The organism is Bradyrhizobium sp. CCGUVB23 (genome assembly GCF_024199885.1).
Lineage (GTDB): Bacteria > Pseudomonadota > Alphaproteobacteria > Rhizobiales > Xanthobacteraceae > Bradyrhizobium.
On sequence record NZ_JANADQ010000001.1, the window covers coordinates 2,804,092 to 2,916,193 of the forward strand.

Here is a 112,102-nt window from a genome sequence, read left to right on the forward strand (position 1 = left end):
CCATCGTCTCGGCGCGGCCGATGAGGCGGCCATATTGCCCGATCGGCAAGGGCTTGCCGAGCAGATAGCCCTGCACGCCGTCGCAGCCCTCCTTGGCGAGGAAGGCGAGCTGCTCGATCGTCTCGACGCCTTCGGCGATGATCGACATTTCCAGGCCATGACCGAGATCGATCACGGCACGCACGATCGCTGCCGATTGCGGATTACGGCCGAGATTGATCACGAAGGCGCGGTCGATCTTGATCTTGTCGAACGGGAACGCCTGGAGATAGCTCAGCGAGGAATAGCCGCTGCCGAAATCGTCCATCGAGATGCGCACACCCAGCGCCTTCAGGCGGCGCAGCAACGCGAGGCCGCGATCGAAATCCTCGATCAGCACGCCCTCGGTGATTTCGAGCTCGAGCCGGCCGGGTGAAAGCCCGGTCTCCAGCAAGATCGAGTGAACGAGGCCGACCACGTCGCCATGGGCAAACTGCGCCGGCGAGAGGTTGACCGCGACCTGGAGCGGCTTGGCCCAGGAGGCCGCCTCGCGGCAGGCCTGGCGCAGGATCCATTCGCCCATCTCGACGATCAGACCGCTCTCCTCCGCGATCGGAATGAACTCGGCCGGCGAGACCTGGCCGCGGACCGGGTGCTGCCAGCGCGCCAGCGCCTCGAAGCCGATGATCTCGCTCTCGGCGACGGTGTGGCCGGCGACGCCCTGCGGCTGGAACGCGAGCGAGAGCTCGCCGTTCTTGATCGCCTTCGACAGGTCCTGGTGCAGCACGCGGCGGTCGCGGATCTGCTGGTCCATCTCGGGCTGGTAGAGGCTGATCGTGCCGCGCGACTTCTGCTTGGCGCGGAACAGCGCTGCGCCGGCATTGGCGAGCAGCGAGGCGGCGTCCGCGCCGTTGTGCGGGAAGACCGATATGCCGGTGGTGACCCCGGCGCGCACCGCGCGGCCGTCGATCTGGAATTCCTGGGATAGGGCTTCACCAAGCTGGCGGGCCAGCGCGAGGCCCGTGTCGGGCTGCTTGCCATCGATGATGAGGCCGAATTCGTCGCCGGACAGCCGCGCGACCACACCACCACGGGCGGCGTCCTGGAGCCGCTGGGCGACCTCGACGAGGAGCTTGTCGCCGAGCGCATGGCCGAAGACGTCGTTGACCTCCTTCAGCCCGTCGAGGTCGACGCAGAGCACGGCGAACTCCTCACTGGTGCCCTCGCAGGCCTCGATCATCTGCGTCAGCGCCTGGAGGAAGGCGGCGCGATTGGGCAGGTCGGTCAGGCCGTCGTGATAGGCCATGTGCGCCATGCGCGACTCGGTCTGGCGGCGATCGGTGACGTCCTCGTGGGTCTTGATCAGATATTCCGGCTCGCCAGCATCGTTGAGCACGGTGGCGCGGCGGGTGAGGAACAGCCGCAAGCCATCCTTGGTCGAGATAGGATGCTCTTCGGTGATCATTCCCCGCTTCCTGATCGCGGCCTCGTCGCGCGCGATGATCAGCTTGGCCTCTTTGGCATTGAAGATATCGGCGGCGGTCAGTCCCGTGGCTTCCTCGCGCTTGCGGTTGAGGATGGTTTCGGCGCTGCGATTGGCGAGCAGATAACGGCCATCGTTGACCTGCTCCACGATCAGCGCCACCGGGATATTGTCGACCACGAGTTCGAGGAATTTCTTGGTGCTCTCCAGCTCCCGCGACAACGAGCGTCGATCGGTAACGTCTTCGAACACCAGCAGCAGAAATTCCGGCTGATTCTTCTCGTTTCGAACCACGATCCGGATCGAGGCAACCATGCGCCCCCCCGAGCCGCGCTCGACCTCGAACTGGTTGCGGAACTGCCCGTCGGGCGCATCGAGCGCCGCCCGATCGGCCGCCTCGATGCTGGCAGCCGAGGCAGGTGCAAACAGCTCTCGCGCGTTCTTGCCGACGACATGGTCCCGCGAGAAACCCCAGAACCGCTCATAGGCGCTGTTCGCGAAGATATAGCGGCCGTCCTCGATGGTCTTGGCGGCCACGCAGGCTGGCACGTTGTTCAGCACCGTTTCCAGAAACTGCTTGGTGGACGCAAGCTGCCGCGACAGGGTGCGCTGCTCGCTGACGTCGAGATGCGTCGCAACCGAGCCGCCATTCGGCAGCACGAAATATTTCGCCAGAATGGCGCGCCCGTCGGGCAGCTCGGTGATCAGGCCGTTCGAGCTGGCGGCCTTCTCGTAGTACTCGTCGTCGGTCACGCCGAGCACGCCGCGCTCACGACGCAGCCTGAGGATGTCGGCCCTGGTCATGTCGGTCCAGAGATCCGCCCGCGCCAGCCCATAGATCTCGAGATAGCGGTCGTTGCAGAAGATGATCCGCGCTTGCGCGTCGGTCATTACGACGCCCTGGTTCAGATTGTTCAGCGCGGACGAGACGAAGGCATTGCGCCTGAGCTGCGTGCGCCTTACCCGTCGCAACGCCGAGTGGATCCACAGCACGATGGCCGCCAGGAACGAGCACACCGCGATGCCGCCAAGCAGCGCCTCCCAGACCAGATTGGGATCGAGCCTGCCCAGGTAGCTCTGCGGGGCGAAATTGTCGGACAGCGCAAAGGCGCGCGCGGGCGCAACCGTGCAGGCCAGGCATGCCAGGGCCTGCACAGGCGTCAGAAACGCGCCGCTCGCGTGCCAGTTCTTGTCAGCCATCAGCCACCCGCGATTTCAACTCGGGATTGTCTGGCCTCACGGGTTGGGATCGGGTAAACGCCTGTCAGCACGACAGAAAAATGTGGCGCCAGATACGGCAATTGCCCTGACATGATAAATTCTTCCTTAATGGAGAGCCGCCTTGGGTGCGGTTTCTTAAGCCTCTCGTTGAGCCCCTTGTTGAACTCCTTGGCCCCGCCACTCACGGACCTGCCGTCCCACCATGGATAGAGTTGACTGCGTCGTCATCGGAGCGGGCGTGGTCGGGCTCGCGGTCGCCCGAAAGCTCGCCCAGGCCGGGCGCGAGGTGATCGTGCTCGAAGCGGCGGAGGCCATCGGCACCGTCACCTCCTCGCGCAACAGCGAGGTGATCCATGCCGGGATCTACTACCGGGCCGGGAGCTGGATGGCGCGGCTGTGCGTCAGCGGCAAGCATGCGCTCTACCGCTACTGCGCCGAGCGCAACATTCCGCACAAAAATTGCGGCAAGCTGATCGTCGCGACCAATCCGAAAGAGACCGAGAAGCTGCAATCGATCAAGGCACATGCCGAGCCCAATGGCGTGCTCGATATGCAGATGCTCGCAGGCGACGCCGCGCGCGCGCTGGAGCCGGCGCTCGCCTGCGATGCCGCGTTGCTCTCGCCCTCGACCGGCATCATCGACAGCCACGCCTACATGCTCTCGCTGCGCGGCGAGGCCGAAGCGGCGGGAGCCGCGTTCGCGTTTCACACGCCGCTGATCCGCGCCAAGGCGTCAGGCGGCGTCGTCGAAATCGATGCCGGCGGCGAGGCGCCGATGACGCTGCAATGCAGCCTGCTGGTCAACGCGGCAGGTCTTTCAGCGACGACGGTGGCGCGCAACATCGATGGCATGCCGCTCGACCGGATTCCGCCGATCTATCTCGCCAAGGGCAACTATTTCAGCTGCAGCACCAAGGCGCCGTTCTCACGGCTGATCTATCCCGTGCCCGAGCCCGGCGGACTCGGCGTGCACCTGACGCTGGACATGGCAGGCCAGGCGCGCTTCGGTCCCGACGTGGAGTGGATCGAAACGATCGACTATGCCGTCGACCCCGCACGCGCGGAGCGATTCTATCCGGCAATCCGCAAATACTGGCCGGACCTGCCTGATGGCGCGTTGATGCCGAGCTATTCGGGCATACGGCCGAAGATCGTCCCGCCGGCGGTGGCCATGCAGGATTTCCTGATGCAGGGCCCGCGCGATCACGGCGTGGATGGCGTGATCAATCTCTTCGGGATCGAGTCGCCCGGCCTGACGTCATCGCTCGCGATCGCCGACCACGTCGCCGAGCTCGCAAACATATAGCGCATGATCCAGACCCGGAGGGCCGCGTTAGCGTGAAGCGGTTTTCCCTCGCGACAAACGCGGAACACGTTTGCGCGGAGATCATGCTCAAACAACAACCTGAAGCGCGCTGACGATTCATCGCGCTTTAACCATCGCACGAAACTAATCGCACGAGGCTTCGCACCTCGACGCAGGGATGAGCGCAACAGCTCTCATCCCTGCGTGAAGGGGGCGAGATCAGGCTTACATGTGTACGGGGGTTGCTAGTGGAGCGTGTCGTCGGCGCCGTGCCTCAACCGCTCGATCTGGTCCTTGACCATCAACTTCCGGCGCTTCAACTCAACAATTTGCAGGTCGTCTGTTGAAAGGTGCACGAGAGCTTCGTGCAATTCGTTTTCGAGAAGTTTGTGCTTCCGCTCCAATTCAACAAGATGTGCCTGAATTGTCATTCGAAACCTCCTCGGTAGGGTTGAACCTCAGGATTCGATCCGGACGAAGAAGTGTACATCACCGATTCGTTCTGTCGATAAGTATCCGTAGTCCCACTGTCATTTTTGAAAATTCATATGTAATGAACAGTGAGTAAGGAACCACCGCAGGAATCATCCATGATTTCAATGCGCCTGCGCGCTGGCGGCGCGATCCACCGAAATATCTTTGCGAGAGACCGTTGATAGGGGACCCAGATCGCTTGCGATCACGTCGCGCAAGGACGATACTTTCCACAGGCCTTCCACAGGCTTTCGCAACCTCATCGGGTTTTCCGGCTACCGCACATCATGACCAATGAACACGAGCGCGAACTCGAAGCCGAGCTCGCCCGGTTGCAGCAGGAACACCGAGATCTCGATGCGGCGATCGATGCATTGCATCAATCGCCCGCCCCCGACCTGTTGCGGTTACAGCGTCTGAAGAAACGCAAGCTGTTGTTGCGCGACCGTATCGCCTTCATCGAAGACCAGATCACGCCCGACATCATCGCCTGATCCCAGCCGGTGCGCCCGATGCGTTTTCCGCGCATCGGATTCCACTTGACTCAAAAAGAACAAAAGAAGAACATTCGAGCCTCAACCAGCTTCCGGGGAAATGCCATGTCCGCAGCCGCCTTCGACAACAGCCATTATGAACAAGCCTGCGATCAGGCGATCGCGATGTGTGACGGCAATCTGCGCAGCACCATCAAGGCGCTGATCATGGCCAACGAATATCTAGAAGCGGAGCTCGAGGAATTGCAGGCGGCAATTTCGGCCGGCTGCATTCCCGAGACGTCGCGCAACAAGATGCGGAGCACCTCCAGCGCCGCGTAGCCAACGAGCACTCGGAGCCGACCATGTCCGATGTCACCTACTATGTCGCACTGCCTTTCCTCACCGACGAAGATGGATCGCCGGTCGCGGGCGCCGCGGAGGAATGTCAGACCTCGGCCGCCGCGCTGCGGCGCGCCGAGATCCTGGCGCACGGCGCCGGCCATATCGGCGCGATCGCGTTCAGCCGCAGCGGCGATCCCATGACTGGCGAGTTCGGCGACGCCAAGCTGCTGCGCAAGTTCGGCAACGTGCCGGAAGACCTCAGCGCGCTTTGAAGCGCAATCGCTTTACGTTCGATCGCTGCCACACAAAAGGTGCGCTCCCTCTCCCGCTTGCGGGGGAGGGCTGGGGTGGGGGTGTCTCCGCAATCGATACTCCCAACGTAGAGAGAGCCCCCACCCGGCGCTTCGCGCCGACCTCCCCCGCAAGCGGGAGAGTTGAGCGAGCCTGTGGCCCAATCGATCCAACCCCTAACTACTGATCAATCTGATCCGCGGCTCATGCCGCCGCTGGGCCTTGCGCACATACATGGCCGCGTCGGCTTCCTCCAGCGCGCGGCCTGCCTCGGCGTGAGATCCAAGCAGCGCGACGCCGGCGGAGGCACCCGCATTCACGCGCTGGTCGCGAAAGACAAAGGACAAATCGTCGATCGCCTGCTCGAAAGCTGCGGCCTTGGCCCTGGCATCGGTCTCGCTGAGGTTCCACAACAGCAGCGCAAACTCGTCGCCGCCGAGGCGGCCGACCACGTCGGAGGCGCGGACCTGCCGCGTCAGCGTGCCGGCGATCGCCTTGAGCACCTCGTCGCCGGCAGCGTGACCGAAGGAGTCGTTGATGGGCTTCAGGCGGTCGACGTCGAGCACGATCAGCGCGCCACGGGCGGCGTAGCGCGTCATGTAGGCAATCGCACGGTGCAGCTCACGCTCGAAGCCGCGCCGGTTCGGGATGCCGAGCAGAAAGTCCGTGTCGGCGGCAGCCTCCAGCTCGTCGATGCGCCGCTGGGCCTGGGCGAGCCTGGTGCGCAGGTTGCGGATGATCGCCTTGGCGTTCTTGGCCTCTCCGGTGGTCACAGCGGGCTGGCCCGCCGACCGGGCCGCGCGCCTGGCCGCGGGTTTGGCTCGGCTCCCGCTGCTTTTCCGGGCCTTTTTTGCCTTCGCAGCGATCGCCCTTTTTGGTTTCTTCATGGGCGTCCTGCTCAATGAAGGCTTGCGGGGATTCACCAAGACAGGATAGTGCATTCCCTTCTCCTTGCCACCGCCTTGCGAGCCGCCGGCCGGAACCGATAATCTGGCCTATGTTTCTGTATTCCCGAGCACAATTGACGTCATGACCGCGCCGATCGCCATCATCATGGGAAGCCAGTCGGATTGGGACACGATGCGGCATGCCGCCGATACGCTCACAGCGCTCGGCGTCGCCTGCGAAAGCCGCATCGTCTCGGCCCACCGCACCCCGGACCGGCTGTTCACCTTTGCCAAGGGCGCCAAGGCCGAAGGCTTCAAGGTCATCATCGCCGGCGCCGGCGGTGCTGCGCATCTGCCCGGCATGACGGCGGCGCTGACGGAACTGCCGGTGTTCGGCGTTCCCGTCGAATCCAAGGCGCTGAGGGGCGTCGACTCGCTCCACTCGATCGTGCAGATGCCCGCCGGCATCCCGGTCGGCACGCTCGCCATCGGCAAGGCGGGCGCAATCAACGCTGCGCTGCTGGCCGCCGCCGTGCTGGCCCTATCCGATCCGGCCCTCTCAGACCGCCTTGTGGCCTGGCGCAAAGCGCAGACCGACGCCGTGGGCGAGCGCCCGGAGGACAAGGCGTGACTGGCACCAAACGGGTGAAGCTGAAGCCCGGCGACACCATCGGAATCCTCGGCGGCGGACAATTGGGACGGATGCTTGCGATGGCCGCGGCGCGGCTCGGCTTGCGCTGCCAGGTGTTTTCGCCCGACCCGGACTCACCGGCCTTCGACGTCGTGCTCAACGCGACCTGCGCGGAATATGCCGACGTCGAGGCGCTTGAGCTGTTCGCGAACGACGTCGACGTCATCACCTACGAGTTCGAGAACGTGCCGGCCGCGGCCGCGCTGGTGCTGGACGCGCGCCGCCCCGTGCTACCCAACCGCAAGATCCTCGAGACCACCCAGGACCGGCTGGCCGAGAAGGAATTCATCACCCGGCTCGGGATCGGCACCGCTGCCTATGCCGACGTCACCTCGGTCGCATCGTTGCGCGAGGCAATCGTCAGGATCGGGCTTCCGGCCGTGCTGAAGACGCGCCGCTTCGGCTATGACGGCAAGGGCCAGGCCATCATCCGCGAGGGCGACGAGATCGCGAAAGTGTGGACCGGCCTCGGCACCAAGTCGGCGATCCTCGAAGCCTTCGTGCCGTTCGAGCGCGAGATTTCCGTGATCGCCGCGCGCTCGGCCGAAGGCCAGGTCGAGTGTTTCGACGTCACCGAGAACGAGCACCGCGATCACATCCTCAAGATCTCGCGCGCGCCGGCCGAGATTCCGGATGCTCTTGCCGAGGAGGCGCGCAACGTCGCCGGCAAGATCGCCGACGCGCTCGATTATGTCGGCGTGCTGGCAGTCGAGATGTTCGTGCTCGCCAACGGCACGGGACCGAAGGTGCTGGTGAATGAGATTGCGCCGCGCGTGCATAATTCCGGGCACTGGACGCTCGACGGCGCGTCCGTCTCGCAGTTCGAGCAGCATATCCGCGCCATCGCCGGCTGGCCGCTCGGCAAGCCCGTGCGGCACGGCGAGGTCGTCACCATGACCAACCTGATCGGCGACGAGATCAACCGCTACACAGAGTGGCTCACGGTCCCCGGAGCCACCGTACACCTCTACGGGAAGGGCACACCCAAGCCGGGCCGCAAGATGGGCCACGTCACCGAGGTCGCGCCCGCCCGCGGCAAGTAAGGGGACCGCGGCGCTGCGCGATCCCCCTAAAGCGCGATCATCGTCGCACTTTAGATTTTTATTTGAGCATGATCTCCGCGCAAACGCGTTCCGCGTTTGTCGCGAGGAAAAACCGCTTCACACTTTGCGCTAACGCGGCCCTCCGGGTCCGGATCATGCTCCGACGATCACGCGGTCTTCACACCGGCGACGACGCCGGCCGGCTCTTCGCTGAGCCAGCGATAGATCACGCCGCCGAGTGCGCCGCCGATCAGCGGCGCAAGCCAGAACAGCCACAGTTGCGCCAGCGCCCAGCCGCCGACGAACAAGGCGGGCCCGGTGCTGCGCGCCGGGTTCACCGACGTGTTGGTGACGGGAATGCTGACGAGATGGATCATCACCAGCGCAAGCCCGATCGCGAGTGGCGCGAAGCCCGCAGGCGCCCTTCCATGCGTGGCACCCATGATGATGAACAGGAACATCATGGTCATCACCACTTCTGTGATGAAGCACACCACCATGCCGTACTGGCCCGGCGAATGCGCACCATAGCCGTTCGACGCAAAGCCCTTGGTGACGTCGAAGCCCGGGGCGCCGCTGGCAATCACATAGAGCAGCGTTGCCGCGACAATCGCGCCGATGACCTGCGCGACGATATAGGGCAGGATCTGTCCGGTCGGGAACCGGCCGCCCGCGGCAAGACCGACCGTGACGGCCGGGTTGAGGTGGCAGCCCGAGATATGGCCGATCGCGTAGGCCATGGTGACGACGCTCAGGCCGAACGCCAGGGACACGCCGACCAGGCCGATGCCGACCTGCGGAAAGCCGGCTGCGATCACCGCGCTCCCGCACCCTGCGAATGTGAGCCAAAAGGTACCGATGGCCTCGGCCGCATATTTCTTCATTTCCATGGACGTCTCCCCTGATTTCCGAGTTCTCCGGATCAAAGCTCCGGGAACGGCCCCGTCATTGGCGCCAAATCACCCAAATCAGGGCCACACGGGGGCATTTTTGCCCTATTTAATGGCTTATCTTGGCCCGAAAGGCCGCTTGGACGATGGACATCTCAGGTTTTGTCTGTTACATCCGCGCGCTCAAGGTTAAGGGCTTGTGCTTTCTGCCATCCCCTTTGACTTACCAGAATTCAAATCCGATCCACTGAAGAGGATGCCGCGTGCAGGTTCTCGTTCGCGATAACAATGTCGATCAAGCCCTCAAGGCGCTGAAGAAGAAGATGCAGCGCGAGGGTATTTTCCGCGAGATGAAGCTCCGCGGTCACTACGAAAAGCCCTCCGAGAAGAAGGCCCGCGAAAAGGCCGAAGCCGTGCGCCGCGCGCGCAAGCTGGCCCGCAAGAAGCTGCAGCGTGAAGGGCTGCTGCCGATGAAGCCGAAGCCGGTGTTCGGCGCTGGCCCCGGTGGCGAGCGTGGCGCTGGCGGCCGTGGCGGCCCGGGCGCAGGTCCGCGCGGACCGCGCTGATTTTGCTGTTCTTGCAAGACTGAGTTTTCGATGACGCGGGCCCCGGGCCCGCGTTATTGTTTTGTGAGCGGTGCCTTTTCTGGGACGGGGCACTACCGATGCGGCACCAGCGCGAGCGAATCCGTAGATGGACTCCCCTCTCCCCGAGCACAGCCCGGCACGGTCGTGCCGACCGTGGCGGCGCTCCGTCACACTTTCACTGATCGCGCTCGCACTGTCCGGCTGCTCGTTCGACCTGGGATCGCTGATGCCGGAGAAGGATAAGCCCCAGGACGCGCCCAAATCTGCTACCGCGCCTGCTGCTGCGCCCGCCGAAAGCGCGGTCAGCGCCGGCAATGTCGCTGAGGCCCAGAGCCATACGGCAAAGGGCCAGGCGCTTGCGAAATCGGGAGAGACGGCGGCGGCGCTCGAGGAGTTCAACCGCGCGGTCGCGCTCGATCCCTACAATGCGCACGCGCTCTATGGCCGTGCCCTGATCTATCAGGCGAGCAACGAGCACGAGTTCGCGATCGCGGATTTCAGCGCAGCGAGCGGGCTCAATCCCCAGAAGCCGGAGCCGCTGCTCGGCCGCGCCATCAGCTACCTCGCGGTGGGCAAGGTCAAGGAAGCCGCAGCCGACCTCGACGAGGCCTCCGAGGCCGACCCGCACAATGCGCAAGTCTGGACCACGCGGGGGCTCGCCTATGAGCGCCTCGGCGACAAGGCCAAGGCGGCGGCGTCCTACACCAAGGCGGTCGCGCTACGTCCACGCGACGATGCCGCGCGCAGCGGTCTGGCCCGTGTCGGCGGCTGAAGCGCGATGAGATTAAATGCAGTCGGCTGCCGGGGTCACCTCTCCCCGGCGGGGTGAGGTGATCAGCGCCTTGGGCTCACACCAATTCAACCAAAAGTCATCCCGCACTAGTCGGGGGTGACGCCCTTCGGCAGGACCGCGTGGAACATCGACTTGACGCCTGACAGCATCTCGTCGGCGACGTTGGTCTTTGCCTTCGGCATGGGACCGGCCGCATCGGCCCGCAGATCGAGCGGCGGTGCGATCACCACCGGGACCGGGATATCGGCCGGCGGTGTCAGCCGATTCGCATCATCCGAGCCGACGGACGCGGTGTAAGGTGGGTTCGACGACATCGGGGAACCATAAGCCTCCGGGCCCGGCGTCGACACCGTGATCGGCGGCGGCAGCGGCCGCACGGAAGGCGGGGCCGCCGTCACGAGCCGTGGCGCCTCCTGGACGCGCGGGGCTTCGCCCGCATGGGCCGTCTCCTGCGGGGCAGCCTCGGGCGACTTGCGCAGCCGCTCGATCGCTGCGCGGGCGAGATCGTTGGCGTCAGGGGTCGCGGCAGTCGATGCCGGAGCCTGAGTGGTCTCGGAGGCCGGTGCAGTAACGACCGGGGCCGGCGTTGCCTTGGCCATGGCCTTGCTGTCGCGGGATGGCGTCGACCGGCCGCGCGGCGTGGCGGGAGCGGCGGCGGTCTCGGCGTCAGCGGGCTTGGTCTCGGTCGGCTGGTCAGCGGCCTTGTTGTCAGCCGGCTTCTCGGCCGCCGGCTTGTCCGTCACGGTCTTCTCGGAGATGCCCTTCTCGGAAATGCCCTTCTCGGAAATGCCCTTGGCCTTCACTCCGGGCGCGGGGAGATTCGCGACCTCGGCAGGCTTGGCATCCTTCTTGGTCTGGGCAGGGGCAACCGCGGCAGCGGGAGTGTCGGGGGCCGGCCGGGCGTTGATGTAGTGATTAACGATGTACGCCCCGATGATCGTCGCGAGCACCGAGGGGAAGATATCCATGGAGATTTTAGTCAGGTATTTCAGCATTCCGGCCACTCCCCACACGGTCTGATGCGGGAACTTTGAGGCAATAGTAAGGGATCAACTGCGACGGATCGGTGGCAATTGGCAAGCCACTTTTACGGTTTCAGCTCGACTTCAAGGAACACGATCTCTGTTGCAGTTTCGTTAAGCACGTCGTGCGCGACACCGGCCTTGCGGAAGTAGGACTTGCCCGCCGAAAGCTGCGCCTTGGAGCGCTCGCCAGTGGGTGCCACGATGGTCATCTCACCCGCGGTGACCGGAACAATCACGTAGTCCATCCCGTGAATGTGATGACCGGTGGCGCCGCCGGGCGGGAGCCGCCACTGGGTGACCCGGACCTCGTCGTTGTCGACCTGAACCTCGGATTTGGCGGCCAGCATTCCCGTTCTCCCGACTAAGGCGCGATGATTCGTCATCGCGCTTTAGGTTGTTGTTTGCGCATGATCTTTTCGGAAAACCGCTTCACACTTTGCGCTAACGCGGCCCTCCGGGTCCGGATCATGCTTATGGCACGAACACCATGAATACGTAGACGGCAAATACCACCATATGGACCAGTCCGAACAGGACGTTGGTTCTGCCGGTGCCGAAGGTCAGCATGCTTAGGAAGAAGGTCAGGAGCAGCAGGACGCTGCCCTGGGGGCTGAGGCCGAGCTCGAGCTCCTTGTCGAGTGCATAGGTGGCGATGCCGACCGCCGGGATCGTCAGCCCGATGGTCGCGAGCGAGGAGCCCAGCGCCAGATTGATGCTCTTCTGGAGGTCGTTCTTGCGCGCAGCGGCAATCGCTGAGACGCCCTCGGGCAACAGGATCAGGAGCGCGACGAGCAGGCCCGCGAACGCCGGCGGCGCACCGATCCTGGCTGCGACCGCGTCGACCACCAGCGAGAACTTCTTCGCCAGCAGCACCACGGCCAAGAGCGAGATCAGGAGCAGCACGACGCTGAGCAGGAACAGCCCGCCCGACAGATGGGCCTCACCGCCCTCGCCTTCCGCGGCCTCGTTGACGAAGTAATCCCGGTGCAGGACGGTCTGGGTGTAGAGGAACACGCCGTAGAGCGCGAGCGTGACGACGTCGACGAAGCCGAGCTGGATCGACGAGTAGAACGGTCCCGGCGTGGTGACCGTGTAGTTCGGCATGATCAGCGTGATGGTCGCGAGCGCAAACAGCACGCTGAGATAGACGTTGGCGCCGGAGACTTGAAAGCCCTGTTCGCGATAGCGCAGGCCGCCGATGAACACGCAGACGCCGACCAGCCCGTTGCAGACGATCATGACGACCGCGAACACGGTGTCGCGCGCCAGCTCCGGGGCCGGCTTCTCGCCCAGCATGATCGTGGTGATCAGCGCCACCTCGATGATCGTCACCGCGAGCGTCAGCAGCAGCGTTCCATAGGGCTCGCCGACCCGTTCGGCGATCACTTCGGCATGATGAACGGCCGCGAACACCGTGCCGAACAGGATCACCAACAGGACAATTGCGAAAACGAAGCCGCCGGGCGACAGAGTGAATGTGTAGTCCGCCGCCGTCACGGCAACGAACAACAGCACGGCCAGCGCGGGAAAGATCCAGGCCGACCGGGGCATCGGGCTATGCGCGCTCATCAATGTCTTCCAGTTGCGTCACCCGAGACGTACCAAATCGGCCAGCAGATTCAATGCCAGTGCAGGATCGGCGCAACCGGCAGGATGGTGAGCAGCAGGAACAGCGGGATCAGCACCGCACCCGCGCGCAACAGATAGCCGAAGAAGCTCGGCATCTCGATGCCGCTCTCGTTCGCAATGCTGCTCACCATGAAATTCGGCGCGTTGCCGATATAGGTGAGCGCCCCCATGTAGACCGCCCCCATGGAGATCGAGGCAAGCGTGCCGGAGAGCTCGTTCATCAACACCTGTGGATCGCCGCCGGCGAGCTCGAAGAACAACAGGTAGGTCGGCGCATTGTCGAGGAAAGCCGACATCAATCCGGTGAACCAGAAATAGGCCACCTCGCGCGGGCTCCCGTCCGGCGCCGTCACCGCCGACAACAGCCAGGCGAACGCACCGTGATGGCCGGCATCGAGCATGGCGATGACCGGAATGATGGCGACGAAGATTGCCGCAAAGAGCTTTGCGACCTCGCGGATCGGCTCCCAGGTGAAGCCATTGGCCTGCCGGTGCTCGTCGGGCGTCAGCCACATCGACAGACCCGCAATCGCCAGCAGCACCACATTGCGGACGATGCTCTCCAGCTCCAGCCTGGTTCCGAGAATGTCGAACGCGATGCCCGGCTTCCACATCGCCGACACGAGCAGGCTCGCGACGATGGCGGCGATCAGCGGGAGATTGATGAGGCCGCGGAGCCTCAGCGGCTCTCCGGGTCCTGTGCCGGTGGACAACGGCTCGCCGCGAAACCGCCAGACATCGACGACGGCGAAGATCGCGAGCAGGAATCCCGCAACGATCGCCGTCTGGAGCCAGAGATTCCGCGTGGTCCAGAAGAAGTCGACGCCATGCAGGAAGCCGACGAACAGCGGAGGATCGCCGAGCGGGCTCAGCGCGCCACCGACATTGGCGACCAGGATGATGAAGAAGATGACGACATGGGCGTTGGTGCGCCGCTGTCGATTGGCGCGGATCAGCGGGCGGATCAGGATCATCGCAGCGCCCGTGGTGCCGACGACGCTGGCCATCAGCGTACCCAGCGCGAGGATGCCGGTATTGACTCCCGGCGTGCCCTTGATGTAGCCGCTGATAAGGATGCCGCCGGCCACGACATAGAGCGAGAACAGCAGCACGATGAAGCCGAGATATTCGGCAAGCATGGCGTGAACGAGCGCGCCCAGCGTCGCCATGCCGCCTGCGAGCCAGACCAGCGAGATGAGCGCCAGCACCGACCAGGCGGCGGCGATCTTGCCGTAATGGTGATGCCAGAACTTCGGAAAGAAGAGCGGCCCGAGCGCGATCGACAGCAGGAGGCCGGCAAACGGCAGCGCGTAGGGCCAGCGCATCGCCGCGCCGTCGAGCCCGGCCGCGGCAGAGGCCTGCTGCGGCAACAGCGCGAAGATCAAAGCGATGAGCGGACCCACGCATCTCGGGACGAGGCCTCTAGGATGCAATGAAGTGCCTCGCCGTTTCGATTGCACCGAAGGAATCGAGATTATCGTGTCCGCCGCCCGGAAAGCGTACGAACTGTTTTGGCTCGTGCGCGAGCGCGAACAGACGCTCTCCGAAGACGATGGGAATGACAAGGTCATTGGCGCCATGCATGATCAGCAGCGGCACCGTGACGCGCGCAATCCGCTCGTCGGAGCGAAACCGATCGCGCATCAGGAGGCGGACCGGAACGAACCAGAATGCCGACGCAGCGACGTCGACCGTCGAGGTGTAAGGCGCTTCCAGGATCAATTTGCCTATCGGATGCTCGGATGCAACCGCGACGGCCACGCCGCTCCCGAGCGAGAAGCCCCAGACGACGATCCGTTCCGCCGCATAGTGCGCGGTGGTGAAGGCATAGGCGGCCGCGGCATCGCGCAGCAGGCCCTGTTCGCTCGGCGCACCGCCGGAGCCGGCATAGCCGCGATAGGACAGCGCGACGAGGCCGGTGCCGTCAGCCGTCATCGCCCTGAAGCGGCTGACGAGGCCGGCAAGAAAATCGCCATTGCCGGGGAAGAAGAGGATCACGGGACGGCCAGGCTTTGCCGGCACGTGCCAGATGATGACCTTTTCGCCGTCCGATGTCGTGAGCACGTGCTCTTCCGCCTCGGGAAAGCCTGCGGCATCAGGCAGCGTTCGACCGACCGGCGGGATCGGGAACAGCATGTCGCGCTGCCTCACATACAGCACGACGAGACCGGCGAGATAGCCGGTCGCGATGACGATCGCGATCCACTTCAGGAATGTCATGGCTGCACAGCCGATCCGTAGCTCAAGCCTTGCGACGGCTTCGCAGCAATTTCAGGACGTCGGACCGTATGCTTGCCGGAATCTCGCGGCAACCGCACGCCGCCCTGTGGGCCACGTGCCATTCGATGCGCTGCGCCCGCGTCGCCGCCTTGAGTGTCGCTTTGGGCGGCATGCGATGGGACCGGTGCCATTCCTTGTTGATGGCCACCGTCCGCTCCTAGCGCGTTGTTACATCGCCTTGACGATGTTCTCGGTGACCTTCTTGGCGTCGCCGAGCAGCATCATGGTGTTGTCGCGATAGAACAGCGGATTGTCGATGCCGGCGTAACCCGAGGCCAGCGAGCGCTTGATGAACATCACCGTGCCCGCCTTCCAGACCTGGAGCACCGGCATGCCGTAGATCGGCGAGGTCTTGTCCTCTTCGGCGGCAGGGTTGGTGACGTCGTTGGCGCCGATCACGAAGGCGATGTCGGCCTGCGCGAATTCGGAGTTGATGTCCTCGAGCTCGAACACCTCGTCATAGGGCACGTTGGCTTCGGCCAGGAGCACGTTCATGTGGCCGGGCATGCGGCCCGCGACCGGGTGGATCGCGTACTTCACCTCGACGCCTTCCTTCTTCAGCATGTCCGCCATCTCGCGCAACGCGTGCTGGGCCTGCGCCACCGCCATGCCGTAGCCGGGCACGATGATGACTTTGGAAGCATTCTTCATGATGAAGGCGGCATCGTCGGCCGAACCGAGCTTCGCCGGCTTCTGCTCACCGGTCGCCCCGCCGGCCGCCGCGGTCTCGCCGCCGAAGCCGCCGAGGATGACCGAGATGAAGGACCGGTTCATCGCGTGGCACATGATGTAGGACAGGATCGCGCCCGACGAGCCGACCAGCGCGCCGGTGATGATCAGCGCGGAATTGCCGAGCGTGAAGCCGATGCCGGCCGCGGCCCATCCCGAATAGGAGTTCAGCATCGAGATCACGACCGGCATGTCGGCGCCGCCGATCGGGATGATCATGAGCACGCCGAGCGCCAGCGCCAGGATGACATTGAGCCAGAAGAACACCGGGCTGCCGGTGACGACGAGTCCGACGATGCAGGCGACCAGTGCGACCGCGAGCGCGATGTTGATGAGGTGCCGCGCCGGCAGGATGATCGGCGCGCCGCTCATGCGGGCCGACAGCTTCAGGAACGCGATCACCGAGCCGGTGAAGGTCAGCGCGCCGATGGCGACGCCGAGCGACATTTCGACCAGGCTCTGGGTGTGGATGTTGCCGGGGGTGCCGATGTCGAAGGCTTCCGGCGCATAGAACGCGCCGGCGGCGACCAGCACCGCGGCCATGCCGACCAGCGAGTGGAATGCGGCGACCAGCTCCGGCATCGAGGTCATCGGCACGCGGCGCGCGATGACCGCGCCGATCGCCGCACCGATGGCGATGCCGACGATGACGAGCAGCCAGGCGAGGCCGTCGGCCGGCGGATGGTTGGCAAGCGTGGTGGCGACCGCGATCGCCATGCCGATCATGCCGAACAGGTTGCCCTGGCGCGAAGACGCCGGGCTGGAAAGGCCGCGCAGCGACAGGATGAACAGCACACCCGCCACGAGATACAACAATGCAGAGAGATTAGCGTTCATCTCAGGTCCCCATCTGTCCCATCAGCCCGAGGTGGCCGCTTACTTGGCCTTCTTCTTGTACATCGCCAGCATGCGCTGGGTGACAAGGAAGCCGCCGAAGATATTGATGCAGGCAAAGATCAGCGCGATGAAGCCGAAGCCGCGCGCCCAGCCCGAGCCGCTCGACACGTTCGCAACGCCGCCCGCGAGCAGCGCGCCGACCACGATCACCGAGGAGATCGCGTTGGTGACGCTCATCAGCGGCGTATGCAGCGCCGGGGTCACCGACCACACCACGAAATAGCCGACGAACACCGCCAGCACGAAAATCGACAGCCGGAAGATGAAGGGATCGACGACCTGTGCGACATGCTCCATGGTTTCTCTCCTTGAGCCCAATTAAGCCGACTTGGGCTGGAAGTTCGGGTGGATGACGGCGCCGTCCTTGGTCAGCGCGGTCGCCTTCACGAGCTCGTCGTCCCAGTTCACGGCAAGCTTCTTCTCTTTCTTGTCGATCATGGTCTCGATGAAGGAAAACAGGTTGCGCGCGTAGAGGCCGGAGGCCGAGGCAGCGACGCGGCCGGCGACATTGGTGTAGCCGACGATCTTGATGCCATCGAGATCGACGACCTCGCCCGGCTTGGCGCCCTCGACATTGCCGCCGCGCTCGACGGCGAGGTCGACCAGCACCGAACCCGGCTTCATCGACTTGACCATCTCCGCACTGACGAGCTTCGGCGCGGGCCGGCCCGGGATCAGCGCCGTCGTGATCACGATGTCCTGCTTCTTGATGTGCTCGGCGGTCAGCGCGGCCTGCTTGTCCTGGTACTCCTTGGACATTTCCTTGGCGTAGCCGCCGGCGGTCTGCGCGTTCTTGAACTCCTCGTCCTCGACGGCAAGGAATTTGGCACCGAGCGATTCGACCTGCTCCTTGGTGGCAGGGCGCACGTCGGTTGCGGTGACGATGGCGCCGAGACGGCGCGCGGTCGCGATCGCCTGGAGGCCGGCGACGCCGACGCCCATCACGAACACTTTTGCGGCGGGCACGGTGCCGGCCGCGGTCATCATCATCGGGAAGGCGCGACCGAAGGCTTCGGCGCCCTCGATCACGGCACGGTAGCCGGCAAGGTTCGCCTGCGACGACAGCACGTCCATCACCTGGGCGCGCGTGATGCGCGGCATCAGCTCCATGGCGAAGGCAGCGATACCGGCATCGGCCATCGTCTTCAGCGCGGTGTCATTGCCGTAGGGATCCATGATGGCGACGACCAGCGCGCCGCGCTTGTACTGGCCAAGCTCGGACGCCTCGGGGCGCTTCACCTTGATGATGATGTCGGCATCAGCAAGCGCATCGGCACTGACGGTGGCACCGGCGGCGGTGTAGTCGGAATCGAGCAGGCCCGACTTGACGCCGGCACCGGGCTCGACGGCGATCTCGGCGCCCAGAGCCTTGAACTTCTTCACCGTATCCGGCGAAGCGGCGACCCGCGGCTCGGACGGATCGATTTCCTTGGCAACGGCAATCTTCATGGGCCCTCCGGCGGCGCGGGAAAGCGCGCACGCGAACTTAGCGTTACTCCCGCAACGTTGGATACCGGTTTTAGAACCGGCTTGGATGCAAATTTTCTGAGCAACCGCCGCCTTTGGCGGTGCAGCCGACGATGGATCAGGTCAGGAAGATCGCCATCAGGATGACGATGAGCGCGACCGTGGCCGTGCCATACTTCACCAGCTTGATGAAGCCCTCATAGGTCTGCTCGTGGGCAACGTAGTCGTTGCCGTCGGCGGTGGTGTACGCCACTTCGCTATGGTCAGCCATGGATGTCCCCAGTCGAAAGTCGAATTCCCGGCTGGCATTACCGCAATCCGCCGGGCAGGGCAACGGCACAGCTGCGCAGTTTTCCCGCAAATCGGCTCATTTGGAATCCTGATTGTCGGGACCGGGGAAGACGGCCGCCGCCTAGCCCTGATCAAGCGCGGTGACCATGACGGGCGCAATTTGAGGCTGCTGCACCGGCAAGCCGAGCGCCCCGCGGACGGCGTCGATCGCCGGCTCGCCGACGTCGGTAAATCTGGCTGTGCGGGGATCGACGCCGGACCCGACCGCCACGGGATTGTCGCCGCACAGGAAGCCGTGGGTCATGTGGAACCCGAGCGCGCGGTAAACCTCGAACTGCTCCTCGGAGAAGAACTGATCGCCCGTGGTCTCGTGCGGGAAGGTGGCGTGGCGCCGCGCATAGTCACGAATGTAGTCGTTCTCGTCACCGGTCAGGGACGACTTGATGTAGACGAGAAAACCTTGGTCGCTGCCGCCATAGTCGATCGTGCCGATCGCGACGTGAACGTCATCCTGCGGCCCATCATCACGCCGATGCTGACAAGGGGGCGGCTCGCCGCTGGTATTGCGCGCCATCAACGCACGCGTGCGCTCGCGGATCGGCGTCCACGGCAGATCGATCCTGACGCCGAGATCGATGCGGGCGTAGCGCTGCAGCGTCATCAGCGAAGCAAAATTCATGGGCGTGTCCGCCTCTGCGTCCACGGCGAGGATCACTCTGCAACGCCGGCGCAACAGCTCGTAGACGCCGAGATTTTCGATGTGCCCACCGTCGGTGAGATAAACCCCATCGCTGTTCTCATAGAGGCGACCGGAGATTTCGGACCAGAAATAGAGCGGCGAGAAACGATGGAACGAGCGCGCATTCACGTAACGCGGATTCCGCAGCCAATAGCCGAGCCGTACGTTGAGAAGGGCGAGCGTCGGCGTCAAAGCCTTGATCGAGCTCGATCCCATGTTGGAGGATGCTGCGGCTCCCGAGATCGCCATGGCGGTAGCAAGGTCGAGACTTTGCTCGACTTTCTCGAGGGCCAGGGTCGTCGCGTATCCGGTCGCCTCGCTGCCGACGTTGCGCGGCGAAAACACGAAGAAGTCGGCATTGCGGCCGCGCCTGTTGGCGAAATCCGATCCCTGGATGTTCAGCGCGGTGTTGATCAGGTGGTAGGGCGCGCTCAGCTTCGGCCCGGCATTCGGGTCGTCGGCGTTGGCGACGGCATAGAGGTCGCTCAGCTTCATGCGGTCGAGCGGCTTGAAATCGCGGCCCTGGTCGAGACTGGCTTCCGCGCGCGCGATATCGCCGTCGGCGGACCGGGTCGGATCGAACAGGAACGCCTTGCTCAGCCGGTCACGGTAGAGCCTGTGCAGTGAGTTCGCGTTCGGCGTCAGAAGCAACGAGACGATCAACAGCAAGGCGCCCGTCAAGACATACAGGATGACCATCGGCAGACTGAAGGAATAAGCAAGCTCTGAAGCCTTCCCCTGGAACTGGCTAGGGAATTGTGCGTGGAAGATGTCGCCCACCCGCTTTGCGGCGGACAGCAGCCATCCGGGGGCGTGCCAGGTCGGCGTCAGCCGCTCCGTGTCATCCACAACGCGGGGCGCTGCCTTCGGTTTGATCTCGGCGGACAAGGTCCCGGAATCTGCGTCGAACTGGATCTTGCCGGCGAGGCTTCCCTGCGAGGAAGCGGCCGACCTGGCACTGACGAGGCATTCGCGCTGGGTGGGGGACGGTGGGCATCGTTCGAACAGGTCGTTGGCGATACCCCAGTACGACAAATACAAGTACGCGACCCAGATGATCAGAGGCAACGCCAGGCCTGCGATCCAGAGTGCGGCCTTGGCGACGATTGCAAGCACCAGCGATCCCCACTGCGAGGACACGCCGTTTCCCTTCAGGAGCTCGGCGAACTGCTGCCGGAAAGCCGTGACGAACACGCCGATCGGCGCGGCAATGGCTGCGAGCGACTTGATCCAGGTGATCGTAGCGCCGGCAACCGGCCCGCCGATCACGCTGCTATCGGCCGCATCGAACATTTCGCGCAGCATGAAGGGCTGAAATTCGAAGAAGGCGTTCACTGCCAGCACCACGAGGAAGGTTGCGCCTGCGCTTGGCAGGTGCGAGCGGAATTCCTGACGCTTCTCCGGACTGGCAAATGATCGGACAACTGCCCAAATGAAGAATAGGACGACCCCGAGAATCCCTATCGCCAGCGTCAAAGCGAAGTTCTTCACCTGAAGCAGGCGGGCGAAGTCGCAGGCGACGCCGACGAGGAGCGCGATGCCGGCGAGATAGGCGAATACGATGCTTGGCCCGCTTCCCCTCTCGGACCGAGAACTCAGATAGGTCAGCCCGCTACAGACAAGCAGGATCAGCGCGAGAACGGCGCCGATGGCCGTAAACCCGTAACGGTTCACGATGCTGAAATCGTGCAGCTCACACAATTTGTCATCGCTGATGGCGACGCCGAACAGGGTCGCGACCGTCAGGCAATGACGCGTCGGCGTCGACCAGATCGTGACCGCAGCCAGCATCAGGACGATCGGCAGGGTGAGGCCGATATTGGCGATCAACCCGCGCACCACGATCGCTATCCCGGTCAGGAGATCGCGCACGCCGGCGGGGATCAGATAGTTGGAGTAGTTCCTGATGTGCCCGACCGACGGCGTATCGCTGATCTCGCAGGCGGTCGCCGTGTCGCCCGCCGGCCGTTCTCCGAAAACAAAGCGTCTTGCGACGGTCATCGTCGCACCGAGCGAGGTGCCGATATATCCGCCGCCCGATACGGTTGACAAATAGTCGATCCGGCCGAACAGGTTGTGATGGTTCAGCGCCTGGAGAACGCCGAGACAGAGGGCCGAGGAGCGGATCCCGCCACCGGACAGGGCGAGGCCCGTGACGTCGAGCATCTGGCAGGGTTGCAGATCGTCGATCCGGAGCTGGCGCGTACCCTCGCGACGCGTGTTGATGGCTTCGATCTCGTCGCGAACGATCCGGTCATGCTTTTCGCACCAGGGCCTATCGTCGGCGGATGCGGCTTTCCGGGCTTCTAGCGGGGCAGTCGACTGGACCTGATCAAGCATGCTCTCCCCCAACGGCAGAGCGATAAACAATCACTGGTTGTAGAATGGATTTTGAAAACCTTATACGAATTAGTCTTGCCGCCCGCGCGAACGTTCAATCCCACGTAGCAGGGTCTCCGGACCTGTCTCGAAGGTCGCCTGGAAATGGGCGGGCTGAAAAAGAAAAAAGAGGGCGCGAAGGCTGCAAGATGCGCTGAACTGCAGGGCAATGACGTCGTTCGAGACCGGTTCCACCGAGACGGGAGGCACCTGCGGCACTGCGTCCACGAGCTCATAGCCGAGCTCGCGAAAAAATGTCGCAGCCATGAGACGCGGACCAATCCCGTTGAGAGGGCTGACGCGGCCAGGCCGCTTCAGCCCATCGCCTCCAGCTCGTCGATCATGCCGGCGATGACGCTTAGGCCGCCGTCCCAGAACTTGGGATCCTTGGCATCGAGCCCGAACGGGCGCAGCAACTCGGAATAATGCTTGGTGCCGCCGGCAGCGAGCATGTCGAGATAGCGCTCGGCAAAGCCCTCAGCGGCATTCTCGTAGACCGCATAGAGCGAGTTCACGAGGCAGTCGCCGAAGGCATAGGCGTAGACATAGAACGGCGAATGGATGAAGTGCGGGATGTACATCCAGTAATTCTCGTAGCCCGCCTTGATCTCGATCGCGGGACCCAAGCTTTCGCCCTGCACCGAAAGCCAGATCTCGCCGAGCCGCGTCGCGGTGAGCTCGCCGTTCTTGCGCTCGCTATGTACGGCGCGCTCGAACGAATAGAACGCGATCTGCCGCACCACGGTGTTGATCATGTCCTCGACCTTGCCGGCGAGCAGCGCCTGGCGCTGTTTTGCATTCTTGGTCTGTGCAAGGAGCCGCTTGAACGTGAGCATCTCCCCGAAGACGCTGGCGGTCTCGGCCAACGTCAGCGGCGTCGGCGCCATCAGCGCGCCGTTCCTGGCCGCCAGCACCTGGTGCACGCCGTGGCCGAGCTCGTGCGCAAGCGTCATCACGTCGCGCGGCTTGCCCTGATAGTTCATCAGCACGTAAGGGTGCGCCGACGGCGTAGTCGGATGCGAGAAGGCGCCCGGCGCCTTGCCGGGACGGACCGGCGCATCGATCCAGCGATCGCTGAAGAAGCGCTCGGCGATGTCGGCCATCTTGGGCGAGAAGCCGCGATAGGCCGTCAGCACCATGTTCCTCGCCTCGGGCCAGGCAATGGTGTCGGTCGCGGCAAAGGGCAGCGGCGCGTTGCGATCCCAATAGGCGAGCCGCTTCTTCTTGAACCAGCGCGCCTTCAGTCCGTAGTAGCGATGCGACAGTCTCGGATAGGCCGCGCGCACCGAGGCGACCAGTGCATCCACCACCTCGCGCTCGACGCGGTTGTTCAGATGGCGGGAATCCGCGACGTCCTTGAAGCCGCGCCAGCGGTCGGAGATGTCCTTGTCCTTGGCAAGCGTGTTGGTGATCAGCGCGAAGGTACGCTCATTGGCCTTGAAGGTTTTTGCCAAGGCTTCCGCCGCGGTCTTGCGCTTGGCGCCGTCGCGGTCCTGCAGGAGATTCAGCGTCGGCTCGATCGCAAGCTCTTTGGCGCCGACCTTGAAGCGCAGGCCGGAGATGGTCTGGTCGAACAGCCTGTTCCAGGCCGAATAGCCGGTCTGCGCCTTTTCCAGGAAGAGCTGCTCGAGCTTGTCGTCGAGCTGATACGGCTTCTCCTTGCGCAGATCCTCGATCCAGGGGCGGTAATGCGCGAGCTCGGAAGCCTGCATCGCGCGGGTCAAAATATCGTCATCGATCCGGTTGAGCTCGAGCGCGAAAAACAGAAGATGGGTGGAGGCGGCCGTCAGCCGCTCCGACACGTCGCCGTAAAACTTTGAAATCTTGGGATCAACACTGTCGCCGGCATGCACGAGCCCGGCAAAGGAGCCGAGCCGGCCGGCGAGATCGTCGATCGCCTCGTAACGCCGCACGGCCTCCGCGAGCCATTTTCCGCCATCTTCCTTTGCTGTCCCTGTCGCGAGCTTGCCCTTGTAGTCGGTCTCGAACGCGACGCAATCGGCATCCATCTTCTCCAGATCGCGCGCCACTTCCGGCGCGGTGATCCCGGAATAGAGATCGGCGAGGTTCCACTCCGGAAGCTTGCCGGCTTTGGTTGGAGCTTTGCCGGAGGGTTTTGCCTTGGCGGTGGCTTTTCTGGTGTTCGGCTTGCGGAGAACAGACGTGCTAGAAGCGGGCTTGTTAAGAGCGGACTTGTTAAGAGGGGACTTGAAGCGCGAAGTCATTGTGCTGGAAACCTGTGTTCAACGTTCGCAATGGATGGGGTCAGCAAGGTTTAAGAGTGCGTTAATCGGCTTCGGCCAGAGTGCCCCGATTCGAGACAGATAGTTGTAGCGTGCGGGGAACACCATGGCTGCCAGTATTTTGATTGCCGATGACGACGCCGTCGCGCGCCGCCTGGTCGAGAACATGGTGCAGAAATGCGGCTATGAAACGATCATCGTCGATTCCGGCGATGCCGCGCTCGCCGCCCTCACCGCCCCCGACGCACCGGCGGTCGACGCCGTCATCCTCGATCTCGTGATGCCCGGCCTCGACGGTATGGGCGTCCTGGCAAAGATCCGCGAGGCGGGCCTCAGCGTGCCCGTCATCGTACAGACCGCGCATGGCGGCATCGACAACGTGATCTCGGCGATGCGTGCAGGCGCGGCCGACTTCGTGGTCAAGCCGGTCGGCATGGAGCGGCTCCAGGTCTCCTTGCGCAACGCGCTCAACGCGTCCGCGCTGAAGGGCGAATTGCAGCGCATCCGGCACAGCCGCGAGGGCCGGCTGACGTTTTCCGACATCATCACGCGCAGCGACGCGATGGCGCATGTGATGCGTGCCGCGCAGAAGGCGGCAAATTCTTCGATTCCCGTCCTGATCGAAGGCGACTCCGGCGTCGGCAAGGAGATGTTCGCGCGCGCCATCCATGGCAGCGGCGAGCGCAAGGCAAAGCCGTTCGTCGCAGTCAATTGCGGCGCGATTCCCGACAATCTCGTCGAGTCGATCCTGTTCGGCCATGAGAAGGGCGCCTTCACCGGCGCGACCGAACGGCACGCCGGCAAATTCGTCGAGGCCCATGGCGGCACCCTGTTTCTGGACGAGGTCAGCGAGCTGCCGCTGACCGCGCAGGTCAAGCTGTTGCGCGCGCTGCAGGAAAGCGCGGTCGAGGCCGTCGGCGGCCGCAAGCCGGTCAAGGTCGACGTCCGCATCATCTCCGCGACCAACCGCAAGCTCCTGGACCGGGTGAAGCAGGGCCACTTCCGCGAGGATTTGTTCTACCGCCTTCACGTGCTGCCGCTGACGATCCCAAGCCTGCGCGCGCGGCGCGAGGACATCCCGCATCTCTTGCGGCATTTCCTGGCGCGGTTCGCTGCCGAAGAGAACCGCCCGATCACCGGCATCAGCGGCGAGGCGATGGCGCATCTCGCCACGCTCGACTGGCCCGGCAACATCCGCCAGCTCGAGAACGCGGTCTATCGCGCGGTGGTCATGAGCGAGGGCGACCAGCTTGGTCTGGACGATTTCCCGCTGCTCGCCGGGCATCCGCATCAGATGAGCGACGCCCCGACGGCCCCGCTGATCCTGGAGCCGGTCGCGTCCACAGTCCCCGCCATGATCTCAGGTAACGAAATACCGATCGCCCCGTTGCCTGCCGCCGGCTCGCTCGCGATGCTGACCAGCACCGGAGAAGTACGGCCCCTGGAGGAAATGGAAAACGAAATCATCCGCTTCGCGATCTCGCATTACCGCGGACAGATGTCGGAGGTCGCGCGCCGCCTCAAAATTGGCCGCTCCACGCTCTACCGCAAACTCGACGAAGCCGGCGTCCAAGGACATGGCGGCAAAAGCGGTGAGGAGACGCACTGAGCGGGCTCGCGCAACGACGTTCTCTATTGTGGCCCAAACGGGGCGCAAGTCCTTCGCATTGCGTACGATTTGAACCGTGACCGGGAAGTGACAGACAAAGGGAAAAGCGCGTGGCAGAAGCGCACAATCCGTTGCCAAGAGGCTTCCTTGAAGTCAGTTTGTCGTGAGTTGTCCCTGGTAGCGCTGGCTGCAAAAACGGGGCCTGTATATCGTCTGCGTACGTATAGAGAGTCGTGGCGTGCAGGCGTGCAACTTTCGAGAAGCCGGCGCGGTTAGCCGAAGCTCATAGACGATAACGAAGCTGCTCCAAGAGGGGCAGTTCACCCGGGGTGCGACACAATGCGTGACTGTTTGAACCACCGTGCAGGCTTCGACCGCGTGCTGATGACGGTCGCGGCGACCTTCCTCACGGTGTCGGCCACTTCGGCGCTGGCCCAGGACCAGGCGCGCAGCAGCGCCGCGGAGCTCGCGATCGAAGCCGCGATCCCGCGCCCCGAACCGGCCAACGTCCCGCCGCCGACCGCCGCCGACATCAAGCTCGACACCACGGCCACGGTGCAGGAGCCGACCAAGGACGCGACCAGCAAGGAGCCCGTGAAGGCGGAAGCCACACCAGCGCCCGAGAAAGTAGAAACCAAACCTTCCGACGTCGCCACGACGCCCGCCACTGAGGCGCCGAAGAGCGAGACGGCGAAGACCGAACCCGCCAAAACTGAACCGGCGAAAGCCGAAGCTGCGACCGCGCCGGCAGCTCCCGCGGCGCCTGCGACCGCTGCAGCACCAGCCGAGCCGCCGAAGGATGTCGCCAAGGAGCCGGCCTCCGAGCCGGTGAAGGCCGCGAGCAACGTTCCCGCCGCCGACCAGCCGGCTGCCGACAAGATCAAGGACGCGCTCAGCGCCAAGAGCTCGCGCTATTTCGATCGCAAGAACGAGCGCGCCGCCGTCGAGAAGTTTTACGGCGGGCGCGACTTCGCGCCGGTCTGGACGCAGGGCGGCAGCCTCTCCGCCGCCGCCAAGGGCGTGATCGCGCGGCTGAAGGATGCGGCCTCCGACGGCCTCAACGCCGCCGACTACCCGGTACCGGATTTCGCCGCGGCCACGACGCCCGATGCGCTCGCCGAGGCCGAGCTCAAGCTCACCGCCAGCATGCTGGACTATGCGCGCCAGGCGCAGAGCGGCCGCATGCACTGGTCGCAGGTCAGCGCCGATATCCTCTATCCCGAGCATCCGATCGACCCGAGCGAGGTGCTGACCAAGGTCACGACCGCGACTGATGCGTCGGCGACGCTCGACAGCTACAACCCGCCGCAGAAGCTCTACAAGGAGCTCAAGGCGAAGCTCGCCCAGCTCCGCGGCCAGGGCGAAGGCCCGGTGATCGAGATCACCGATGGCCCGGCGCTGAAGTACACGCCGGCACGCGGCAAGAAGCAGGCGGAAGTCGTGGTGCAGGATCCGCGCGTGCCGCAGCTCCGCGCCAAGCTCGGCATCACCGAGAACGCCAACGACGACCACTATGATGCAACGGTTGCGGAAGCCGTGCGGAAATTCCAGGACGGCGCCGAGATGAAGGCGACCGGCGTGCTCGATGCGCCGACCGTGAGGGCGCTGAACAGCCCGAAGCGCGACAAGCAGATCGACACCGTGCTCGTGAACATGGAGCGCTGGCGCTGGCTGCCGCGCGATCTCGGCGTGCCGTCGCTCGGCGATGCCTACGTCATCCTCAACATTCCCGACTACACGCTGAAGGTGATGCAGCGCGGACAGCAGGTCTGGACCACGCGCGTGGTCACGGGCAAGCCCGGCACGCACGCCACCCCGCTGCTCAGCGAGACGATGAAGTACATCACGGTCAACCCGACCTGGAACGTGCCGCCGTCGATCGTCTACAACGAATATCTGCCGGCACTGCAGCAGGACCCGACCGTGCTCCAGCGCATGGGCCTGCGCCTCGAGCAGAACCGCGACGGCTCCGTGCACATCTCACAGCCGCCGGGTGAAGCCAACGCGCTCGGCCGCATCCGCTTCAACTTCCCGAACAAGTTCCTGGTCTATCAGCACGACACGCCGGACAAGCATCTGTTCGCCAGGGAAGACCGTGCATTCAGTCATGGCTGCATGCGGGTGCAGAATCCGGATCAGTATGCCTCGGTGCTGCTCAATATCGCGATGCCGAACGAGCACTACACGCCGGAGCGCATCCGCGGCATGTACGGCTCCAGCGAGATCGACCTGAAATTCCCCACCCCGATCCCGGTCAACATCACCTACCAGACCGCGTTCGTGGATGACGGCGGCAAGCTGCAATTCCGCAAGGACGTCTATGGCCGCGACGCGACCATGATCAACATCCTGAAGAACGGCCGCGGCAAGGACCTCGAGAACGTCGTCGCGCATTCCCAGCCGAGCTACTCGCGGCCTGCCACGACCCTGCCCTCCGGCGTCGCGGTGGCGAACAGTGGCTTCGGTGGCGGCTTTTCGTCCGGCCCGTCGTTCTTCGAGCGGCTGTTCGGCGCGCCGACCCCGCCGCCGGCTCCGGTCGGCCGGCGTCAGCAGCGCGTTTTCACCCGCTGATCCCTACCAGCGGGCCTCGCGCCTAAGAATAAATTCCTCAATGAAATCAACGGCCCCGTCATCTGACGGGATCGTTTAACGTTAACCATTCTCCACCAGATCCGCCGCGAGGGGCGTTTTTTCGCCACACTCGACCGGTTAGGTCTGTACCCTGACTTGGGTTTTTCGACTTGGGTTTTCAACTTGGGATCCCTCTTGGGATTTCGTTGGGGTTGGGGGCGGGAAGGTAAACTTCAAATTAACCTTCTCGCTTTAAGAAAGCGTTCATCCTCTTTCGCGCGCTAGCGGGGTTGGCGGGAGAGTCCATTGAACGCTCGTCGACTGGGTGGGCTCATTCGTGCTGGCTGGTTTCGCACGCCAATTCGTTGCGGTGTCGTTGTCCCATGCGGGAATCAGGGCCGGATCCCGGATCGGCCTGACCTCGCTGCTTTTGCTTGCCGGCGCCGGCTCCGTTCACGATGCGACCGCGCTGAACGAGACCCGCACCCTCTCCTTCCACCATACCCATTCCGGCGAAGACCTCACCGTCACCTTCAAGCGCGACGGGCGCTATGACGAGGCCGCGCTGAAGCAGCTCAATCACTATCTCCGTGACTGGCGCAGCCAGGACGAGACCGTGATGGACCGCCACCTCTTCGATATCCTCTGGGAAGTCTATCGCGACGTCGACGGCAAGCAGCCGATCCAGATCGTCTCCTCCTACCGCTCCCCCGCCACCAACGCCATGCTCCGCCGCCGCTCATCAGGAGTGGCGCGCTTCAGCCAGCACATGCTGGGCCATGCGATGGACTTCTACATTCCCGGCGTGCCACTGGAGCAGATCCGCTTCGCGGGGCTCCGCCTGCAACGCGGCGGTGTCGGCTTCTACCCGACCTCCGGCTCGCCTTTCGTACATCTGGACACCGGCAGCATCCGGCACTGGCCGCGCATGACGCATGACCAGCTCGCCCGTGTCTTCCCGGACGGCCGCACGGTGCACCTGCCGACCGATGGCACGCCGCTGAAGGGCTATGAGCTCGCCAGGGCCGACATCGAGCGGCGCGGCAATGGCGACGACGCGGCGACGATCGGCAAGCCGGGCTTCCTGGCGGCGCTGTTCAGGGGCAAGTCGGCCCCCAGCAGCGACGAGGATGACGAGGGCGCGCCGGCCGTCAGTGCGAAGCCGGCGGCGCCGACCGTGGTTGCGGCAGCCGCGCCTGCCAAGACCACTGAGAAGACCGCCGATCCGGTGCCGACGCCGCGCGCCAAGCCGCAAGTTGCGGCCGCACTCCAACTCGCCGCGGCCGACATGCAGGTCGTGCAGCCGGCCAAGCCGAAGGCAGCTCCTGCCGCCGACAAATCGGCTGAGGCCAAATCAACTGAAACGAAGCCGCAGACGCCCGCCGACATCATCAACGCCCGCGGCTTCTGGGATGCGCCGGCGGCTCCACAGCAGGCGACGCCGGCCCAGGTCGCGGCGCTCAGGGCACGCCAGGCGCTGGCATCGGCGACCGATCCGCAGGCGACCGCAAGCGTTTCTTCCTCGGCCTACCAGGCGCTGGCCTATGCGCCGGCCGCCGCTTCTCCGGTTGACCGCGCCAACGTCGTCGCCGCCTCCGCGCCGATCCCGCGCGCGGGCCGCCCCAGTTCCGCGACCCGCAGCCTCGCCCAGGCGACCGAGATCAACACCGTCGTTGCGAAGGGCGCGCAGGGCATGATCGCCACCTCGACGCGACTCTCCGCCGCCAAGGGCGAGAGCATGTGGCTCAAGATCGTGATGCTGGCGCCGAGCGCCAGCCGCTCGATGTCGGTGACGCTGATGGGCGATGTCGACATGGCCGCGATGCGCGCCTATTTCGTCAAGCCCCAGGCCGTCATCGCGATGGGCTTCACGGACGATCCGATGCAGGGCATGTCCTGCGACAGCTTCTCGGGCTCGGCGACCACCAAGCTCGAGACGACGTCCTTCGTGGTGCGCACCGCCGCGCTGCGCTGATTGCTCCTCCCCACTCTCCGCAAATTCGACGTCGTCCTGCCGAAGCCCATGGGCTTTCGCCAGGACGACGTCGGAACTATCTCCGGCCGCGGCGGTCGAGGTGATATGTGAGCGCCAGCGACAGGCAGACCGCGAGCGGCTGCTTCGCCAGCGCGCCCGCCAGCGGCAACAGCAGCGCGCGGTTCTGCCTATATTCGAACTGGTTTGGAAACCGCTCGCGAAAACTCTCGATCAGCGTTGTCTTGCAGTTGAACAGAACTGCGGCATGATCATCGGACTCCTTCACGCGACCGAGCCGGATGGTGCTGCCGCTTCCGCTTCGCTCGGTCAGATAGGACGGCTCGCCCCATTTCAGCGTCTCGGTCAGCGGACCGACGTCGTCATGCGCCTTGGCCGTTGCAAAGATCAGCTTGCGGACGTCGAGAAGTCGCCGGCGCACCAGCGGCGGAAAAGCCTCGAAGGCTCGGCTCACCTCGCGCGGCAATGGCGGCTCAGTCACGCTCTCCCCCTTGATGGTTCAGGCCGGCAGGCCGGCCCCGCGAAGGCCCGTCTCGTAGCGCTGACGATCGACCTCGCGCTTATAGTGCTGGGTGGTGAGATGATTGGCTACCGAAAATGCCGGCTCGCGCTTGAGAACCTCGGCCGCGTGAGCGCCGGCCGCAACCGCATTGCCCATTTGCGCGAAGATCGCGGCCAGGAATGCATGATGAGTATGATCGGGCCGTGTGATCCGTGAAAAGGCTTCGGCGGCTTCGGCATATTTCTCGGCACAATAATAAGCACGCCCGAGATGGCTCCAGAAGCGCTCGGGGTGATAGGGGTTGAGCCGCATCGCCTTCTTGATCCAGTCGACACCTTCCTCCGGCCGGCCGAGCCAGGTCAGCAGCTCGCCCTGCTGCACCACCACGAGATCATAGTTCGGGTTGAGCGCGAGCGCCCGCTCCTGATGATAGGTGGCCCTGTCATGGTCGTCGCGGTTCAGGTTGAGCGCGGCGAGGATGCGGTGGACGTCGCTGTCATTGTCGTCGAGCGCCAGCGCCGTCTCCAGCTCGGAAGACACGTGCTGGAAAGTCAGGTCGCGATCCGCACACCAGCCGTAAACCCAGGTCTGGCCGAGGACGCATGCTTTCCAGGCATGCGCGTGGGCGTAGTTCGCGTCGAGCGAAAGCGCCCGGTCGAGCAGAGACTGCGCCTGCGCGTTGTCGTCGCGGTTCGAGCGGTGGTGCAGGATCTTGGCGGCGAGCACGCATTCATAGGCCGCCATGTTGTCGGTCGGCTTGCGTTTCGCGCGATCGTGGCTCGCCGCCTCGACGCGGCCGGGCAGCGTCGAGACGATCGCGCGGGTCATCTCGTCCTGGATCGCGAAGATGTCCTCGAGCTCGCGGTCATAGCGATCCGCCCAGATGTGCCGGTCAGTCTCGGCGTCGATCAGCTGCACGGTGACGCGCACGCGCCCTCCCGCCTTTCGCACGCTCCCTTCGACGACATAGTCGACGCGGAACTCGCGGGCGACGTCCTGCACCTTCACCGCCTTGCCCTTGTACACGAAGGCCGAGTTGCGGGAGATGACGAGTAGATCGTGGAAGCGCGACAGCTCGGTGATGATGTCTTCGGTCAGGCCGTCAGCGAAAAACTCCTGCTCCGGATCGCCGCTCATGTTGGCGAAGGGCAGCACCGCGATCGAAGGCTTCTTCGAAACGCCCGGCGCGGGGGCGGTGTCCGTCGTGCCGTCAGGCGCGTCGGCCGTCTCCTCGTGCAGCCGGACTCGGAACACGCGGATGGGCCGCACGATGTTCTTGACGTTCTGCTCGCCGAGATCGTCGAATTCGACGCCATCGAGACGCTGGCCAAGCTGATCGCGAACGGCGCTCGAGATGCAGATGCCGCCAGGTTCGGCCAGCGCCTCCAGCCGGGCCGCGACGTTGACGCCATCGCCGAAAATGTCATTCTCGTCGACGATCACGTCGCCCAGATTGATGCCGATGCGAAACTGTATCCACCGTCCCGGCGCAACATCGGCATTACGCCGACCCATGCGGCGCTGAACCTCGGCCGCACACAGCACGGCATCGACGACGCTGTGGAATTCGACGAGCAGACCGTCGCCCGTGGTCTTGATGATGCGTCCGCGGTTGCGACTGATGACCGGATCGATGAGCTCGATCCGGTGGGTCTTGAGGCGCGCAAGCGTGCCCGCCTCGTCGGCCTCCATGAGACGACTATAGCCGACCATGTCAGCGGCGAGGACTGCGGCGAGCCTGCGCTCTGGTCCAGGCGCATCCATTGCTCGGTCCCTTCACCGAGCAGCTTAGCAGAGAAGCGGATTTTGCCTAGGTTTGGTGCGCTGCAATTGAAAGGCCGTGCCGGCCCCTCAGAGCATTCCCAGCGCCTGCATGTAGGTCTCGAGGATCGTTTCGGCCTCGGCGCGCTCGTTGGGGTCCTGCTTGCGCAGGCGCACGATGGTGCGCAGCGCCTTCACGTCGTAGCCGTTGCCCTTGCTCTCGGCATAGACGTCGCGGATGTCGTCGGAGATCGCCTTCTTCTCTTCCTCCAGCCGCTCGATGCGCTCGATGATGGAGCGGAGCTGATCCTTGGCGAATTTCGTGGCGGGCGCTTCTTCGTCGACGGCGGTAGCAATGGCCATCTCGTACTCCTGATGGAATTGGCAAGGTGAGGTAACGCCGGCGACCTCGCACCGCGCGTGCTGGTTTGACCCTTAGGTTTGGCAGCCGTTACGTCAAGGCAGCATCGCGCTCGTCCACAGCGCACCCACAAGAGATGCGGCGGAGCAGATGGTCGTGCCCCAAACCTGCGTCATTTCGGAGCGATGCAACGCATCGAGCCCGGAATCTCGAGATTCCGAGTTCGCCTTCGGCGCCCCGGAACGACGAACCTGACCGGCTCAATGCCCGGGATGGACCTTCTTCATGGCTTCGAGCTGCTCAGGCGTGGCCGTGCCCTGGTACTTCGCCTTCCAGGTCTCGTAGGGCATGCCATAGACCGCCTCGCGGCTCTCGTCCTTGCTGAGCGGCACCCCTTTTGAGTCGGCGGCGTCCTTCAGCCAATTGGACAGGCAATTACGGCAGAAGCCGGCGAGATTCATCAGATCGATGTTCTGGACGTCGGTCCGCGTCTTCAGATGCTCGACCAGGCGCCGGAAGGCCGCTGCCTCGAGCTCTGTTCTGGTTTTGTCGTCGATTGGCATGACGATGACCTCACTGTCCGGACTGACCATTTACGGACTAGGTAGGCCTTTGTCACAGATTTTGCCATATCACGGTGCAAACGAGGCCCTTGAACCGTCCTTAGGCAGTTCCCGCGCCCTACGCCAAATCGTCAATGATCTGATATAGCTTCCCGCGACTATGATCGCCGAATCTCCCGCCTTCCAGCGCCTCTCCACATGGCTCGTCCGCCTCGCCCCGGCGCTGGCGATCGCCGTGCTATGTCTGTCGACCAGCCCCGCATCGGCCGACTTCCGCCTCTGCAACAACACTTCGAGCCGGGTCGGGATCGCGCTGGGCTACAAGGACGCCGATGGGTGGACAACGGAGGGCTGGTGGAACATCTCGTCCCGCTCCTGCGAGACGCTGCTGCGGGGCACGCTGGTCGCGCGCTACTATTACATCTACGCGATCGACTACGACCGCGGCGGCGAATGGTCGGGCCAGGCCTTCATGTGCTCGCGGGACAAGGAATTCACCATCCGCGGCACCGAGGACTGCCTCGCCCGCGGCTATGACCGGACCGGCTATTTCGAGGTCGATACCGGCGAGCAGCGCGCCTGGACGGTGCAGCTGACCGACGCCAACGAACAGCCCTCGCAACAGCGGGTACCTGGTCTGCCGGGCCCGGTTGGCCCGGGTGGCGGCGTTCCGGGTTTGCCCAATAGCCCGCCGGGTGCTACGCCCCCGGGCTCTCCTGGCCTTGCGCCAGCACCCCCGCCCCCGCCTGGAAATAAGCCATGAGGCGACTTCGCCGTATCAAGATTCTCGCGACCCTGGGACCTGCCTCTTCGGACCTCGCGACGATCCGCCGCCTGTTCGAGGCCGGTGCAGACATCTTTCGCATCAATATGAGCCACACCCCGCATGACAAGATGCGGGAGCTGGTGGCGACGATCCGCAATGTCGAATCCAGCTACGGGCGGCCGATCGGCATCCTGGTCGACCTTCAGGGGCCGAAGCTCCGGCTCGGCTCGTTCGCCGAAGGAGCCGTGCAACTCCAGAACGGCCAGACCTTCACGCTGGACTCCGACAAGGCACCGGGCGACACGACCCGCGTCTACCTTCCGCACCCGGAGATCCTGGCCGCGCTCCGGCCCGGCCATGCGCTCTTGCTCGATGACGGCAAGGTGCGGCTGATCGCGGAGCAGACCTCGAAAGAACACGCGGTGACGCGTGTCGTGGTCGGCGGCAAGATGTCGGACCGCAAGGGCGTCAGCCTGCCCGATACCGACCTGCCGGTCTCGGCGATGACCCAGAAGGACCGCGCCGACCTCGAGGCTGCGGTGACCACCGGCATCGACTGGATCGCGCTGTCCTTCGTGCAGCGCGCCGATGACGTGCTTGAAGCCAAGAAGATGATCCGCGGCCGTGCCGCCGTGATGGCCAAGATCGAGAAGCCGCAGGCGATCGACCGCCTCGCCGACATCATCGAGGCCTCCGACGCGCTGATGGTGGCGCGCGGCGATCTCGGCGTCGAGCTGCCGCTGGAGCGCGTGCCGAGCCTGCAGAAGCAGATGACGCGGATGGCGCGCGGCGCCGGCAAGCCGGTGGTGATCGCCACCCAGATGCTGGAATCCATGATCCAGTCGCCGGTGCCGACCCGCGCCGAAGTCTCTGACGTCGCGACTGCCGTCTATGAAGGCGCCGACGCCATCATGCTGTCGGCCGAATCGGCTGCCGGCAAGTTCCCGGTCGAGGCGGTTTCGACCATGAACCGCATCGGCGAGGAGGTCGAGCGCGACCCGACCTATCGCTCCGTGCTCACCGCCCAGCGGCCGGACCCGGAAGCGACCGCAGGCGATGCGATCGCCGACGCCGCGCGCGTGATGGCCGAGACGCTCGACCTGCCAGCACTGATCTGCTGGACCAGCTCCGGCTCGACCGCGATCCGGGTGGCACGCGAACGGCCGAAGCCGCCGATCGTGGCGATCACGCCGAACATCACGACGGGACGCAAGCTCGCGGTGGTCTGGGGCGTGCATTGCGTGGTGGCGGAAGACGCGCGCGACCAGGACGACATGGTCAGCCGCGCCGGCCAGATCGCGTTTCGCGATGGCTTTGTCCGCGCCGGCCAGCGCGTGATCATCGTCGCCGGCGTGCCGCTCGGCATCCCCGGCACCACCAACATGGTGCGGATCGCCTCCGTCGGCCCCGAGGGCGACGCGAATATGTAACATCCCGTCTCTTTCCGGGGCGTCCGCGCAAAGCGCGGGCGAACCCGGAACCGGAGATTGTGACGCGAGATTCCGGGCTCGCGCTTTGCGCGCTCCCCGGAATGACAACTTCCACTTAAGCGCCCACCAGCGCCTTCGCCGGCAACACCGTCTGCTGCACCACGAGGCCACGGGCGCGGGCATCCATGACGCCCACGGCACGCAGCGCCAGCAGCGTGACCGTCTGCACGGCATCGCGCAGCTTGACCGGATCCTCCAGATTGTCGGGCGCGAGCGGCCCGACCAGCGCCTCGTGCAGCGCGCCGAGCAGCGCCGTTGCGGCTAGCGCGGTGTCCTGCGCCGGCAGATGACCGGCACGCACGGCGGCGTCGATCCGGGAGGCGATTTCGCCCGCGATCTCGCGCCGGCTCGCAAGCCTGGAGGCGCTGACATCGACGTCGACGGGCTCGGCCAGAATGCCCCAGGCGAGCTTGCGCTGGGAAAGCGTGTGCACCGCAACCGTGGTGACAGCGGCCGCCAGCGCCGAGGACGGACCGGGCGCGGCGTCGGCCGCCCGGCGAATCGCGGCAAGCTCGTCGCGCGACACTTCGGCGATCAGCTCGGAGATCAGGTCGGCTTTTGAGGGGAAATAGCGGTAAACCGTTCCCGCTGCGACGTTGGCCCTGATCGCGACCGGGGCGATCTGCACCGCCACCATACCGCCTTCCGCTGCTGCCTCCCGCGCCGCCGCCAGAATGGCGCTACGCCGGGCGGCGAGGCGTTTCACCACTTGATGGGTCCGCCGGTAAACCATGGCGCGCTTCCTGTCCCACGCGCCTGGCCGCCCGTTTCGGCCGAACGCTTCTTCCACTGTTTTCGCTGCAAATCGCCCCGCAAAAACTGAACAACTATTCAGAGCGGATGACAAGACCTCAAATGTGCGAGCTGACCTGCCAACTCACGAAGAGGCAAGGGACGAGGCAAGAGACGAGGCATGGCCCGGCGGGGACGCCGGCAGGTCACGCCAATCGGCGACCGCACGGGCGACGATGAGTGCGGCAACGATCAACGTCGCCGCAAGCCCGACCGGGATTTTCAGAAACGGAAAGCTCGCAAGCAGCGCAAGCACGAGGCCGAGCGCAGGAGGCTCGTAAGCACGGAAGCCGGCGCGCACAAGCCAGGCGACGGGAATGGCCAGCACCGCGAAATCATACATGTACGTGTAGGGCGAGCACAGCAGCGTGCCGGTCGCAAGCGCAGCCGCCTTCAGCGCATAAGGCACCTTGCTGCGCCAAATCAGCACGAGCCCGATCGCGACAGCAGCAGCCACCACCGCCTGCAGCACCCAGCCAAGCGTCTCGTTGCCGCCGAGACAGCGCACCATCGCGAACACGCTCTGGAGCCTCAGCCAGGATTCCGAACCTTCGGAGAGAACCGCCTTCGAGATCATCGGCATCCAATGGAAGAAGGCAACCCAACTCTCGACGCCAAAGACAAGCATCGACGCGAGCGCAATGGACGCGGCAGTGATGGCCGCCGAGACGAAGACTTTCCATTCACCGCTTGCGACAAGGACGAGCGGAAACAAGATTCCGTATTGCGGCTTGTAGGTGAGAAGGCCCAGACAGATTCCAGCAAGCACCTTATGGCGCGGCAATAGATACAGCGTGCCGCCGATCAGGCTGGCGGTCAGAAAACCGTTCTGCCCGATCGCGAGATTGTCGAAGGTCGCCGGAAACGCGATCGCAAGCATGACACCGAAGCTGCGCCCGACGATCGCGCGCACCAGCGCGACGTAGGGCAGCATGCTGGCGAAGGCCCAGCCCGCGAAAGCCAGGGCATAGGGAAATTGCGCGAGGAAGGCGGCGACGAACAGGAACGGCGGCGGATAGTGCCAGGCGAAATAGCCGGCAAAATCCTGACCCAACACGGCGACCTCGACCTGCTTCTGCACCTGCCAGTCCCACGCCTGTATCGCGTGGCCGTCGAGTGCCAGCCTGCCGGCGGCCCACACGTTCACGAAATCGGTGGGGTTACCCAGCCCGTTCGCGTCGTAGATCCAGGAATGCGAAATATAGGCGAGCGGGAAATGCAGCAGCGTGAGGACGAGCAGCACGAGGCAGACGTTGAACAGCACGGACGGCGCCGAGCCTGGCCGCAGGCCTGACGGCGGGCTCAAGGCGAGTTCGGCCATGCTGCATTCCCCTCAAGAAAATCGCGCGCAGCGGCTGAAATGAAAGAGCCCCGGAATCCCGGGGCTCTTCGAATTCACGTCGATCGTCCGAACTTACTTCAGGCTGGACGAGATCGAGCCGAACTTGGAGTTCAGCGAGGTGCCGAGGTTATTGACCACGGTGATGATGGCCAGCGCGATGCCGGCGGCGATCAGACCGTATTCAATAGCGGTGGCGCCGGATTCATCCTTCACAAAGCGCGCAACGAGGTTCTTCATAGAGTGCTCCAAAGTGTACACAAAGGCTACAACTAGTCTGGTCTGACCGGCTTCCCAGCGCCGCGCGACCATGGAACAGACCGTAGCGACAAAGAATTGCACCGCAGTTAATTCGTCCGCGGAAACATGCAGCGGTTTGCGTGTATTCCGCGATGGTAAATCGAAATTGAAAACAATCGGTTAAATCGTCCGGAAACATACCCGCCGCATCTGTGCCGGTTTACTCGAAGTTATGACCGTCATGGTCCAATGCCGCCCGCTAAAGCGCGATGAAGCGTCATCGCGCTTTAGGTTCTTGTTTGAGCATGATCTCCGCGCAAACGCGTTCCGCGTTTGTCGCGAGGGAAAACCGCTTCACACTTTTCCGGATCATGCTTTGGAAGCCGGCAGGATCAACGTCCGGCAGAAACGACGAGGCGGAATGTCCCTCTCCTCTACCTACAGCATGGCCATGCAGAGCCGCGCGCGAGTCCTGGTGCCGCTCTGCGTCGGCGCGGGCGCCTATCTTTGCTTCCTCTTTATCGGCGACACGCTGCTCCAGGATTCCGACTCGTTCTGGCAGATCAAGATCGGGCAATGGATTCTCGATCATCGCGCGCTGCCCTATACGGACATCTATTCCTTCACGCGGTCGGGCCAGCCCTGGATCTCCACCTCATGGCTGTCGCAAGTAGCGTTCGCGAGCTCCTATGCGCAATGGGGCTGGGCGGGACCGGTGATCCTCACGACGGTCGGGATCGCGCTCACTGTCACAATCTTCGTCTATCTGCTCGACGCGCATCTCGAGCTTCCGCGCTCGGTGCTGTTTGCGATGCTGGCGCTGGTCTTGTCGCTGCATCACCTTCTGGCGCGTCCGCACATCCTGGCGCTGCCCGTCATGGTGCTGTGGGCCGGCGTGTTGATGGCGGCCGCCGATCGCCGGAGCGCGCCGTCATGGCTCTGGCTGCCGTTGATGGTGTTGTGGGCGAACCTGCATGGCGGCTTCGTGCTGGGCCTGGCGTTGATCGGCCCGATCGCGCTCGAGGCGGTCGAGCACGCCGAGAAAGGACGACGGATCCAGCTATTCCTGCGCTGGGTGCTGTTCGGCATCGCCGCGCTGATCGCAAGCTGCGCCACGCCGTATGGCTGGAGGACGCTATGGGGCGCGACCAACATCCTCAACCTCGGCGAACTGCTGACGGTGATCTTCGAGTGGATGCCGGCGAATTTCGCCTCGTTCTCGGCGTTCGAAGGCGCGCTGCTCGGCCTTATCGCCATCGGCTTCTATCGCGGCCTCGTGCTGTCGGCGCCGCGAATTTTCCTGATCCTGTTCCTGACCTGGAGCGCGCTGACGCATGTCAGGAGCATCGAGGCATTTGCGTTCCTGGTGCCGCTCGTGCTGGCAAAGCCGCTCGGGCAATTGTCACCGCGCCCCGCACCGGACTCGGGCAATGACGAAATCTGGCCGGCTCGCTACGTCACCGTGACGGGCGCGCTGATGATCGTGGCAGCTGGCTGGACCTCGACGGTGATCTATATGGGACATCACCGCTTCGCGTTCACGATGTTTCAGACGCCCGTCGCCGCGGTCGACGTGCTCAAACAACGCAAGGTGCAGCGCATCTTCAACGCCTACCAGTTCGGAGGCTATCTGATCTCGCGCGATGTCCCGGTCTTCGTCGACGGCCGCGCCGAGCTCTATGGCGAGAAATTCGTCATGGACTTCTTCAAGGCGACCGAAGGGAAGCAGCCCGAGATTCTGCCGCGCCTGCTCGACGAATATAAGATCGACGCGACGCTGCTGGTTGCCGATGCCCCGGGCCCGCAGATCCTCGATCACCTCAAGGGTTGGAAACGGATCTATGCCGACGACATCGCGGTGATCCACGTGCGGGACGATGCGGACGGCGGGGCTGCGACGTCATCGAATTGAGGATGGAACTGTAGGGCTTGTACTTTAAATGAGATGCCGCTTCTAAAGGTGATGCAGACTTAGGTGGACGCTCCGGTCGTTTCGCCGTTTGCCCCTTGGCAGAAATCAACGTTGTGCGGTCAACATGCCCAACATGCCTTCCGAATGGCTTCGTCAGCTGCCCTATTTGGTTCACACCAATAGAGAACTCGGCCTAATGCTGAGGGGCGTCAAGCCCCTCGCATATTTCATGGAGTTCGTCGGTCGTGAGCCAGACATCTGTATTCGATATTGGCGGATGTTCGACAGGCATGTTGCCGTTGGCCACCTGATAAGACGCGAAGCGATTGGAGCATGCCCTGACCTGCCACAGCTGGAATATCGGATGCTGTTCTACGCCTTACCGGGCCACGAGTGGCGGATTGATGCCATGCTTACGCTCCTGAACGAACCCGGAGCTTGGGCCGACAACCGCGAACGGCGCTTTGGCGAATTGCTTGGCTACGAGGGGTGGCAGATCGACTATTGGCTGAAGCATCGTCCCTCGCCGGCCGACGCTTAGTTTGCTGTTGGCACCGAGCAGACATCGACAGTCCTTCTGCGAACCTCAGTTGTAGCGTGGGCAAAGCGCGAGCGTGCCAACCACTTCTGTCGCTGTTACCGAGAGATGATTGGCACGGCGCGTGCGCGCCTTTGCCCGCCCACACCTGCTCGGTTGGCTCGCAATGACCGAGTGTGAGTGACGAACTTCCTCGCTCTCGTGTCCCGGACGCGCCGCAACGCTCTTGGCGTTGCGGCGCAGAGCCGGGACCCAGAAGGCCGCGCAAACCGCCGCTGCATAGGCCCCGGCTCTGCAGCGCACCGCCGAAGGGGCGCTGCGCTGCGTCCGGGGCACGAGACCTGAGTTTCGAGCACAGCTGCACCAACACCGACAATTGCGAGCCACCCGGGCCGCGCTTCGTGCGGCCCGGGTGGCTCGCAATGACGGGGTGCCGAGTTGCCCGCGTCGCAGACCACCATCGCCAACAAAAAACGCGGCGTTGCCGCCGCGTTTTTCAATTCGATCGGCCGCTTGCGATTACGCCTGCGGCTGCGGCTCCAGGCCGGGATCCGGATCGGGCCGCGGGCGCGACTTGCCGGCCGGCGGCACCGCGGAAGCGCGCGGCGTGCTCGGCTCGAGCACGGACTCGCGGTTCGGCTTCTTGCCCTTGAGGAGATCGACGATCTCATCCCCCGTCAGCGTCTCGAACTCGAGCAGGCCCTTGGCCAGCGCTTCGAGGTCGGCATGCTTCTCGGTGAGAATGCGGGTCGCCTCCTTGTAGCCCTCCTCGACCAGGCGCTTGATCTCGGAGTCGATCTTCTGGACGGTCGCCTCGGAAGCATTCTGCGTCCGCGACACCGACATGCCCAAAAATACCTCGTCCTGGTTCTCGCCGTAGGAGACCGTGCCGAGTTCTTCCGACAGGCCCCAGCGCGTCACCATCATGCGGGCAAGGCGCGTGGCCTGCTCGATGTCGGAGGCGGCACCCGAGGTCACCTTCTCGCGGCCGAAGATCAGCTCTTCGGCGACGCGGCCGCCCATCATGATGGCGAGGCGCGAGGTCATCTGCTCCAGCGACATCGACAGCTTGTCGCGTTCGGGGAGCTGCATGACCATGCCGAGCGCGCGGCCGCGCGGAATGATGGTCGCCTTGTGGATCGGATCGGTCGCCGGGACATTGAGGCCGACGATGGCGTGGCCGCCCTCGTGATAGGCCGTCAGCAGCTTCTCTTCCTCGGTCATGACGAGCGACTTGCGCTCGGCGCCCATCATCACCTTGTCCTTGGCTTCCTCGAATTCTGCCTGGGTCACCATCCGCTTGTTGCGGCGGGCGGCAGTCAAGGCAGCCTCGTTGACGAGATTCATCAGGTCGGCGCCGGAGAAGCCGGGCGTGCCGCGCGCGATGGTCTTGAGGTTGATATCCGGCGCGAGCGGCACCTTGCGGACGTGAACCTTCAAAATCTGCTCGCGGCCGACGACATCCGGATTGGGCACCACGACCTGGCGGTCGAAGCGGCCCGGACGCAGCAGCGCGGGATCGAGCACGTCGGGACGGTTGGTCGCGGCGATCAGGATCACGCCCTCGTTCGCCTCGAAGCCGTCCATCTCGACCAGCAACTGGTTCAGCGTCTGTTCGCGCTCGTCATTGCCGCCGCCGAGGCCGGCGCCACGGTGACGACCGACGGCATCGATTTCGTCGATGAAGATGATGCAGGGCGCGTTCTTCTTGGCCTGCTCGAACATGTCGCGCACGCGCGAGGCACCGACGCCGACGAACATCTCGACGAAGTCGGAACCGGAAATGGTGAAGAATGGCACGTTGGCTTCGCCCGCGACCGCGCGCGCGATCAGCGTCTTGCCGGTGCCGGGCGGGCCGACCAGCAGCACGCCGCGCGGAATACGGCCGCCGAGACGCTGGAATTTGCCGGGATCGCGCAGGAATTCGACGATCTCCTGGAGGTCCTGCTTGGCCTCGTCGACGCCGGCGACGTCCTCGAAGGTGACGCGGCCATGCGCCTCGGTCAGCATCTTGGCGCGCGACTTACCAAAGCCCATCGCCTTGCCGGCGCCGCCCTGCATCTGCCGCGACAGGAAGATCCACACGCCGATCAGCGCGATGAAGGGCAGCCAGGAGACCAGCAGCGAGACGAACCACGGCACGTTGTCGCCGGGCGCCTTCGCGGTGATCTGGACCTTGCTGTCGTAGAGGCGCTTCACCAGCGTCGGGTCGTTGGGGGCATAGGTCTGGAAGCTCGAGCCGTTGGTGAACGTCCCGTGAATCTCCGGTCCCTGGATCACAACGTCGCGCACATTGCCCCGATCGACCTCGCTCAGGAGCTGCGAGAAGGCGATGTCCTGGGAGGAGGCGCGCTGGCCGGGATTCTGGAAGAGCGTGAACAACGCCAATAGCAGCAAGACAATGATGACCCAGAGGGCGAAATTGCGCAGATTGGCGTTCATCGATCTTCCTTCGTGGTCGCGCGGATCGCGGCCCTATTCCTTGGGCAAGCTAGAGAAAATCCCCAAGGAATCCTCTCGGTTAGACGCATACAATTTAGGTGCCGCCCCGGTCGCTGCCAAGGGAACGAGATGGGACTATTTATCCCATCTTAGCCCGATTCCCGCGGAAATAATGGCGGGGCAGGCTGGGTTTTTCCGGCCTGGTTAAGCCTGGTTAAGGTGTCCTGAGGGGCAAGGGCGAGCGAGCCGGTGTCATGATCCGGCCCTGACACGCCGGGCCGGCGCCGGCTCGATCAGGATGCGCCCCCGGGACAGGCTGATGAGGGCCCCGGCGAGCGTCTGTTTGACGTGCGGCCGACTGGCTCCGACGGCGCGACCGCCCATGCCGTCGGCAATACCGCGGTCGAGGACCGCCAAAAGGGACTCGACCTTGCCAAGTTCCGCCGGCCCCTCGTGCCCGACAGCGTCGATCGCCCGCATCAGGAGCCGCAAACGCACCTCCTCGGGTAGTGTCGCGAAGGCCGAGACTTCGAAGCTTCGCGCGGGCGCATCGGGCGGCGGGCGATCGCGATCCCTCAGAGCGAGAAAGCGCTCGGCGCCGTCAGCCAGCACGTCGACTGCGGCATTGGCACGGGCGAGCCGCGCCGCGAGCCGCGCCAGATTGCGCGCGCTGCCGCCTTCGGCAGCAAGCTGCGGCAAAAGCGCCCGCAGCCGCGGGCGCGTGAAGGCGGTGTCGCGGTTGGTCGGATCGTCAGCGAAAGCGATATTAGCGCGCTTCAAGGTCGCGATCAGCTGCGCCTTCGGCACATCGAGCAGCGGACGCGCCAGCGCGATCCCGTCCCGCTCCGTGACGGGCGCCATCGCGGACAGACCGGCGATGCCGCTGCCGCGCAACAATCGCATCAGCAAAGTCTCGGCCTGGTCGTCACGGGTATGCGCGGTGAGCACATGGGTCGCGCCGGCCGCGCGCGCGGCCTGCATCAGCAGTCGGTAGCGCGCGTCCCGCGCTGCGGCGGGCAGGCCGGTCTTCGGCTTGGCCCCGCTCCAGCGCATCGTCCGATGCGGCAGATCGAGCGAACGCGCCAGACGCTTGACGTCGCGCGCCTCGCGCGCCGCTTGCGGCCGGAGGCCATGATCGACAGTGACTGCGATCAGCCGTGGGCCTCTCGCGAGAGTCTTGCGCCAGCGCGCGGCAAGCCACATCAGCGCGACGGAATCCGGCCCGCCCGAAACCGCAAGCACGAGCGCCGGCGCGCGTCTTAAGTCGGCGAAGAGCAGCTTCGCCTCGCGCGCCGAGATCGGAGAATTGTCGTCGTCTGACATGACGCTGCCCGCAGGATGGCGCGCCTATTTAGCGCAGCGCCATCCGCATTGTCAGCGCTCTAGAGCCGTTTCCTTTCCGATTGAATCGGAACGTGGCTCTTCACGCGAACCGGTGTCCACCTCGCTGGAAAACGCTCCAATGAGGCAAAGCGGCTAGCACTTCACCCGCTTCTGCTCGCGATCGACGGCGGCCTTGACGCCGGCTGAGGCGCGCGGGAATTTGCGGCCGACCTCGCCGAAAGCGGCGCAGGCGGCTTCCTTCTCCTTCAGCGCGGCCAGCGATTGGCCGAGCCGCAGCAGGGAGTCCGGAGCTTTTGCGGACTTGTCATATTTCGTGGTGACGGCGAGGAAGGCCTCTGCGGCATCACGATATTGCTGACGCTGGAAGTAGCTCTCGCCGAGCCAGTACTGGGCGTCGCCGAGCAGGGGATCGCTCGGATATTTCTGCGTAAAGGTCTTCATGGTCTGCTCGGCCAGCGCATAGTCCTTGCGCTGCATGTAGCCGATACCGAGGTCGAACTCGTCGCGCGGCGATTGCGAGGGCGGCTGGGTCGCCAGACCGCCGCCTGCGGCCGGCGCCGGATAACCTGGCTGCGCCGCCGGATAGCCGGGCTGCGCGGCCGGCGCTGCCGCTTGCGGATAGCGTCCGCCGGTGTTGCCAAGGTCGAGCGGCTCGCCGGCGCCGCGGCCGCCGGGCGCGCCGACCGGTGCTCCCGCCGCCATCGGCTGCTGACCACCGCCGAGCGCGCGCGGCGCACCGGGGGCATTGGGATTTTGATTCGGATCGAACGCATCGCCACGCCGGCGGGTGCCGGGCGCTCCCGGCGCCGGCTGCTCCTGCACGATCGGTGCGGGCGCAGCGACCTGCGGCTCATAGGCTGGCTGCTGCACCGGCTGCTGCTGTTGCCGATAACCCGGCGCGGGCTGCATGGGCGGGGCAGCCGCGACATTAGGCTGTGCCGGCCCCTGTCCGGGGGCTCCTTGCGCGCCACCTTCGAGCTGCCGGAGGCGCTCCTCGAGCTGGCGGTTGCGGTACTGCAGCTCTTCGTTCTGGCCAGTGAGCTGGCGCAGCTGGTTCTCAAGCCGCTCGATCCGCATCTCCGGGTCGGCATCGTCCGACTGCGCGAAGGCGGGCGAGCACAGCGAAAGCAGCGCGGCGATCGCCACGGTGCCGGTAAAAGCCTGGAATCTGGATGACATCTTGCCCTGACGACGAAAGCGACGTGGCACGCGGCGGACAACTCGCCGCGCGAAACATTGAGAGTGGGAGTACGCCAAAAATGTGACTGGTACCAAGGGCTTTCTATGACTTGGTCCGTGAAACGAAACCGGCGCCCAAGGGGGCGCCGGCAAATCAGGTTTCCTTGGTCAGGTTTCCTTGACGGAACGACGCCTCGCTCAGGAGCTCGCGTTCAGCACGGTGACGGCACGACGGTTCTGCGACCAGCAGGAGATGTCGTTACAGACGGCGACCGGCCGCTCCTTGCCGTACGAGATGGTGCGCATGCGGTTCGGGTCGATGCCGCGCGAAGCCAGGAACGAGCGTACCGACTGGGCACGGCGCGCGCCGAGCGCGATATTGTATTCGCGGGTTCCGCGTTCATCCGCATGACCTTCGATGGTGAAGGAGTAGCGCGGATAGCTCTGGAGCCACTGCGCCTGCTTCTCCAGCGTGACGATCGCCTGCGGCGTCAGATCGGTCTGATCGCTCTCGAAGAACACGCGGTCGCCCACGTTCACGACGAAATCCTGCTGGCTGCCCGGCGTAGCAGCGTTGGCCATCGCATCCGAAGCAAGGTTCTTGTTGGCGCAGGCGCCCATCGACAGCGCGACGGCAAGCACCGCGACCAGCTTCAATCCCTGGAGGATACGCATAGGATGTTTCATTCCGGAGCCTCCACGCTCACGTTAGTCCACTGCCGTCCGGTCTACAGGGGGTTGGTTAAGCGAACGTTCCGTCAACCTTGATGGGACGTTGCTACGGCCGGTCAAATGCCCCCGATCGGCGAAAAGCAACCGCGATGGTTAATGGGTTGTAAATGTGGCGTGATGGTGAAGGCAAGCCACTTCAGATCGGAAAGAAGCTGCGGACGTGGAAACCTGGGCCGGGCCTCGACTGAGGAACACCTCCTGGAATGGCCTACTTGGCCCCCAAGGACATCGCCTGAAGCGACACGAGCTCTGCGCTCTTGGTCTCGTCTAACTGGGGAAGTTTGCTTCCAGATCGGCGCTGAAACAGCATTCGGCGCTCGAAGGCGCTGGATCGCATGAAGGGGAATCGATGGAACACCCTTTCTCGGATGCTCGGATAATGGGCCGCCATAAGTCCGACCGGCTTAATCAATCCGGGATACAGCCGCGGCTGCCCCCAAGGCTCTTGCAGGAAGACCCGCCGATAGAACGCGCGGTGTTCGGCGCGAACATTGGCAAGCCCGATATCCGCGTTGAAATGACCGCAGGCGATGTAGCCAAGGCGCACCGTGACATACGGCAGTTCCGGGAATTTCTTCACCTTTTCAGGGTCCGCCACGAAGCGGGTCGGGTCGATGATGATCTTGCCCCGATCGAGTTCAGGATGAAGCAGATCGCTAAACATCTCCGACGACAGCGAATCGCGCCACTTTGGGGTCAGAACGCTGATCCTGATCGAGCTGTACAGCTCTCCTCGAATGTAGACCGCGAACGTAAAACTGTTGGGCAGATCGTCGTAACGGTCAGTAACCCGCTCCGACTCGGACGGGAGGATGGCGCCTTCGCGCAGATAGGCCCGATAGCGGAGACTATTGACCTCTTCCCACTCCTCCGGCGTTTCCACGAGCCGATAGTCGACATTTTCCATCGGATCCCACGTCCGCGCCGGGACCACAGGCTGGGCGGCGGCAGACTCCATTCGATACTCCTAAACGTCAACAACTTTGGCGCGTGCGGCAATTTATTAACAGCTCCTTAATGATTAAGCAAAACAATCACTATTTTAGGGTTAACCCCGTAGAATTACGGATTCATGCCTCGATCGACATTAGCGAAGAGAGAAAGGTATCAGGCGAACGAGCGCGAGCCGACAACCTGGAGATGGTCCTCGCCGCGCCGACCATGGGAGGCATTCAGGAGCTGGCGCATCCGCACGGCTGGGACAGGGCGGCTGAACAGATACCCCTGGCCCTCAGTGATGGTGCCGTCGGCACTGATCAGTTCGAGCTGCTCGTTGGTCTCGATGCCCTCGACCACCACCGACATGCCGAGGTCGGCGGACAGCCGCGCCACGCCGCGCAGCAGCGTCAGCGGCCGGTCGGTGTCGATGCCTTCGAGGAAGGAGCGGTCGATCTTCACCTTCTGCATCGGGAAGTTATGCAGGTAGCTGAGGCTCGAATAGCCGGTGCCGAAATCATCGAGCGAGATGCTGACCCCGAGCGCGTGCAACTGCGACAGGATGTCATGCGTGAGCTGCGTATTGCGCAGCAGGGAGGACTCGGTGATCTCGATCTCGAGGCGATGGGCCGGGAGCCCTGAGACCTCGAGCGCATAGCGGATCTCGCTGAGCACATCGCGCTGGTGGAATTGCTGCGGCGAGAAGTTGACGGCGACGCTGACCGCTTCCGGCCACTTCATGCATTCCATGCAGGCCCGGCGCAGGATCCAGCGGCCGAGATCCACGATCAGTCCCATATCCTCGGCGACCGGAATGATGTCGACCGGTGAGACGGTGCCACGCACCGGATGGTTCCAGCGCAGCAGCGCCTCGCAGGTGGTGATCTTGCCGGACTTCAGATTGACCAGCGGCTGGTAGAACAGCTCGAACTCCTCGTTGGCCAGCGCCTTGCGCAGATCGAGCTCGAGGATGCGGCGGGCCTCGACGGTTGCCGCCATCTCGTCGCGGAAGAAGCAGAAGGTGCCGCGGCCGTCGGCCTTGGCGCGGTAGAGCGCCATGTCGGCATTCTTCAAAAGCGTATCGGCGCTGGAGCCCTCGGGCGAGGTCAGTGCGATGCCGACACTGGCGCCGATCTCGACCAGATGATTGTCGATGCGGTAGCGCTCGCTGAGCCGCTCGACGATGCGGCGGGCAAGCGCCGCGGCATCCTCGGGCGAATTGAGGTTCTGCTGGAACACGACGAACTCATCGCCGCCGAAGCGGGCGACGAAATCTTCGGGGCGCAGCATCTCGCGCAGGCGGTTCGCCACCGCGCACAGGAGCTGGTCGCCGCAGGGGTGGCCAAGCGTGTCGTTGACCTGCTTGAACTGGTCGAGATCGACGAACAGCAGCGCCGAAAGGCGCTCGGAATGCTGCGAAATCGCGAGAAGACGCTCGATCTCGTCGCGGAAATTGACGCGGTTGGGCAGTGTCGTTAGCTCGTCATAGCGGGCGAGATGGCTGATCCGGGCTTCGGCGTTCTTGCGCTCGGTGATGTCCTCGATCAGCATGACCGTGCCGCCGTCGGCCATCGGCTGGAACGTCCAGGACAGGGTCCGCCCGCGCTGCAGATCGGGGTCGGTGGTGGTGATTTCGCGGATCCTCGCGTCCTCGATCTCGCACAGGATCAGATTGCCGCTCTCCGCCGAGATCGCGCCTGACGCAACGCATGCCGAAATGATGTTGGCGGCGCTAGCGCAGCGCTTGACCACATCGTCCGACAGCTCCATCAGATCGGCGAAGCGACGATTCATCACCGCCAGCACGCCGTCGGCGCGGAACATGCATAATCCGTGAGGCATATTGTTCAGCGCGGTATCGAACTGGCTCGCAAGCGATGCCTCTCGCTCGCGGGCCAGCAAGGCGCGCACGAACATCGCCTGCAGACTGGTGGAAAGCTGCTTGAGGGCGAAGAAGAACAGTACGTTCAGGAACGCCATCACGATGTAATATGGACCGCCTTGCAAGGCCAATCCGAGCGTGAGCGGGCCACACGCCAGCAGCACTTGGATGTGAAAGATCCAAGGACGACCATAGGTACGAGCACCACCGGCGGCCATGTAGCAAAGTGTGACCGAAGTGGCGATCATATGTGCCACCGCGTCGTCGCTGCCGATCAATGCAATGATGCACCACAACCCAAGCGCAGCAGCATACGCCATCGCACCGATCTGGTAGCGAATTTCCCACCCGATCACATCCTTCGGCGACAGCTTCGATCGTTGATTTTGAAATTGGCCAACATCAATGGCGCGGCCGGCGCCGCTTAGTATCAAAAGCCCCACGCACGGCCACAGCCACACGTTCCCGGTCTTCAACGCCGTCATCAGTGCAGCAACTGCAGCGCAAAGCGCGCCGGCGAACAATGGGCCAGGGTCTTGGAACAGCGAATCGATCAACGCCGCGCGAATCGTCGGGGAAGCTTCCTGATCGGTCTTTGCACTCTCAGATGCGAGCTGCATTTCGGTGGTACGCGCCCTGTTTGCTGCGTACTTTTACCCAGCCGGTATGAAGTCTTTCTGAGGGAACATCGTTAAGTTCGCGTTGTTTTGCAACGCGTGCGATCAAAATTCATATGACAAATCAACTGACTAGGAAAATTTTACCCAGCTCAGGATGAACGAATGTTTGCCGGAAAAGCAAAGCTCGCAGATTTTCCGCGAGAAAAGGAGCGCGCGAACACGCGCGCTGCCGGCGATTTACTGGCCTGACGTTGAGGACAGCAACGGCGACCAGGCGGGGTCGGATGCGTAGCCCGGTGTCGGCACGCGCTGCTCGTTGCGCCCCGAGATATCGACGCTGAACAGCGACGGCCCACCATTGCCGCCGGGATCGCGGAAGAACATCACGACGCGGCCGTTCGGCGCGAACGTCGGTCCCTCGTTGTGGAAGCCGGAGGTGAGAAGACGCTCGCCACTGCCATCGGGCTTGATGATGCCGATCGAAAACTGTCCGCCACCTTGTCGCGTGAACGCGATGTAGTCGCCGCGCGGCGACCATACCGGCGTGGAATAGCTGGCGTTGGTGTCGTCCTTGGCGAAGGAGATGCGCTGCGCCGGTCCGCCGCTTGCCGCCATCACATAGATCTGCGGCCTGCCGCCGCGATCGGACTCGAAGCAGATGCGGGTGCCGTCCGGTGAGTACGAAGGAGAAGTGTCGATCGCCGGCGTGTCGGTGAGCCGCGTGGTCGAGCGCGAGCGCAGATCCATCACGAACAGGTTGGAGTTGCCGCCCTGCTGGAGGCTCATGATGACGCGCTGGCCGTCCGGCGAGAACCGCGGCGCAAAGGTCATGCCCGGGAAATTGCCGACGATTTCGCGCTGGCCGGTTTCGATGTTGTAGAGATAGACCTTCGGATCGCCCTGGCCGAACTCCATGTAGGTGATCTCTTGCGAGTTCGGCGAGAAGCGCGGCGTCAGCACGAGGTCCGAGCCGCGCGTCAGATAGCGCACATTTGCGCCGTCCTGGTCCATGATCGCGAGCTTCTTGACGCGGCGCTCCTTCGGCCCGCTCTCGTCCACGAAGACGACGCGGCTGTCGAAATAGCCCGTCTCGCCGGTGAGGCGCTGATAGATCTGGTCGGAGATGATGTGAGAGATGCGGCGCCAGTATTCCGGCGAGGTGAAATATTGCTGGCCGGTGAGCTGCTGGCCCGAGACGACGTCCCACAGGCGGAATTCGGCCTTGAGCCGACCGTCCGGCTGGCGCGTCATGCGGCCGGTAACCAGCGCCTGGGCATTGATCTGCTTCCAGCTCTGGAATTGCGGCGCGACGTCGATATTGGTTATCCGCTCGAGATAAGCCGCCTGATCGATCGGATTGAACAGGCCCGAGCGCTTCAGGTTGTTGGTGATCACCTGCGTCACGCCGGCGCCGACCTCGCCGTCAGACGGCGAGCCTGCCACGAAATTCGGGATCGCGATCGGAATCGGCTGGAATTCGGTCGGGTCGACTTTGAGGCGCCCCTGCGCAAATGCGGAGCGGCCGGCCAGCACGGTGGCGGTCGATCCTGCGGCGATGATGAACCCACGTCGAGAAAGCAGTCGCATCTTATTCATCTGAGTTATGTCTTTTCACGCTTACAGCATATCTTTGAGGCCGAACGTCATCGGAATGTATTTCCAGGTGTCGTATTGCGCCTTGGGCAGGAATGCATAGGCCTGGCACTCCTCGACCGCGCGTTTTGCGCTCTCGGCCATCGCCGTGCCGACCGAGCGCGACGGTCCGCGCACGGCGACGATCGTTGGCGAGGAGGCAACCGTGCCGTCCGGACGCATCTGGATGTCGATATCGACCTCGAACTGATCCGCATCCTGCCCGTTGTAGGGGAATCTGAAGCAGCGCCTGACGGCGGCGACGAACGCACCCTTCCACGTCGCGACGATCGCGGTGTCCTTGCCGTTCTGCGTTCCCAGTGCACTGGTCGCATTCGGCGTCGCGCCCGTCATCTCGTGCCGCGTCGGATCGCGCTTGTCCTCGAGCTTGGCCATGATGTCCATCGGATTGAACGGCCGGTCCTTCGGCTTCGGCGGCTGGGGCTTGGCCTCCTGCTGCTTGGGCGGCGGCGGCTTCTTCTCCTTCTCCGGCTTGTTCAAGGCGTCGGCGATCGGATCGATCTTTTCCTCGGGCTTCTTGTCGGCCGGCTTGCTCTCTTCCTTGGCCTTACTTTCCTGAACCGGCTTCGGCGGATCCGGCTTCTTCTCAACGGGCTTCTCCACCACCTTCGGCGGCGGCGGAGGCGTCGTGTTGGTCTGGATCAGCTCCTTCTTGGTCGTGATCTTGCCCTGGGACTCCTCGGGCGGCGTCACTTCCGGAGCAACCTTGTCGACCTTGGGCTTCTGCTTGTCCTTTTCGGCGGTCTGCACGCCGGCGGTTGCCTTGGCCGGCTGATCCAATGAAATATCGACCGGAATGACGGACTCTTCCGGCACTTCGAGGGCGCGCGAGCTAAAGGAGATCAGCCCCCAGCCGATCACGAGGACGTGGAGAACAATCGACGCAACAACAGTCTTGTCGACTTTGACCTTCATCCCTGCTCCGGGATAATCACGATATTGGCCTTGAAGCCGGCGGCGCGCACCTGCCCCAGCAGCTTCATCATGTCGGTGTAGCAGACGTCCTTGTCACCGCGCAGATAGACGACCCGTTCGGCGTCGGACCGCGTCTCCTTGATCGCCTCGATCTTGGGCTGGAGATCCGCAGCCGAGATCGGGCTGTCGCCGAGATACAATTCCACATTCGAATTGCAGCCGCCGGTCGTCCGCTTCACCGATAGCGTCAAGGGCGGCGCGTTCGAGGAGATCGACCTGCCGCCGTTGGCGACCGGCAGGTCGATGTCGATATTCGACGTCATCAGCGGCGCTGCGACCATGAAGATGATGAGCAGCACCAGCATCACGTCGACCATCGGCGTGACGTTGATCTCGGCCATGACCGATTTGCGCCGGCTGCGGCGGCCGCCGCCACCGGACGAACTGGCTACGTTCATCGCCATGATCTAGAGCCCACGATGGTCTTCACTATAGTGCCCCTCACCCACGCTCGTCGATCTGACGGGACAGGATGGCTGAAAATTCATCTGCAAAGCCCTCGAGCCGCTGGGCCTGCCGGTTCACCTCGGAGGTGAACTTATTGTAGAAAATAGTGGCAGGAATGGCGGCGATAAGGCCGATTGCCGTCGCAAACAGCGCCTCGGCGATGCCGGGCGCCACCACCGCCAGAGAGGTATTCTTCGAAGCCGCGATCGACTGGAAGCTCGACATGATGCCCCAGACGGTGCCGAACAGGCCGACGAAGGGGCCGGCGGAGCCGACGGTCGCGAGCACCAGGAGGCGCCGTTCCAGCCGCTCGATCTCGCGCGCGATCGACACGTTCATCACCTTCTCGATGCGCATCTGAAGGCCCGCGACCGAGCGCGCGTGGCTTTCGAACGAGCGCTTCCACTCACGCATCGCCGCGACGAAGCAGGCCGCCATCGAATGGGTCGGCTTGGCCGACAGCGTGCGATAGAGCTCTTCGATCGACTCGCCGGACCAGAACGCCTGCTCGAAACGGTCCATCGAGCGGCGGGTGCGCGCATAGAGGAAGATCTTGTCGATCGCGATCGCCCAGACCCAGACCGAGCAGGCTAACAGGCCCAGCATGACCCCTTTCACGATCCAGTGAGCCTGCCAGAACAGCGCAATCAGCGACACGTCGGCGGAAGCAGCAACCGGCAGGGCTGACTGAGCGACGTCGGCCGGATTCATAAGCAGTATCCTCTCAAGGCGATCGTTCCATGTCCTCCGGGAGCGAAATGGCTGCCGGTTCCCCAAAGCCGCGCGGGTCGCGCGCAGTCGCCAAGCCTGCGCAAAGCCTTGTCTTTTTGGATTGCAGCGGCCCGTCCAAAGCCGGCCGTCTGCTTTCCCTGCCAAGATGTCAAAACTAAGGGCCTCGACTAAGCCATTGGGCGCGACTTGCCGACCCTACCAGACGCCGCCGATAGTTAATGCGGGGTTAGCGCGGGCGCATTCGGCTGCCGGAAAGGAAGGCAGGCCAGGGGCTTGGCAGGGATTGGTGCGGCATTCCGCCCGCATGGAGCCATTGTCTTTCGGGGGAGCGCAGTCAGCCCAGAGCAAGGTCGGTTCCCTTCCCCCTTGCGGGGGCGCCAGGGAGGGGGTGCCCCACGGGGACTCCCTCCGCGAGGTTTTCTCAACGATGGATACGCCTTCCCCTGGGCTACCCCTCCCCTGCCCTCCCCCGCAAGGGGGGAGGGAGCAGAGCGGAGTGCGCGGCGCCACCGAAGTCACAGCGCGATTGAGCCTGTCAGCGCGCGCCTCGGCTGCGCGACGCAATTCAGAGTTTTGCCGGCGATGCATTTTGGACTGCTTCGCAATGACAGTCCCGCGCCTTCTCTGAACCATTCGCCCGGCACGGCGCACCAAACAGCGTCATGCGCCGAGCTTGCGTTGTGTTGAACATTGCTCCGAGGGAGGGAGAGATGAGGACCGCCCAACTGGTTGCCGCCATCGTCGTGGCATGCATTACGGCGGCACCGGCCGCGCAAGCCAGCCGCTGGACCTACCACGACGAGAGAAATGACGGGCACATCCTCGCCTATGTCGAGGACGGCAAGATCGTGTTCGAGCTCGCGTGTGGCCGCGGATTCTCCCTGCTCATCAAGCACCCGGCGCAAGCGAAGACGGATGGCAAGGCGCGCCTCACGCTCGTCGCCGGAAGGAACAACATCAATCTCGCCGGCGAATACGTTCGGCCGGCCGAAAACTCGGCGGCCAATTTCTACCAGAGCTATCTCGGCTACGGCAAAAACGACGAGAGAGTCTATGGCAAGCGATGGCAGGAGCTCGAGTCGCGCCTGCTCGACGCGATCGAATCCAAATCGGGCTTTACGATCGCGGCCGGCGAGGCAAACTATCATCTGCCGGGGGTCGACATCGACAAGTGGCGCAGGCCCTTCGACCTCTGCGGCTACGGCTTTTGGGTGACGCCAAGCGAATTTCCGGGCGAGACCAACTAACCTCGCGGCGTTGTGCTCCCGGATCGCTCGTTGAATCTGGAGGTCGGTGGTGCGCGCGCCTCCGCCTTGCTAGAGCCCCAAACTGTAGCTCTCTTGGCGACAACAACATGTGCCGGGATTCACCGGCCCAGCCCAGGGAGCGTCCCGTGCAGAAATCAGCAACAGGCGTGCGGTGGATCGTCGCCGCGATCGTCTCGGTCAGCCTCACAACATTCAGCCCCGCGCGTGCGGCATCGGTCGCGCCGGTCGCCGCGGAAAACGGCATGGTGGTGTCCGCGCAGCATCTGGCAACAGAGGTGGGCGTGAATGTGCTCAAGCGCGGCGGCAATGCCGTCGATGCCGCAGTCGCGGTCGGCTACGCATTGGCGGTGGTCTATCCGGCAGCCGGTAATCTCGGCGGCGGCGGCTTCATGACGATCGAGCTCGCCGACGGCCGCAAGACCTTCCTCGATTTCCGCGAGACAGCGCCCAAGGGCGCGACCGCCAACATGTATCTCGACAAGGATGGCAACGTCATCAAGGGCATCTCGACCAAGGGGCACCTGGCCGTTGGCGTGCCGGGATCCGTATCGGGCATGGAATATGCGCGCGAAAAGTACGGCACCATGAAGCGCGCCGATCTGCTCGCCCCCGCGATCCAGCTCGCCGAGCAGGGCTTTGCGCTGGACCAGGGCGACATCGACTTGTTGCTTACCTCCACCGCGGATTTTCAGGACGATCCTGCGTCGGCCGCCATCTTCCTCAACAACGGTCAGCCGTTCCAGGTGGGCGAAAAGCTGGTGCAGTCGGAGCTCGCCAAGACCCTGCGCGAGATCAGCAGCAAAGGCACCGACGGTTTCTACAAGGGCTGGGTCGGCAGCGCCATCGTGGCCTCGAGCCAGGCCGGCAAAGGCCTGCTGACGCAGGACGACCTCGACGGCTACAAGACGCGCGAGCTCGCGCCCGTCGAATGCGACTATCGCGGTTACCACGTGATCTCCGCGCCGCCACCGAGCTCCGGCGGCGTCATCATCTGCGAGATCCTGAATATCCTGGAGGGCTATCCGCTAAGGCAGCTGGGCTATCACTCCGCGCAGGCCGTGCACGTCCAGATCGAGGCCATGCGCCACGCTTACGTGGACCGCAACAGCTATCTCGGCGATCCGGACTTCGTGAAGAACCCGCTCGATCGTCTGCTCGACAAGAATTACGCGACCAAGATCCGCGCCGTGATCGATCCGAACAAGGCTGGCATCTCCAAGGACATCAAGCCGGGCGTAGAGCCGCATGAGGGCAGCAACACCACACACTATTCGATCGCGGACAAGGACGGTAACGCGGTTTCGGTGACGTACACGCTGAACGACTGGTTCGGCGCCAAGGTGACGGCGGCCAAGACCGGCGTCCTGCTGAACGATGAAATGGACGACTTCACCGCCAAGGTCGGCGTGCCGAACCTCTATGGCCTGGTGCAGGGCGAGGCCAATTCCATTGCTCCCGGCAAGCGGCCGCTGTCCTCGATGAGCCCGACCATCGTCACCAAAGACGGCAAGACCGTCATGGTGGTAGGCACGCCCGGCGGCAGCCGCATCATCACGGCTGTCTTGCAGACCATGATCAACGCGATCGACTACGACATGAATGCGCAGGAGGCCGTCGACATGCCGCGCATCCATCAGCAATGGCTGCCCGACCTGACCAATGTCGAAGACTATGCGCTGTCGCCGGACACCCGCAAGATTCTGGAAGGCATAGGCCACAAGTTCGGCCCGCCGCAGCCCGCCAACCATCTGGCGGTCATCATCGTCGGCGCGCCATCGCTGAACGGCAAGCCGGTCGGCAACAACCGCTACTATGGCGCCAACGATCCCCGGCGCAACTCGGGACTGGCCGCCGGGTATTGAGAGCTTCGCAGGGTGGGCACAGGCACGAAGCGCCGTGCCCACCGCTTCTGCGGAAGCAGACGAGGTGGGCACGCTTCGCTTTGCCTACCCTACCAGAGTGCCGCTCGGCAGACGGTGCCGAGCTGAAAACGCCCCTATGCAGCTTGTGCCACGCGCGAGGGTTTATTTCACCGGGCGATCGGCAACACACTCTATTGTCTTTGCCCACAAGCCGCCTGACGATGCGGGAGTGGGCCGCTCGTCAGACGACTGCAGTGGCTGGCGAACTGCCCGACGACCTCGTACGGGAGATCCGCATGGAACAGATTCTGATCAACCTCGTCTCGGGCGCACTCGGTGGAATTGGCGCGGGCAAGTCTTCGCCGACATTTGATCTCGGAATGGCCGGAAACGTCATTTCGGGTCTGGTCGGCGGCGGAGTGCTCGGCCAGGTCATTACGCTGCTGCTTCCGTCCATCATGGCCGCAGCAGAATCTGGAAACTTGAGCGTTGGCGGCGTCGTGTCACAAGTCGTCGCCGGTGGCGCCGGCGGGGCGATCCTCACCGCAATCGTCGGAGCCATCAAGAACAAGGCAGCCGCCTGATCGGTGAGACGAGGGACAAGACCTCACCACTTCTCCTTCGACGTCCGCACGTCGAGCTCGAACGACCAGGCCCGTTCAGGCTGCCGGTAGAGGAAGGCAAACGCATCGACGATGCCTTCGATGCTGATCAGGCTGTCCTGCCGGCTCGCAGCATCGGGGAAGCGGTTCATGATCTTGTCGCCGGCGATCGCGCCGTCGACCACGACGTGGCCGACGTGGATGCCGTCGGGGGCATATTCCTTGGCCATCGCCTGGGCGAGCGTGCGCAGGCTGGCCTTGGCAGAGTTGAAAGCGCCAAAGCCGGAGCGCCCGCGCAGCGAAGCGCTGGCGCCGGTGAATAGCAGCGTGCCGGTCTTCTTCGGCACCATGCGACGCATCGCCTCGCGGCCGAACAGGAAGCCGCCGAAGCAGACGACACGCCAGGCGTTCTCGAAATAGTCGGCTTCCATCTCGATGATTCTGCCGGGCGTGTTGTTGCCGGCGTTGTAGATTGCGAGATCAAGGTCGCTTCCGGCGGCGTCGAACAGCGCGGCGACGTCGCTCTCCCTGGTGGCGTCGGCGACGAAGGGAACGGCCTGTCCTCCCGATTTCTCGATAGCGTTCGCAACAGCCTCGAGCGTGGACGAGGTCCGGCCCGCTACGATCACTTTGAGCCCGTCGGCAGCAAACCGCCTGCAGAGCTGGGCGCCGAGCCCGCGGTCCGGGCCCACACCGATCACGATTGCCGCCTTCATCGCATCCTCCCGCAGAGCTTGGAGCCTGGGTCGCTACTCCCGCAGTCCATTGCTTACTAGTTCTGAAATAGAACTTTATAGCAATTCGTCATTTTTGGCTAGACATAGGCAAGTTGTCGCCTCCTCACGAGCTTTCATTCCATTTTGGAATTTTGTATCGTAGTCACGACGAACGCATTGGAATTTCAGTTTTTTCGGGGTCGGACGAATGCGGTGGGATTCGCTTGAGCAGGAACAGTGCTCGGTCGCCAGGACGGTGGCCGTGATCGGCGATCGCTGGAGCCTGCTGATCCTGCGCGACTGCTTTCTGCGCGTGCGCCGGTTCGAGGAGTTTCAGTCCCGGCTCGGGGTCACCCGGCACGTCCTCGCCGATCGCCTGAAGAAGCTCGTCCGGTTCGGCGTGCTCAGGCGTTCGCCCTATCAGGAGAATCCGACGCGCTACGAATACATCCTCACACAGAAGGGACTGGATCTCTATCCCGTGGTGATGGCGATCGTGCATTGGGGCGACACCCACATGGTGGACGAGCGCGGCCGCCCCATGCTTCACCAGCACAAGAACTGCGGCAAGATGTTCGATCCGGTGCTGGTCTGCTCCGAATGCGGCGAGCCGATCGTTGCGAAGGAGGTCCACGTGCACGCCGGCCCCGGCGCGGCGAAAGGCATGGCCGAGGAGCTCGCAGCGCGCGCGAAATAGCGGCAGCTTACTGTGCGCCTCGCCGCCCTTGCCTGCGCACGCCGAGCGCATAGAGCCAGCCTCCAACGGCGATGAGCACCGGCAGGACATAGAGGATGAAGAAGATGGAAACCCTGAACACGCTCATGCGTGCAACGCCTCCGGGATGATCCGCTGCGATGCATGGTACAGCACGAGGGATGCGAGCTGGTACAGCACGAAACTGACGAACACCTGCCCCGGCGTGAAACCGGCCGGCCAGTTGGGAAAGAATACGAGCAACATGAGCATGCCAAAGCTGCCCTTCTGGCAGACGGTGGCTACGCGATCCAGCGCAAAGGCACATCGCTTCATCCGTTCGCGTTCAGCCTCGTCCACGTTCGCGCCTTCTGGTTCGCGGCTTGCGGAATGCCCACCGTCAGGGCTTTAGTCGGGACTGGCGCAGATTGGGTTCTACCCCCAAAAGCCAAACCGCCCGCCTGCGGGGTTCGCAGGCGGGCGGCTCGGGGCCATCAGGACTTTTGGGGGCGTGCGCCTGAAGGCTTTGAGGATCAGATCAGCCCTGCGTCGGCGGCTCGTTCGACGGCGTCGGACGGCTCTTGTGCTGCGCCATGAACTGGTCGAACTCTTCCTTGTCCTTGGCGTGACGAAGCCGCGTCAGGAAATCCTTGAACTCGCGCTGCTCTTCCTCGAGCCGCTGGAGAGTCTCGGTGCGGTACTCGTCGAAGGCACGGTTTCCGGAAGACGGCGGGCCGAAGCCAAAGCCGAAGCCGCGGCGCTCCATGCGGTCGCGCATGCGGTCCATCCGGTACTGCATCTTCTCCATCTTGTTCTGCCAGCGATCCTGGTGGCTCCAGCACGACATTCTTCTGCTCCCGAGTGTGAAAAAGAGAAGGGCAAGCCCGATCGGCCACCAGATGATGAAGCCCAGGATGGTCACGGCAATCCAGCCGGGATGCCAGGGCGTATCGAGCATGTGGGGGCGGTAGTAGGGGTCGTCCGAGGGGCCGCGCCATCGATTGACATCAGCGGTGTAGGCCATTTCCCATCTCCATCACGGCTGTCACGCCGTTGTGAATGTAAATAACATTTACATAGGTAGCCGATCCCGCGGTTTTGTCAAGCCGGCCACCAGACAGGCCCGCCGATTTATTTGCGCAACTTTATTTCAGCTTGCCCCAGGGGCCGCCCGGAGAGGTGGCCGAACCGGAGGATGCCTCCGGCGGCACCGGCGGCGGCTCCGCGCCTTTCGCCGTACGACGGTCGATCGGGAAGCCAAGGCCGCGCAGATAGATCAGCACCTCGGCTTCGAGCAGCTCATCCGGCGTCATCGGCAGCTTGCGCCGGGCGGCGTCGCCGCGGGAGAACAGCGAGGCCACGCCATGCGACATCGACCAGATGTGCAGCGCCATCATCATCGCCGGCGGCCGCGGCGTACCCGGCGGCGTCAACGCTGCGAGGCGCTCTGCAGCCGCACGAATGACGCCGAAAGCGCGCTCGCCTGCTGCCATCAGTGCCGGATTGGCGTCGACGGGCAGGCCGGATTCGAACATTGCGGAATAGAAAGCGGGCTCTTCGCGCGCGAAGGCGAGATAGGCTTTGCCGACGCGCTCGAACGCCGTGACGGTGTCCGGGCGGCCATCGTCCCAGGCGGCGGTCAGGCGCGCCTCGAACTGCTCGAAGCCACGCTGGGCGATCGAAGAGAGCAACTCGTCGCGGTCGCGAAAATGCCGGTAGGGAGCGGCCGGGCTGACGCCGGCCATCCGCGCGGCATCGGCAAAGGTGAAGCCGGCCGCGCCCTTCTCGGCGATCAGCCCCAGCGCTGCCTGGAGCAACGCCTCCTTCAGATTGCCGTGATGATAGCCGCGCTCGGCGCGGCGCTGCTCGTCCTTGCGCCAGCTCATGTGAATGACTTTTACATGAGCCGGGCGCGAAGGTCACTAGCGCGGGCGGGGATTGATTAACCCCGTAATTTCCACGGTTACGCAGTCATTCCGGGCCGGGCACACCGTCATTCCGGGGGGCGCAAAGCGCAAACGCGGAATGACGTGTGGGTGTGTCCGAAGATCGGCTAACCGCCGGGGATCGGCAGCACCGGCATGATCTCGACCCGCTCACCCGGGAAGATCGCAAAATGCGGATGGTTCTCGAACATTTTTGCCGCGGCCTCGTGCGAGGCGGCCTTGACCACGGTGAAGGCGCCCATCTCGTTGGCGATGTCGGCGATACCCCTGGCGTCGACCTTCTTGGTCTTGCCAAGCGGGCCTCCCATGGCCTGGATCGCGCCCTGGTGCTTCTGGACCCAGGCATGCCACGCCGCCATGCCTTCCTTCTCCTTCGCCTTGCGTTCGGCTTCCGGCAGCGCATTCCAGGCGGCCATCTTCGCGCTCTCCTTGCTGCCGAGAAAGACGGCGAGATAGGTGTCGTTGGTGCTCATGAGCTTCACTCCTCCGTTGCGTTAACGCTTTGACGAAAGGCAATCGCGCTGGCTATCGGCCGGATTGGCTGCCTTTCCGCAGCTCGGCAAAGCCGGCGGCCGCCTCCTGCACATCAGGCGAAAAGTCGGCCATCTCCTGTACCTGGCGGATCTCGATGATCTCGTTGGGCGAGGCCGGGCACTTCTTCGCCCAGGCGATCGCTTCCTCGCGCGAAGCGACCTCGATCATCCAGTAGCCCCCCAAGACTTCCTTGGACTCGGCAAAGGGGCCGTCGGTCACGATCGGCTCGCCGGTCGCAAACGAGACGCGCGCGCCCGCCGAGGGCGGATGCAAACCGTCGAGCGTGATCAGAACGCCGGCGTTCTGGAGTGCCTCGTTGTAGCGCATCATGGCGGCGACGCGCTCGGGATCGAGTTGAACGTCCTTCGGCGCGGTCTCGTAGCCGAGCGGGATCATCAGCATCATGAATCGCATAGGGCATCCTCTTATTTTTCGTTACTCCGGGATGCCGTGAGGCGCAGGCCCGGAATGACGATGGGGTTAACTCTTCGCGGCTGCCGCGCGTGTCCGCTCTTCCTGTTCGCGCAGCTCGGGCGTGAAGGCTTCGCCGAAATCCTCCGCCGCAAACACCTGGCGGATCTCGATCTCGGAGCCGGGCTCGAACGGCGCACGCTTCATCCAGGAGAGCGCCTCATCCAGCGACGCGGTCTTGATCAGCCAGAAGCCGGCAACCAGGTCGGAAGAGAGGTCGAACGGGCCGCTTGTGACGCTGGTCTCGCCGCGTCCATATCCGATACGTGCGCCCTTGACGGTCGGATGCAGGCCCTCGCCCGCCTCGATCACACCGGCCTTCGCCATTTCCTCGTTGAACTTGCCCATGGCGGCCAGCATCTCCGTCGACGGCATCTTGCCCGCTTCGGTGTCCCGGTTGGCCTTCACGATCACCATGAAACGCATCGTCATTGCTCCGCTTTCTCCTTGATGTCAGGCCGCGATCACCGGCGCTCATGAATAAGACGAACCGGGCGTTGCGGTCCCGACAGGCGCAGGGAGATTTTTTGCGAGGTGACAGCCGGAAGGCGTAAGCCTCATCCGGAGACGGGTTCCCAGCGCCGCGTCATCTCGCTTCCGCCGTCCGGCAGCGCCTCGAAGATCGCTGACGCCAGCACGGCGTGGACGTGCAGCGTCACGGTTCCCACGTTGCGGAAGCCGTGCTTGCGCCCGGCGGGCACCAGCACCGACTGGCCGGCGATCACCCTTGCGCGCGTCTCCTCGAGCCAGATCTCGGCCTCGCCTTCACGCACCGTCAGCACCTCCTCGACGAAATGGCTGTGCGTCGGCGCGCCGGCGCCGGGGTCGACCCACTGCTCGAAGATGCAGAGCGCGGTGGCGCCGGAGCGGGCCGACGCCAGCATGCGGGTCTTGACGCCTGGCCGCCACTCTTCCAGCGCGGAAGGATCGGTGGGCTGCATGCGGAGGCCTTTCTTGCGGGGGCGAAAGCGCAGTAAAAGACGCGAAGACCGTCCGCCCTGGTGGCCGGCGTTTCGGGTACAGGACAGATTAGCAGATGACTTCAAGCCAGCAAAAGGTTGCCCTCGTCACCGGAGCCGCGCGCGGCATCGGCCTTGCGACGGCCAGGAAATTCCTCGCAGAGGGCTGGCGCGTGGCGCTGCTCGACATCGAGGGAGAGTTGCTGGCGCACGCCGTCGCCACGATCGGCCAGGGCGAGACGACGCTGGCGCTGACTTGCGACATCTCCGATAGCGCGGCGGTCGGTGCGGCGATGAAGGCGGTCGAACAGCGCTTCGGCCGGCTCGATGCGCTCGTCAACAATGCCGGCATCGCGGTGTTCGCGCCGCTGATGGAGACGTCGGACAAGGACTGGAGTCGCGTGCTCGAGGTCAACCTCACCGGGCCCTTCATCGGCACCAAGGCCGCGGTGCCCCTGATACGCGAGGCCGGCGGCGGCGCCATCGTCAACATCACCTCGATCTCGGCGGTGCGCGCCTCGACGCTGCGCTCGGCCTACGGCACGAGCAAGGCGGGGCTGGCGCATCTGACGAAGCAGCTCGCGGTCGAGCTCGCCGCGCTCAACATCCGCGTCAATGCGGTCGCGCCCGGACCGGTCGATACCGCGATGGCCAAAGAGGTGCACACGCCGGAGATCCGCGCCGACTATCACGATGCCATCCCGCTCAACCGCTATGGCCTGGAAGAGGAACTCGCGGAGGCGATCTTTTTCCTGTGCTCGGATCGATCGAGCTACATTACCGGCCAAATTTTGGCCGTCGATGGCGGCTTCGATGCAGCAGGCATCGGCCTGCCGACGCTGCGCGGACAGCGGAGGAACGGGTAGGTCCCGCTGCGTAGGGTGGGTTAGCGAAGCGTAACCCACCGCATCTCTCTCGGCATGGTGGGTTACGCCTTCGGCTAACCCAGCCTACGATATCGAGCCTGTGGAGCACTGCATGCGACGCATCACCTTGGTCACGGCGTGGATGCTCTCATTCGCATTGCTGGTCGCCTCGCCCGCGTCCGCCGAGATCCGCATCATCCAGTCTCCGGGCGGACGAGTTGGGCCGTTCCTCGAACTGTTCGACCAGGTGCGCGAGTCCGGCGAGCGCGTGGTGATCGACGGGCCCTGCCTCTCCGCCTGCACGCTGGTGCTGAGTCTGGTGCCCGGCGAGCGCATCTGCGTCACAAGGCGCGCGGTGCTCGGCTTCCACGCCGCCCGCTCGGTCGACCGGAGCGGCCGCTTCTATGCCGAGCCGGAAGCCTCTGAAGCCGTGCTGGCGGCCTATCCGGCACCGGTGCGCGACTGGATCAGAAGCCGCGGCGGATTGACGTCGCGGCTATTGCTGCTGAAGGGCCGCGACCTCGCCGCAATCTATCCACGGTGCAGGTGACAATCGAATGCGCCACCTTCTCCCGCAAGGGGAGAAGGGAACGCAGCGTGCGCGTGGCAGCAGATCGAATTGCGGGATCACATCCCTTCCGCCGGGCAGTTCACCATCCAGGGAATGCCGAACTGGTCGATGCACATGCCAAAGCCCTTGGCCCAGAACGTCTTGCTGAAGGGCATGGTGACGGTGCCGCCATCGGCGAGCGCGTTGAACTTGCGTTCGGCATCGGCCACGTTGGTGATCGTCAGCGAAATCGCAAAGCCCTGCGGCTTCTGCGAATGCTCCGGCGGCGCGTCAGAGGCCATCAGGACGCTGCCATCGGGAAGCGACATGCGCGCATGCATGATGGTCTTTTCGCGGCCGGGTGCAGCCGGCATCTCCGGAGGGGCGTCGGAGGCGCGCAGCATCGCCTCGACCTTTCCACCGAGCACGCGCGCATAATAGTTGAACGCGGCTTCGCACTTGTCCTGGTAGAACAGGTATGGATTGAGCATGTGTCTCTCCTTGACGTGAGGCTTCTACTTCTCGGTGAGCTTCTTCAGATTGGCGAGGCTGGTCTCGAAATCCTTGCCGATCATGTTGTCCATGTTGACGAACACCTGCATCAGCTTGGACAGGAACGGGGCCGGACCGTACATCGCCCATGTGACCAGTGTTGCACCGCCTTGCGGCACAAACGTGAACTCGGCGATGTTGTGACCTTCGAACGGACGCTCGAAATCGAGCTTGATGCGGAGTTTCGACGGTGTGCTCGCTTCGAGAATTTCCATGCGTCCGGCGCCGATGTCCTTGTTCCCGTCCCAGGCATAGGTCGCGCCCCTGCCCTGCGCGGTCCCGCCGAAGGTGCGCTTCATGCCGGGATCGCGCCCTTCGTAGGGCGACCAGCTCGTCCAGCGCTGGAAATCGGCGATCAGGGGGTAAATGGCATCGGCAGGCGCCTTGACGGCGAGCGTGCGTTCGACGCGAAACATGTCCGGCTTGGTGGCGGCGAAGACCAGAATGCCGGCGATGCCGGCGGCAAGCACAAGGGCGATAATGGCAACAGCTTTCAGCATGACGGGCTCCCTTCGACTGGCCTAAGGACGAAGGGAGCGGTGCGAGACCGACAGGTGCGGGGAGAATTTTTCTCGCCGACTTTTTGGTGTCATTCCGGGGCGGTCCGCAGGACCGAACCCGGAATCCCGAGATTCCGGATTCGATGCTTCGCATCGCCCCCGAATGATCCCAACGGCATCACTTCGCCTTCGCGCCCTCTTTGGACGCCTTTGGCTGGCTGTCCCTGATCAGGCGATCGAGATGCATGCGGATGTGGGCGGCCTCGGCCGAGGTGTTGGCGAGCGCAATCGCGCGGTCGAAGGCGACGCGGGCCTCGTCGTTGCGGCCGAGCTGCATCAGGAAGGCGCCGCGCACGCCGTAGAAGTGGAAATAGTTGGCAAGCTTCGGCGCTAGGGGCTCGATCAGTGCGAGCGCTGCTTCCGCGCCGCGCACCTTGGAGACCGCGACCGCGCGGTTGAGCGTCACCACCGGAGAGGGCTGCACGAGCTCGAGCGCTCCATAGAGCAGGTCGATCTGCGCCCAGTCGGTTTCCTCGGGCGTCGCGGCGCGGGCATGTAGCGCCGCGATCGCCGCCTGGATCTGATACGGCCCGCTCCTGCGATGGCGCATCGCCTTGTCGATCAGCGCGAGCCCCTCGGCGATCATGGTGCTGCTCCACAGCGAGCGGTTCTGATCCTCGAGCAGGATCAGCGAGCCGTCGGCTGCAAAGCGCGCCGCGCTGCGCGCATGCTGCAACAGCAACAGCGCGGTCAGCCCCATGATCTCCGGCTCGCCTGGAAACAGCCGCAACAACAGCCGCGCCAGCCGGATCGCCTCCTCGCATAGGGGTTTTCGGATCTCGGCGGTGTCGCCGCTCGCCGAATAGCCTTCGTTGAAGATCAGGTAGACAATCGCGGCAACGGCTGCGAGCCGCTCGCCGCGCTCGACCGCGCCGGGTGTCTCGAACGGCACGCCGGCATCGGCGATCTTGGCCTTGGCGCGGGTGATGCGCTGCTCCATCGCCGCTTCCGAGACCAGGAAGGCGCGCGCGATCTGCTTCACGGTGAGGCCGGAGACGATGCGCAGTGCGAGTGCGATCTGCTGTGTCGCCGGCAGATCCGGATGACAGCAGATGAACATCAGCCGCAAAATGTCGTCGCGATAGTGCGAGCCGTCGAGCCGCTCGGCAAGCTTCCCTTCGGCATCGTCGAGATCGGAGATCGCCTGGTCGTCCTCGGGTAACGGCTCCTGCTTGCGCGCGCGGCGTACCTCGTCGATCGCGACGTTGCGGCCGACCATGATCAGCCAGGCTGCGGGATCGCGTGGCGGCCCGTTCTGCGGCCAGGTCTTCAGCGCGCGCAGGCAGGCATTCTGGAACGCTTCTTCCGCGGTATCGAGATCGCGGAAATAGCGCAGCAGCGCGCCCACCGCCTGGGGCCGCGCCGAGGTCAGCGCGGTCTCGATCCAGGCGGCATCGGTCTCGCTCACGTCAAATTCCCTCCCGGCCTGAACACACCGACGGGACGCACCTCATAGGCGCCGCCGGGATTGGCCGCGCCGAGATCGCGCGCGACGTCGAGCGCGTCGTCGAGGTTCTTGCAATCGACGATGTAGAAGCCGAGCAACTGCTCCTTGGTCTCGGCATAGGGACCGTCGAGCACCAGCGGCGGGTCTTCCTTCCGCAGCGTCGCCGCCGCCGTGGTGGGCAGGAGCCGCGCGACGGGACCGAGGCGTCCCTGCTTGGTGAGCTTGTCCTGCACCACGGCGAGCTTTTTCATCACGGCTTCGTCCTGCTCCTTGCTCCAGGAGCCGACGAAATCCTCATCGTGGTAGCAAAGGATGGCATAGAGCATGGGTACGTCCTGTTTTCTCTTATTATGAAGACGATGCACTATGCCCTGCCCCGACACGACTTGCGGAAATTTTTTGCAGGAAATGTCCGCGCGTTCGTGCCAAGGAGGGCCCTGAACGGGAACTCGATGGGACATGACGAATGACTAAGGGCGCGCTGGCACTCCTGATCAACAGCAAGCAGCAGAACTGGCTGCCGGAACGCTGGAAAGCGCGTTTTGAAGCGGTCTGCGGCGACCGGCGCGTGGTGCTGCTGCCTGATACGGAGCTCTACCCGGCCGAGGTGCACTATGCCGCGGTGTGGAAGCCTGTTCCGGGCGATCTCAAGTCTTTCCCGAACCTGCGCGCGATCTTCAATCTCGGCGCCGGCGTCGACGCGCTGATGGCGGACAAGAGCCTGCCGGACGTACCGCTGGTCCGCGTCGCCGTGCCCGATCTCACCGGACGCATGACCGAATATGTCGTGCTTCACGTGCTGATGCATCATCGACAGGAGCTTTACCTGCGGCAGTCGCAGCGCGAGAAAGCCTGGGACCCGAAACACCAATGGCCGGCGAACGCGGTCACGGTCGGCATCATGGGGCTCGGCACGCTGGGCGCGGACGCGGCCGACGTGCTGCGCCGGCTCGGCTTCCGCGTGGTGGGCTGGAGCCGTAGCCCGCGAAGCGTCGATGGCGTAGAGTCTTTCCACGGCGCGGGCCAGATGGACGCGTTCCTGCGCGCGACCGACATTCTGGTCTGCCTGTTGCCGCTGACGCCACAGACGCATGGCATCCTCAACCGCGAGGTCTTTACGAAGCTCAATCGTAACAGTCCGCTCGGCGCGCCGGTCTTGATCAATGCAGGCCGCGGCGGGTTGCAGAATGAGGAGGACATCCTCGCCTGCCTCGACGACGGCACGCTCGGTGCCGCCTCGCTCGACGTGTTCGTCGAGGAGCCGCTGCCGGCGGCGAGCCGCTTCTGGAGCCATCCGAAGGTGGTGGTGACGCCGCACAACGCGGCCGATACCGATGCGGATGCAATCTCGGCCTATGTCGCGGAGCAGATCGCGCGTTTCGAGGCCGGCTCCGCGCTGGAGAATGTGGTGGATCGGGCGCGCGGATATTGAAACGCCGGCCGACGCGCGTCTTTGCCCTAGCGGCGAGCGCCGAAAGCTAGCGGCGATGCGCCGGGCGGCAGCGGCGAATTGATGTCGCTGTCGACCAGTCCGGACGACTGCTGGGTGAAGCTCGCGCCGAACGACAGGCTGAGATTCGACGTCGGGCGGAATTCGATTCCCGCATTGGCGCGATAGCCGCCCGGCAGCGTCGGCGAGGTGGAGTCGAAGGGCGTGATCGGACCGCCGGTCCCGAGATTGTATTTCAAAGTGTCGAAGCCGGTATAGATCGTGACCGGCGCATTCGTGAAGTTGTAGCCGAACCTTACGCCCTCGGACGAGAGCGAGCCGTAATTGCCGAACGCCCTCGCCTGATCGAAGCCATTCATGCTCCACGCCGTGCTGCCGCGTGAGCTGCTGAGAAACCAGCCCTTTGGGAACTTGGACTGCGGATCGCTGGCGTCGAAAGCCGGATTGTCGCTCCAGCCCATCAGCCAGCCCGAGTTCATGTAGGGCACGGGGGCGGCCTGGGCATGGGCCGTTCGCTCGCCCAGACAGAGCGCAACCAGGACCAGTGCGAGAGCCAAACCACGTGCGAAACTGAACATTCGTGACACCATCGAGTGTTCTGAAACTATACGCTTTCGGTATCGCGAAAGCCAGAACTGCGCCCGGCGCCTGCCTGAGAGAAGCAGGGCCGCAACGTGGTTATGGGGCGCCCGGATCGGCGCTCCGCTTCGCTGCGCTTGTCCGGGACGGGTGCTTTGACGCCAACCGTCTCCCGAATTGTGCGGCACAGAGCCGCGTCCCTCCCTGTTCACCCTCTCTTAGCGGGAAATTGATAGTCGTTTTTGACCAACATGGAAGGAACGAGCAGGACATGCGGGCGACCCTTGGGCTCAGAATGCGGATCACGGTCGCCCTGGCGGTTACGGCGGCTGCGACCGCCCTGTTCGCCGTGCTCGGCGCGATGTGGATCATCTCCGGCATCATCGATCGCGCCGACCAGCGCGAGCTGCGCAGCCATTACGATGCCCTGCAATCGCGCATCGCCGAGGAATCCCGCCGCGCCGCGGCGATGAGCGCCGTCGTTGCCGCCATGCCGGCAACGCAGGAGGCCATGGCGGGGCAGGACCGTGACATGCTGGTGCGCCTGTTCGGACCGGTCTTCGCCGCCACCAAGTCGGACTACGGCGTCGATCAATTCCAGTTTCACGTGCCGCCGGCGACGTCGTTCCTGCGTGTGCATCAGGCGGCAAGATTTGGCGACGACCTCTCCTCCTTCCGCAAGACCGTCGTGATCGCCAACCAGGAGCGCAAGGTGGTCGTCGGCCTCGAAGGCGGCCAGGCCGGGCTGGGCATCCGCGGCGTGGTACCGATCGCGCACGACGGCAAGCATCTCGGCACCGTCGAGTTCGGGCTGACCTTCGGCCAGCCCTTTCTGGACGACTTCAAGTCCAATCGCCACGTCGACGTCGCCTTCCATCTCGCCGACGGCAGCGGCTTCAGGCTATTCGGCGGAACGCTGAAGGGACAGACCTTCTTCGAAGTTGCCGACTACGGCCGCGCGGCCGAAGGCGTCTTCACGGTCCGCCAAGCAAAGCTCGACGGCGCGCCGGTGGCCGCGCTGCTCGGACCGATCAAGGATTTTTCCGGCAAGCCGCTCGGCGCGGTGGAGCTGGTGATGGACAATGCCGAGTATGAGGCGTCCCTGGACCGCGCGCGATGGCTCGCGCTCGGCATCGCCGCCCTCGGGCTCGTGCTCGCCGCGATCATCGGCTACCTCATCGCGCGGAGCATTTCGCGACCGATCCTGTCCATCACCTCGGCGATGCGAGAACTCGCGGACGGACGGCTCGACGTCGCAATTCCCCTCGGCAAATCGAATGACGAGGTGGGCGCGATGGTGAAGGCGGTCGCGGTGTTCCGCGACAACGCCGTCAGCTTCAACCGCCTCCAGGCCGAACAGCTTGAAGCCAAGGCGCAGTCCGAAGAGGAGAAGCGGCGCGCCTTTGCAGCGCTCGCCGACAATTTCGAGGCCAGCATTCGCGATGTCGTCAACACGGTATCGTCGGCCGCGGTCGAGATGGAGCAGACGGCCCGCTCAATGTCCGACATCGTCGAGCAATCGCGACATCAGACGCGCGCAGTCTCGTCGGCCTCGGCGCTGGCCTCGGAGAACGTCCAGACGGTGGCAGCCGCCGCTGAGGAGCTGTCGTCATCGATGACCGAGATCAGCCGCCGCCTCGCGCTTGCCACCGAGGTCGTCGGCCGCGCCGCGAGCGACGGACGGCAGTCCAATGCTCGCGTGCAGAGCCTTGCCGATGCCGCACAGAAGATCGGCGATGTCGTCTCGTTCATCAATGGCATTGCTGGCCAGACCAATCTGCTCGCGCTCAACGCAACGATCGAAGCGGCACGCGCCGGCGAAGCTGGGAGAGGCTTTGCGGTGGTGGCATCCGAGGTCAAGGCGCTGGCGACGCAAACCGCAAAGGCGACGGAGGAGATCGGCGCCCAGGTGACCGCCGTGCAAGGCGAGACAACTGGCGCGGTCCAGGGCATCCAGTCGATCTGCGCGACGATCCAGCAGGTCGACGAGATCTCGGCCGCGATCGCGGCAGCGGTAGGCCAGCAGGGTACGGCGACGCAGGAGATCGCGCAGAACGTCCAGCAGGCGGCAGCTCGTACCGGCGAGGTCTCGCAAAACATCGCCGGCGTCACCGAGGGCATCGCCGCGACGGGGTCGGCGGCGCAGGAGGTGCTGGGTTCGGCTGTCGAGCTCTCCCGCCAGTCGCAACGTCTGCGCGACGAGGTCGATCGCTTCCTCGCGCATATCCGGGCGGCGTAGTCGGCGGCTGACCGGCGCATACTGCGGAGCGCGAAAGGGGCGGCGCATAGCGCGCCAAGGACGACACCGGGGAGAGAGCTCCCCTCGCCCCAGTCAGAGATCGACGACGATATAGGTATCCTCGACCGTCACGGGATATCGTTCGGCCACGTAGGGGCCCATCACGAGATCGCCGCCCGCCTCACGTTTGACCTCGAAGCTTCGCACCCTGGTGCGGCGCGGATCGCACCAGGATTGGCCGGTCGCCATGTCGAACTCCCAGCCGTGCCAGGGACAGCGCAAGAATTCGCCGCGGCGCTCCAGGCGGTAGTCGCCGGGACCCGACGACTGGCTGAGGCCGGTGACAACGCCGGAGCAGATCGCAGCCCCGCCATGCGGACAGCGGTTGAGCAGCGCGTGCAGGCGCCCCTCGACATTGAACACGCCGATCTCGCGCCCGTCGATGACGACGACCTTGCGCGTGCCGGGCGGCAGCTCGGCGGCCGGACAGACCACATGGCGGCTCATGTGAGGCGATACAATGCCATCGCATTGTCCCTGAATATCTTGCGGCGCTGCTCCTCGGTCATCGGGAATTTGAAAGCAAAGGACGGATTGTCATAGTCCCAGTGCGGATAGTCCGACGAATAGAGCAGCCGGTCCCAGCCGATCCAGTCAATGATCTCGACGATGTGGCGCGATTGCGCCGGCTCCTCGATCGGCTGCGTCGTCCACCAGATGTGCTCGCGCAGATATTCGGAGGGACGCCGCTTGAGATGCGCCACCTCCTTGCGGAATTTCTCGAAATGCTTGTCCATGCGCCAGGCCAGCGCCGGCGCCCAGCCGAACCCGCCCTCGACCAGCACGACCTTCAGTTTCGGGAAACGCTCGAACACGCCCTCGATGATCAGGCTCGCGGCCAATGCCTCCATGCAGGCGACGAAGACGTAGTGCTCCTGCAAATAGAAGGTCGGCCAGCCGGAGCCGGTGGAGGGATGGCCGCCATTGTAGCCGACCGGATGCAGGCCTATCGGCAGGCCGGCGCGTTCCGCCGCCTCATAGATCGGCCAGTAGCGTCGATGGCCGAGCGGATCTGACGGCCGCGACGACAGCATGATCTGCACATAGCGCCGATCGCCGGCGCAACGTTCGATCTCGGCGACGGCTGCCTCGGGAAACTCCTGCGGCACTACGATGCCGGCGCGAAGCCGCGGTTCCTCGCGCACCCAGCGGTCGATCTGCCAATCATTGGTGGCGTGCGACAGCGCCGCCGCAAGACCGGGATTGCGCTCCTCCATGCCGCCCTTGCTGAGCGCCATCAACAGGCCGAACTCGACATTGACGGGATCGAGATGCTGTTTGCGCAGGAGATCGAGATCGGACCCCGCAGGGCCGCCATTCTCAGGAAGCGAATCGGCGCGCATGCCGCCAGCCATCATGCGCGGATACATCAGCGCGTTCGGCAGCGCCTGCCGCACATGCACGCCATGGGTCTGGTAGTGCTCACGCCAGCGCGGCTCGAGGTAGGGCAAGAGTTCGCCGGGTGTGCGATGCGCCGGATGGATGTCGCAATCGACGACCGCGAGGTTCTGCCGGGCTTTCTGTTCGATGAAAGGTGCATTCATCGCACGTCCTCCTTCGCCTGCTCGGCGGCGAGTGTGGTCGCGACCTGCGCCAGACGAGGATAGGTTTCCAGCGCATTCGCCACGAGGATTTTCATGAGCGAGTGCGGCGACAACCCGTCCGGCAGTACGTCAGCGCCGTCGAACTGCCAGTGCGGATAGTCGGTGGAGAACAGCAGCACCTGATCGGTACCGATGCGGTCGATCGTTTGCCCAACCGCCGTCGCGTCGGGCGCATCGAACGGCTGGATGGTGAAGCGCAGATGCTCGCGGATGATCTCCGAAGGCCAGCGGTCGACCCAGGGCACTTCCGGCCGCGCACCACGCCAGGTCTTGTCGGTGCGCCACATGGTCATCGGCAGCCAGCTCACGCCGGACTCGAGCATCACCACCTTTAGCCGTGGAAAGCGGTGGAACACGCCCTCGACGACGAGGCTGATCGTCTGGTTGGCGAAGGCCTGTGCCTGCGCCACGTAATCTTCGAACTGATAGGACGGCCAGCCCACGATCGTCGGCGCGTAGCGATAGGTGCTGCCCGCGTGCACGGCAACGACGAGCCCGTGCCGTTCTGCCGCCTCATACAGTGGAAAGAACTCGCGCCGGCCGAGCAGCTTTTCGCCCATCACCGGCAGCAGCACCTGCACAAAGCGTTGGTCGGGCGCCAGGCGCTCGATCTCGGCAACGGCCTGCGCCGGATCCTGCGGTGTCACCAGGATCGAGCCGCGCAGCCGCGGCTCGCGGTCCAGCCATTCCGCGCGTAGCCAGTCATTCACGGCACGACAGATCGCCGCCGCCATGTCGTCGTTGTGGAGCGCGATCGCGCCGTGCATCACATTGGCGATGCCGAAATAAAGACCAAAGGCGTCGAGGACATCAGTGCGCAGAGTGTCGAGTTCGCTCCGTCCGGTCTGCGCCGCGCGCCAGTCGGCTCGCGCGCTGACAGGCGCATTCGGCGGATAGCTCATCATGGCGAACGACATGCGGTCGATCGCACGGTTGGTGATCTGGTCGCGCCAGTAATCATCGAGGTAGGGCAGCAACTGCGCCATGCTGGGCATGGGCGGATGCAGGTCGCAATCGATCGCTCCTGCGAACGGTATTCTCATCTTCGGCCTCCGTTGCTTCGCGCGATTGCGGCTAGGCTGTTGCCGCCTGGTCGATCTTGCGCGCCGCCGCGCTTTGCTTGCGTTGGGAGATCCCCAGCGCCAGGACGCAAGCCGCCACCACCAGGGGCGGCAGTGCGGCGAGCAGGAACAGGCTCGAGAACGGCAGCTGTTGCGCGATAAGTATCCCGGCGACCAGCGGTCCGCTGATCGAGCCGATCTTGGCGACCGACAAGGCCCAGCCGACGGCCGTCGTGCGGTTGGTGCTGGAATAGAACTGGCCGACCGAGCTGTTCAGGCCCTGGTGACCGCCCACCACGAAGAAGCCGACGCAGACCATCGTCGCGAGGTAGGTGCTGTCACCAAGTCCGGCCCAGCCGAGCGAAGCGACCAGCGGCGAGGCAATCAGCGGCACGATCGCAATGGCGATGACGCCGAACCGGTCGAGCACCCGGCCAATGGTGAGGCCGCCGACGGCGCCTCCGAGGCTAAACACGGTCAGGCCCATGGCGGCCTGCGCGGGCGTATGCCCGGACGCCTCCGCCAGGATCGGCGTCCAGCTGTTGAGGAAGAACATCGTGATCGAGCTTGCGATGTAGGCCACCCACAGGAACGGCGTGATGACCGCAAGCCGTCCGTCGAACAGCGTGGCGAGCTGCGACACGAGCCCCGTGCCGGCGCTGCCAGCGGAAGCTTCATCGCGAAGGACGAAGTGCGTCGTCGCGTGCGCCTGGAGCGAGGGCTCGATCCGGTTCAGGATGCGCGCGACTTCCGCGGGCTCGCGATTGCGCACCACGAGGAACTTGATCGATTCCGGAAGCGCGAAGTAACACAGCGCGGCCCCGAGGAGCGGCAGCACGCCGCCGATCCAGAATACGATGGTCCAGCCAAACTGCGGCACGAGACCGGCGGCGATGAAGCCACCGATGCTGCTGCCCGCGACATAGCCAACCATGATGATTGCGACCGCCGTGCCGCGATAGCGGCTCGGCGCATATTCGAGGTTGAGCGCATAGCACAGAGGCGACAAGCCGCCGATGCCGATGCCGGCGAGGAAGCGAAGCACGATCAGGCTCGTGATGTCGCTCGCCCATACCGTCGCCAGCGTGAAGCTGCCGAACACCAGCATCGAAGCGACGATCGATAGCCGGCGGCCGATGCGGTCGCCGAGCGATCCGAACACGAGGCCGCCGACGAGAATGCCGAAAATACCGGCGCTGAAGACGATCCCGAGCGCGGCCCGCTGGATGCCCCAGGCGCGGATGATCGACGGTGCGGCGAAGGCCATCGCCTGGAGGTCGTAACCATCCAGGAACATCATCGTCGTCGACAGGATCAGGACCGTCAGGACCAGGCCGTTACGGCGCTGGCGCTCGATGACATCAGTGACATCGATGACGTCGGGTGCGCTCATTGCTCGTTCCTCCGCGTTGCCGTTTCGCTTGTTCTGGTGACGGCTTATCGCGCCAAGCAATCTATTTCCTTCGAGAACGAGGGAGAATAAGCTACTTTGAGCGATGATCTTTTCCAGATTGGACTAAATGGCCGATAGCCTCTTGAATATGAAGGCATTTTTGGCGACGGCGCGAGCCGGCAGCTTCTCCGAGGCGGGCCGACAGCTTGGGGTGGCGCCATCCGTCATCACCAAGCGGGTCGGACAATTGGAGTGGTCGCTGAAGGCCACGCTGTTGCGGCGGAGCACGCGCCGCCTGGCGCTCACCGAGGTCGGCGAGCGCTATCTCGACGTCATCCGCCAGATCGTGCGCGAATACGACGAGATGGCGAAGGGGATCATGCGATCGCCGAACGAGCTCGAGGGCCAATTGCGCATCAAGGCGCCGGCATCACCGATGGTCATCGACCTCGCGCAACTGCTGTCGTCGTTTCAGATCAAGTATCCGCGCGTGACGCTCGACGCGGTGTTGGTGGACCGTACGGTCAATCCGGTCGAGGAAGGCTTTGACATCGTGCTCACCATGATGCCGTCGTCCTTCGACGGCGTGCTCGAGGAGCCCTTGCACGTGTTCGAACGCGTGCTTTGTGCCGCGCCCTCCTACCTGGCGCGGCGCGGCCATCCCCGGCATGCCCGCGATCTCGTCAATCACGACTGCATCGTGTTTTCGCCTATCGGGCCCGCCTGGACTTTTGAAGGCCGCAATGGCGTGACGACGGTCGCGGTTCGGCCGCACCTCGTGACGAACAACGGCGCGCTCGTGATCGACAGCCTGTGTGCGGGCAGCGGAATAGCAATCGCTTCGCGCACCGCAGTGGCGGAGCGGCTCAAGACCGGCACGCTGGTCGAGCTCCTCCCGCAACTCCATATCCCTGATCTCTGGGTCAAGGCACTTGTCCCGGCGACGCGCTCCAACCTCGCCCGCGTGCAGACCCTGCTGGGCTCCATTCGCGATGCATTCCGGGAAGCCGCGACATCTGCGGCGGCACTCGGGCGGGAGGCGGGGTAGCCGCGCTCTCGCTGTCGCCCCGGCGAAGGGTCAGCCTTTCACCCCCACCATCACATCGATCGCTCCCTTCACGATCGCGTCGAGCTCCTTGCGCGGGACGCGGGCGCGGGAACGGATGGCGATGGTGTGGATGGTGGCCGAGGCGAGCTGCGCCAGCACGACCGGGTCGGCGCTGTCGGCCAACTCGCCCTTCTCCTTGGCGCGGCGGAAGCAATTGGCAAAAGCCTTGTCGAGCTCGGACAGGCCGTCCAGTACCATGGCGCGGATCTCGGGATCGCCGACGGCCTCGGAGGCCGCGGTCACCACCGTGAAGCAGCCGCGCGGACCGGCCTCACCGGAGAGATAGATGGCGAGTGCGGAGGCGAAGATGCGCTCCAGCCGTTCGCGCAGCGGCAGATCCGCGCGAAAGATCTCCACCATCGAGGCGCGCGCCTGCTCGCGGTAACGCTGATAGCTCTTGATGTAGAGCTCGCGCTTGTCGCCGAAGGCGCCGTAGAGGCTCGGCCGGTTCATGCCGGTGGCCTCACTGAGATCGTCGAGCGAGGTCGCGGCAAAGCCCTGGGTGCGGAACAGGTCGAGCGCCTTGCCGAGCGCGACGTCGGGCTCATAGGCGCGCGGCCGGCCGCGCCGCTTCGGCGGCTCGGGTGCAGCGATCGGCGGGCCTTTTGATTTTTGTACCATCTCGCAAAATAATCCTTGACCGCTTCCATATTATGCGGAACAGTACAAAAATCAATCCGGCCGGGTTGCGAACGCAAGGTCAAATGACACCACGCCCAAGGAGGCACCCCATGGATCTCTATTTCTCGCCGCTCGCCTGCTCGATGGCGACCCGCGTCGCGCTGTATGAAGCGGGCGCCGAGGCGAACTATCTCGAAGTCGATTCACCGACCAAGACCGTGCTGAATGACGGCTCCGACTTCCGCGCCGTCAATCCGATCGGCCTGGTGCCGACACTGCGCACCGACGAGGGCGTGGTGCTGACCGAGAACGCAGCGATCCTGCAGTATGTCGCGGACCGCTTTCCGCAATCCGGCCTCGGCACCGGACCTGGCATCGACCGCACGCGTCTGCATCAATGGCTCTGCTTCATCGGCACCGAGCTGCACAAGGGGTTGTTCATCCCCGTGCTCGATCGCAAGTCGCCGCAGGAGAGCAAGGCTTATGCGCTGGAGAAGAACCTGTCGCGACTTGACTATGTCGAGAACCACCTGAAGGGCCGCGAGTTCCTGCTCGACCACTTCACCGTCGCCGACGCCTATCTCGTCACGGTGATCAACTGGACCATGGCGACGCCGCCGATCGAGCTGGCGAAATGGCCGAATCTGAAGGCCTATTACGAGCGCCTCAAGCAGCGCCCATCGATCGCGAAGGCGATCGCCGAGGAGTTCGAACTGTACAAGGCTGAGCAGACGCGGCGGAAGGCGGCGGCATAGGTCGCGTCGATCAACAGATCGTCCCGGCCACGGCCGGGACGATCACGTGCTGCGGGAAAAATACCGCTGGGTGCGAAGGAAGGCGATGCTGGTCTCGATGCTGTGCAGCGGATCGGCAGACACGTCCTGCTCGACGAAGGCGTGTTGCACGCCGCTTGCAGGCAGGGCCGCGAATATCCCTGCGAAATCGATCGTGCCGCGCCCCAGTTCAGTGGTCGCCCCGTCCTTCGCCATGTCCTTGAGATGAACCAGCCGAAATCGCGATGGAAAGGCCTTCAGGACATCAGCGGCATCGCGACCTCCCCTGGTCGCCCAGTAGACGTCGAGCTCGAGCTTGACGACACGCTCGTCAGTACGACTGAGCAGAACGTCGTAGGGCTGCATGCCGCCGGCGAGCTCTCGAAACTCGAAATCATGATTGTGATAGGCGAGCGTCAGGGCGGAACCTGCCGCCAGTTCGCCGATCCTGTTCAGTTCGTCGCAGATCCGCTTCCAGTCGTCGATCGTCTGTCGCACTGGTGGGTCCAGCCACGGACAGACGACGAACCGGCTTCCGAGCGCATGGGCGATATCGAAGATGATCCGGTCTTATCGCGCAGGCCCGCGCAGTCGAGATGCAGCGACGGGGCGGCCAGGCCAAGGCTGCGCAAGAGCTCGCTTGTGCGCTTCACGTCAGGGCCGAGAATGCCGGCGAACTCCACCTCGCGATAGCCGAGGCGGGCAACCTTGCGGAGCGTGCCTTCGAAGTCGCTCTTCAGGAGGTCGCGGACCGTATAGAGCTGGAGGCCGATCCTGCGCGCCTCGCCGCCGGATGCCGGGGCCGCTCCCAGCGCCGCTGCGGCAGCGAGTCCTCGGAGGACGTCGCGCCTGTTGACCGGCGGGCTGCCGAAACTGCGATGCACGGCTATTTCGGTGCTTCGAGGACGATGCCGTAGCGACGATAGATCCGATCGATCGTGCCGTCGGCTCGCAAGCGGTCGACCGCCCCATCGATCGCTTCGCGCAACGCATCGTCCGGGCGAACCATGCCGACCGCGACGTTCCAGTTCAGGTCGGTCACGCTCTCGTCACGGGCGAGGATCCGAAGCGGCTTCTCCGGATGCGTGAGGTTGAAATAGCTCGCCGCCGTCGGCGTGACGGCGGCGGCGTCCAGTTCATTGTTCGAAAGGGCGTCGAGGCTGTCGCTCTCGAAGCCGAAGGTCGACGTCGGCACGCGGCGCTGGCCGATGATCATGGCGGCGACGGAGCCGACCTGCACGCCAACCTTGGTGTGCTCGTTCAGGCTCTTGAACGAGGTGAGTGCGCTGGACGATGGCACCGCCAGCGCAACGCCAGTGCGGTAATACGGCTTCGAAATACGCAGGCGGGTTTCGCCTTGCGCCTCACGATCGGCGATGACGTCGAGAAGGACATCGCAAGTGGCGCTGCGCATCTGATACTGCGTGATGATCCAGTCGAGCCTCAGCGAGACGCCGAGCTCGCGTGCCAGTGCCCGTCCCAATTCGACCTGAAATCCGGGAGGATCGCCGGCCTTGCTGGCGAAGGGAAGCGAGTTGGGATGGGCGCACAGCCCGATCTCGCCGGCTGAGCGGATCGCCTCCAGGGTGCGCGCCTGCGCCGCTGCCGAGAGCGCGACGGCGGCACCGACCATGAGCGAGAGGATCAACTTCATTCCGAAAGCCTCGTGTTCTCGGATCAAACTTGGATTTCGCCTCACCCCTCGTGCGGCTTCAATTGCCGGATATACTTTATGATCTCGTCGATCTGCGCGTCACTGAAGGTCTCGCCGAACGCAGGCATCGCGCCAGACTTGCCCTGCCTGATGCGGTTGCGAAGATAATCGTCGTCGCGAGCCGTATTCATGAGCTGCGGCCCCTTGCCGGCCGCGCGCCCCCCATCGGAATGACACCAGCCACAGGTCGTTGCGAACAGTTGCCTGGCGTCGAATTCCTCGTTGCCCGGCGCCGGGGAAGCCTGTTGTGCGGATGCGGGCATGGCACACGCGAAGCACGTGGACAGTACCGCCGTCCACAGCACCGGCAAATTCAATCGCATGGGGCGGAACTCCATTTTTATGTTCCATCTACCCCTCTGTCCTTTCCAACGCGCGGGGAGCGGGCTTGTGCCCGCTCCCCGTCCAACCGTCCGAAAAGGCCTATTTCAGGCTGTAAACGATGAGCGCGCCGTCATCGCGCGGCATGCTCTTGTAAACGCCGCCGAAGGTCGGCGCATAATCATCCGACGCCATGCCGCCAAAGCCCGCAGTCACCGCGATATACTGCTTACCGCCGGCGGAGTAGCTGATGATTCCGCCCTGATGGCCGGTGCCGTCAGAGTGATTCCACAGCTCGGTCCCGCTTTCGGCATCGTAGGCATGAATGGTACCGCGCGAGTCGGGCACGAACACCAGATTGCCTCCGGTCGACAGGACGCTCGCAAGCGGCGGCTCGGGGAAACGGACCTCCCACTTCTTGGCGCCAGTCACCGGATCGCGCGCGTCGAGATGACCATAGATCTCCCCGCTTGGAGGAGGCGCAATCTTGAAATCGGCCCCGATATTGAGCTGTACTTGCGGGGCAGTCACCGGTGTCGTCTTCATGACCTCGAGGGTCATGCACCATTCCTGGCCGAGCTTGTAGTAGAGGCCCGTCTTCGGATTGTAGGAGCCAGCATTGAAGCTGACGCCGCCGGAGATGTGCGGGCACAGTGGCTCATCAACCTTTCCCGCTGCAAAGTCACGCCGACCGATCAGTTCGCCGGTCTTTGGGTCGATGTTCTTGACGAAATTGCTGTTCTCGGTAATCCGCCAGACGTTCTTCAAACCGAGATTGCGATCGTAGACAAAGATGTAGCCGCTCTTGTTCGGATGCACCACCAGCTTCTGGCCGTCGCGATCGAGCATGACGAATTCACCGACGGCGCTGTCAAAGTCCCAACCGTCGTGCGGCAGCTCCTGATGATAGAATTTCAGCTTTCCGGTATCGATGTCCAGACCGATCACCGAGCTCGTGTAGAGATTGTCGCCGGGACGCGCACCTTGCGTCTTGTAATCCTTGCCCGACCAGTCGTAGAGCGGAGCCGGGTTTGCGGTGCCCCAGAGGATGGTGTTGGTCTCGGAGTCGTAGGTGCCCGGCATCCAGCCGCCACCCCCGCCAGTACGCCACGAATCATTTCCCCATGTCTTCATGGCTTCATCGGTGCCGGCAACCGTCAGGAATTCCCATTTCTTTTTGCCTGTGGTGGCATCGACGGCGAAGATCGGGCCGCGGCCCGGCCACTCGCCACCTTGCGCGCCGATGATCACGGTGCCTTTCGCATAAAGCGGCGCACCGGTGAAGCCGACCGTCAGCTTCTGCGAGTCGATCAGCTTGGTTTCCCAGAGAACCTTGCCCGTCTTCGCATCCAGCCCGAACAGGCGGCCGTCCATCGTGCCGACGAAGACCTTGCCCTCGCCGAGCGCGACGCCGCGATTGTAAGGAGAATGGGTCTGCCTGCTGATGAGCGCCTCATCGAGCTCGGGAAAGAAGTTCCACATCACCTCGCCGGTCGCGCCGTTCAGCGCAAACACCCTGCTGTAGGAACCCGAGTAATAGAGCACGCCATCGGCCACGAGTGGCATGGATTGTAGGCCGCGCGTCGACCGTCCGGGAATGTGGATCCAGGCAACGCCCAGATTGCCGACATTGCCCGCATTGATCTGCGCGAGCGGGCTGTAGTGATAGGACTTGTAGGAGCCGTGATAGGTCAGCCAGTCGTTCTGGCCGCCAGCGTCGATGCGCGCAGTGTCCACGGTTTGGGCCAAGGCCGGCGACACCATGAGTGTCGCACCAACGACAAGAGGCAGACCAGAATAGCACCACCAATTCTTCATGTGCAGTTCCTCCCGCTTGTGTGTTTCTTGACAGTGTGTTTGGCAGAACGTCTCTGCGACGGACGCTTGCAGCCCGGTCAAGTGTCGGTTCGTCTCCTTGGTTCCTAAAGGTGTGTCGGCGACAGCTTTCCGTCTCTCTCGGCGCCCATCGCCCAAGGAGGTCCGGTCTGTTTGATTGGCTGCTGTTGCTCCCGCTCGCGGGCATAGAGTACGCCGGATCGCGCGGAGTGCAATCAGGGAATACGCGCAGAACACGAATGTCAGTGGCGCTGACTATTTCAGCGTCAACAAATCCCACAGCGGGCGGCAGCTTGCTCGCGCCGGCTCACAGCAGGAAGGCGAGCGCAGCTTCGCAGCGCTCCTCGACCTTCAGCGTCAACAGATCGTCCGCGCGGGTGCGTCCGAGATTGACGGCGGCAATCGGAATGCTCTTGCGTGCCGCCATCTGCACGAAGCGGAAGCCGGAATAGACCATCAGCGATGAGCCGACGATCAGCATGGCGTCGGCCTGCTCCAGATGTTCTTGCGCTGAGGCAACGACATCGCGCGGCACGCTCTCGCCGAAGAACACGACATCGGGCTTGAGGATGCCACCGCAGGTTTGGCAGGCCGGCACGTCGAACGAGAAAAAATCCTCATGTTCGAGATCGGCATCGCCATCGGGCGCATCCGCGGCATCGAGTGAGAGCCAGGCGGGATTCGCACGACCGAGGGAGCGCTGAAATCCGTCGCGCGGCGTCTTCTCGCCGCAGCCCATGCAGCGCACGAGATCGAGCCGGCCGTGCAGATCGATCACCTGGTGGTGGCCCGCCGACTGATGCAGCCGGTCGACGTTCTGAGTCAGCAGCATCTCGCACTGCCCGTTCGCCTCGAGGCGAGCCAGCGCATGATGCGCGTCGTTGGGCATGGCCTGGCCGAACCGCCGCCAGCCGATCAGGCTGCGCGCCCAGTATCGCTGCCGCGTGCGCGGATCACCCATGAAGGCCTGGTAGTTGACCGGCTGGGTTCGCTTCCAGTTGCCCTGGTTGTCGCGATAATCGGGAATGCCGGAATTGGTGCTGCAGCCTGCCCCGGTCAGAACGAAGAGACGCTGGTGCCGGGCGACGAAATCTTCGAGCGGACGTTTTGCCATGGCTGAGGATGTAGTCTGCTTCGATCGGCTTTGCCAGATGGAGGAGCGCATGACGATGCTGCGCTGCGGCTCGCGCGCCGACGAAATTGTGATTATCGGCCCTGCCCCGGACGGCCCATGATGAAAAGGCACCGACCTGCAATGCGATCCGGGGCACTCCATGACGTCAGTCGCGATTCCTCCCGCCGTCCATCGTCATCATCAACCCTGGTACAAGATCCTCTACGTCCAGGTGCTGATCGCGATCGCGCTCGGGATCCTGGTCGGCTATTTCAATCCCGACCTCGGCAAGGAGCTGAAACCGCTGGGTGACGGCTTCATCGCGCTGATCAAGATGATGATCGCGCCGGTGATCTTCTGCACCGTGGTGCATGGCATCTCCTCGATGGGCGACCTCAAGCGGGTCGGCCGGGTCGGACTGAAGGCGCTGGTCTATTTCGAGACGGTCTCGACGGTGGCGCTCGCGGTCGGCCTGCTCGTCGGCGAGGTGCTCCAGCCCGGGCACGGCTTCAACATCGATCCCTCCACGATCGATCCGAAGTCGGTGGCGACCTACGTCACCAAGGCCAAGGAAGAGGGCATCGTCGCCCACCTGATGGCGATCATCCCGGACAGCTATATCGGCGCGATCGCGCGCGGCGACATCCTTCAGGTGCTGCTGATCTCGATCCTGTCAGGATTCTCCATCGCCTTCCTCGGCAAGGCCGGCGAGCCGATCGTCGACGCCGTCGACAAGGCCGCGAAGATGTTCTTCGGCATTATCCGCATCGTCGTGCGCGTCGCACCGATCGGCGCATTCGGCGCGATGGCCTTCACCGTCGGCGCCTATGGCCTTGGCTCGCTGCTCAACCTCGTCGCGCTGATCGGCACGTTCTATCTCACCAGCATCCTGTTCGTGCTGATCGTGCTCGGCGCGATCGCGCGGGTCGCAGGCTTCTCGATCCTGCGCTTCATCGCCTACATCAAGGACGAGCTCTTGATCGTGCTCGGCACCTCGTCATCGGAAACGGTGCTGCCGCAGATGATCGAGAAGATGGAGCATCTTGGCGCTTCGCGCTCCGTGGTCGGCCTCGTCATTCCGACCGGCTACAGCTTCAACCTCGACGGCACCAACATCTACATGACGCTGGCGACGCTGTTCCTGGCCCAGGCGACCAACACCAACCTCACGATCTGGCAGGAGCTCGGCATTCTCGGCATCGCCATGATCACATCCAAGGGCGCCTCGGGCGTGACCGGTGCCGGCTTCATCACGTTGGCGGCGACGCTCTCCATCGTGCCCGACATCCCGGTCCAGTCGATCGCGATCCTGGTCGGCATCGACAAGTTCATGAGCGAGTGCCGCGCGCTCACCAATCTGATCGGCAACGGCGTCGCCTGCGTCGTGATCAGCATGTCAGAGGGCGAGCTCGATCGCACCGCGCTGCACGAGACCATGGCGCATCCGCTCGCGATCGGCGAGGCGCTGGAGCCGGGTGGCGGGTCCTGAGACTCAGATCACGACGTGACGTCGTCGAGTCCGTAGATCGCAGCCGCGTTCTTTGACGACACCAGCCCGCTCTCGACGTCCTCCTGCACGCTGGTCCGTTCGCGTTCCCGGGGATTGCCGATCCCGGCGCCGCCCGGCGTCATCACGACGAGGCGATCTTCGGGCGGTACCTGTTGAAAGCCTTTGCCGCGCATTTTCTTGCCGGACTTTAGCCCGACATAGCCGGCCTCGCCGTCACGGCCACCATCGCGGCCGCGTGGTGGATGATCGATGCGATCGAACGCCGCCAGGATGTCGAAGGGCGCATCGACGCCGCTGCCGACCTCGATGATCTGGCCCAGACCGCCGCGGGTTCGCCCCGCGCCGCCGGAATCCGGGCGCAGCTCCTTGCGCCAGAAGATCAGCGGCGTCTGCGTCTCCGCGATCTCGACCGGCGTGCCGCGCACGCCGCTCGGATAGGCGGTCGCCGACAGCCCGTCCTTGGCAAAGCGCGCGCCGGTGCCGCCATTGCTGGTCACCGCCATCGAGAACCCGTAATTGCCGACAGCGCCGGAACGGGTCTGCCCGCGCACGTTGAGATTCCACAGGCACGAAGTGCCTTCGGCCGGCACGCGCTCGGGGATGATCTGGCGCAGGCAGCCGAACACGACGTCCGGCAGCATCTGGCCGATCACGTGGCGCGAAGCCACCGGCGCAGGTTTTGGCGCATTGAGGATCGCGCCTGATGGCGCCGACACCGTCAGCGGAGAGAGCGAGCCGGCATTGTTGGGAATCTCCGAGGCGACGACGCAGCCAAGGCCGAACACGGTGTAGGCGGTGGTGTAGGAGAGCGGCACGTTGATGCCGAACTTCGAGGCCGGCGAAGTGCCGGTGAAATCGACGTGAATGCCTTTCTCCGAGATCGTCAGCATTGCCGATAGCGTCACCGGCGCATCATAGCCGTCGACGATCATGGTGTTGCGCCAGCTTCCCTTCGGCAGCTTCGCGATCTCGGCGAGCACGGCCTCGCGCGAACGGTCACAGATGTAGTCGCCGAGCTCATCGAGCGTGTCGATGCCGAACTCGGTCATCATCGCGACCAGGCGCTCGCAGCCGACGTCGTTGCAGCCGGCCAGCGAATAGGTGTCGCCCTCGGTGTCGATCGGCAGCCGCGTGTTGGTGCGGATCATCGCCATCAGCGTCTCGTTGACGACGCCCTGGTCGATCAGCTTCAGCATGGGGATGTAGAGCCCCTCCATGAAGACGTCGGTGGCGTCAGGCCCGAAGCCGATGCCGCCGATGTCCATGAGATGGCTGGTGCAGGAGAATAGCGCGACCAGCTTGCCGTTCTTGAAGCAGGGCGTGGTGACGACGAAATCGTTGAGATGGCCGGTTCCCATCCAGGGATCGTTGGTGATGTAGGCGTCCCCCTCCTTCATCGTCTCCAGCGGAAAATGCCCGATGAAGTGCTTGACCGATTCCGCCATCGAGTTGACGTGACCCGGCGTGCCCGTCACGGCCTGCGCCAGCATGCGCCCCCTGAGGTCGAACACGCCGGCCGAGAGATCGCCGCATTCGCGCACGATCGGGCTGAAGGCGGTGCGGAGCAGCACCTGCGCCTGCTCCTCGACCACCGCGATCAACCGGTGCCACATGATCTGAAGATCGATCAGGCTTGTGCTTGCGCTATTCATGGTCACGCCGCCTTCCGTTCCATGACGATGCTGCCGGCACCGTCGATGTGGGCGTCAAAACTGGTCGAAACGAAAGTCGAGGTCTCATCTTCCGCGATCACGGCAGGGCCGGCGATGGTCGCGCCCGGCACCATGTCCTCGCGGCGGTACAGGGGGATTTCGACCAGGCGCCCGGCCCTTCCATCGAAGAACTTTCGGCTGCCGGATGCCTTGCCGGCCAGCTTGCGGGCGACGGCATCGACGACCGGCGGATTGCGCGGCTCGGTGGTCGCAAGCACCGACCAGCTCAGCACCTCGATCGCAGCGCCCGGAATCGGTCGCTCGAACATCGCGGCATAATCGGTCTCGAAGGATTTTCGCAAGCCAGCGAGATCGGCCGCGGTCAGCGGCCGGTTCGGCAGCTCGACCGCGATCTCATGGCCCTGGCCGACATAGCGCATAAAGGCGGCGCGGCGCTCGCGCACCGGCGCGCCGGCAGCGCCGGGCTCGACCAGCGCCCGCGCCTCGGTCGCCATCTCCTGCAGGAGATCCGAGACCGCTGCGGTATCGAATTCGTCGAGCCGGACATGGCGGCTGCGCACCAGCTCATAGGCGATGGGCGCAGCCAGAAACCCGACGGCCGACCCGACACCGGCGTTGGACGGGACGATCACCCGGGAGACGCCGATCTTCTCGGCAACGCGCGCCGCATGCAGCGGCGCGGCGCCGCCGAAGGCGATTAGGGTATGCTGGCCGACCACCGCGCCGCGCTCGACCGCGTGCACGCGCGCCGCGCTCGCCATGTTCTCGCAGACGACCTCGTGCACCGCGTAGGCGGCATTCTCCGCCGACAGGCCCAGCGCCTCACCGACATCGTGCAGCAATGCCGCCTTCGACAACTCCGGATCGAGCTTGATCGTGCCGCCGGCAAAGGCGTCGGGATCGATCATGCCGAGCGCGACGTCCGCATCGGTCACCGCAGGCCGCGTGCCGCCGCGGCCATAGCAGGCCGGGCCAGGCTCAGACGACGCACTCTCGGGACCGACGGTGACGCGCTTCATGGCATCGATCCGCGCGATCGAGCCGCCGCCGGCGCCGATCTCCACCATCTCGATCACGGGAATGCGCACTGGCAGGCCCGAACCCTTCAAAAAGCGCGCGGCGCGATCGACCTCAAACACGCGCGAGGTCTCCGGCTGAAACTTCTCGATCAGGCAGATTTTTGCCGTGGTGCCGCCCATGTCAAAGGAGAGCACCTTGCTTTCGCCGAGCCGCGCCGCGATCTGCGCCGCGAAGATCGCGCCGCCCGCGGGACCGGATTCGACGAGGCGTACCGGAAAGCGCCGCGCCGTCTCGATCGAGGTGACACCACCGCCGGAAGTCACGAGATAGATCGCGCCGCGGAACTGCTCGACCGCCAGCGCCTCTGCCATGCGCGCGAGATAGCCGTCGATCAAAGGCTGCACATAGGCATTGGCGACAGCGGTCGAGGTGCGCTCATACTCGCGGATTTCGGGGCACACCGCCGAAGACATCGTCACGGAGATGCCGGGTATCTCCTGCTCGAGGATCGCGGCCGTTCGCCGCTCATGCTCGGGATTGGCGTAAGAGTGCAGGAAAGCGATGGCGATGCTTTCGACATTCAGCGCACGCAATTTCGGCACCAGCGCGCGCACCGCGGCCTCGTCCAGCGGTAGCCGCACCGCGCCATGCGCATCGACGCGCTCGGGGACGGTGAAGCGCAGGGAACGTGGCGCCAGCGGCTTCGGCTTGTCGATGGTGAGATCATATTGATCATAGCGGCTCTCAGTGCCGATATCGAGCACGTCGCGAAAGCCTTCGGTCGCGATCAGCGCGGTCCTCGCGCCGCGGCGCTCGATGATGGCGTTGGTCGCCAGCGTCGTGCCATGAATGAAGACGTCGATATCGCTGATATGCGCATGCGCGTCGGTGAGAATGAGACGGATGCCGTCGAGCACCGCCTGCTCGGGGCGTGTCGGGGTCGTCAGCACCTTGCGCGTCTTGCGCTCCTGTCCCACATCCAGCACGATATCGGTGAACGTTCCTCCGATATCGACTGCAAGCCGCACTTCGGCTCCCTCACGCATTCCAGATGTCTCCGTGCTGATCGACAGGTTGGGTTCAAGCGTTGAGCAATTTGTATGCCATCGACTCCACCGATGGCAACGCGCTCCACGATTTTGCCGGGCACCTATGCAATAGCTAAGGATGCGAGCAGCTCAGCCGTTGAAGGCGGCCTGCGCTTCCGGCAGATCCCAGATTTTCCCGATCGCAGCCGCGCCTTGCGACGTGATCGCGGCTTCATTGCCATGAACGAGACGGCCGGCATCGATGAGCACGCGGCCGTCGACCATGACCTGGTCGATATTGGCGCGGTTGGCGAGTGCGACCAATGCGCGCCTGACATCGAACAGCGGCTGCAAATGCGGGTGGGTCAGATCGACGACGGTGAGATCGGCGGTCGCCCCCGGCGCGATCCGGCCGAGATCGGGCCGCTTGATGATGTCGGCGGCGGTTGCGGTGATCGACTCGATTAGCTCGGGGGAATTCGCGACATCGGCGCGCTGCGACGACGTCTTGGAGATGAGCGAGGCGGCATTGAGCTCGCCGAGCAGGTCCATGTTGTAGCCGTCGGTGCCGACCACAGTGCGGACGCCATGGCCGGCGAAGCGGCTGAATGCCGCAGTCACGCCGGCACGCGCGAACACGCGCGGGCAGTTCAGCACGGTCGCGCCGCGCGCGGCCATCAGCTTCAGATCGTCATCGGTGCTGGCGATGCAGTGCGCGGCGAGCAGGTCCGGCGCAAGAATGCCAAGCCAATCCAGATATTCCGCCGGCGTGCGGCCGCCGTAGCGCTTGCCGATGGTCTCGACCTCGGCGCGGCTCTGCGCCAGATGCGTCGTGATGGGGACATCAAGCTCACGCGCTCGCGCCGCGCACGCCTTGAGCAGATCGGGCCCACACGTATCTGTCGCGTGCGGGCTCATCGCAAGGCCGATGCGCCCCTCACCGCGGCCATTCCAGCGCTGGTACAGCGCGTCCCAGGTTGCCATATCAGCCACGCCGTCATCGCCGGCATAGCTGACCACGCCGTCGGGGCCTGCCTTGGCGTCGGAGGTAGAGAAGAGGTAGGGCGCGCCGTAGAAGCGGATGCCCATTTCCTCGGCGGCGTCGAACATCTCCGGGATCGAATTGCGGAACGGCTCCATCACGGTGGTGGCGCCGCCCTTCAGGAGCTGGAGGATGCCGAGCCGCGCCACCGCGAGGCGTTCTTCCGGCGACAACAGATCGGCGCCGCGCTTGGTCAGCGGCAGCAGCACCGTGTAGACGATGCTTTGGTTGTTGCGGCGGCCGTTGCCGTCTTCGGTGTGGCTGCGCGCCACGGCCTCGCTGAAACAGTGGTTGTGCAGATTCAACAGCCCCGGCAGGATGAGGCGGCCGGGCTTGTCATAGACCCGATCGGCGCGCGGCTTGTCACGCGTAACCGCGGCGATCGTCTTGCCCTCGACCAGCACCCAATGGTCGCGCAAGACATGCTGCGCGCCGTCCTTGCGCGTCAATGCGTAGCTGCCGAAGATCGCGATCGTGCTCATGCGGGGCGTACGTTCCAGAAGACGGCGGTGCCGTCGAGAATACCGGTGATGGACTTGCGATAGGCGGTTGGCTGCTTGTACAGGCCGATCGGGAGGTAAGGAATCTCCTCGAACGCCAGCGCCTGGATCTCGCGGCAGATGCGTTGCTGCTCGGCAAGTTCGGATGCCGCCAGCCACTGGCCGCGCAAGCCGGCCATCTTCTCGCTCTTGTACCAGCCGGCGACCTTGCCTTCGCCGCGCAAATTCGTGTTGCCGGCGGGATTGAGCCAGTCGATGCCCTGCCAGTTGCCAACCGCGGCACTCCAGCCGCCCTGCCCGATCGGCTCCTTCTTCAACTGGCGTTGCAGCACGACAGCGAAATCGAGCGCGGCGTATTCGGCATTCATGCCGGCCTTGCGCAGCGTGTCGGCGGCGATCTCACCGAGCGGGCGCTGCGCCAGCGAATTGGTGGGCACGAGCAGCACGACCTTCTCGCCATTGTAGCCGGCGGCCTTGAGATCCGCCTTGACCTTGGCGTAGTCGCGCGGGCCGCGGAAGACGTCGAGCCCGACCTCGCTGGCCATCGGCGTTCCCGGTGCGAAGAATCCGATCGGCGAGACCTGATAGGCGGGATCGATGCCCGCGACCGCCGTCATGAATGACGACTGATCGATCGCGCCCAGCAATGCGCGGCGAACCGCGGGATTGTCGAACGGCGGCTGGAGATGATTGAGCCGCAGCATGCAGGTGTAGCCACGCGGATCGAGCACACGCGTTTCGATGTCACCGGCAGCCTTGATCACCGGCAACAGATCGTGCGGTGTGGTTTCCTGCCAGTCCTGCTCGCCGGTCTGGAGCGCAGCGACGCCGGTGCCGGCGTCCGGCGTGGTGGTCCAGACCACGCGGTCGTAATGCACGATCTTGGGACCGGCGGTCCAATCCGGTTTGCCGTCGCTGCGCGGCTGGTAGCGGTCGAAGCGGGCATAGGCGTTGCGCGCGCCCTGCACGCGCTCATCGGCGAGATAGCGGAACGGACCGCTGCCGATGACTTCGGTCAGCGGCTTGAACGGATCCTGGCTTGCGAGCCGTTCCGGCATCATGAAGCAGGCGTTGATCGCGGCCTTGCCCAGCGCCTGCGGCAACAGCGGGAACGGACGCTTGAGGCGGAAGCGGATGGTGCGGTCGTCGGCAGCCGAGAGTTCGTCGGTTGCCTCCATCAGCTCGCCGCCAAAGCCGTCGCGCGCCGCCCAGCGGCGGATGCTAGCGACGCAATCGCGCGCGAGCACGCGCTCACCATCGTGCCAGAGCAGGCCGTCGCGGAGGGTGAGGTCCCACTGGAGCCCGTCATTGGAGATGACATGCCCCGACAGCATCTGCGGCGAGACCTGGAGCGAGGCGCTCATGCCGTAGAGCGTGTCGTAGACCATGAAGCCGTGATTGCGCGAGACCTGCGCGGGCGAATAGATCGGGTCGACGAAGGCGAGATCGATCACCGGGATGAAACGCAGCGTGGTCTGCTCCTCGGCACGCAGGATCCCCGGCAGCGACAGTGCTGGCGCTGCGGCTGCAGCCTTGAGCAGGGAGCGGCGAGTAATCGGCATCGAACAAACCTCCTAGGACGCAAAGCGCGCGAGACGGCCGATCGGCGCGCCCTGCACCTCGTCGTCGCGCATCACGGTGTGGCCGCGCACGATGGTGGCGACTGGCCAGCCCGCGATCGTCTTGCCCGCGAACGGCGTCCAGCCGCAGGGCGAGACGATCCAGGAGTCCTCGATGGTGCGCTTCGCCTTCATGTCGACCAGCGTGACGTCGGCGTCGTAACCGGCAGCGAGCCGCCCCTTGCCGACGAGGCCGTAGACCCGCGCGGGACCGGCGGCCATGAGGTCGACCATGCGCGACAGCGACAGCCGGCCGGCATTGACGTGATCGAGCATGACAGGAACGAGCGTCTGCACGCCGGTGAGACCCGCCGGACAATCCGGCCAGGGCAACTCCTTGGCGGTGCGCGAATGCGGCGCGTGATCGCTGCCGATAGTGTCGACGATGCCGTCGCGCAGCGCGGCCCAGCTCGCCTCGCGATGCCGCTCGCCGCGGATCGGCGGGTTCATCACGCCGAAGCCTTTCAGCGTGTCGTAGCACTCCGGTGCCACCTGCGTCAGGTGGTTGACCAGCACCTCGACGGTCGCGACGTCGCGATAATCGCGCAAATAGCTGAGCTCCTCCGCCGTGGAGACGTGAAGGATATGCGCGGGCCGACCGGTCTTGCGCGCCAGCGCCATCAGGCGGCGCGTGCCGAGGAAGGCGCATTCCTCGTCGCGCCACTCCATGTGCGAGCGATGCGGCATGCCGCGCGAAAACATCGGCTTGCGGGCCTGGAGGCGATATTCGTCCTCGCTGTGATAGGCGATGCGGCGGCGCCCCGCGCGCATCAGCTTTTCCAGGTGCTCGTCGTCCTCGACAAGCAGCGACGCGGTCGAAGAGCCGGCGAAAACCTTGATGGCGCACACGCCATGCTCGCTTTCGAGATGCGCGAGCTGATCGATATTGGTCTTGGCGCCGGCGATGTAGAGGCCGATGTCGCAAAAGCTCTGCGCTTCCGCGTAGCCGCGCTTCCAGTCGAGCCGCTCCTGATCGACGATCGGCGGATTGGTGTTGGGCATGTCGAACAGCGTGGCGATGCCGCCGAGTATTGCAGCGCGCGTGCCTGTCGCCAACGTTTCCACCGTCGCATCGCCGGGATCGCGCAGATGGACATGGCTGTCGATCAGGCCGGGCAGGACGTGAAGGCCGCTGGCGTCGATCACCTGGTCGGCCGTGTCGGCCGAAGTCGCGGACAGCGTCGCAATGCGGCCGCCGGAGATGCCGACATGGGCAGCTTCCTCGCCCCAAGGCGTGACGCAGGTGCCGTTCCGGATCAGGAGATCAAAATGCATCGTCCGCCTTTCATGCTTTCAACAACACCGCGCCGATCGCCGCAGCGACCGCCTGCTGCGCCGGTTCGACCACGGGAACGCCGATCGCGTCCTCGATCGCGGCGCGGTGCGAGGCCATGCCGGCGCAGCCCATCACCACGACGTCGGCGCGGGTTTGCGTGACCAGCGCGCGGCCCGCCTCGATCAGGCGCCCACGGATATCGGCGCTCGCTGTTTCCGCCGCGCTTGCGCCGACCGACCAGCTTCCGGCATAGCGACCGTCCACGCCCATCTGCCGCACCATGCGCTGCTGGCGGCGAATGCTTTGCGGCGACAGCGCGATGATGCCAAACCGCTCGCCGAGCGTCAGCGCGCGCAAGATGCCCCATTCGGCAATGCCCATCACCGGGCGGCCGCCTGCCGCCTCGCGCACCGCATGCAACCCGGGATCGCTGAAGCAGGCGAGCACGAAGGCGTCGGCATCCTCGCGCGCAACACGATTGACGAGCGGCATGACGACGCTGTCGGCGTCGCGCTGCGAGGTGATGCTGGGCGGGCCTTCGGCGAGCCCCACCACTACGATCTCCGGCCCGCCGGAGATCCTGAGCGGCGCGACCGCTTCGTCGATCGCCGCCGTGACCGCCGCGGAGGAGTTCGGGTTGATCGTCAGGATGCGACGGCGGGTCATGCTGTGCTCAACGCTTGGCGGCCTCATGGCGCTGGAAGTTCGCGGCGATGGCCTCGCCCGTCGTGATCCAGAGGTCTGGACAGGATTTTGCGTAGGTCAAGAATTCTCGCAACAGACGAAGTCGCATGGGACGTCCGCTGCATTGCGGATGCAAGACCGTCGTCACCATCGCGCCCCAGTCCCTGACCTCGTCGAGTTCGTCCTTCCAGATCGAGAGCACGTGCTCCTTGGGAAAGATGGAACGCGGGCTGAAGCGGGCGGAGAGGCCGTGCATCCAGTCGTCATAGCTCGCGGTCACCGGCAACTCGATCGTGCCCGGCTTGCCGTCGGCGAGGCGATGGCGATAGGGCCTGACGTCATCGCGGAACGAGGAAGTATAGACGATGCCGTGGCGCACCAGCGCGACGCGCAGCTCCTCGGTGAACTCGCCATAGGGCGCGCGGTAGCCGATCGGCTTGACGCCGAGCCGGCGCTTCAGCGCCTCAAAGCCACGCTCCAGCTCCTCCTCGATCCAGGGATCGCCGGGATCGGGCAGGAGGTGGTGGTAGCCGTGATGGCCAATCTCGTGACCAGCCTTGAGGATCGACTCGGCCATGGCGGGGTGCGCATCGACCGACCATCCCGTGACGAAGAACGTCGCCTTGAGATCGAGCTGATCGAGCAGCTCCAGCAGCTTCGGCGTGCCGACGCGCGCCTCGTAGCCGCCGTAGCTCATGGTGATCAGGCGCTGCGCGTGCACGGCGTCCTTGCTGGTCCACGCGCTCTCCGCATCGACGTCGAACGACAGGAACATCGCCGACGTATAGGGCTTTGGCCAGGGATAGTGCGGCGCAGGGTCCGCGGTGTTCGCCGGGACGAGCGGGATGCTCTGGAGTGCCTTACTGTCCAGCATTGATGGTCGCCTTCTCTATTCCGTTGTCGTTCAGTTTCCATTTCGCCAGCAGCGTACGATAGGTGCCGTCCGCGATCAGCGCATCGATGGCCTCGACCATCGCCTGCTGCAATGCCTTTTCCTTAACCGGCAGCGCGATGCCCGTGAACTGCGTTGCGAAGGCGTCGCCGACCGGCGCATAGGTGCCGGGCTCGAGGTCCATGATATAGGGCAGCGTCTCGTTGCCCTGCACGGCAGCGTCGATGCGGCCTTGCCTGAGCTGCGTGCGCGCATCAGCCGAGCCGTCCGTGCCGACGAACTGGATCGGGTTGCTGCCGCAATTCTTCTCGCTCCACGCCGCGATCTCTGCCGGGAACATGGTGCGGCGGCTGGCGCCGACCTTCTTGCCGCACAGCGCGGCCATGTCCTTGAACTCAGCCGCGCGCGACTGCTGCACGAAGAATTTTGGACCGCTGCGCAAATAATCGACGAAAGACGCGATCTCGTGCCTGCTGGCATAATCGGTGAAGCCCGACAGGATGGCGTCCACCCGGCCCGTCGAGATCGACGGCATGAACTCGGCGAAACTGGTCTCCTGCCATTCGATCTTGACGCCGAGCTTGCGGCCGAGCGCCTCGCCGAGGTCGATGTCGAATCCGGAAAGCGTGTTGGTGGCGGGATCGCGGAACTCCATCGGCGGATAGTTCGGCACCAGCGCGACCTTGATGCTGCCCCGTTTGGCAATCTCAGGCGGCAGCTCGATCGCCATCACTGATGCCGTCGTCGCACACACCAGCGCCGCCGCAACCAACACTCTCATCATCGAAACGCCCCCATTTTAGATCACCGCGGAAAGAAAAGCTTTGGTGCGCGCCTCGCGCGGCGCGCCGAGCACGTCAGATGCCGTCCCGGATTCGACGATCGCGCCCTGGTCCATGTAGACGACACGATCGGCGACCTCGCGAGCGAAACCGAGTTCGTGCGTCACCACCATCATGGTCATGCCGCTTTGCGCGAGCTCCTTCATGACCGCGAGCACCTCGCCGACGAGCTCGGGATCAAGCGCGCTGGTCGGCTCGTCGAACAGCATCAGCATCGGTTTCATGGCGAGCGCGCGCGCGATCGCGACGCGCTGCTGCTGGCCGCCGGAGAGCTGCGCGGGATAGGAATCGGCCTTGGCCGCAAGCCCGACGCGCCTGAGGAGCTCGATGGCTTCACCGCGCACCTCGTCGGATTTCCGGCCCTGCACCTGCAGCGGACCTTCGGTGATGTTCTCAAGTGCCGTCTTGTGCGGAAACAGGTTGAAGCGCTGGAACACCATGCCGGTCTTCAGCCGCTGCCGGGCAATCTGCCGCTCGGTCAGACGATAGAGCCGCCCGCCCTCTTCCCGCACGCCGAGCAGCTCGCCATCGAGCCAGATGCCGCCGCTGTCGATCGCGGTGAGCTGGTTGACGCAACGGAGCAGCGTCGTCTTGCCCGAGCCGGACGCGCCGATCAGGCACATCACCTCGCCGGGCCACACGTCGAGCGAGACACTTCCGAGAGCTTGAAACTCTCCAAAATGCTTGCTGACCAAGCGGATCGCGACGAGGGGTTTTGTCATCGGGCAAACCGCAATGTGCCGCGAGCAAAGCGTCGCTCGAGCAGCATCTGGAGCGGCGTCAGGATCGACACCACCAGGAGATACCAGAGCCCGGCGACGATCAGGAGCTCGATCACGCGCGAGTTGGCGTAGTAGATGTTCTCAGCGTTGTGCAGTACCTCCGGATACTGGATGACGCTGGCGAGCGAGGTCGCCTTGACGAGGCCGATGAACTCGTTGCCGATCGGCGGAATCACGACGCGCATCGCCTGCGGCAGAATGATCCGGCGCAGCGCGCGCAAGCGTCCCATGCCGATTGCCTGCGCCGCCTCATATTGCCCGATGTCGACCGACAGCATGCCGGCACGCATCACCTCGGAGGTGTAGGCGCCCTGGTTGATGCCGAGCCCGAGCAATGCTGCGAGGAACGGCGTCATGACGTCGACGGCGCGTGCGCTCCACAGGCCGGGAATGCCGATGGTCGGAAACACCAGCGCGAGGTTGAACCACAACAGAAGCTGGAGGATCAGCGGAGTGCCGCGGAACAACCAGGTGTAGCCGGCAGCGACCGACTTCAGCACCGGGTTCGGCGACAGCCGCATGATCGCTACGATCACGCCAAGAAAAATACCGAGCGCCATCGCGAGCACGGCCATCACCATGGTGTTGACGATACCCTCGAGGATCACTTTCGCCGTCAGGAAGCGGCTGACATAGGACCATTCGATCTGGCCGCCCGCGAAGGCGCGGCCAATGGCAGCCAGCACCAGAACGATGAGCGCCGCGCTGAACCAGCGAAACCAGTGCGGCTCGCGCGCAACGTGCAGCCCGGACAGGTCGGGAAATCCCTCCGCGAGGGCGGGCGCGGCCTTCATTGCGGCGCCGCGTTCATCAAGGGCTTCTCGACGGCGTTCGCACCCAATCCCCATTTGTCGAGAATAGCCTTGTAGGATCCATCGGCAATCATGGCGGCGAGCTTTTCCGTCACCACTTCGCGGAGCGCCGCATCATCTTTGCGGAACATGATGCCCTGAAAGCCCTTCGCGAAGGGCTCGCCGACCACGCGATATTTGCCGGCCTCCTGCGATTGCGCGTAAGGCAAGGTCTCGCTGCCCTGCACGGCGGCATCGATGCGGCCCTGCTTGAGCTGGTTGCGGACGTCGATCGAGTTCTCGCCGGGAACGTACTGGATCGCCGGCTTGCCAGCCGCCTCGCAATTCTGCTTGCTCCACTTCTCAATCTCGACGGGGAAGCTGGTGCTGCGCGTCGTGCCGACCTTCTTGCCGCAAATATCCGTCGCCGCTTTCGCCTCGCTCTCGGCCGTCACGAAGAACTGCGGGCCTGTCGTCAGATAGTCGACGAAATCGGCGGTCTCGCGCCGCGAGGCACGGTCCGAGATGCCGCTGATGATGAAATCGGCGCGCTTGGTCTGGAGCGAGGGGATCAGTTCGGCGAACGGCGTCTCGCTCCAGACGATCTTGAGGCCGCCGAGCCGCTTGGCGAGCTCGTTTGCAAGATCGATGTCGAGCCCGACGAGCTCGTTGGTTGCGGGATCGCGATATTCCATCGGCGCGTAGGTCGAGTTGACCGTGAGCTTCAACGTGGCCGCCTGCTTGATCTCCGCCGGAAGCTCGGCCGCCTGCGCGGACGTCACGGCAGCCAACGCTGCGAACCCGAGAAAATGCGAGAGGCGTGTCATGTCAGCTCCCTTGGCTGGCGCCGCGACCGGCCGTTTGATGTCAATCCGCGTCGAGAACGGCCGGCTCGATGACGCCGGCGCGTTCGGTGATCACCCTGTATTGCTCCGGCCGCCGGTGGGCGGCGAAGTTGAACATCTTGTCCTTGCCCTGGCGGCAGAGGTCGAGATCGATGTCGGCGACGATCACTTCATCAGCCAGCGTCTCGGCCTGCGCAACGATACGACCGCTGGGATCGACGATGCAGGAGCCGCCGATCAATCCGGAGCCATCCTCCTCGCCCGCCTTGGCGACCGAGATCGCCCAGGTCGCGTTCATATAGGCATTGGCCTGCGTCACCAGCGTCGAATGGAAGGTGCGAAGGCCGGCGTCTTCCGTCGTGCCGCCATTGGGATCATAGGCCGCCGAATTGTAGCCGATGCAGACGAGCTCGACGCCTTGCAGGCCGAGCACGCGCCAGGATTCCGGCCAGCGCCGGTCATTGCAGATCATCATGCCCATGATTGCATGGGCCCAGGCCGAGCCGGCGCGGAAGGCGGGAAAGCCGAGGTCGCCATACTCGAAATAACGCTTCTCGAGCTGCTGATAGCGCGCGCCCGGCCGCGGCTCGACCGAGCCCGGCAGATGCACCTTGCGATAGCGGCCGAGAATCTCGCCGTCGCGATCGACCAGGATGGAGCAATTGAAGCGGCGGCCGTCCGCCGTCAGCTCGGCATAGCCGACATAGAAGCCGACGCGGAGCGCACGCGCGCGCTCGAACAGCTTTGCCACGGCCGGGTTTGGCATTCCGCGCTCGAAATATTCGTCGAGCGCTGCGCCTTCGAGCAGCCAGCGCGGAAAGAAGGTGGTGAAGGCAAGCTCGGGAAACACCACGAGGTTGGCGCCGCGAGCGGCAGCCTCCTCCAGCAGCTTCAGCATCCGGCCAAGCGTATGCGCGCGCGCATCGGCTTTTTGCGTCGGCCCCATCTGGGCGGCGGCGGCGCGAAGGACACGAACCAAGACTGCCTCCAATCTGTGCGCGCTGCTGCCTCGTTGGGCGGCGGAACTCCTTGATCCAGCGTGCAAATCCGCGGCCATTACGCGGAAACGGGAGTTGAAAATCAATTCATTGTGCTATGATATTTTGACCGAGAGTATAATCGTGGCTTATATGAACCTCCGCCAGCTCGAGATCCTGCGTGCCGTCATTCGCCACCGCACCACGGTCGCGGCAGCGGACGAGCTGGCGCTGTCACAGCCCGCGGTGAGCAACGCGCTGAAGACGATGGAGGCGCAGGCCGGCTTTGCGCTGTTCGAGCGCGTCAACAACCGGCTGTTTCCGACCGCCGAAGCGATGGCGCTCTACAAGGAGAGCGAGGCAATCTTCGCGCTGCATGCCAAGCTCGAAAGCCGCGTGCGCGATCTGCGGGAGAACCGCTCGGGACATCTGTCGCTCGTGGCGACGCCGCCGCTTGCCTACAGCATCATCCCCTCCGCTCTGTCCAGCTTCCTGCGCCGCCGTCCGGAGACGCGGGTGTTCTTCGATGTCCGGCGCTACGAGGGCATCATCGAGGGCGTGCTGAGCCATGTCGCCGAGCTCGGCTTCGCGCTCGGGCTCACGCATCATCCCGGCATCGCGCATGAGGTGGTGCACACCGGCGAGATGGTCTGCGTGCTGCCGCCAAAGCATCCGCTGGCCGGGCAGCCGGTGATCTCCGCCTCCGATCTCGTCGGCCTGCCCTTCATCGGGCTCGAGCGCGGCACACGGTTAGGTGAAGCCGTGCGCGACAGTTTTGCCCGCGCCGGCGCGCCTTTCCAGCCGACGGTCGAGGTGCGCTACTGCAACACGGCCTGCGTGCTCGCGGCCGCCGGCGTGGGCGCCGCGGTGGTCGATCCATTTTCGCCGCGGCAAAATGGCGGCAACGGCCTCGTCGTGCGGCCGTTCGCGCCGACGACGCGCGCGGTCGCCTATATGCTGTGGTCGGAAGCAGAGCCGCTGTCGCGGCTGGCAAAGGCCTTCCTCAACGAGGTTCGCAAGGAGAGCAGGCTTCTGGAGAGCGGCACGCCACAGGAGGCACAGCGCGACTGAGCTTGCGCAGGCACACACAATCTCTTAACCGAGGACACGTTCTTAGCCGAGGCCCCAAATCTTAGCCGAGGATACATGGCACGCATCACCATCATCGAGACCGGAGCCGTCCCTCGCAAACATCGCGAGCGCCACGGCTCGTTTCCGGACATGTTCGAGCGCATGATCCGTACCGAGGATTCTTCTGCTGCGTTCGACGTCGTCAGCATCCCCGATGGCGAGGCGCTCCCCGACCCTCGCCAGTTGGAGGCGATCCTGATCACCGGCGCGGCGGCCGGCGTCTATGACGGGCTCGACTGGATCGCGCCGCTCGAAGAATTCGTGCGCACGGCCCATGCCAACAAGACGCCGATGGTCGGCGTCTGCTTCGGCCACCAACTGATCGCGCAGGCGCTGGGCGGCACCGTGCGCAAGTCGGACAAGGGCTGGGGCATCGGCCGGCACGTCTATCAGGTGGCGCCGAACAACGGCGTCATCGGCGGCGAACAGCTCGCAATCGCCTGCTCGCACCAGGACCAGGTCATCGAACCACCGCAGGACGCGCGGACGATCCTGTATTCGGAATTCGCCCCGCATGCCGGCCTGCTCTACGCCAACGGCACGACGCTCTCCGTGCAGCCGCATCCGGAATTCGACAAGAGCTTCGCGCAAGTCTGCTGCGAGCTCCGCGAAGGCCACGCGCCCGACAACGTCGTCGCCGCCGCCAAGGCTTCGCTCGCCGAGCCGCTGGACAGTGCGAAGCTCGGTGGCGCCATCACGAGGTTTCTGACGAGGCCGGCGACAACTTCTTAGTTCGCGAGATGCGGCCACAGCCACCCTCTCCCGCAAGGGGAGAGGGTGCAGCGCGCCAAGCTCAGCTTCTGTCGATGCGTCTTAGAATGGACTATCGCCCAGTCCCGCCACATCGGCGGGCCTTGGCCCCGGTGCAGGCCAGTGGAAGCGGCGATCGCTCTCCGCGATGGCGATGTCGTTGATCGACGCCTCGCGACGCTTCATCAGGCCGTGCTCGTCGAACTCCCACTGCTCGTTGCCGTAAGAGCGATACCACTGGCCGCTCGTGTCGTGCCATTCGTACTGGAAGCGCACAGCGATGCGGTTGCCGTCATAGGCCCAGAGGTCCTTGATCAGCCGATAGTCGAGCTCCTTTGCCCATTTGCGGGTGAGAAACGCCACGATCGCCTCGCGCCCCCAAAACACCTCCGAGCGATTGCGCCAGCGGCTGTCCTCGGTATAGGCCAGCGCGACACGCTGCGGGTCGCGCGAATTCCAGGCGTCCTCGGCCATGCGGGCCTTTTGAGCGGCGGTCTCTCTCGTGAAGGGCGGAAGCGGCGGACGCGACATGGCTGGCCTCATCAGTTGGGGACACGCAAATCTACGCTCGCGCGCCTGGAAGTCGATGGCCCGTCTTCCCTATCGGCTCATTTCGTAATCACGTCGGCCTTCATCAGGTTCCGGATTGATTTCGGGATCGGCTGGGCGCGGCCGCCGCTGATGAAGGCGACGCGCACTTCCGCTTTCACCAGCACGTCCTCGGCGCGCCGCACCTCCTGCGCCAGCATGATCGAGGCGCCCTTCACCGCGATCGGCCAGGTCACGATGTCGAGCACATCGTCCATGCGCGCGGGCTTGAGGAAATCCAGATGCATCGAGCGCACCACGAAGGCAAAGCCGGCATCTTCCGTCTCGACCTGCTCGAACAGCGCCTGCTGCTCGGCGCCCATCAGCCGCAGATGGTTGGTCCGCCCGCGCTCCATGAAGCGCAGATAGTTGGCGTGATAGACGATGCCGGAAAAGTCCGTGTCCTCGTAGTAGACGCGGACCTGCATGTGGTGGCGGCCTTCGCGGATCTCACCATCGAGATGAACTGTCACTGCGCGAGCCTTGGTTCATTGTCCACGCTCGTGTTTTGCGCAAATCAGCCCGACGCGCAAGCCATCGCTATGACACCGCCTGCCCCGCGTTCCCCAGCGTTACCAGCACGATTTCCGGAGGAACACCAAGGCGGAAGGGTATGATGCTGCAGCCCAGCCCGCCGGAGACGACGACGTCGCAATTCTTGCGGACGTGGCCATAGGCGAGTTCTGGTCTCGACGGAGCGGCCGGTGACCAGCCCAGCAGCCGCACCTGGCCTCCATGGGTGTGACCGGACAATTGCAGCGCGACGCGCGCCGGCACGCGCGAAGCGATGTCGGGTTCGTGCGCGAGCAGGATCAGCGGAGCGCTGTCGGTCACCTTGGCGAGCGTCGCGCTGAGATCGTCGACGCCGACGCGCCGCATCGGGCGAAAGTGGCGCGCCGGCACATAGGCGAGTTGGTCACCAAGCCCGGCGAGCCAGAACGGACGTCCGGCTTTGGTGAGGCGCGTTGCGTCGTTCTCATAGACGGGAATGCCGGCGGCCTCCAGCGCGATCCGCGCGGCCGGCAGTCCCCTGCCCTCGCGCTGCACGGTCTTGTCATCCCAATAATCGTGATTGCCGAGAATGGCGTGCACTCCGAGCGGCGCTTTCAACCCGCCCAGCACCGATGCCCACTCGCTGGCCGGAATGGCGCGCGTGGCATGGCGCTGACTGACGACGTAGTCGCCGAGCAGCACGGTAATGTCGGGCTGGAGCGCATTGGTACGTTGGACGATGCCAGCGATGCGTTCGAGCGACATCCAGGGATCGCAGGCATGCAAATCGGCGATGACGGCGATCCTCAGATCGAAATCGACGGGCCATTGCGGCGGCGACAGGTTGTAGCGGGTGACCAGCAACCGCTCCGGCTCGATGCCAACGCCGTAAGCCGTCGTTGATACGCCAGCGACGGACAGACCGCCGATAGACCGAAAGAAAGCGCGACGAGAGATCATGGGAAACCGATTGTGATGCCTTGCCTTGATGTCCTCCGATTGAAGCGGAATTGGGGTGCGCTTGTGCAGATCGTGAGCAGAAACGTTAACGGTCCCTCACGCCGACCAGCGCATCCAGACGCGTCTTCAATTCGTCGGACGCCCGGTAATACCAGACGCCGCCGAGCAAGTCATGGAAGCGCCTGTCAGCGCGGGCCTCGCGCTCGATGCGGTCGATCGTGCGCAGGCTGATCACGTCCTCGAGCGGACCGGCCGCCAGCACCGACAGCAGCACGGGATTGGACTCCACCCTGAGGATCTCCAGGATCAGGTCGATCATCCGGTCGGGATCGTCCTCGCGCAAATCGCGCTCGAAATCCATGATCGCGAACAGATTGTCGTCCTGGTCGCGGTCGGACCTGGAATATTGCTCGATCCAGGCCTGCGCCAGCTCGGACAGCGACATGCTGGCGCAATCGAGCAGCTCGCGCGGAGTGCGCTGGGCCAGGTGATCGGCGTGCCAGGCCGCTTGATTGGCAATCCCTGCGATGCGCCGCATCAGCGGCTCCTCGTCGCCGAAATGTACGCCCCCGAGCAGCCAGCGCAGCCGCGCATTGTGCTTCGCCTCATGCTCGATACGCCCGATCACCTCGTCGCCATGGGCATAGAGCAGCGCCAGCAAGAACTTGTCGTTGAGCTGCATCACGGTCGGCTTGTCGGTCTCGGTCTTCAGCACGTCTAGGATGAGATCGAGCGCGCGCTGCGGGCGACGATGCGGCAGATGATCGAAATAGAGTTTCAGCGCCCAGATGCTGCCGGCCTGGTCGCGCCGGCTGACGCGCTGAAGCGCGCACCACATCGAGGCCAGCTCGGCCAGCGGCATCGGATCGAGGAACGCTTCGGTCTCGTCGGGCGTCCGCAGTTGCGGTGCGGACGCGATGCTTTCAAGCAGTGTTGCTTGCTCACTCAGCCCCATTCTTCCCACTCCAGCCAATGTGCGTTGCGCCAGCGACCCCGATCGCCGCGCGTTCGCATTAGTGGGAGCACGAAACAGGTGGGTTCAACGTCGCTTTAGTCGTCGCTCTCGTCCGTGCCGAACAGGCCGAACTGTGCCGTATCGCGCGAGGGCTCAGTGAGGCCGAGATGGCGGAAGGCATGCGTGGTGAGGAGACGGCCGCGCGGGGTACGCTGGAGATAGCCGCACTGGATCAGATAGGGCTCGATGATGTCCTCGATGGCATCGCGCGGCTCGGACAGCGCGGCGGCCATGGTCTCGACGCCGACCGGGCCGCCCCCATAATTGAGCGCAATTGTCGTCAGGTAGCGCCGGTCCATGGCATCCAGGCCCGCGGCATCGACCTCCAGCGCGCTCAGCGCATGGTCGGCGATCTCGCGATCAATGGTTTCAGCGTTGGCGGCGGAGGCAAAGTCGCGCACCCGCCTGAGCAGCCGGCCGGCGATGCGCGGCGTGCCGCGGGCGCGGCGCGCGATCTCGTTGGCGCCATCCGGGCTCATGCCGACATTGAGCACGCGCGCGCCGCGGGTGACGATGCCTTCCAGCTCCTCGACCGTATAGAAGTTGAGCCGGATCGGGATGCCGAAACGGTCGCGCAGCGGATTGGTGAGAAGGCCGGCACGCGTCGTCGCGCCGACGAGGGTGAACTTTGCAAGCTCGATCTTGACCGAGCGCGCCGCCGGCCCCTCGCCGATGATGAGGTCGAGCTGGAAATCCTCCATCGCGGGATAGAGCACCTCTTCCACTGCTGGGCTCAGGCGGTGGATCTCGTCGATGAAGAGTACGTCGCGCTCTTCGAGGTTGGTGAGGAGCGCGGCGAGATCGCCGGCCTTGGCGATCACCGGGCCCGATGTGGCGCGAAAGCCGACGCCGAGCTCGCGCGCCACGATCTGCGCCAGCGTGGTCTTGCCGAGGCCGGGGGGACCCACGAACAGCACGTGATCCAGCGCCTCGCCGCGCTTGCGCGCAGCATCGATGAAGATGGACAGATTCTTGCGCGCCTGCTGCTGGCCGACGAATTCAGTCAGCGATTGCGGACGCAGCGCCGTGTCGCCGACATCGTCGCTGCGGCGCTCGGGTGTGACGATGCGGGAGGGGGTGTTCACTCGTTGCCCCGCCGGTATTTGTTCGGCAAGAGCTCGCCGATGCTGACGACCTTCGGCTCGCGGCCATTGTCGGGAACGATGACCCGCGCCTTGGCGTCGTAATCGTGGATCAGCTCGCGGCAGATGCCGCAGGGTGAGACGACGGCGATGTCGCCGGGCTCGTCCGGCTTGGGATGGCGCACGGCGACGATCGTCTCGATGCCGCGGTCACCGGTCTCCGTAATGGCGCGTCCGATCGCGATCGCCTCGGCGCAGACTGCAATGCGGCCGATATAGGCGTCGATGTTCACGCCGGTGACGATGCGGCCGTCGCGCGTGCGCATAGCAGCGCCCACCTCCTGCCAGTCGTTGCGATAACGCTCGCTGATCGCGGCGGTCGCGGCGGCGATGAGTTCCTTGTCTTCGTTGCTCAGCATGGCGGAAAATGCATTCCTTCGTCAGTCAGCGGGCCGCGCAGGATAGTCTATTTCGACAATTCTTTCAGACCCAAACGGATGAGCTGCGCGGTTTCCGCATTCTCGCCGGCATTGCGTGACGCCGTGGCGATGGCGGCCGCCGCCTGCGGCTGGCCGTAGCCGAGATTGACCAGCGCGGAGATCGCGTCCGCGACGGGCCGCGGGGCACGCTGGTCGTCGACGGCGCCGGCGAGATGAACGACGTGCGGATCGACATTGGCAAAGGCCGGCGCCTTGTCCTTCAACTCGGTGACGATGCGCTCGGCCACCTTGGGACCTACGCCCGGCGTGCGCGACACCGCGGCCTTGTCGCGCAGCGCGATCGCGTTCGCGAGGTCGGAAGGCTGCAGCGTGCCGAGCACGGCGAGCGCGACCTTGGCGCCGACCCCCTGCACGGTCTGGAGCAGGCGAAACCATTCGCGCTCCTGGTCGGTGCGGAAGCCGAACAGCTTGATCTGATCCTCGCGGACATAGGTCTCGATCGAGAGCACGGCCGCTTCGCCGGGCGTGGGCAGATGCTGCAGCGTGCGGGTCGAGCAATGCACCTGATAGCCGACGCCGCCGACGTCGAGGATGACGAAATCCTCGCCGTAGGAATCGATCAGGCCCTTGAGCTTGCCGATCATATCCCCACCACCTTCAGCCGCAGGGCGGCACTTTGGCGGTGATGGGCGTGGGTGATGGCGATGGCGAGCGCGTCGGCGGCGTCCGCCGACGGCGGCTCGGCTTTGGGCAGCAGGATCTTCAGCATCACCGCGATCTGGTTCTTGTCGGCGTGACCGGCGCCGACCACGGTCTTCTTGACCTGGTTGGGCGCGTATTCGGCCACCGTGATGCCGAACATCGCGGGCGCCAGCATGGCGACGCCGCGGGCCTGGCCGAGTTTGAGCGTCGCAACGCCGTCCTTGTTGACGAAGGTCTGCTCGACGGCGGCTTCCATCGGCTTGTGGTGGGAGAGCACAGACGCGAGCCCCTCATGGATCGCGAGCAACCGGCTCGACAGCGCCAAGCCCTCAGGCGGTTCCACCGAGCCGCAGGCGACATAGACGAGGCGATTGCCGTCGGCCTCGATCACGCCCCAGCCGGTGCGGCGCAGGCCGGGGTCGATGCCGATGATGCGGACGGGATGGCGAATCGGGAGCGCGGTCATGGGCCAGTGATAGCGGCTGGCCGGAGGGAGGGAAACAGAAACGGAACGCAAGTCCCCGGGGAAGTATGGTCTCGTGCCCCGGGCGCAGCGCAGCACGCAGTGATGCGCTGCTGAACCGGGGCCCATCTCTGCATCGGCAGACTGGGAAGCGTGGGTCCCGGCTCTGCGTCGCACCGCTTCGCAGTGCGCCGCGTCCGGGACACGAGAGCCGCTTTATCCGCCCATCTTCGCCATCAGCGCGTCGGAAATCTCGAAATTGGCATAGACGTTCTGGACGTCGTCGTGCTCGTTGAGCAGGTCCATCAGCTTGAGGAGCTTCTCGCCGGTCTCGTCGTCGACGGCCACCGTGTTCTGCGGCTTCCAGATCAGCGCGGCCTTGCGCGGCTCGCCGAACTTCGCTTCGAGCGCCTTGGCCACATCGCGGTAGCTTTCGGTCGAGGCGTAGATCTCATGGCCGTTCTCGCCCGAGATGACGTCGTCTGCACCGGCCTCGATCGCGGCATCGAGCACCGCGTCGTCGGAAGCGACGCTGCGGTCATATTCGATGATGCCGGTGCGGTCGAACATGAAGGAGACCGAGCCGGTTTCGCCGAGATTTCCGCCGGATTTTGTAAAGAAGGAGCGGATGTCGGAGGCGGCGCGGTTGCGGTTGTCGGTCAACGCCTCGACGATGACGGCGACGCCGCCGGGGCCATAGCCCTCGTAGCGGATCTCGTCATAGTTCTCGCCCTCATTGCCGAGCGCCTTCTTGATGGCGCGCTCGATATTGTCCTTCGGCATGTTCTCCTGGCGCGCCGCGATCACGGCCGCGCGCAGGCGCGGATTCATGTTGGGGTCGGGCGTGCCGAGCTTGGCCGCGACGGTGATTTCGCGGGCCAGCTTGCCGAAGAGCTTCGACTTCTGCGCATCCTGCCGCCCCTTGCGGTGCATGATGTTCTTGAATTGGGAATGTCCGGCCATGCGTGGTCTCTGAGGAATCGTCAGCCAAGGTAAGGGGATGGAGCGCGGGCCTTATAGGCCGCGAGCCCCCCGGAATGAAAGAGCATACTTGAAGGTAATATCGTAGGGCAGCTGCCGCGCCATCAGGCACCTGTTAACCCTGACTTCATTTCGGGATGTGAAAATATCCACGTCCCGTCCCCCGACAAGAGCGACCTGATGGCCTTCGGACTACTTCGGAAGCGTCTGCCGGAACAGGCTGCGGCTACGCCGCAGGTGGCCCAAGCCGTCGCCGAGCCCGCTGCTGCGCCGGAAGGCGATTCAGCCAAGGAAATTCTTGAGCTTCTGGAACTCGAGCTCGGCGCGATGATCCGCCAGCTCGAGCGCGCCGCCGAATCGGTCGCCGGCGGGGCGGAAGCAACCGCCAACACGCTCGCGACCATCCGCGAGCGCACCGATGCCCTCACGGGGCGCAGCAGCGCCGCGCAATCGACCGCGACCACCTTTGCCAGCGCGGCCGAGAAATTCACCCAGTCCGCGCAGGGCATCGGCGCCCAGGTCCGCGAGGCCGGCAAGCTTGCGGATGCTGCGAGCGCCGCCGCGCAAGAAGCCCGCGCCAATGTTGACCGCTTGCGCGAATCCTCCGCGGCGATCGGCAACGTCGTCAATTTGATCGCGCAGATCGCGCGCCAGACCACGCTGCTCGCGCTGAACTCGACCATCGAGGCAGCGCGCGCCGGCGCGGCCGGAAAAGGCTTTGCCGTCGTTGCCACCGAGGTGAAGGCGCTCGCGGTGCAGACCCAGAGCGCGACCGAGGAGATCACCAGGAAGATCGAGGCACTGCAAAAGGACGCGGCAGGCTCGGCGGAAGCCGTGCACCGCATCTCACAGGCGATCGAGGCGATCCGCCCGGTGTTCGACACCGTCAATGGCGCGGTCGCCGAGCAGACCGCGACCACCAGCGAGGTCTCCGGCAACGCGGCAACCGCATCGAAATTCATCGTATCCGTCGGCGACAGCGCCGCCGAGATCGATGCCGCCACCAAGGCGGCGGAAGCCCATGGCGAAAGCGTCTCCAGCGCCGGCAAGGCTGTCACGATGTTCGCGCAGAAGCTGAAATCGCGCTGCGCCGTGCTGCTCAGGCAGAGCGACGGCGACGACCGCCGCAAGACCGAGCGCCTGCCCTGCCATCTCAAGCTCGAGATCAAGGGCCGCCGCGCGACGATACCGGTCTACGAGATTGCGATGGACGGCGTCCTGATCGGCGGCGCGGATGCCGCGAGGCTTTCGGTGCACGAGACCATCGACGGCGTGCTCCAGGATATCGGCGCCTGCCGCCTGCGCGTCGCCGAGCAGTCCAAGGCCGGCGCGCGGGCGCAGTTCCAGGCGCCGAACGCCGAGCTGCGCGAAAAAATCGAGGACAAGCTCTGGTCGATCCACGAGGAGAACACGGAATTCGTGACCCGCGCGATGGAAGCGGGCGCCGCGCTGACGAGGATATTCGAGCAGGCAGTCGCGCGCGGCGAGGTCAGGCTCGACGATCTCTTCGACACCGATTACGCGGAAATCGCCGGTACCAATCCGCAGCAGTACCGCACGAGATATCTCAACTGGGCCGACCGCGCCCTCCCCTCCTTCCAGGAAGCATTCCTGGCGAAGGATCAGCGTATGGCGTTCTGCGCCATGGTCGACCGCAACGGCTTCCTGCCGGTGCACAACAAGATCTATTCGCATCCGCAACGCCCGGGCGATGTCGCCTGGAACACAGCGAATAGTCGCAACCGGCGCATCTTCAACGACCCGGCGGGCCTCGCTGCGGCGCGCAATCTGCGCTCTTACCTGGTGCAGAGCTACGCGCGCGACATGGGCAACGGCAACACGGTGATGATGCGCGAGATCGACGTACCGATTCGCGTGCAGGGCCGGCACTGGGGCGGGTTCCGGACGGCCTACAAGCTCTAAAGCATGATCCGGAAAAGTGTGAAGCGGTTTTCCGAAAAGATCATGCACAAACAACAACCTAAAGCGCGATGACGGTTCATCCAAATCTCATCGCGCTTTAGTGCACGCTCAGGCAAGACGGCAAAGCGCGAATCAGCATTAAAACGAATCACGCTTTGAAATGGGAATGGGAATGCCGTTTGTGAGTCGATAGTCGACTCCGGCTGGAGGAAGTTCGAATATGTCCGTCGTGCAGCGTGCAGTCATGGACACGTCATCCAACCGGACGCTGGCCGAACGCCTCATAGACCAGCTCGCCGATCGCATCGGCGGCCTCGGGGTTGAGCTCGCCGACATCGCCGGCAACGTCCAGGAGGTCGCCAATCGCGTTGCCAGCCAGTCGGAGCGGTTCCACCATCTGCAGAAGACGGCAGAGACGATGGTCTCGGCCAATCGCGAGATCGCCAATGCGTCGCAGGCGGTGCAATCGACGACATCCACCGCGGTCGGCGAGATCGCGCAGTCGCGCGACGTGGTCGAGACCGCGGTTGGCCACATCTCCGAGCTTGTCGCAGCCGTCGCTCGCATCGAAGCGCGGCTCGCCGCGGTCGGCTCGGCACTGAGCCAGGTCGCCAAGGTCTCCGGCTCGATCGAGGCGATTGCGAAGCAGACCAACCTGCTCGCGCTCAACGCCACGATCGAGGCGGCGCGCGCCGGCAGCGCCGGCCGCGGCTTCGCCGTCGTGGCGAGCGAGGTGAAGAGCCTTGCGGAAGCGACCCGGCAGGCCACGCAACAGATCGCGGACACGGTGCGCGATCTCGACGGCCAGATCGGCAGCCTGATCGGCGAAAGCGGCGATGCCTCGCTGCGCGCGAAGAACGCCGGCGACGGCGCGCAGCAGATCTCCCGCATCATCACGCGCGTGCAGCAGGGCTTTGCCTCCGTGGGCGCGGAGATCGACAGCGTCGCGCGCGCCGCGACCTCCAATCTCGGCCATTGCGACACCGTGATCTCGGAGCTCAGCGAGCTCGCCAAGGGCGTCGACCTCTCCTCGCGCGATCTCAGGAATGCCGACGAGCGGGTGGCAAAGCTGCTCGACACCTCCGAGGGCCTGATCGCGCTGATCGCCGACAGCGGCGTGGAGACGTCGGACGCGCCGCTGATCAATATCGTCGTCGATACCGCAAGGCGCATCTCGGCCGAGTTCGAGGCGGCGATCGACCGCGGCGAGATCACGCTCAATCAGCTCATGGACGAGACATATCGCGAAATTCCCGGCACCGATCCCAAGCAATTTCTCACCAGCTACGTCGACTTTACCGACCGCGTGCTGCCGGCGATCCAGGACCCGATCCAGAAGTCGGACCCGCGCATCGTGTTCTGCGTCGCCTGGGCGAAGGGCGGCTATCTGCCGACCCACAATCCGAACTATCGCCTGCCGCAGGGCAAGGACCCCGTCTGGAACAACGCCAATTGCCGCAACCGCCGCCTGTTCAACGACCGCGCGGTGAGGAAGGTCGCGGCGAACACAAAGCCGTTCCTGCTGCAGACCTACCGCCGCGACATGGGCGGCGGCCAATTCGTGCTGATGAAGGATCTGTCCTCGCCGATCATCGTGAAGGGCAAGCACTGGGGCGCCTTCCGGATGGGATTCCGGCAGGGGTGAAGCCGCGCGCTGCTGTCCCTTCTCCCCTTGCGGGAGAAGGCGGCGCGAAGCGCCGGATGAGGGGTTGCTTCCGCAAGCTACACTGCGAGAGAGTGACTCGCGGATAGAACCCCTCACCCGGCTTCGATGCTTCGCATCGAAGCCACCCTCTCCCGCAAGGGGAGAGGGTGCAGCGTCAGTGCCGCGCTAGATTTCTAACTCAACCAGAACCTCGGCGTCGCCGGCTCGAGCCGACCACCTGCGCGCACCGGCGCAATCTTCAGCGCGAGCCCTGTTGCATCATCCGTCTCCACCGCGACCCCGCTCAGCGTCGCCGTGCCCATCGCCGGCTCGAAACGGCCGGAGGGGATGCCGGAGGTGAAACGGCGCAGCGGCTCTTCCTTTTGCATGCCGATGATCGAATCGTAGTCGCCGGTCATGCCGGCATCGGTCATGTAGGCGGTGCCGCCGGGGAGGATCTGGTGATCGGCGGTCGGCACATGCGTATGCGTACCGACGACGAGGCTGGCGCGGCCGTCGCAGAAGAAGCCGATGCCCTGCTTCTCGCTGGTCGCCTCGCAATGGAAATCGACCACGATCGCATCCGCCGCCTCGCGCAGGGGACAGGCGCCGAGCTCGCGCTCGATCGCCGCGAAGGGATCGTCGAACGGCGTCATGAAGACGCGGCCCAGCGCGTTGACGACGAGCGCATGACGGCCGTTCTTCGTCTCGACCAGAGCGGCGCCGCGACCCGGCGTGCCGCGCGGATAGTTCGCCGGCCGCACCAGGCGCTCGGCGCGCTCGATGAACACCAGCGCCTCGCGCTGGTCCCAGGAATGGTTGCCGAGCGTGACCGCATCGGCGCCGGCGTCGAGCAGCTCCTGATAGATCGCTTCCGTGATGCCGAATCCACCGGCGGAATTTTCACCGTTGACGACGACGAAATCGAGCGACCAGTCACGGACCATGTTGGGCAGGTGCTCGGCGATCGCCGCGCGGCCGGCCCGGCCGACGACGTCACCCACGAAGAGAATGCGCAACTTCAGAACTCCGGAAATCGAACACGTCGGTTTCCGTTAGCACATAATCCAGCGCGACGTCGTGCGATAGTGCGGGAACAGCATCGATCTCCTGCGCCGCAAAGGCGAGCCCGATGCCGACGACATGCTTGGTCTTGCGCAAATGCGCGAAGGTGAAATCGTAATGTCCCGCGCCATAGCCGATGCGGTGGCCGAGACGGTCGAACGCGGCAAGCGGCGTCAGCATGATGTCGGGGATGACCTCGGCCGCCGCCGGCGACGGCTCGGGAATGCCGAGCGGGCCGAGCATCAGCCGGTCGCTCGGATGCCAGATGCGGAAGATCAATGACTTGCCGCGCGTCGTGACGCAAGGCAGCGCCAGCCGCGCGCCTTCGGCCGCGAGCTTCTGCATCAGGGGCACCGGATCGATCTCGCTGCGGATCGGCGAATAGCCGGAGACGATGCTGCCGGGTACGATCTCGAACGGCAGGCCGCGCTTGCCGAGCTTTGCGGCGGCAGCAGTGCGCTTCTTTTCGCTGAGCGCATCGCGCTTGGCGAGAGCCTTGGCACGGAGTTCGGCTTTTGAGTTGGTCATCAGCGTTTTCCCTGAGGCAGAACCTTGTTCTGCCGTCATCTCCCGCGAAGGCGGGCGATCCAGAATTCCAGAGACGCCAGAGCATGAACCTCGACAGCGCGGCGTACTGGATGCCCCGCTTTCGCGGGGCATGACACCGAGACTAAATTCAACCGCAAGTGTGTCGGGGACGCAAATTAGACAGGCACAAACCAGGCAAACAAAAGCGCGAAGCCGCAAACGCCGTTGAAGCACTCGATCCCGGAGTTCCCTACGAAAGTAGGTGGGCACCATATGTCCGAGCCCACGGGCCCGGCCAGGGACAGTTCCCTAAAGGATCGATAAGGCCCCGGGGATATATGGCTCCTGACGCGCGTCGCAGCTTCGCTTGACGCAATCTAGCAACGACGCTGACGAATCGCCAGCCCGCTCCTTCGTCAACCGATCGCAATCCCG

Annotated in this window: 112 protein-coding genes and 1 other RNA gene (2 of these 113 running past the window's edge); 31 read left to right on the forward strand and 82 right to left on the reverse strand. The window is 64.5% G+C overall.

What is annotated here, in order from left to right; all coding sequences use genetic code 11:
- Positions 1-2,662, reverse strand: the 5' portion of a protein-coding gene (locus NLN62_RS12760; protein ID WP_254109030.1) for an EAL domain-containing protein. 23 nt of this gene lie to the left of the window's left edge; 2,662 of the gene's 2,685 nt are visible here — the first part of the coding sequence; the start codon lies at positions 2,660-2,662; its stop codon lies off the left edge, out of view.
- A gap of 223 nt (positions 2,663-2,885) precedes the next feature.
- Between NLN62_RS12760 and NLN62_RS12765 the strand changes: the two genes are divergently transcribed.
- On the forward strand, positions 2,886-3,989 hold the full coding sequence (locus NLN62_RS12765) for an NAD(P)/FAD-dependent oxidoreductase (protein WP_254109031.1): 1,104 nt from the start codon (positions 2,886-2,888) through the stop codon (positions 3,987-3,989).
- A 245-nt stretch (positions 3,990-4,234) separates the two neighbouring features.
- Here NLN62_RS12765 and NLN62_RS12770 read toward each other — a convergent pair whose 3' ends face one another.
- The gene (locus NLN62_RS12770) at positions 4,235-4,420 is read right to left on the reverse strand and encodes a YdcH family protein (protein ID WP_027525179.1); all 186 of its coding nucleotides are present in this window, start codon (positions 4,418-4,420) and stop codon (positions 4,235-4,237) included.
- Positions 4,421-4,750: 330 nt separating this feature from the next.
- On the opposite strand from NLN62_RS12770, the gene NLN62_RS12775 reads away from it, so the two are divergent.
- From NLN62_RS12775 to NLN62_RS12785, 3 genes are all read left to right on the forward strand, one after another.
- Positions 4,751-4,957 carry a YdcH family protein gene (locus NLN62_RS12775; RefSeq protein ID WP_027525178.1) on the forward strand — a complete coding sequence of 69 codons (207 nt, stop codon included), beginning with the start codon at positions 4,751-4,753 and terminating at the stop codon, positions 4,955-4,957.
- 105 nt (positions 4,958-5,062) lie between these two features.
- A complete protein-coding gene (locus NLN62_RS12780) occupies positions 5,063-5,278 on the forward strand; it encodes a hypothetical protein (protein WP_254099836.1) in 216 nt (71 codons plus the stop codon).
- Between the two features lie 23 nt (positions 5,279-5,301).
- Positions 5,302-5,553 (forward strand): hypothetical protein, encoded by a 252-nt coding sequence (locus NLN62_RS12785; RefSeq protein ID WP_254099838.1) that lies wholly within the window; start codon positions 5,302-5,304, stop codon positions 5,551-5,553.
- A 195-nt stretch (positions 5,554-5,748) separates the two neighbouring features.
- Here the strand turns inward: NLN62_RS12785 and NLN62_RS12790 are convergent, their stop codons facing one another.
- Entirely contained in the window at positions 5,749-6,459 is a 711-nt protein-coding gene (locus NLN62_RS12790) for a GGDEF domain-containing protein (RefSeq protein WP_254109032.1), read from the reverse strand.
- A gap of 142 nt (positions 6,460-6,601) precedes the next feature.
- On the opposite strand from NLN62_RS12790, the gene purE reads away from it, so the two are divergent.
- Together purE and NLN62_RS12800 are read left to right on the forward strand one after the other, a co-directional pair.
- On the forward strand, positions 6,602-7,090 hold the full coding sequence (gene purE / locus NLN62_RS12795) for a 5-(carboxyamino)imidazole ribonucleotide mutase (RefSeq protein ID WP_027525174.1): 489 nt from the start codon (positions 6,602-6,604) through the stop codon (positions 7,088-7,090).
- Positions 7,087-8,193, forward strand: a complete 1,107-nt coding sequence (locus NLN62_RS12800; protein ID WP_254109033.1) for a 5-(carboxyamino)imidazole ribonucleotide synthase — start codon at positions 7,087-7,089, stop codon at positions 8,191-8,193. Before purE ends, NLN62_RS12800 begins: the two co-directional genes overlap by 4 nt.
- Before the next feature lie 167 nt (positions 8,194-8,360).
- Here NLN62_RS12800 and aqpZ read toward each other — a convergent pair whose 3' ends face one another.
- Positions 8,361-9,083 (reverse strand): aquaporin Z, encoded by a 723-nt coding sequence (aqpZ, locus tag NLN62_RS12805; protein ID WP_027525172.1) that lies wholly within the window; start codon positions 9,081-9,083, stop codon positions 8,361-8,363.
- 263 nt (positions 9,084-9,346) lie between these two features.
- On the opposite strand from aqpZ, the gene rpsU reads away from it, so the two are divergent.
- Positions 9,347-9,649: a 30S ribosomal protein S21 gene (gene rpsU / locus NLN62_RS12810; RefSeq protein WP_027525171.1), complete on the forward strand. Its 303-nt coding sequence runs from the start codon at positions 9,347-9,349 to the stop codon at positions 9,647-9,649.
- Positions 9,650-9,776: 127 nt separating this feature from the next.
- Entirely contained in the window at positions 9,777-10,442 is a 666-nt protein-coding gene (locus NLN62_RS12815) for a tetratricopeptide repeat protein (protein ID WP_027525170.1), read from the forward strand.
- A 107-nt stretch (positions 10,443-10,549) separates the two neighbouring features.
- Here NLN62_RS12815 and NLN62_RS12820 read toward each other — a convergent pair whose 3' ends face one another.
- The 12 genes from NLN62_RS12820 to NLN62_RS12875 all read right to left on the reverse strand — a co-directional run bounded on the left by NLN62_RS12820 (position 10,550) and on the right by NLN62_RS12875 (position 24,124).
- Positions 10,550-11,458: a hypothetical protein gene (locus tag NLN62_RS12820; RefSeq protein WP_254109035.1), complete on the reverse strand. Its 909-nt coding sequence runs from the start codon at positions 11,456-11,458 to the stop codon at positions 10,550-10,552.
- 92 nt (positions 11,459-11,550) lie between these two features.
- Complete coding sequence (locus NLN62_RS12825; RefSeq protein WP_254109036.1) at positions 11,551-11,835, reverse strand: cupin domain-containing protein; 285 nt, start codon at positions 11,833-11,835, stop codon at positions 11,551-11,553.
- 124 nt (positions 11,836-11,959) lie between these two features.
- Positions 11,960-13,057 (reverse strand): calcium:proton antiporter, encoded by a 1,098-nt coding sequence (locus tag NLN62_RS12830; protein WP_254109037.1) that lies wholly within the window; start codon positions 13,055-13,057, stop codon positions 11,960-11,962.
- Positions 13,058-13,107: 50 nt separating this feature from the next.
- A complete protein-coding gene (locus NLN62_RS12835) occupies positions 13,108-14,442 on the reverse strand; it encodes a sodium:proton antiporter (protein WP_371933124.1) in 1,335 nt (444 codons plus the stop codon).
- Positions 14,443-14,539: 97 nt separating this feature from the next.
- Positions 14,540-15,337: an alpha/beta hydrolase gene (locus tag NLN62_RS12840; RefSeq protein ID WP_254109038.1), complete on the reverse strand. Its 798-nt coding sequence runs from the start codon at positions 15,335-15,337 to the stop codon at positions 14,540-14,542.
- 22 nt (positions 15,338-15,359) lie between these two features.
- Complete coding sequence (locus NLN62_RS12845) at positions 15,360-15,545, reverse strand: hypothetical protein (RefSeq protein WP_027521934.1); 186 nt, start codon at positions 15,543-15,545, stop codon at positions 15,360-15,362.
- Positions 15,546-15,565: 20 nt separating this feature from the next.
- Complete coding sequence (locus tag NLN62_RS12850) at positions 15,566-16,963, reverse strand: NAD(P)(+) transhydrogenase (Re/Si-specific) subunit beta (protein WP_254109039.1); 1,398 nt, start codon at positions 16,961-16,963, stop codon at positions 15,566-15,568.
- Positions 16,964-17,002: 39 nt separating this feature from the next.
- A complete protein-coding gene (locus NLN62_RS12855) occupies positions 17,003-17,320 on the reverse strand; it encodes a proton-translocating transhydrogenase family protein (protein ID WP_254099863.1) in 318 nt (105 codons plus the stop codon).
- A gap of 21 nt (positions 17,321-17,341) precedes the next feature.
- On the reverse strand, positions 17,342-18,472 hold the full coding sequence (locus tag NLN62_RS12860) for a Re/Si-specific NAD(P)(+) transhydrogenase subunit alpha (RefSeq protein ID WP_254109040.1): 1,131 nt from the start codon (positions 18,470-18,472) through the stop codon (positions 17,342-17,344).
- A gap of 136 nt (positions 18,473-18,608) precedes the next feature.
- Positions 18,609-18,761 carry an aa3-type cytochrome c oxidase subunit IV gene (locus tag NLN62_RS12865; protein ID WP_027521930.1) on the reverse strand — a complete coding sequence of 51 codons (153 nt, stop codon included), beginning with the start codon at positions 18,759-18,761 and terminating at the stop codon, positions 18,609-18,611.
- A gap of 141 nt (positions 18,762-18,902) precedes the next feature.
- Positions 18,903-21,860: a cell division protein gene (locus tag NLN62_RS12870; protein ID WP_254109041.1), complete on the reverse strand. Its 2,958-nt coding sequence runs from the start codon at positions 21,858-21,860 to the stop codon at positions 18,903-18,905.
- 353 nt (positions 21,861-22,213) lie between these two features.
- Positions 22,214-24,124, reverse strand: a complete 1,911-nt coding sequence (locus tag NLN62_RS12875; RefSeq protein WP_027521927.1) for a M3 family oligoendopeptidase — start codon at positions 24,122-24,124, stop codon at positions 22,214-22,216.
- 124 nt (positions 24,125-24,248) lie between these two features.
- Here NLN62_RS12875 and NLN62_RS12880 point away from each other — a divergent pair, with 124 nt between their 5' ends.
- The 3 genes from NLN62_RS12880 (at position 24,249) to NLN62_RS12890 (ending at position 30,297) form a co-directional block, all read left to right on the forward strand.
- The gene (locus NLN62_RS12880; RefSeq protein WP_027521926.1) at positions 24,249-25,751 is read left to right on the forward strand and encodes a sigma-54 dependent transcriptional regulator; all 1,503 of its coding nucleotides are present in this window, start codon (positions 24,249-24,251) and stop codon (positions 25,749-25,751) included.
- A gap of 339 nt (positions 25,752-26,090) precedes the next feature.
- Positions 26,091-28,322: a murein L,D-transpeptidase gene (locus NLN62_RS12885; RefSeq protein ID WP_254109042.1), complete on the forward strand. Its 2,232-nt coding sequence runs from the start codon at positions 26,091-26,093 to the stop codon at positions 28,320-28,322.
- A gap of 337 nt (positions 28,323-28,659) precedes the next feature.
- Positions 28,660-30,297, forward strand: coding sequence for a DUF882 domain-containing protein (locus tag NLN62_RS12890; protein ID WP_245287963.1), 1,638 nt, complete (start codon positions 28,660-28,662; stop codon positions 30,295-30,297).
- 76 nt (positions 30,298-30,373) lie between these two features.
- Here NLN62_RS12890 and NLN62_RS12895 read toward each other — a convergent pair whose 3' ends face one another.
- The 4 genes from NLN62_RS12895 to NLN62_RS12910 form a co-directional block, all read right to left on the reverse strand.
- The gene (locus tag NLN62_RS12895) at positions 30,374-30,796 is read right to left on the reverse strand and encodes a DUF1801 domain-containing protein (protein ID WP_027521923.1); all 423 of its coding nucleotides are present in this window, start codon (positions 30,794-30,796) and stop codon (positions 30,374-30,376) included.
- Positions 30,797-30,814: 18 nt separating this feature from the next.
- Entirely contained in the window at positions 30,815-32,581 is a 1,767-nt protein-coding gene (locus tag NLN62_RS12900; RefSeq protein WP_254109043.1) for an adenylate/guanylate cyclase domain-containing protein, read from the reverse strand.
- Positions 32,582-32,668: 87 nt separating this feature from the next.
- A complete protein-coding gene (locus tag NLN62_RS12905) occupies positions 32,669-32,941 on the reverse strand; it encodes a DUF2312 domain-containing protein (protein WP_027521921.1) in 273 nt (90 codons plus the stop codon).
- A 258-nt stretch (positions 32,942-33,199) separates the two neighbouring features.
- Positions 33,200-33,502 (reverse strand): DUF1244 domain-containing protein, encoded by a 303-nt coding sequence (locus NLN62_RS12910; RefSeq protein ID WP_027521920.1) that lies wholly within the window; start codon positions 33,500-33,502, stop codon positions 33,200-33,202.
- A 160-nt stretch (positions 33,503-33,662) separates the two neighbouring features.
- Between NLN62_RS12910 and NLN62_RS12915 the strand changes: the two genes are divergently transcribed.
- Entirely contained in the window at positions 33,663-34,265 is a 603-nt protein-coding gene (locus NLN62_RS12915) for a DUF1036 domain-containing protein (RefSeq protein ID WP_027521919.1), read from the forward strand.
- Positions 34,262-35,698, forward strand: coding sequence for a pyruvate kinase (pyk, locus tag NLN62_RS12920; RefSeq protein ID WP_027521918.1), 1,437 nt, complete (start codon positions 34,262-34,264; stop codon positions 35,696-35,698). The genes NLN62_RS12915 and pyk overlap by 4 nt, the downstream gene beginning before the upstream one ends.
- Before the next feature lie 115 nt (positions 35,699-35,813).
- Here the strand turns inward: pyk and NLN62_RS12925 are convergent, their stop codons facing one another.
- The 3 genes from NLN62_RS12925 to NLN62_RS12935 all read right to left on the reverse strand — a co-directional run bounded on the left by NLN62_RS12925 (position 35,814) and on the right by NLN62_RS12935 (position 38,129).
- Positions 35,814-36,491, reverse strand: a complete 678-nt coding sequence (locus tag NLN62_RS12925) for a TetR/AcrR family transcriptional regulator (RefSeq protein ID WP_027521917.1) — start codon at positions 36,489-36,491, stop codon at positions 35,814-35,816.
- A 144-nt stretch (positions 36,492-36,635) separates the two neighbouring features.
- Positions 36,636-37,871, reverse strand: a complete 1,236-nt coding sequence (locus tag NLN62_RS12930) for a glycosyltransferase family 87 protein (RefSeq protein WP_254109045.1) — start codon at positions 37,869-37,871, stop codon at positions 36,636-36,638.
- Positions 37,872-37,964: 93 nt separating this feature from the next.
- Complete coding sequence (locus NLN62_RS12935; protein ID WP_027521915.1) at positions 37,965-38,129, reverse strand: Flp family type IVb pilin; 165 nt, start codon at positions 38,127-38,129, stop codon at positions 37,965-37,967.
- Between the two features lie 421 nt (positions 38,130-38,550).
- On the opposite strand from NLN62_RS12935, the gene NLN62_RS12940 reads away from it, so the two are divergent.
- Together NLN62_RS12940 and NLN62_RS12945 are read left to right on the forward strand one after the other, a co-directional pair.
- Positions 38,551-40,041, forward strand: a complete 1,491-nt coding sequence (locus NLN62_RS12940) for a hypothetical protein (protein WP_254109047.1) — start codon at positions 38,551-38,553, stop codon at positions 40,039-40,041.
- A 124-nt stretch (positions 40,042-40,165) separates the two neighbouring features.
- Positions 40,166-40,582: a hypothetical protein gene (locus NLN62_RS12945; RefSeq protein ID WP_027521913.1), complete on the forward strand. Its 417-nt coding sequence runs from the start codon at positions 40,166-40,168 to the stop codon at positions 40,580-40,582.
- Between the two features lie 516 nt (positions 40,583-41,098).
- On the opposite strand, the gene ftsH is transcribed toward NLN62_RS12945, so the two are convergent.
- The 10 genes from ftsH to tolQ form a co-directional block, all read right to left on the reverse strand.
- A complete protein-coding gene (ftsH, locus tag NLN62_RS12950; RefSeq protein ID WP_027521912.1) occupies positions 41,099-43,021 on the reverse strand; it encodes an ATP-dependent zinc metalloprotease FtsH in 1,923 nt (640 codons plus the stop codon).
- A gap of 252 nt (positions 43,022-43,273) precedes the next feature.
- Entirely contained in the window at positions 43,274-44,344 is a 1,071-nt protein-coding gene (tilS, locus tag NLN62_RS12955; protein WP_254109048.1) for a tRNA lysidine(34) synthetase TilS, read from the reverse strand.
- A 153-nt stretch (positions 44,345-44,497) separates the two neighbouring features.
- Positions 44,498-45,544, reverse strand: coding sequence for a tol-pal system protein YbgF (gene ybgF, locus NLN62_RS12960; RefSeq protein WP_027521910.1), 1,047 nt, complete (start codon positions 45,542-45,544; stop codon positions 44,498-44,500).
- A gap of 198 nt (positions 45,545-45,742) precedes the next feature.
- Positions 45,743-46,231, reverse strand: a complete 489-nt coding sequence (gene pal, locus NLN62_RS12965) for a peptidoglycan-associated lipoprotein Pal (RefSeq protein WP_200452943.1) — start codon at positions 46,229-46,231, stop codon at positions 45,743-45,745.
- A gap of 253 nt (positions 46,232-46,484) precedes the next feature.
- Positions 46,485-47,234 (reverse strand): hypothetical protein, encoded by a 750-nt coding sequence (locus tag NLN62_RS12970; RefSeq protein ID WP_254109049.1) that lies wholly within the window; start codon positions 47,232-47,234, stop codon positions 46,485-46,487.
- A gap of 149 nt (positions 47,235-47,383) precedes the next feature.
- Positions 47,384-49,714 (reverse strand): bifunctional diguanylate cyclase/phosphodiesterase, encoded by a 2,331-nt coding sequence (locus tag NLN62_RS12975; RefSeq protein WP_027521908.1) that lies wholly within the window; start codon positions 49,712-49,714, stop codon positions 47,384-47,386.
- Positions 49,715-49,951: 237 nt separating this feature from the next.
- Positions 49,952-51,310, reverse strand: coding sequence for a Tol-Pal system beta propeller repeat protein TolB (gene tolB, locus NLN62_RS12980; protein ID WP_254109050.1), 1,359 nt, complete (start codon positions 51,308-51,310; stop codon positions 49,952-49,954).
- 21 nt (positions 51,311-51,331) lie between these two features.
- The gene (locus tag NLN62_RS12985; RefSeq protein WP_027521906.1) at positions 51,332-52,282 is read right to left on the reverse strand and encodes a cell envelope integrity/translocation protein TolA; all 951 of its coding nucleotides are present in this window, start codon (positions 52,280-52,282) and stop codon (positions 51,332-51,334) included.
- Positions 52,279-52,746, reverse strand: a complete 468-nt coding sequence (locus NLN62_RS12990) for a biopolymer transporter ExbD (protein WP_027521905.1) — start codon at positions 52,744-52,746, stop codon at positions 52,279-52,281. The genes NLN62_RS12985 and NLN62_RS12990 overlap by 4 nt, the downstream gene beginning before the upstream one ends.
- 37 nt (positions 52,747-52,783) lie before the next feature.
- Complete coding sequence (tolQ, locus tag NLN62_RS12995; protein ID WP_254109051.1) at positions 52,784-53,500, reverse strand: protein TolQ; 717 nt, start codon at positions 53,498-53,500, stop codon at positions 52,784-52,786.
- 731 nt (positions 53,501-54,231) lie between these two features.
- Here tolQ and NLN62_RS13000 point away from each other — a divergent pair.
- The 3 genes from NLN62_RS13000 (at position 54,232) to NLN62_RS13010 (ending at position 57,235) form a co-directional block, all read left to right on the forward strand.
- Positions 54,232-54,768 (forward strand): hypothetical protein, encoded by a 537-nt coding sequence (locus NLN62_RS13000; RefSeq protein ID WP_254109052.1) that lies wholly within the window; start codon positions 54,232-54,234, stop codon positions 54,766-54,768.
- A gap of 146 nt (positions 54,769-54,914) precedes the next feature.
- Positions 54,915-56,651 (forward strand): gamma-glutamyltransferase, encoded by a 1,737-nt coding sequence (ggt, locus tag NLN62_RS13005; protein ID WP_371932983.1) that lies wholly within the window; start codon positions 54,915-54,917, stop codon positions 56,649-56,651.
- 296 nt (positions 56,652-56,947) lie between these two features.
- Positions 56,948-57,235: a hypothetical protein gene (locus NLN62_RS13010; protein ID WP_027521901.1), complete on the forward strand. Its 288-nt coding sequence runs from the start codon at positions 56,948-56,950 to the stop codon at positions 57,233-57,235.
- A gap of 23 nt (positions 57,236-57,258) precedes the next feature.
- Here NLN62_RS13010 and NLN62_RS13015 read toward each other — a convergent pair whose 3' ends face one another.
- A complete protein-coding gene (locus tag NLN62_RS13015; RefSeq protein ID WP_254109054.1) occupies positions 57,259-57,969 on the reverse strand; it encodes an SDR family NAD(P)-dependent oxidoreductase in 711 nt (236 codons plus the stop codon).
- A gap of 208 nt (positions 57,970-58,177) precedes the next feature.
- On the opposite strand from NLN62_RS13015, the gene NLN62_RS13020 reads away from it, so the two are divergent.
- The gene (locus NLN62_RS13020; RefSeq protein WP_254109055.1) at positions 58,178-58,666 is read left to right on the forward strand and encodes a helix-turn-helix domain-containing protein; all 489 of its coding nucleotides are present in this window, start codon (positions 58,178-58,180) and stop codon (positions 58,664-58,666) included.
- A gap of 123 nt (positions 58,667-58,789) precedes the next feature.
- Here the strand turns inward: NLN62_RS13020 and NLN62_RS13025 are convergent, their stop codons facing one another.
- From NLN62_RS13025 to NLN62_RS13055, 7 genes are all read right to left on the reverse strand, one after another.
- Positions 58,790-59,023: a hypothetical protein gene (locus NLN62_RS13025; RefSeq protein WP_254109056.1), complete on the reverse strand. Its 234-nt coding sequence runs from the start codon at positions 59,021-59,023 to the stop codon at positions 58,790-58,792.
- Between the two features lie 178 nt (positions 59,024-59,201).
- Positions 59,202-59,687, reverse strand: a complete 486-nt coding sequence (locus NLN62_RS13030) for a DUF2852 domain-containing protein (RefSeq protein WP_254109057.1) — start codon at positions 59,685-59,687, stop codon at positions 59,202-59,204.
- Positions 59,688-59,808: 121 nt separating this feature from the next.
- A complete protein-coding gene (locus NLN62_RS13035; protein ID WP_027521896.1) occupies positions 59,809-60,549 on the reverse strand; it encodes a TetR/AcrR family transcriptional regulator in 741 nt (246 codons plus the stop codon).
- A gap of 167 nt (positions 60,550-60,716) precedes the next feature.
- Positions 60,717-61,082 (reverse strand): hypothetical protein, encoded by a 366-nt coding sequence (locus tag NLN62_RS13040; RefSeq protein WP_254109059.1) that lies wholly within the window; start codon positions 61,080-61,082, stop codon positions 60,717-60,719.
- Between the two features lie 52 nt (positions 61,083-61,134).
- Positions 61,135-61,557 carry a YciI family protein gene (locus NLN62_RS13045; protein ID WP_027521894.1) on the reverse strand — a complete coding sequence of 141 codons (423 nt, stop codon included), beginning with the start codon at positions 61,555-61,557 and terminating at the stop codon, positions 61,135-61,137.
- Positions 61,558-61,623: 66 nt separating this feature from the next.
- Positions 61,624-62,040 carry a YciI family protein gene (locus NLN62_RS13050; protein WP_254113475.1) on the reverse strand — a complete coding sequence of 139 codons (417 nt, stop codon included), beginning with the start codon at positions 62,038-62,040 and terminating at the stop codon, positions 61,624-61,626.
- A gap of 131 nt (positions 62,041-62,171) precedes the next feature.
- Positions 62,172-62,555, reverse strand: a complete 384-nt coding sequence (locus NLN62_RS13055; protein WP_035661480.1) for a cupin domain-containing protein — start codon at positions 62,553-62,555, stop codon at positions 62,172-62,174.
- A 95-nt stretch (positions 62,556-62,650) separates the two neighbouring features.
- On the opposite strand from NLN62_RS13055, the gene NLN62_RS13060 reads away from it, so the two are divergent.
- Positions 62,651-63,439 carry an SDR family NAD(P)-dependent oxidoreductase gene (locus NLN62_RS13060; protein ID WP_254109060.1) on the forward strand — a complete coding sequence of 263 codons (789 nt, stop codon included), beginning with the start codon at positions 62,651-62,653 and terminating at the stop codon, positions 63,437-63,439.
- A 112-nt stretch (positions 63,440-63,551) separates the two neighbouring features.
- Entirely contained in the window at positions 63,552-63,989 is a 438-nt protein-coding gene (locus NLN62_RS13065) for a hypothetical protein (RefSeq protein WP_027521890.1), read from the forward strand.
- A gap of 77 nt (positions 63,990-64,066) precedes the next feature.
- Here the strand turns inward: NLN62_RS13065 and NLN62_RS13070 are convergent, their stop codons facing one another.
- The 4 genes from NLN62_RS13070 to NLN62_RS13085 form a co-directional block, all read right to left on the reverse strand.
- The gene (locus NLN62_RS13070) at positions 64,067-64,480 is read right to left on the reverse strand and encodes a VOC family protein (protein WP_254109061.1); all 414 of its coding nucleotides are present in this window, start codon (positions 64,478-64,480) and stop codon (positions 64,067-64,069) included.
- 24 nt (positions 64,481-64,504) lie between these two features.
- Positions 64,505-65,041: an SRPBCC family protein gene (locus NLN62_RS13075; protein WP_254109063.1), complete on the reverse strand. Its 537-nt coding sequence runs from the start codon at positions 65,039-65,041 to the stop codon at positions 64,505-64,507.
- Positions 65,042-65,219: 178 nt separating this feature from the next.
- A complete protein-coding gene (locus NLN62_RS13080) occupies positions 65,220-66,509 on the reverse strand; it encodes an RNA polymerase sigma factor (RefSeq protein WP_254109064.1) in 1,290 nt (429 codons plus the stop codon).
- Positions 66,506-66,874, reverse strand: coding sequence for a YciI family protein (locus NLN62_RS13085; RefSeq protein ID WP_027521886.1), 369 nt, complete (start codon positions 66,872-66,874; stop codon positions 66,506-66,508). Before NLN62_RS13085 ends, NLN62_RS13080 begins: the two co-directional genes overlap by 4 nt.
- 140 nt (positions 66,875-67,014) lie before the next feature.
- Here NLN62_RS13085 and NLN62_RS13090 point away from each other — a divergent pair, with 140 nt between their 5' ends.
- Positions 67,015-67,980, forward strand: coding sequence for a glyoxylate/hydroxypyruvate reductase A (locus tag NLN62_RS13090; RefSeq protein WP_254109065.1), 966 nt, complete (start codon positions 67,015-67,017; stop codon positions 67,978-67,980).
- A 26-nt stretch (positions 67,981-68,006) separates the two neighbouring features.
- On the opposite strand, the gene NLN62_RS13095 is transcribed toward NLN62_RS13090, so the two are convergent.
- The gene (locus NLN62_RS13095; RefSeq protein ID WP_027521884.1) at positions 68,007-68,576 is read right to left on the reverse strand and encodes a hypothetical protein; all 570 of its coding nucleotides are present in this window, start codon (positions 68,574-68,576) and stop codon (positions 68,007-68,009) included.
- 272 nt (positions 68,577-68,848) lie between these two features.
- On the opposite strand from NLN62_RS13095, the gene NLN62_RS13100 reads away from it, so the two are divergent.
- The gene (locus NLN62_RS13100) at positions 68,849-70,816 is read left to right on the forward strand and encodes a methyl-accepting chemotaxis protein (RefSeq protein ID WP_254109066.1); all 1,968 of its coding nucleotides are present in this window, start codon (positions 68,849-68,851) and stop codon (positions 70,814-70,816) included.
- 93 nt (positions 70,817-70,909) lie between these two features.
- Here NLN62_RS13100 and NLN62_RS13105 read toward each other — a convergent pair whose 3' ends face one another.
- Genes NLN62_RS13105 through NLN62_RS13120 form a run of 4 tightly spaced genes read right to left on the reverse strand, consistent with a single transcriptional unit; the run spans position 70,910 to position 74,934 of the window.
- The gene (locus tag NLN62_RS13105) at positions 70,910-71,323 is read right to left on the reverse strand and encodes a Rieske (2Fe-2S) protein (protein WP_027521882.1); all 414 of its coding nucleotides are present in this window, start codon (positions 71,321-71,323) and stop codon (positions 70,910-70,912) included.
- A complete protein-coding gene (locus tag NLN62_RS13110) occupies positions 71,320-72,420 on the reverse strand; it encodes an amidohydrolase family protein (RefSeq protein WP_027521881.1) in 1,101 nt (366 codons plus the stop codon). Before NLN62_RS13110 ends, NLN62_RS13105 begins: the two co-directional genes overlap by 4 nt.
- The gene (locus NLN62_RS13115; protein WP_027521880.1) at positions 72,417-73,523 is read right to left on the reverse strand and encodes an amidohydrolase family protein; all 1,107 of its coding nucleotides are present in this window, start codon (positions 73,521-73,523) and stop codon (positions 72,417-72,419) included. Before NLN62_RS13115 ends, NLN62_RS13110 begins: the two co-directional genes overlap by 4 nt.
- A gap of 31 nt (positions 73,524-73,554) precedes the next feature.
- Positions 73,555-74,934: an MFS transporter gene (locus NLN62_RS13120; RefSeq protein WP_254109067.1), complete on the reverse strand. Its 1,380-nt coding sequence runs from the start codon at positions 74,932-74,934 to the stop codon at positions 73,555-73,557.
- Positions 74,935-75,061: 127 nt separating this feature from the next.
- On the opposite strand from NLN62_RS13120, the gene NLN62_RS13125 reads away from it, so the two are divergent.
- Positions 75,062-75,982 (forward strand): LysR family transcriptional regulator, encoded by a 921-nt coding sequence (locus tag NLN62_RS13125; RefSeq protein WP_254109068.1) that lies wholly within the window; start codon positions 75,062-75,064, stop codon positions 75,980-75,982.
- 30 nt (positions 75,983-76,012) lie between these two features.
- Here NLN62_RS13125 and NLN62_RS13130 read toward each other — a convergent pair whose 3' ends face one another.
- Positions 76,013-76,663 carry a TetR/AcrR family transcriptional regulator gene (locus NLN62_RS13130; RefSeq protein ID WP_254109069.1) on the reverse strand — a complete coding sequence of 217 codons (651 nt, stop codon included), beginning with the start codon at positions 76,661-76,663 and terminating at the stop codon, positions 76,013-76,015.
- 110 nt (positions 76,664-76,773) lie between these two features.
- Here NLN62_RS13130 and NLN62_RS13135 point away from each other — a divergent pair, with 110 nt between their 5' ends.
- On the forward strand, positions 76,774-77,418 hold the full coding sequence (locus tag NLN62_RS13135) for a glutathione binding-like protein (protein ID WP_035661564.1): 645 nt from the start codon (positions 76,774-76,776) through the stop codon (positions 77,416-77,418).
- Between the two features lie 42 nt (positions 77,419-77,460).
- On the opposite strand, the gene NLN62_RS13140 is transcribed toward NLN62_RS13135, so the two are convergent.
- The 6 genes from NLN62_RS13140 to NLN62_RS13165 form a co-directional block, all read right to left on the reverse strand.
- Entirely contained in the window at positions 77,461-77,934 is a 474-nt protein-coding gene (locus NLN62_RS13140) for a sugar phosphate isomerase/epimerase (protein ID WP_254109070.1), read from the reverse strand.
- On the reverse strand, positions 77,889-78,320 hold the full coding sequence (locus tag NLN62_RS13145) for a twin-arginine translocation signal domain-containing protein (RefSeq protein WP_254109071.1): 432 nt from the start codon (positions 78,318-78,320) through the stop codon (positions 77,889-77,891). The genes NLN62_RS13140 and NLN62_RS13145 overlap by 46 nt, the downstream gene beginning before the upstream one ends.
- Positions 78,321-78,322: 2 nt before the next feature.
- Positions 78,323-79,090: an ABC transporter substrate-binding protein gene (locus NLN62_RS13150; RefSeq protein ID WP_254109072.1), complete on the reverse strand. Its 768-nt coding sequence runs from the start codon at positions 79,088-79,090 to the stop codon at positions 78,323-78,325.
- A 41-nt stretch (positions 79,091-79,131) separates the two neighbouring features.
- A complete protein-coding gene (locus NLN62_RS13155) occupies positions 79,132-79,488 on the reverse strand; it encodes a cytochrome c (protein WP_254109073.1) in 357 nt (118 codons plus the stop codon).
- Between the two features lie 85 nt (positions 79,489-79,573).
- Positions 79,574-81,289: a PQQ-binding-like beta-propeller repeat protein gene (locus NLN62_RS13160; RefSeq protein ID WP_254109074.1), complete on the reverse strand. Its 1,716-nt coding sequence runs from the start codon at positions 81,287-81,289 to the stop codon at positions 79,574-79,576.
- A 325-nt stretch (positions 81,290-81,614) separates the two neighbouring features.
- Positions 81,615-82,421, reverse strand: a complete 807-nt coding sequence (locus tag NLN62_RS13165) for an NAD-dependent protein deacetylase (RefSeq protein WP_254109075.1) — start codon at positions 82,419-82,421, stop codon at positions 81,615-81,617.
- Between NLN62_RS13165 and NLN62_RS52965 the strand changes: the two genes are divergently transcribed.
- Positions 82,420-82,542, forward strand: a complete 123-nt coding sequence (locus NLN62_RS52965) for a hypothetical protein (RefSeq protein WP_256575915.1) — start codon at positions 82,420-82,422, stop codon at positions 82,540-82,542. The two genes, NLN62_RS13165 and NLN62_RS52965, sit on opposite strands and share 2 nt — an antisense overlap.
- A 39-nt stretch (positions 82,543-82,581) precedes the next feature.
- Complete coding sequence (locus NLN62_RS13170) at positions 82,582-83,910, forward strand: dicarboxylate/amino acid:cation symporter (protein WP_027521871.1); 1,329 nt, start codon at positions 82,582-82,584, stop codon at positions 83,908-83,910.
- Positions 83,911-83,918: 8 nt separating this feature from the next.
- Here the strand turns inward: NLN62_RS13170 and NLN62_RS13175 are convergent, their stop codons facing one another.
- From NLN62_RS13175 to NLN62_RS13230, 12 genes are all read right to left on the reverse strand, one after another.
- Positions 83,919-85,583 carry a hydantoinase B/oxoprolinase family protein gene (locus NLN62_RS13175; RefSeq protein ID WP_254113476.1) on the reverse strand — a complete coding sequence of 555 codons (1,665 nt, stop codon included), beginning with the start codon at positions 85,581-85,583 and terminating at the stop codon, positions 83,919-83,921.
- Positions 85,584-85,585: 2 nt separating this feature from the next.
- Positions 85,586-87,670 carry a hydantoinase/oxoprolinase family protein gene (locus tag NLN62_RS13180; protein WP_254109076.1) on the reverse strand — a complete coding sequence of 695 codons (2,085 nt, stop codon included), beginning with the start codon at positions 87,668-87,670 and terminating at the stop codon, positions 85,586-85,588.
- A 132-nt stretch (positions 87,671-87,802) separates the two neighbouring features.
- Complete coding sequence (locus NLN62_RS13185) at positions 87,803-89,176, reverse strand: amidohydrolase family protein (RefSeq protein WP_027521868.1); 1,374 nt, start codon at positions 89,174-89,176, stop codon at positions 87,803-87,805.
- Positions 89,173-90,756, reverse strand: a complete 1,584-nt coding sequence (locus NLN62_RS13190) for an ABC transporter substrate-binding protein (protein WP_254109077.1) — start codon at positions 90,754-90,756, stop codon at positions 89,173-89,175. Before NLN62_RS13190 ends, NLN62_RS13185 begins: the two co-directional genes overlap by 4 nt.
- A 12-nt stretch (positions 90,757-90,768) precedes the next feature.
- A complete protein-coding gene (locus tag NLN62_RS13195; RefSeq protein ID WP_254109078.1) occupies positions 90,769-92,088 on the reverse strand; it encodes a dihydroorotase in 1,320 nt (439 codons plus the stop codon).
- A 10-nt stretch (positions 92,089-92,098) separates the two neighbouring features.
- Positions 92,099-92,755: an aspartate/glutamate racemase family protein gene (locus tag NLN62_RS13200; protein WP_027521865.1), complete on the reverse strand. Its 657-nt coding sequence runs from the start codon at positions 92,753-92,755 to the stop codon at positions 92,099-92,101.
- 7 nt (positions 92,756-92,762) lie between these two features.
- Complete coding sequence (locus tag NLN62_RS13205) at positions 92,763-93,647, reverse strand: polysaccharide deacetylase (RefSeq protein WP_027521864.1); 885 nt, start codon at positions 93,645-93,647, stop codon at positions 92,763-92,765.
- Complete coding sequence (locus NLN62_RS13210) at positions 93,634-94,449, reverse strand: ABC transporter substrate-binding protein (protein ID WP_027521863.1); 816 nt, start codon at positions 94,447-94,449, stop codon at positions 93,634-93,636. Before NLN62_RS13210 ends, NLN62_RS13205 begins: the two co-directional genes overlap by 14 nt.
- Positions 94,450-94,464: 15 nt before the next feature.
- A complete protein-coding gene (locus NLN62_RS13215) occupies positions 94,465-95,229 on the reverse strand; it encodes an amino acid ABC transporter ATP-binding protein (RefSeq protein ID WP_254109079.1) in 765 nt (254 codons plus the stop codon).
- Positions 95,226-96,083: an amino acid ABC transporter permease gene (locus NLN62_RS13220; RefSeq protein ID WP_027521861.1), complete on the reverse strand. Its 858-nt coding sequence runs from the start codon at positions 96,081-96,083 to the stop codon at positions 95,226-95,228. The genes NLN62_RS13215 and NLN62_RS13220 overlap by 4 nt, the downstream gene beginning before the upstream one ends.
- Positions 96,080-96,907: an ABC transporter substrate-binding protein gene (locus NLN62_RS13225; protein WP_254109080.1), complete on the reverse strand. Its 828-nt coding sequence runs from the start codon at positions 96,905-96,907 to the stop codon at positions 96,080-96,082. Before NLN62_RS13225 ends, NLN62_RS13220 begins: the two co-directional genes overlap by 4 nt.
- Positions 96,908-96,947: 40 nt before the next feature.
- Positions 96,948-97,904, reverse strand: a complete 957-nt coding sequence (locus NLN62_RS13230) for an N-carbamoyl-D-amino-acid hydrolase (protein ID WP_256575916.1) — start codon at positions 97,902-97,904, stop codon at positions 96,948-96,950.
- Between the two features lie 151 nt (positions 97,905-98,055).
- On the opposite strand from NLN62_RS13230, the gene NLN62_RS13235 reads away from it, so the two are divergent.
- Entirely contained in the window at positions 98,056-98,973 is a 918-nt protein-coding gene (locus tag NLN62_RS13235; protein WP_027521858.1) for a LysR family transcriptional regulator, read from the forward strand.
- 75 nt (positions 98,974-99,048) lie between these two features.
- A complete protein-coding gene (locus NLN62_RS13240; protein ID WP_254109081.1) occupies positions 99,049-99,765 on the forward strand; it encodes a type 1 glutamine amidotransferase in 717 nt (238 codons plus the stop codon).
- Positions 99,766-99,846: 81 nt separating this feature from the next.
- On the opposite strand, the gene NLN62_RS13245 is transcribed toward NLN62_RS13240, so the two are convergent.
- From NLN62_RS13245 to NLN62_RS13285, 9 genes are all read right to left on the reverse strand, one after another.
- The gene (locus NLN62_RS13245) at positions 99,847-100,314 is read right to left on the reverse strand and encodes a nuclear transport factor 2 family protein (protein ID WP_027521856.1); all 468 of its coding nucleotides are present in this window, start codon (positions 100,312-100,314) and stop codon (positions 99,847-99,849) included.
- A gap of 77 nt (positions 100,315-100,391) precedes the next feature.
- Positions 100,392-100,799: a tol-pal system-associated acyl-CoA thioesterase gene (gene ybgC / locus NLN62_RS13250; protein WP_051389640.1), complete on the reverse strand. Its 408-nt coding sequence runs from the start codon at positions 100,797-100,799 to the stop codon at positions 100,392-100,394.
- Positions 100,800-100,911: 112 nt separating this feature from the next.
- Positions 100,912-101,823: a metallophosphoesterase gene (locus tag NLN62_RS13255; protein ID WP_254109082.1), complete on the reverse strand. Its 912-nt coding sequence runs from the start codon at positions 101,821-101,823 to the stop codon at positions 100,912-100,914.
- 85 nt (positions 101,824-101,908) lie between these two features.
- Positions 101,909-102,778 carry a DUF6869 domain-containing protein gene (locus NLN62_RS13260; RefSeq protein WP_027521853.1) on the reverse strand — a complete coding sequence of 290 codons (870 nt, stop codon included), beginning with the start codon at positions 102,776-102,778 and terminating at the stop codon, positions 101,909-101,911.
- 95 nt (positions 102,779-102,873) lie between these two features.
- Positions 102,874-103,923 (reverse strand): Holliday junction branch migration DNA helicase RuvB, encoded by a 1,050-nt coding sequence (ruvB, locus tag NLN62_RS13265; protein WP_027521852.1) that lies wholly within the window; start codon positions 103,921-103,923, stop codon positions 102,874-102,876.
- Positions 103,920-104,339 (reverse strand): cytidine deaminase, encoded by a 420-nt coding sequence (locus tag NLN62_RS13270; RefSeq protein ID WP_027521851.1) that lies wholly within the window; start codon positions 104,337-104,339, stop codon positions 103,920-103,922. The genes ruvB and NLN62_RS13270 overlap by 4 nt, the downstream gene beginning before the upstream one ends.
- Positions 104,340-104,386: 47 nt before the next feature.
- On the reverse strand, positions 104,387-105,004 hold the full coding sequence (gene ruvA / locus NLN62_RS13275; protein ID WP_254109083.1) for a Holliday junction branch migration protein RuvA: 618 nt from the start codon (positions 105,002-105,004) through the stop codon (positions 104,387-104,389).
- On the reverse strand, positions 105,001-105,528 hold the full coding sequence (gene ruvC, locus NLN62_RS13280) for a crossover junction endodeoxyribonuclease RuvC (RefSeq protein ID WP_027521849.1): 528 nt from the start codon (positions 105,526-105,528) through the stop codon (positions 105,001-105,003). The genes ruvA and ruvC overlap by 4 nt, the downstream gene beginning before the upstream one ends.
- A 213-nt stretch (positions 105,529-105,741) precedes the next feature.
- Complete coding sequence (locus NLN62_RS13285; protein WP_254109084.1) at positions 105,742-106,488, reverse strand: YebC/PmpR family DNA-binding transcriptional regulator; 747 nt, start codon at positions 106,486-106,488, stop codon at positions 105,742-105,744.
- 198 nt (positions 106,489-106,686) lie between these two features.
- Here NLN62_RS13285 and NLN62_RS13290 point away from each other — a divergent pair, with 198 nt between their 5' ends.
- Both NLN62_RS13290 and NLN62_RS13295 read left to right on the forward strand, forming a co-directional pair.
- On the forward strand, positions 106,687-108,429 hold the full coding sequence (locus NLN62_RS13290; RefSeq protein WP_254109085.1) for a methyl-accepting chemotaxis protein: 1,743 nt from the start codon (positions 106,687-106,689) through the stop codon (positions 108,427-108,429).
- Positions 108,430-108,649: 220 nt separating this feature from the next.
- A complete protein-coding gene (locus tag NLN62_RS13295; RefSeq protein ID WP_254109086.1) occupies positions 108,650-110,074 on the forward strand; it encodes a methyl-accepting chemotaxis protein in 1,425 nt (474 codons plus the stop codon).
- 194 nt (positions 110,075-110,268) lie between these two features.
- Here the strand turns inward: NLN62_RS13295 and NLN62_RS13300 are convergent, their stop codons facing one another.
- The 4 genes from NLN62_RS13300 to NLN62_RS13315 all read right to left on the reverse strand — a co-directional run.
- Complete coding sequence (locus NLN62_RS13300) at positions 110,269-111,093, reverse strand: TIGR00282 family metallophosphoesterase (RefSeq protein ID WP_027521845.1); 825 nt, start codon at positions 111,091-111,093, stop codon at positions 110,269-110,271.
- The gene (locus tag NLN62_RS13305; protein ID WP_027521844.1) at positions 111,071-111,667 is read right to left on the reverse strand and encodes a 5-formyltetrahydrofolate cyclo-ligase; all 597 of its coding nucleotides are present in this window, start codon (positions 111,665-111,667) and stop codon (positions 111,071-111,073) included. Before NLN62_RS13305 ends, NLN62_RS13300 begins: the two co-directional genes overlap by 23 nt.
- Before the next feature lie 206 nt (positions 111,668-111,873).
- Positions 111,874-112,034, reverse strand: a non-coding RNA gene (ssrS, locus tag NLN62_RS13310) — 6S RNA.
- A gap of 49 nt (positions 112,035-112,083) precedes the next feature.
- Positions 112,084-112,102, reverse strand: partial view of a cell division protein ZapA gene (locus NLN62_RS13315; protein ID WP_027521843.1) — the final stretch only. Its footprint extends 365 nt past the window's final position; 19 of the gene's 384 nt are visible here — the last part of the coding sequence; its start codon lies off the right edge, out of view; its stop codon occupies positions 112,084-112,086.

Bases quoted from the DNA above. Each gene is read 5' to 3' on its own strand.
- NLN62_RS12765 (WP_254109031.1), top strand. From the start codon at position 2,886: ATGGATAGAGTTGACTGCGTCGTCATCGGAGCGGGCGTGGTCGGGCTC.
- NLN62_RS12770 (WP_027525179.1), bottom strand. From the start codon at position 4,420: ATGACAATTCAGGCACATCTTGTTGAATTGGAGCGGAAGCACAAACTT.
- NLN62_RS12775 (WP_027525178.1), top strand. From the start codon at position 4,751: ATGACCAATGAACACGAGCGCGAACTCGAAGCCGAGCTCGCCCGGTTG.
- NLN62_RS12780 (WP_254099836.1), top strand. From the start codon at position 5,063: ATGTCCGCAGCCGCCTTCGACAACAGCCATTATGAACAAGCCTGCGAT.
- NLN62_RS12785 (WP_254099838.1), top strand. From the start codon at position 5,302: ATGTCCGATGTCACCTACTATGTCGCACTGCCTTTCCTCACCGACGAA.
- NLN62_RS12790 (WP_254109032.1), bottom strand. From the start codon at position 6,459: ATGAAGAAACCAAAAAGGGCGATCGCTGCGAAGGCAAAAAAGGCCCGG.
- purE (WP_027525174.1), top strand. From the start codon at position 6,602: ATGACCGCGCCGATCGCCATCATCATGGGAAGCCAGTCGGATTGGGAC.
- aqpZ (WP_027525172.1), bottom strand. From the start codon at position 9,083: ATGGAAATGAAGAAATATGCGGCCGAGGCCATCGGTACCTTTTGGCTC.
- NLN62_RS12815 (WP_027525170.1), top strand. From the start codon at position 9,777: ATGGACTCCCCTCTCCCCGAGCACAGCCCGGCACGGTCGTGCCGACCG.
- NLN62_RS12820 (WP_254109035.1), bottom strand. From the start codon at position 11,458: ATGCTGAAATACCTGACTAAAATCTCCATGGATATCTTCCCCTCGGTG.
- NLN62_RS12825 (WP_254109036.1), bottom strand. From the start codon at position 11,835: ATGCTGGCCGCCAAATCCGAGGTTCAGGTCGACAACGACGAGGTCCGG.
- NLN62_RS12830 (WP_254109037.1), bottom strand. From the start codon at position 13,057: ATGAGCGCGCATAGCCCGATGCCCCGGTCGGCCTGGATCTTTCCCGCG.
- NLN62_RS12835 (WP_371933124.1), bottom strand. From the start codon at position 14,442: ATGCGCTGGCCCTACGCGCTGCCGTTTGCCGGCCTCCTGCTGTCGATC.
- NLN62_RS12840 (WP_254109038.1), bottom strand. From the start codon at position 15,337: ATGACATTCCTGAAGTGGATCGCGATCGTCATCGCGACCGGCTATCTC.
- NLN62_RS12850 (WP_254109039.1), bottom strand. From the start codon at position 16,963: ATGAACGCTAATCTCTCTGCATTGTTGTATCTCGTGGCGGGTGTGCTG.
- NLN62_RS12855 (WP_254099863.1), bottom strand. From the start codon at position 17,320: ATGGAGCATGTCGCACAGGTCGTCGATCCCTTCATCTTCCGGCTGTCG.
- NLN62_RS12860 (WP_254109040.1), bottom strand. From the start codon at position 18,472: ATGAAGATTGCCGTTGCCAAGGAAATCGATCCGTCCGAGCCGCGGGTC.
- NLN62_RS12865 (WP_027521930.1), bottom strand. From the start codon at position 18,761: ATGGCTGACCATAGCGAAGTGGCGTACACCACCGCCGACGGCAACGAC.
- NLN62_RS12870 (WP_254109041.1), bottom strand. From the start codon at position 21,860: ATGCTTGATCAGGTCCAGTCGACTGCCCCGCTAGAAGCCCGGAAAGCC.
- NLN62_RS12875 (WP_027521927.1), bottom strand. From the start codon at position 24,124: ATGACTTCGCGCTTCAAGTCCCCTCTTAACAAGTCCGCTCTTAACAAG.
- NLN62_RS12880 (WP_027521926.1), top strand. From the start codon at position 24,249: ATGGCTGCCAGTATTTTGATTGCCGATGACGACGCCGTCGCGCGCCGC.
- NLN62_RS12885 (WP_254109042.1), top strand. From the start codon at position 26,091: ATGCGTGACTGTTTGAACCACCGTGCAGGCTTCGACCGCGTGCTGATG.
- NLN62_RS12900 (WP_254109043.1), bottom strand. From the start codon at position 32,581: ATGGATGCGCCTGGACCAGAGCGCAGGCTCGCCGCAGTCCTCGCCGCT.
- NLN62_RS12905 (WP_027521921.1), bottom strand. From the start codon at position 32,941: ATGGCCATTGCTACCGCCGTCGACGAAGAAGCGCCCGCCACGAAATTC.
- NLN62_RS12910 (WP_027521920.1), bottom strand. From the start codon at position 33,502: ATGCCAATCGACGACAAAACCAGAACAGAGCTCGAGGCAGCGGCCTTC.
- NLN62_RS12915 (WP_027521919.1), top strand. From the start codon at position 33,663: ATGATCGCCGAATCTCCCGCCTTCCAGCGCCTCTCCACATGGCTCGTC.
- pyk (WP_027521918.1), top strand. From the start codon at position 34,262: ATGAGGCGACTTCGCCGTATCAAGATTCTCGCGACCCTGGGACCTGCC.
- NLN62_RS12925 (WP_027521917.1), bottom strand. From the start codon at position 36,491: ATGGTTTACCGGCGGACCCATCAAGTGGTGAAACGCCTCGCCGCCCGG.
- NLN62_RS12930 (WP_254109045.1), bottom strand. From the start codon at position 37,871: ATGGCCGAACTCGCCTTGAGCCCGCCGTCAGGCCTGCGGCCAGGCTCG.
- NLN62_RS12935 (WP_027521915.1), bottom strand. From the start codon at position 38,129: ATGAAGAACCTCGTTGCGCGCTTTGTGAAGGATGAATCCGGCGCCACC.
- NLN62_RS12940 (WP_254109047.1), top strand. From the start codon at position 38,551: ATGTCCCTCTCCTCTACCTACAGCATGGCCATGCAGAGCCGCGCGCGA.
- NLN62_RS12945 (WP_027521913.1), top strand. From the start codon at position 40,166: ATGCCCAACATGCCTTCCGAATGGCTTCGTCAGCTGCCCTATTTGGTT.
- ftsH (WP_027521912.1), bottom strand. From the start codon at position 43,021: ATGAACGCCAATCTGCGCAATTTCGCCCTCTGGGTCATCATTGTCTTG.
- tilS (WP_254109048.1), bottom strand. From the start codon at position 44,344: ATGTCAGACGACGACAATTCTCCGATCTCGGCGCGCGAGGCGAAGCTG.
- ybgF (WP_027521910.1), bottom strand. From the start codon at position 45,544: ATGTCATCCAGATTCCAGGCTTTTACCGGCACCGTGGCGATCGCCGCG.
- pal (WP_200452943.1), bottom strand. From the start codon at position 46,231: ATGAAACATCCTATGCGTATCCTCCAGGGATTGAAGCTGGTCGCGGTG.
- NLN62_RS12970 (WP_254109049.1), bottom strand. From the start codon at position 47,234: ATGGAGTCTGCCGCCGCCCAGCCTGTGGTCCCGGCGCGGACGTGGGAT.
- NLN62_RS12975 (WP_027521908.1), bottom strand. From the start codon at position 49,714: ATGCAGCTCGCATCTGAGAGTGCAAAGACCGATCAGGAAGCTTCCCCG.
- tolB (WP_254109050.1), bottom strand. From the start codon at position 51,310: ATGAATAAGATGCGACTGCTTTCTCGACGTGGGTTCATCATCGCCGCA.
- NLN62_RS12985 (WP_027521906.1), bottom strand. From the start codon at position 52,282: ATGAAGGTCAAAGTCGACAAGACTGTTGTTGCGTCGATTGTTCTCCAC.
- NLN62_RS12990 (WP_027521905.1), bottom strand. From the start codon at position 52,746: ATGGCGATGAACGTAGCCAGTTCGTCCGGTGGCGGCGGCCGCCGCAGC.
- tolQ (WP_254109051.1), bottom strand. From the start codon at position 53,500: ATGAATCCGGCCGACGTCGCTCAGTCAGCCCTGCCGGTTGCTGCTTCC.
- NLN62_RS13000 (WP_254109052.1), top strand. From the start codon at position 54,232: ATGAGGACCGCCCAACTGGTTGCCGCCATCGTCGTGGCATGCATTACG.
- NLN62_RS13010 (WP_027521901.1), top strand. From the start codon at position 56,948: ATGGAACAGATTCTGATCAACCTCGTCTCGGGCGCACTCGGTGGAATT.
- NLN62_RS13015 (WP_254109054.1), bottom strand. From the start codon at position 57,969: ATGAAGGCGGCAATCGTGATCGGTGTGGGCCCGGACCGCGGGCTCGGC.
- NLN62_RS13020 (WP_254109055.1), top strand. From the start codon at position 58,178: ATGCGGTGGGATTCGCTTGAGCAGGAACAGTGCTCGGTCGCCAGGACG.
- NLN62_RS13030 (WP_254109057.1), bottom strand. From the start codon at position 59,687: ATGGCCTACACCGCTGATGTCAATCGATGGCGCGGCCCCTCGGACGAC.
- NLN62_RS13035 (WP_027521896.1), bottom strand. From the start codon at position 60,549: ATGAGCTGGCGCAAGGACGAGCAGCGCCGCGCCGAGCGCGGCTATCAT.
- NLN62_RS13040 (WP_254109059.1), bottom strand. From the start codon at position 61,082: ATGAGCACCAACGACACCTATCTCGCCGTCTTTCTCGGCAGCAAGGAG.
- NLN62_RS13045 (WP_027521894.1), bottom strand. From the start codon at position 61,557: ATGCGATTCATGATGCTGATGATCCCGCTCGGCTACGAGACCGCGCCG.
- NLN62_RS13050 (WP_254113475.1), bottom strand. From the start codon at position 62,040: ATGCGTTTCATGGTGATCGTGAAGGCCAACCGGGACACCGAAGCGGGC.
- NLN62_RS13055 (WP_035661480.1), bottom strand. From the start codon at position 62,555: ATGCAGCCCACCGATCCTTCCGCGCTGGAAGAGTGGCGGCCAGGCGTC.
- NLN62_RS13060 (WP_254109060.1), top strand. From the start codon at position 62,651: ATGACTTCAAGCCAGCAAAAGGTTGCCCTCGTCACCGGAGCCGCGCGC.
- NLN62_RS13065 (WP_027521890.1), top strand. From the start codon at position 63,552: ATGCGACGCATCACCTTGGTCACGGCGTGGATGCTCTCATTCGCATTG.
- NLN62_RS13070 (WP_254109061.1), bottom strand. From the start codon at position 64,480: ATGCTCAATCCATACCTGTTCTACCAGGACAAGTGCGAAGCCGCGTTC.
- NLN62_RS13075 (WP_254109063.1), bottom strand. From the start codon at position 65,041: ATGCTGAAAGCTGTTGCCATTATCGCCCTTGTGCTTGCCGCCGGCATC.
- NLN62_RS13085 (WP_027521886.1), bottom strand. From the start codon at position 66,874: ATGCTCTATGCCATCCTTTGCTACCACGATGAGGATTTCGTCGGCTCC.
- NLN62_RS13090 (WP_254109065.1), top strand. From the start codon at position 67,015: ATGACTAAGGGCGCGCTGGCACTCCTGATCAACAGCAAGCAGCAGAAC.
- NLN62_RS13095 (WP_027521884.1), bottom strand. From the start codon at position 68,576: ATGTTCAGTTTCGCACGTGGTTTGGCTCTCGCACTGGTCCTGGTTGCG.
- NLN62_RS13100 (WP_254109066.1), top strand. From the start codon at position 68,849: ATGCGGGCGACCCTTGGGCTCAGAATGCGGATCACGGTCGCCCTGGCG.
- NLN62_RS13105 (WP_027521882.1), bottom strand. From the start codon at position 71,323: ATGAGCCGCCATGTGGTCTGTCCGGCCGCCGAGCTGCCGCCCGGCACG.
- NLN62_RS13110 (WP_027521881.1), bottom strand. From the start codon at position 72,420: ATGAATGCACCTTTCATCGAACAGAAAGCCCGGCAGAACCTCGCGGTC.
- NLN62_RS13115 (WP_027521880.1), bottom strand. From the start codon at position 73,523: ATGAGAATACCGTTCGCAGGAGCGATCGATTGCGACCTGCATCCGCCC.
- NLN62_RS13120 (WP_254109067.1), bottom strand. From the start codon at position 74,934: ATGAGCGCACCCGACGTCATCGATGTCACTGATGTCATCGAGCGCCAG.
- NLN62_RS13125 (WP_254109068.1), top strand. From the start codon at position 75,062: ATGGCCGATAGCCTCTTGAATATGAAGGCATTTTTGGCGACGGCGCGA.
- NLN62_RS13130 (WP_254109069.1), bottom strand. From the start codon at position 76,663: ATGGTACAAAAATCAAAAGGCCCGCCGATCGCTGCACCCGAGCCGCCG.
- NLN62_RS13135 (WP_035661564.1), top strand. From the start codon at position 76,774: ATGGATCTCTATTTCTCGCCGCTCGCCTGCTCGATGGCGACCCGCGTC.
- NLN62_RS13150 (WP_254109072.1), bottom strand. From the start codon at position 79,090: ATGAAGTTGATCCTCTCGCTCATGGTCGGTGCCGCCGTCGCGCTCTCG.
- NLN62_RS13155 (WP_254109073.1), bottom strand. From the start codon at position 79,488: ATGGAGTTCCGCCCCATGCGATTGAATTTGCCGGTGCTGTGGACGGCG.
- NLN62_RS13160 (WP_254109074.1), bottom strand. From the start codon at position 81,289: ATGAAGAATTGGTGGTGCTATTCTGGTCTGCCTCTTGTCGTTGGTGCG.
- NLN62_RS52965 (WP_256575915.1), top strand. From the start codon at position 82,420: ATGGCTGAGGATGTAGTCTGCTTCGATCGGCTTTGCCAGATGGAGGAG.
- NLN62_RS13165 (WP_254109075.1), bottom strand. From the start codon at position 82,421: ATGGCAAAACGTCCGCTCGAAGATTTCGTCGCCCGGCACCAGCGTCTC.
- NLN62_RS13170 (WP_027521871.1), top strand. From the start codon at position 82,582: ATGACGTCAGTCGCGATTCCTCCCGCCGTCCATCGTCATCATCAACCC.
- NLN62_RS13175 (WP_254113476.1), bottom strand. From the start codon at position 85,583: ATGAATAGCGCAAGCACAAGCCTGATCGATCTTCAGATCATGTGGCAC.
- NLN62_RS13180 (WP_254109076.1), bottom strand. From the start codon at position 87,670: ATGCGTGAGGGAGCCGAAGTGCGGCTTGCAGTCGATATCGGAGGAACG.
- NLN62_RS13185 (WP_027521868.1), bottom strand. From the start codon at position 89,176: ATGAGCACGATCGCGATCTTCGGCAGCTACGCATTGACGCGCAAGGAC.
- NLN62_RS13190 (WP_254109077.1), bottom strand. From the start codon at position 90,756: ATGCCGATTACTCGCCGCTCCCTGCTCAAGGCTGCAGCCGCAGCGCCA.
- NLN62_RS13195 (WP_254109078.1), bottom strand. From the start codon at position 92,088: ATGCATTTTGATCTCCTGATCCGGAACGGCACCTGCGTCACGCCTTGG.
- NLN62_RS13200 (WP_027521865.1), bottom strand. From the start codon at position 92,755: ATGACCCGCCGTCGCATCCTGACGATCAACCCGAACTCCTCCGCGGCG.
- NLN62_RS13205 (WP_027521864.1), bottom strand. From the start codon at position 93,647: ATGCTGGACAGTAAGGCACTCCAGAGCATCCCGCTCGTCCCGGCGAAC.
- NLN62_RS13210 (WP_027521863.1), bottom strand. From the start codon at position 94,449: ATGATGAGAGTGTTGGTTGCGGCGGCGCTGGTGTGTGCGACGACGGCA.
- NLN62_RS13215 (WP_254109079.1), bottom strand. From the start codon at position 95,229: ATGACAAAACCCCTCGTCGCGATCCGCTTGGTCAGCAAGCATTTTGGA.
- NLN62_RS13220 (WP_027521861.1), bottom strand. From the start codon at position 96,083: ATGAAGGCCGCGCCCGCCCTCGCGGAGGGATTTCCCGACCTGTCCGGG.
- NLN62_RS13225 (WP_254109080.1), bottom strand. From the start codon at position 96,907: ATGACACGCCTCTCGCATTTTCTCGGGTTCGCAGCGTTGGCTGCCGTG.
- NLN62_RS13235 (WP_027521858.1), top strand. From the start codon at position 98,056: ATGAACCTCCGCCAGCTCGAGATCCTGCGTGCCGTCATTCGCCACCGC.
- NLN62_RS13240 (WP_254109081.1), top strand. From the start codon at position 99,049: ATGGCACGCATCACCATCATCGAGACCGGAGCCGTCCCTCGCAAACAT.
- NLN62_RS13245 (WP_027521856.1), bottom strand. From the start codon at position 100,314: ATGTCGCGTCCGCCGCTTCCGCCCTTCACGAGAGAGACCGCCGCTCAA.
- ybgC (WP_051389640.1), bottom strand. From the start codon at position 100,799: ATGCAGGTCCGCGTCTACTACGAGGACACGGACTTTTCCGGCATCGTC.
- NLN62_RS13255 (WP_254109082.1), bottom strand. From the start codon at position 101,823: ATGATCTCTCGTCGCGCTTTCTTTCGGTCTATCGGCGGTCTGTCCGTC.
- NLN62_RS13260 (WP_027521853.1), bottom strand. From the start codon at position 102,778: ATGGGGCTGAGTGAGCAAGCAACACTGCTTGAAAGCATCGCGTCCGCA.
- NLN62_RS13270 (WP_027521851.1), bottom strand. From the start codon at position 104,339: ATGCTGAGCAACGAAGACAAGGAACTCATCGCCGCCGCGACCGCCGCG.
- ruvA (WP_254109083.1), bottom strand. From the start codon at position 105,004: ATGATCGGCAAGCTCAAGGGCCTGATCGATTCCTACGGCGAGGATTTC.
- ruvC (WP_027521849.1), bottom strand. From the start codon at position 105,528: ATGACCGCGCTCCCGATTCGCCATCCCGTCCGCATCATCGGCATCGAC.
- NLN62_RS13285 (WP_254109084.1), bottom strand. From the start codon at position 106,488: ATGGCCGGACATTCCCAATTCAAGAACATCATGCACCGCAAGGGGCGG.
- NLN62_RS13290 (WP_254109085.1), top strand. From the start codon at position 106,687: ATGGCCTTCGGACTACTTCGGAAGCGTCTGCCGGAACAGGCTGCGGCT.
- NLN62_RS13295 (WP_254109086.1), top strand. From the start codon at position 108,650: ATGTCCGTCGTGCAGCGTGCAGTCATGGACACGTCATCCAACCGGACG.
- NLN62_RS13305 (WP_027521844.1), bottom strand. From the start codon at position 111,667: ATGACCAACTCAAAAGCCGAACTCCGTGCCAAGGCTCTCGCCAAGCGC.